A 111365-nucleotide genomic window follows, 5' to 3' on the forward strand; every position below is an offset into this window, starting at 1 on the left:
CACAACCCGTCCGCGTTGACGCTGGCAATGTCCAGGTCAGGGCCGATCAGGGCCTCCAGTTCGGCCTGCGGCAGCGGTACGCTCAGCATTCCCCCCGGCGGCACCCGGTCAAAGAGCCGCCCGCGCAGCAGCACCAGGTCGATGCAATCCTCGAACCGCATCACCCCGGCCAGCGCGGCGGCGGTGTTTTCGCCCATCGAATGCCCGATCAGCGCGGCGGGGCGCACGCCCCACGACATCCAGAGCTGCGCCAAGGCGTATTCCACGATCATGATCAGCGGCAGTTGCACGGAGGGCTGCAAGAGCGCGGCCTCGGCCGCCTCGCGCGCCTGCGGGTCCGGCAGCCAGAGTGCGCGGATGTCATGGTCGATCTGGCCTTGCAGATGCTTCAGCCCGCGATCCATCCATTCGGCAAAGGCCGGCTCGGTCTCGTAAAGGTCGCGCGCCATGCCGGCATATTGCGCCCCGCCACCGGGGAACATGAACACCACGTCCGGCGTGGAGCCGGCGGGCTTGTGCGTGAAGACCCGGCGCGGATCGCCGCTTTCCAGCAGGTTTGCGGCCTCTTCATGGGTTTCGGCCACCAGCACGCGGCGATGGGCAAATGCCGCGCGCCCAGTCTTGAGCGTATAGGCGACATCGGCCAGCGGCTGGTCGGGGTTGGCGCGCAGATGCGCCGCCAGTGCCTGCGCATTGGCATCAAGCGCGGGTTTGTTCTGCCCCGAGAGGCACAGCACATGAAAAGGCCAGTCCGATTCCTCGGATGCGGCGCGCGCTGGTGCCTCTTCAAGGATGACATGGGCGTTGGTGCCCCCGACGCCCAGCGAATTGACCCCGGCGCGGCGCGGCGCATCGCCTGCCGGCCATTCGGTCAGCCGGTCGCAGACGCGAAACGGGCTGGTGTCAAAGTCGATGGCGGGGTTGGACGCCTCGAAATTCAGGCTTGGCGGGATCGCCCCGTGATGCAGCGCCAAGCTGGCCTTGATCAGCCCGACGACACCGGCGGCGGTGTCGAGATGGCCGATATTGGTCTTGACCGACCCGATGCGGCAGAAACCTTTGCCCGTGGCGCTGCGGCGGAAGGCCTCTGTCAGGGCGGCCACCTCGATCGGGTCACCCAGGTAGGTGCCGGTGCCGTGGCATTCGACATAGCCGATGGTGTCGGCGGGGATACCGGCGTCCTCGATCGCGCGGGCGACGGCGGCGGCCTGCCCGTCGACGCTGGGCGCCAGGTAGCCGGCCTTGGCTGCGCCGTCATTGTTGACGGCGGACCCCCGGATGACCGCCCAGATCGGGTCGCCATCGGCCAGCGCATCCGACAGGCGGCGCAGTGCCACGACGCCCGCGCCGCTGCCGAAAACCGTGCCCTGCGCGCGGTGGTCGAAGGCGTGGCAATGCCCGTCGGGCGACAGGATTTCGTTTTCCTTGAAGACATAGCCGCGCCCCTGCGGCAGCTCGATGGTCGATCCGCCCGCCAGCGCCATGTCGCACTGGCCCGCGCGCAGCGCCTCGCAGGCGTAATGCACCGCCACGAGCGAGGTCGAACACGCCGTCTGCAACCCCAGGCTGGGGCCGGTCAGGTCGAACACATGGCTGGCGCGGGTGGACATGAAATCCTTGTCGTTGCCGGTGTGGCGCAACAGGAACGTGCCCACATCCTCGACCAGGTCGGGGTTGGAACAGATGTTGGACCAGAAATAGGTGCCCATGCCGCAGCCGGCGAAGACGCCGACATTGTTGCCCGCGCGCGACGGCACGCGCCCGGCCTGTTCCATCGCCTCCCAGCAGACTTCGAGGAACTTGCGGTGCTGGGGGTCGAGGATGGCGGCGTCCTTGGGCCCGAAGCCAAAGAATTCGGCATCGAAATGGTCGTAACCGTCCAGCCGTGCGGCGGCGGGCACATAGTTGGGATCGGCCATGACCTCGGGCTCTTCGCCCGCGGCCCTGAGCGCGGCCTCGTCAAGGCGTTCGATGCTCTCGACGCCCGCCGCCAGGTTGCGCCAGTAGTCATCGACAGACTGGGCGCCAGGCACCTTCAGCGCCATGCCGACGATGGCAATAGCCTCTTGTTCCCGTGCGTCCGAATGCCGGTTACTCATTACTGCCCCTTGCGAAGTGACCCGAATTGCCAGCGCAAAGCATCGCATCCGAGGGTGCCCTGAGGCTATTCAACTGTAGCGTCATATCGAAGGTCAAATTCCAACCGTTTGAAAATAAACAATAATCAATAGTACCCGTATTGCGGGAAAGGCTATGTTGCCGCGACAATTTCCATATCGGACCCAAATTGTTTGCGAATCAGGAACAGCCCCTGTCGCATCCCTTGTGCTTGTGGTGATTCCGTCGCCATGCTCGCCGTCACGACAGGACCGGGCGCGCCCCGCGCCTCTTTTCTTTCGGCGTGGCGGCGCGCGGCATCTCGCGTTCGCAATAGCCCAGAACCGCGCCGGCAATGAGCCAAGTATAGGGCGTGAGGATGGCATTGATCAGCATGTCGACCAGGGTAATCGCCAGGATCAGCGCCAGCGCCGCGGCCACCCGCGAGGGTGTGCCATGCCGCAGCCGCCGCCAGAGCAAATAGAGCGGTGCTGCCAGCAGCCCCATCTTGCTGAGATAGCCAACCCAGCCGAAGGTCCCGAAAACGATGATCCATTCCCCGTCGGGAACCGAGATCAGTTCGCCCGTCTGCAAATCACGCACCAGGTTGCGCCCCCAGACACCCCAGCCGAAGAGCCATCTTTCGTGTGCACGCTCCAGCAGCATTTCTTCGTTCTCGAAGCGATAGCCGAGCGATTGCGCGCGGGCAGGGTCGATCGCCTCGGCCCAGGCCAGCAGGCGGTCGATGGGCACCAGGTCGTAATCGCGCAGGATCGGGTAAAGTATCGCGATCACGGCGAACCCCAGTGCAAGGCGCACCTGCAGCCGGGGCGAGGTCAGCAACAATACGGGCACCAGCGCCAGCCCATAGAGGAACGGTGCCAGGCTTTTGCAAAGGTAAAGAACGAAGGCCAGGTAAAGCATCGCCGCCATGAACCGGTTGCGCGTGCCCCGCTCCGCTTCGCGCCCCAACGCGGATGCCGACAACAACGCCGTCATGAAGAAAAAGGCGATCCACAGCCCGTGCGGCAGGAACACGATCGGGCGAAAGCCGCCTTCGCGCATCATCTGGCCGAAATCGTGCTGGAAAAAGCCATAGACCCAGGTGTTGATCTGCGGGCTGAGGCGGACCTCTGCCAGCGCCGGCACCGAATAGGCCAGCCCGCCCACCACCAGCGCCAGCAGCAACTCGCGCGTGCCGGCGGGCGATGACAGGAACGACCAGCCCAGGATGAATGGAATGAGCGTGATGGCCTGCGACGACAGAACCGAGGCAACGTCGATCAACCGCAGTCCCGGCAGCGAATGGGTGACGAATGAAACCGGCTCGGCCGCGAACATCGACTGGAAATGGATCGGATCGGTGTTGGTCAGCACCGTGGCGATGGTCCCGGCCATGAATGTCACCAGCAGCAGCCGCACCATTCCGGTGTTGGGCCAGACCGGTACCCGCCGCCGCGCGATCAGGATGCAGAACAGCAATGCGCAAAGGTTGGGTATGGATGTCTTGTCGAAATCAGGCACCAGCGGCAGGTCCAGCGTGGCCCGCGGCGGCAGCAGCAGGTAGCCGCCAAGGATGCTCCAGATAATTGCGCGTTCCAGCCCCATGCGGCGGAACATCAGCAGGCAGACCACCGGCCAGATCATCAGCATCAGGTATGCAAAGGCGTTGGGCATGGTTATCCTGTCAGCCCCGCGCCGGGCGCCGAATACGGCTGGCCCAATCGCGTGTTGCGGTTATAGGGTGGGGCGGGGCAATGGTACAGCGGGCCTGGCAGGGGCGATCCTCGGTGCAATTCAACATCGGTGACAGGGAAATTGCGGTCAATATCCGCGACTTCGACCAGCTTTCCGCTGAAATCCGGAGGCGTTTCAGCGCGCGCCAGGGGTTCGCGCTGGCGACGATCAACCTCGATCACCTGGTCAAGCTGCGCTGCGATCCGGCATTTGCCGCCGCCTATGCCGCCCATGATCTGGTGGTGGCCGACGGCAACCCGGTTGTGGCGCTGTCGCGGCTGGCCGGGCGTCCGGTGGCGCTGTTGCCCGGCGCCGATCTGGTGCGCCCGCTCTGTGCCCTGGCCGCAGGGGCGGGGGTGCCTGTTGCGCTGGTGGGCAGCGACGACGACACGCTGGCGCGCGCAGCCGGGCGGCTGATGGCAGAGATGCCAGGCCTCGACATCGCCTGGTGCCACGCCCCGCCGATGGGCTTTGACCCCGAAAGCGCCGCCGCCGATGCGGTTTTGGACGAGCTGAAAAGCCGGAACATAGGCCTGTGCCTGCTGGCGCTCGGCGCGCCGAAACAGGAACGTCTGGCCGCGCGCGGCAAGGGCCAAACGCCCGGTGTGGGCTTTGCGTCGATCGGCGCGGGGCTGGATTTCATCGCCGGGCGTCAGCGGCGCGCGCCCCTCTGGATGCGCCGCCTGGCGCTGGAATGGCTGTGGCGCGCGCTGGGCGATCTGCGCCGGCTGGGGCCGCGCTATGCCCGCTGCATCGCCATCCTGCCGGGGCTGATGCTGGCGTCGCTGCGTCTGCGTCTGTCTGGGCGTGGCGATCATGGCTAGCGATACTCGATCAGGTTTGCGCGCCGGTGCAACAGCCGGCGGGTGTTATAGCGCAGTACGCCCTGTGCCTCGGCGAACTTGCCCAGAACGGTGAATGCCGCCCATTCCCACGAGATGCGCCGCGACGGCCCCTTGCGGGCGGCCAGCCGCAGCACCTGTGCCGGATAGACCAGCACCAGTGCCAGCGCGGCCGGGTGCAGAAACCCCGTCAGCACGATCAGCATCGGCAGGCCCGCCCCCCAGATCAGCGCGCGGCGGGTCTCTGCCACCCAGTGGCGTTCGGGCGGGGCGCCGTGCAGATGCGCGCCCTCGGCAAAGGCATGGCCCGCCCGCAGGCTGCGCCGCCACCACTGGCCAAACCGCGTCATGCGCGCATCGTGCCGTGTCATCGCCGCATCAAGTCGCCAGATCAGCCATCCCGCCTGCCGCAGGCGCACGCAGAGTTCCGGCTCCTCGCCCGCGATCAGCGTGGCGCGGTAGCCGTCCACCGCATCGAGTGCCGACAGCCGCATCAGGGCATCGCCGCCGCAGGCGCGGGTTTCTCCCGCCGGCCCCTGCCATTCCAGGTCGCACAGCCGGTTGTAGACCGAGGCGCCGGGGTGTTCCTCGCGCCGTTGGCCGCAGACCGCCGCCACCTGTGGGTGGTCCGCCAGAAAGCCGGCGGCGGTGCCGATCCAGCCGGGCACCACCGTGCAGTCACCATCGACGAACTGCACCAGGTCGCAAGCCTCGCGGTCGAGTTCGGCCAGCCCTGCATTGCGCGCCCGTGCGGCGGTAAAGGGTATGGCGGGGTCGAGTTCGACCATCCGCGCACCTGCCTCTTGCGCGCGCGCTACGCTGCCATCGGTCGAGCCGGAATCGACATAGACGATATCGCCCACCGTGCCCCGCAGCGAGGCCAGGCAGGCATCCAGCCGCGCGCCTTCGTTCCGGCCGATGACGACGGCGGCGATGCGGGGATATGGGGCGGTCCGGTTCATGGCCTAACCCAGCACCGGGGCCATCTGGGTGACGAAGCGTTCGCTGCTTGCGTAGTCTGCCAGTAGTTCAAAGGCCGCGCGCGCGATGCGCTGGCGGGCGGGGGCGTCGGCCACCAGCCAGCGGACCTTTTCGTCCATGTCGGACAGGTCCCATTGCACCGGCACATAGGTTTCGCCGGGGACAAAGATGTCGGGATCGGTGGCGACGTGGCTCATGTCCTGCTTGAGCAGCACCGCGCCCATCAGCACCGCCTCGTAATCGCGCCAGCAGACCTCGCCATAGCCGAAGGGGCTGAAACAGACCTTGGACCGTGCGAGTTCGCCCAGGAAACGCGGATGCCCGACACCGGTGTCGGTGATCCTGCGCAGCCCGTCCAGCGCGTCGACGGCGGTCGCGCATTCGCGGCGCATCGCCGCGTACCAGGGCGACCCCTCGGTCGCCAGCCGCGCATGCAGGTCGATGGGGCGCGCGCCGCTAGGTATCCGCCCGCCCGCGAATGCCGGCAGCATGAAATCGGCGGTCACGAAGGAGGGGCCAAGCAACACCTTGTCCCAGAACCCCGGCGGGATGGGGAACTGTGTGGTCTCGTGTTCCAGTCCGAAGCGGCGGCCATAGTGATCCATCAGCGTGGTGTCGCCATATACCGGCGCATCATAGCGGGCCCGGTCGCGCAAGAGGTGCTTGGTCACATACACATCGACCTCGGGTCCGACCCTGTGCGCCAGCCGCAGGTCGGTCGGCGCGAACCAGTCCAGATAGACCAGCCGCGCGCCGGGGTTGCGGGCGCGGATCGTGTCCAGCAACTGGCCAAGATCGGCGTCGGAAATGTCGAACGCTGTCTGGAATGCAACCGTCGTGGCGCCCGCCGGCAAGTCACCGCCCGCCAGCCATGTCGCGGTATCGACCTCGCGGATCTCGGTGTCGTGGCGCGCGCGGATGGCGCGGGCATAGTGATGGAACGGAAAGATCTGGCTTTGCGGAATGCGGTGGTCGATCGACAGGATCAGCAGCCGACGCGCCGCATCACCGGAAAACGGCGCGCGCAGCGGGCCGCGGCGGCGGCTTTCGTGCTGCGCCACGGCAAGTTTGCGCCGGATGCGCCAGGCGATCATGCCATGCCCCCGCCGGGTCCGGATATGCCGGTTTGTGTCATCATTCGTCCCTGCTCGTTTGCGGGAAACAATACACGGCTCTCGGCCAGAATGATGACCAAATTCGGCCCATGCCGTGGCCCATTGGTGGGGCAGAGCAGGGTTGGCGCAGATTGACCCTTGCCGTGGCGGGCCGGAATGCGTTCCTTGGGTCATGTCCATTCGGCCGGGCCATGAACGCTGGGGCGATCACGCCTCCAACAGCGGCTGTACCCGTACCGCCAACATCATGGGCTCACCCGACTGGATGCGCGATAGCTCGCCGCCCGAGGCGTGCGGTGCCGGCTTGCCTATTGCAGGTCGGAAAAGGCCTCCTGCAGCCGCGTGATCGCCTCCTGCAGGCGCGGGCGTGCTGTGCCAACATTGAAGCGCAGGCAAGTCTCGCCGCCGGTGCCGAAATCGACCCCGCGCGAGGGCGCGATGCGCGCCTGCCCGTCGACCCTTTCCAGCACCTCGTCCATGCCCATGCCGGTGCCGGAAAAATCGACCCAGGCAAGATAGGTCGACTGCATCGGCATCGCGCGCAGACCCGGTATCTGCGCCATGCCGTCATTGAAAAGCTGCGCGTTGCCGGCCAGGTAGGCCACCAGCGTATCGACCCATTTCGCCCCGCGCGGGGAATAGGCGGCGCGGGTCAGCTCTATCCCCAGCAGGTTTGGCTGCACCTGGTGCGCAATCAGCGCGGTCTGAAACCGGCTGCGTTTTTCCGGGTCGGGGATGGTGACGGTGCCCAGCCGCGCCCCGGCGATGTTGAAGGTTTTTGACGCGGCGGTCAGCACCAGCGTTCCCGGCGCGGCCTCGGGCGCGGCCACGAGGAAGGGGGTAAAGTTCTGCCCCGGATGGATGAGGTCGTGATGGATTTCGTCGGCGATGATCAGCAGGTTGTGACGCTCGCAGATAGCGGCCAGGCGACGCAGTTCATCTGGCGTCCAGATGCGCCCTGCCGGGTTGTGGGGCGAGGAAATGAGCATCGCTTTTTCCCGCCCGGTCAGCCCGGCCTCGAGCGCGTCGAAATCCATGTGATAGACGCCGTCGCGGATGACCAGGGGTGATTCGTGCACGGTGCGCTCGCAAAGGCGGATCTTGTGCGAAAACTCGTGATAGACGGGTGAAAAGATGATGATCTCGTCGCCCGGATCGGTGAAGGTTTCCAGCACCTGCGCGATGGCGTGGCCCAGCCCGGCAGTGTTCGACATCCATTCTGGGTCGGCGTCCCATCCGTGGCGTTCGCGCATCCACCAGGCCACGGCCTGCCGCGCCGGTTCGTCAGAGGCGAAATAGCCGTAATTGGCCTTGTCGAGCAGCCCCTGCACCGCCTCTTGCAGAAAGTCGGGCGCGCGAAAATCCATGTCCGCCACCCACATGGCGATGCCGTCATCGGGCGAAACACCGCTATAGGCCTGCATCCGGTCCCATTTGGCCGAATTGGTTCCGCGGCGGTCGATCACTTCGTCGAAATTCATGTTGCCTCCGGTTTCGCCGATCTGCGGCACGCTATCGCATTGGCAGGCGGGCGCAAGGGCGTTGCGGATCGCGCGCCCATCACCTACATCAGCGCCATGAAACGGCCCATCCTGATCCACCCCGACCCGCGGCTGAAAAAGGTCTGCGCGCCCGTCGACGACCTGTCGGACGAGCTGCGCCGCCTTGCCGATGACATGCTGGAAACGATGTATGACGCCCCCGGTATCGGGCTGGCGGCGCCCCAGGTTGGGGTGCTGAGCCGCCTGATCGTGATGGATTGCGTCAAGGACGAGAACGAAGCGCCCCGCCCGATGGTGATGTTCAACCCCGAGGTCGTCGCCGCCTCGGACGAGATGAACACCCATGAAGAGGGCTGCCTGTCGATCCCCGAGGAATACGCCCCGGTCACGCGCCCGAAAGAGGTCGAAATCCGCTGGATCGACCCCGACGGCAACGAGCGACAGCAAGCCTTTGACGCATTGTGGGCAACCTGCGTGCAGCACGAGATCGACCATCTGAACGGCAAGCTGTTCATCGACTATCTGGGGCCGATGAAGCGCCAGTTGATCACCCGGCGAATGCAAAAGCTCAAGCGTGAAAAGGCGCGGGCGTGACGGTCAGGCGTTGCCTGCCCTGGCCCGACCGGCGGCTGCGGACCGCCGCCGCGCCAGTTGACCGGATCACCGATGAGACGCGCGCCACCTGGCAGGACATGATCGACACGATGGAGGCGATGCCGGGCGTGGGCCTGGCGGCGCCGCAGATCGGGGTGATGCAGCGGCTGGCCGTGGTCGATGCCAGCACCGAGCGCGGTCAGGCGGTGCGCATGGCCAATCCCGAGGTGCTGCATGAAAGCGTCCAGTTGCGCGCCCATGAAGAGGCCAGCCCGAACCTGCCCGGCGTGTCGGCCACCATCGAGCGGCCCCGCGCCGTGACCGTGCGGTTCCTGAACGATGACGGAGAGACCGAAGAGCGCGATTTCGTCGGCCTATGGGCCACCTCCGTTCAGCACCAGATCGACCATCTGAACGGGCGGATGTATTTTGACCGTCTCAGCAAGGTCAAACGGGACATGCTGTTGAGAAAGGCAAGAAAGGCGGGCTGAACCCCGCTCGAAAGGGTGCGATGCGCATAGTTTTCATGGGAACACCCGATTTCTCGGTTCCGGCGCTGGAGGCGTTGCTGGATGCCGGGCACGAGGTCGCGGCGGTCTATTGCCAGCCACCCCGCCCGGCGGGCCGGGGCAAGAAGCCCCGCCCCAGCCCGGTACAGGCGCGGGCCGAGGCGCTGGGCCTGCCCGTGCGCCATCCCGAAACCCTGCGGGACAAGGCCGCGCAGGCCGAATTTGCGGCATGGGACGCGGCCGTGGCGGTGGTTGTGGCCTATGGCCTGATCCTGCCGCAACCGGTGCTGGACGCGCCGCGCCTGGGCTGCCTGAACATCCACGCCTCGCTGTTGCCGCGCTGGCGCGGGGCGGCGCCCATCCAGCGCGCGATCATGGCCGGCGACGATGAGACGGGCGTATCCATCATGCAGATGGAGGCCGGGCTGGACACCGGGCCGGTGTTGCTGCATGAGGCGGTGCCGATCGGGGCCGAGGACACCGCCGGGGACCTGCACGACCGGCTGTCGGCGCTGGGCGCGCGGCTGATCGTTCGGGCGCTGGCGGAGTTCGATACGCTGACGCCCCAACCACAGCCTGACGCAGGCGTCACCTATGCCGGCAAGATCGACAAGGCCGAGGCGCGCATCGACTGGACCGCCACGGCGCAGGTGGTGGACGCACACATTCGCGGCCTTTCGCCCTTTCCCGGCGCCTGGACCGTGATCGGCGGTGAGCGGGTCAAGCTGCTGGCCTCGCGGCTGGCCGAGGGGCAGGGCGCGCCCGGCGAGGTGCTGGATGATGCGCTGACCGTGGCCTGCGGCGAGGCGGCGGTGCAAATTCTTCGCTTGCAACGGGCGGGCCGCGCGGCACAGGATGCAGATGCGTTCCTGCGCGGCATGCCGCTGCCACCGGGCACGCGGATCTGAGGGAGAGGCCATGTTCCTGCAGCTTTTCGGCACCGTCGTGATCGCGGGGATCGTCGGCTATGCCAGCGAACGCTCGGGCTTTACCCGCAACGGGTATATCCCCTCGATCATCATCTGCGTGGGCGGGGCTTTCCTGTTCTACTTCCTTCGCATCATGTTCGGGCTGGGGTTCGGTTCGCCGGGTGTGAATGCCATCATTTCCTCGATCGGTGCGTTGGTGATTGTGCCGACGCACTGGCGCAAACGGCGATAGGAGACCCTTGTCATGCTGGCTGTCTGGCTGATCATCATCGGTGCCGCGGCGGGGTTTCTGGCCACGCGGATGATGCGACTGGAAACCAATATCGTCACCACCATCGCCATCGGCATCGCCGGTGCGCTGGTGGGCGGTCTGGTGCTGCGGGTGCTGTTGGCGATGATGGGGATGCTGGCCGGGCTGGTCGGCGCGGTGCTGGGCGCGCTGCTGCTGATCTGGGCCTGGCAGACCTGGATCGAAAAGCGAAAGTAGCCGTCATTCATATCCAAAATCTTGAAAAGATTTCGGGCCGCTTTCTTTCGAAGAAAGCGGTGCGTTGCGCTGGCGTGTCAGCCAGCGCACGGGGCTGCGGTTGCAGAAAATCACGATCTGGCCGGCGTTTTCCGCCACCTGGTAACCGCGGCGGTCGATTTCCTGCATGAACCGGCCCATACCGGCGAAGCGTTCGATATCCCGGGCTTTGCGCCGGATCACGCCGCCCTGCTGGACTGCCTTGCAGGCGAACAGGTCGTTCAGCCAGATTTCCGGCGACAGGGGCGAATTGCGGCTGTGCATGCCGGCATGTTGCGGGAGGATGGTTAAGACAGGGTAAATCCGTGCCTGACACTCAGCCCTTGGCACTTGCGCGTTTGAACGGTTTCATCCCTTCGCGCGCCAATTCGTCGGCGCGCTCGTTCTCGGGGTGGCCGTCGTGGCCCTTGACCCATTCCCAGCACACCTCGTGGCGGGCCTGTGCCGCGTCCAGCCGCTCCCACAGGTCGGCGTTCTTGACCGGCTTCTTCGCGGCGGTCTTCCACCCGTTCTTTTTCCAGCCGTGCATCCAGGCGGTAATACCGTTCTTCACATAGGCGGAGTCGGTGACGATGGTGATGCGGCTCGGGGTTTTCAGGGTTTCCAGCGTGGCGATCGCGGCCAGCAGCTCCATCCGGTTGTTGGTGGTCACCGCCTCGCCGCCCTTGAGCTCGCGTTCCTTGACGACGCGGCCGCCGTCGAGTGCCTGCAACAGCACGCCCCAGCCGCCGGGGCCGGGATTGCCAGAACAGGCGCCATCGGTATGGGCGACGATCTCAACCATGGGCGAAACGCATGAACCGGCCGGACATCACGCCAGTGCCACCCCGATGACAAGGCATGTCAGAACAACCGCCGTCAGCGTTAACCGTATCCCCATCCACCATTGGGGTGCCGCCCCGTGCCGCCAGAACCACCAATCGAAGGTCAGGATGACGGCAAAGCCCGCGATCAGCGACAACCCCGACGCCATCGCGCCACCGCCGATCATGAAAAAGGCCCACAGCATCGGCAGGACCGACAGGATATAACCCTGGGTCGCGTTTTCGTCCGGAAGACGAGAGACGAACCCCAGCAAGGCGCCCCCCATGAAGGACAGAAGAACCGCGCCAAAATAGAGCATCACGTAAAGCCCGACAAAGCGGGGGCCGATCGTCTGCGCCGCCCAGAGGCCCAGATCGGGCAGGAGCACCGTCAGAGCCCCCCAGACAAAGGGGATAAGTCCGGCGAAATTCATGATCAGTGGCGTGCGGGGTATTCTCATGCGGCCTTCTCCATCGCAAGCCGCGCGCCCAGCGTCGCAAAGACCGCCGCGAACCCGCGGTTGAGCCAGCGCATCGCGCGTTCAGAGGCCAGCAGCCGGTTGCGTGCGGCTGATGCAAAGTTGCCGTAAAGAACGAAGACGACGAATGTCAGTCCCATGAAGACGGCTCCGAGGTTCAGCATTTCGATAGTTGCGGTGGACGCATCGCCGGACAGAAAAGGCGGCAGCAGCGCCAGGAAAAAGATCGAAAGTTTCGGGTTCAGGATGTTGATCAGCGCGCCGCGGCGGGCGATCCGCGGCGCGGGATCGGAGCGGCGGTTGGGGCGCACTGCCAGCGCGTCATCGGATTTCAGGGCCTGCCATGCAAGCCAGAGCAGATAGGCCACCCCCGCGAATTTCACCGCCTGAAACAGCAGCGCCGAGGTATGCAGCAACGCCGCCAGTTCCAACATCGCCGCCAGCAGGTGCGGCACGATCCCCAGGGTGCAGCCCAGCGCCGCCCAAGTCGCGGCGCGCCGGCCCTGCCCCAGCCCGATGGCGAGGGTATAGATCACACCGGTGCCCGGCGCGACGACGACGACAAGCGCGGTGATGAGAAATTGCAGGGTCATGACCGTGTTCCTGTTTGGCCGCGCCAGTGGGGCCACAGCCACGGCGGGGTGTCAACCCGGTCCGGGTCCGCCGGGGCCAGGGTCATGCCGGTTCCCGCACGGTGCGGGGCAGCTTGAACTCGACATTTTCGGTGGCGGTCTCAACCGTCTCCAGCGTCACCTCATAGCGTGCCTTCACCGCGTCGATCACCTCGTTCACCAGCACCTCGGGGGCACTGGCCCCGGCGGTCAGCCCCAGCCTGCGCACGCCGTCAAGCGCGCGCCAGTCGATATCGGCGGCCCGCTGCACCAGCTGGGCATAACCACAGCCCGCCTTGCGACCGACCTCGACCAGCCGGCGTGAGTTCGATGAATTCGGCGCGCCCACCACCAGCATCGCCTCGGCGCGTGACGCGATGGTCTTTACCGCCTCCTGCCGGTTGGTGGTGGCATAGCAGATGTCTTTCTTGTGGGGCCCGACGATGGCGGGAAAGCGCGCCTTCAGCGCGGCGACGATTTCGGTGGTGTCATCGACCGACAGTGTCGTCTGGGTGACGAATGCCAGCCTGTCGGGGGCGCGCACGTCAAGGCCGGCCACATCGGCGGGGGTTTCCACCAGCAGCACCTCGCCCGGGGGCAGCTGGCCCATCGTGCCGATTGTCTCGGGGTGGCCTGCATGGCCGATCATCACGATCTGCATGCCCGCCTCGGCGTGGCGCTCGGCCTCGATGTGAACCTTGGACACCAGCGGGCAGGTGGCGTCGACATAGATCATCTCGCGGCGGGCGGCCTCGGCCGGCACCGCCTTGGGCACGCCGTGGGCGGAAAAGATCACCGGCCGGTCGTCGGGGCATTCGTCGAGTTCCTCGACAAAGATCGCGCCCTTGGCGCGCAGATCGTCGACCACATATTTGTTGTGCACGATCTCGTGGCGGACATAGACGGGCGCGCCCCATTTTCCGAGCGCCATCTCGACGATCTTGATCGCCCGGTCGACCCCGGCGCAAAACCCGCGCGGGGCGGCAAGGTAAAGTGTCAGCGGCGATTTGGTCATGCGGCCTCCGGTCTGCGGGCAACAGGTAAAGCCATGCGCCGCCCGCGTCCAGAGCAAGGGCGCGCATTGGCGTCACGGGCCGGTCGGCCCGCGATGGCGGCGGGCCTCATTCCTCGGTGGAAAAGCTGCTTTCGTGCTCGCCGTTGTGATGATGTTCGCGCGGCGGGCGGCCGATCACGTCCTTCAGGTCGTCCAGTTCGATGAAATTGTCGGCCTGCCGGCGCAGGTCATCGGCGATCATCGGTGGCTGGCTGCGAATGGTCGAGACGACCGAGACGCGAACGCCCTGGCGTTGCAGGCTTTCCACCAGCGGCCGAAAATCGCCATCGCCCGAGAACAGCACGATATGATCGCCCCTTGGCGCCAGTTCCATGGCATCGACCGCAAGCTCGATGTCCATGTTGCCCTTTATCTTTCGCCGTCCCTGGCTGTCGGTGTATTCCTTGGCCGGTTTGGTGACCATGGAAAAGCCGTTATAATGCAGCCAGTCGGCCAGCGGGCGGATCGGCGAATATTCGTCGTTTTCCAGCAACGCGGTATAGTAGAAAGCGCGCAGCAACTTGCCCCGGCGCATGAATTCTGCGCGCAACAGCTTGTAGTCGATGTCGAACCCAAGTGCCTTTGCAGCCGCGTAAATGTTTGAGCCATCAATGAACAGCGCCAGCCGTTCGTCCTTGTAAAACATCCAAATCCCTTTCAGAATTCACGCCCGGTCCGGAATGAGTGGTAAGGAATTTATGCCGGAGAGGACGCTCGGAAATTAGGATTTTGAATGCCAATTCACAAGAGTTTTCGCCGGGACCAAGCGCCGCAAACCGCGAGGCGGGTGTTGCAATTTGTCACACCATAACGATTTTGTGATTGCTTTGGGGGCAAATCTGCCCTCGCCAGCCGGGGCGCCAGAGGTGACGCTGCGCGCCGCGATTGACCGGCTCACACGGCGGGGCGCGCGGGGAATGCGCGTCAGCCGGTTCTTTCGGACCCCCTGTTTTCCGCCGGGCGCGGGGCCGGATTACGTTAACGCCGCCGCGGTCATGCGCCTTGACGGCGGGCCGGAGGAAGCACTGGATTGCCTGCACGCGACAGAGGCCGAATTCGGGCGTGAAAGAGCGCGCCGCTGGGGGCGGCGGACGCTTGACCTGGACCTGATCGCGCATGGCGAACAGGTGCTGCCCGATCGCGCCACCCACGACCGCTGGCGCGGCCTGCCGCCCGAAAGCCAGATCGCGCATACCCCCGACCGGCTGATCCTGCCGCATCCGCGGCTGCAGGACCGCGCCTTCGTGCTGGTTCCGCTGGCCGATGTGGCCCCGGATTGGCGTCACCCGGTACTGGGAAAAACCGTGCGCGAGATGCTGTTGGCGCTGCCGCACGAGGCCCTTTCCGAGGTGGTGCCATTACCGGTGCAGGGGGCGTGATTAGACGCTTGTAAACCCTGCGGAGAGGCTATAGATACAGGTCTTCCCGCCGAATATGACAACCGCTTGGAGGTCTCATGGCCCGCGTGACAACCGAAGACTGCGTCGACAAGGTTCCGAACCGGTTCGAGCTGGTGATGCTCGCCGCGCATCGCGCGCGCGAGATTGCTGCCGGCGCTCCGCTGACAGTGGACCGTGACAACGACAAGAACCCGGTAGTGGCACTGCGTGAAATCGCCGAAGAGACGCAATCGGCCGATGATCTGCGCGAACGCCTGATCGAGTCGAACCAGACCCAGATCGAGGTTGACGAGCCGGAAGAGGATTCCATGGCCCTGCTGATGGGTGGTGAGCCCGACAAGCCGGCCGAGGACGATATGCCTGGCGAAGAGGATCTTCTCAGGCAACTCATGGCGGCGCAGGGGCAGGGCTGAAACCTGCCCCCGGTTCGGGGATTGGGCTAGGATGATCGCGGTCGAGGACCTCATCGAGCTGGTCCGCACCTACAACCCCAGAACTGACGAAAAGCTGATCACCGCGGCCTATGACTTCGGCCGCGAGATGCATGAGGGTCAGTGCCGCCATTCCGGCGAACCCTATTTCAGCCACCCCGCCGCCGTCGCCGCGATTCTGGCCGAACAGCGGCTGGACGATGCCACGATCGTCACCGCGCTGCTGCACGACACCGTCGAAGACACGCGGGCATCCTATGCGATGGTGGCTGAGCGATTCGGCCCCGAGATCGCCGACCTGGTCGATGGTGTGACCAAGCTGACCAAGCTGCAGCTTTCCAGCACCGAGACCCAGCAGGCTGAGAATTTCCGCAAGCTGTTTATCGCCATGTCCAAGGATCTGCGCGTGATCCTGGTCAAGCTGGCCGACCGGCTGCACAACATGCGCACGATCAAGGCGATGCGCCCCGAAAAGCAGCTCAAGAAGGCGCGCGAGACGATGGATATCTTTGCGCCGCTGGCCGGGCGCATGGGCATGCAGTGGATGCGCGAAGAGCTGGAAGACCTGGCATTTCGGGTGATCAACCCCGAGGCGCGCGCCTCTATCATCCGCCGTTTCATCACCTTGCAGAAAGAGGCCGGCGACGTCATCGAGCGCATCACCGGCGACATGCGTCTTGAGCTTGACCGCGCCGGGATCGAGGCTGACGTGCTGGGCCGGGCCAAGAAGCCCTATTCGATCTGGCGCAAGATGCAGGAAAAGGAGATGGGGTTTTCCCGCCTTTCCGACATCTACGGCTTTCGCGTCATCACCAGGTCGGAAGAGGATTGTTATCGCGTTCTGGGGGCGATCCACCGGCGCTGGCGGGCGGTGCCGGGGCGGTTCAAGGACTATATCAGTCAGCCCAAGTCGAACGGCTATCGTTCCATCCACACCACGGTGTCGGGGCGCGACGGCAAGCGAGTCGAGGTGCAGATCCGTACCCAGGCCATGCATGACGTGGCCGAAACCGGGGTTGCGGCGCACTGGTCCTATCGTGACGGCGTGCCGTCCGAGAACCCCTTTGCCGTCGATCCCGCGCGCTGGATCGCGACCCTGACCGAACAATTCGACAAGGAAGAAGATCACGAAGATTTCCTCGAGGCGGTCAAGCTGGAGATGTACACCGACAAGGTGTTCTGCTTTACCCCCAAGGGCGACGTGGTCAAGCTGCCCCGGGGTGCGACGCCGATCGACTTTGCCTATGCCATTCATACCCGCATCGGGCATGCCTGCGTCGGCGCCAAGATCGACGGCATGCGGGTGCCGCTGTGGACCCGCATCAAGAACGGTCAGTCGGTCGAGGTGATCACCGCCGACGGGCAGACGCCGCAGGCCACCTGGCTGGACATCGCCACCACCGGCAAGGCGCGCGCCGCCATCCGCCGCGCCCTGCGCGAACTGGACCGCGACCGCTATATCAAGCTGGGGCGCGAACTGGCGCGCTCGGCCTTTGAACATGTGCGTAAGCGGGCCACCGAAAAGGCGCTGACGACGGCGGCCAAGACATTGCGCCTGACCGATGCCAACGAGGTGCTGGCGCGGCTGGGCAGTGCCGAGCTGACCGCGCGGCAGGTGCTGAACGCGGTCTATCCCGACATCGTGCCGGACGACAGCAACGTCGTCGGCCGCGACCGGGCGGTGATCGGGCTGGGGCGCAACCAGAGCTTTGAGCGCGCGCGCTGCTGCCAGCCGCTGCCGGGCGAGCGCATCGTCGGCATCACGTTTCGCGGCAAGGGCGTGGTGGTGCATGCCATCGACTGTGCCTCGCTGTCCCAGTACGAGGATCAGCCGGCGCGCTGGCTGGACCTGCAATGGCACGCGGGCAAGCACCCGGCGGCCTATGATGTGACGCTTGACGTCACCATCGGCAATGACGCCGGTGTGCTTGGGCGCATTTGCACATTGATCGGCGAGCAGAAGGCCAATATCTCGGACCTGACGTTTGTCGACCGCAAGCCGGATTTCTATCGGCTGCTGATTGACGTGGAATTGCGTGATGCCGAACATCTGCATGGCATCATCTCGGCGCTGGACGCGGAAAGCGACGTGGCTTCGGTAGAACGCTACCGTGATCCGGCCCGCGCCGGTGGTGGCATGAAACACTAGGGTGGGGGTCGCGCGACGTGGTGTTCAAGCGCCGGGACAAACGCCCCTTTTGGCGGGCCGTGTTAGAAACCGTCTGGCCCCGGGGCGGCTGGACGCGGGCGTTCTATTACATCCGCCACCGCCTGCGCCGCCTGCCTGATCCGCCCCATCGCATCGCCCGCGGCGTCTTTGTCGGTATTCTCGTTACCTTCTCGCCGTTCTTCGGCATGCATTTCGTCCTAGCGGCGCTGCTGGCCAAGATTATGCGCGGCAACATCATCGCGTCCTTGCTGGCGACCTTTGTCGGCAACCCTCTGACGTTCCTTCCGATCGCGACGATCTCGTTTCAGACGGGGAATTTCCTGCTTGGGCGGACCTTTGACAGGGACTTTGGCGCGCATCGTTCCCTGGCCGGAAAATTTGCGGATGCCTGGGGGGACCTGACGCATAATTTCATGGCCATCTTCACAGACCAGACGGCCGACTGGCATGGTCTTTACATATTCTACGACGAGGTGTTCTTTCCCTACATGATCGGCGGCGTTCTTCCCGGTCTCATCGCCGGGGTCGTGGGGTACTATGTCAGCCTGCCGGTCATCCAGGCCTATCAGAACCGGCGCAAGGGTCGGATCAAGGCCAAGCTGAAGGCACTGAGGGAAAAGGCCGCGGCCCGGGTCGAGGCGGGCGATAAGGGCGATGCGGCCGTGCCGGGCCGCGAGCGGAAAGACGAGCGGAGAGACAAGGGAGGACGACAAGATGCCGGCAACTGAACTGCGTCTCGGCGTTAACATCGACCACGTTGCGACCGTGCGCAACGCGCGCGGCGGCAGCTATCCCGACCCCGTGCGCGCCGCCAAGCTGGCCGAAGAGGCCGGCGCCGATGGCATCACCGCGCATCTGCGCGAAGATCGCCGCCACATAGTGGACGCCGATATTGAGACGCTGGTGGCGGCGCTCTCGGTGCCGCTCAACTTCGAGATGGCGGCGACCGAAGAGATGCAGTCGATCGCACTGCGCCACCGCCCGCACGCGGTCTGCATCGTGCCCGAAAAGCGCGAGGAACGCACCACCGAGGGCGGGCTTGACGTCGCCCGCGAAGAGGACCGCCTGGCGCGGTTCATCGCCCCGCTGCGCGAGGCCGGCTGCCGGGTGTCGCTGTTTGTGGGCGCCGAGCGCACCCAGATCGATGCTGCCGCCCGTGTCGGCGCGCAGGTGATCGAGCTGCACACCGGCGCCTATTGCGATGCCCATGCCGAGGGCCGCATCGAGGCGCGCGACAGCGAATTCACTGCCCTGCGCGAGATGGCCGCCCACGCCCATTCGCTGGGGCTGGAGGTGCATGCCGGCCACGGGCTGACCTATGACACGGTCACGCCCATCGCCGCCTTTCCCGAGGTGAAGGAACTCAACATCGGTCACTTCCTGATCGGCGAGGCGATCTTTCGCGGCCTCAAGCCGGCCATCGCCGAGATGCGCCGCCTGATGGCCGCCGCCCGCGCGTCATGATCCTGGGCATCGGCACCGACCTGGCCAATATCGACCGCATCGCCGGCACGCTGGAACGTTTCGGTGACCGCTTTCGCAACCGCGTCTTTACCGAGACCGAACAGCGCAAGGCCGACCGGCGGGCCGACACTGCCGGCACCTATGCCAAGCGCTGGGCCGCCAAGGAGGCCTGTTCAAAGGCGCTGGGCACCGGGCTGCGCATGGGCATCGCCTGGCGCGACATGGCAGTGCACAACATCGACACCGGCCAGCCGATGATGGTGGTCACGGGATGGGCCATCGAACGGCTGGCCGGAATGACCCCGCCGGGGCACGAGGCGGTGATCCATGTGTCGCTGACCGATGACCATCCCTGGGCGCAGGCCTTTGTCGTGATCGAGGCGCGGCCGCTGGCCGGAACAGCCCAAGCTGTAACTTGACACCCCTGCCCCCAACGCCCAAGAAGCGCGGGGCACGGGCAGGCGAAAGGCACCGACAGGCATGGCTGAAGAAGGCAAGAAATCGGGCGCGATTTGGGAAACCGTCAAGACGGTCTTTTGGGCGCTGCTTATCGCGGGCATCTTTCGGACCCTCTTTTTTCAGCCCTTCTGGATCCCGTCGGGGTCGATGAAGGACACGCTGCTGATCGGTGATTTCCTGTTCGTCAACAAGATGGCCTATGGCTATTCCTACGCCTCCTGCCCGACCATCCGCATCGCCAGCCTCGGCGTGGATATCGACGCGCAAAAGCTGTGCGGTTTTCTTGACGGCGACAACACCCGCCTGCTGGGGTCGGAACCCGAGCGCGGCGACATCATCGTGTTTCGCCATCCGGTTCACGGGACTGACTTTATCAAGCGCCTGATCGGCCTGCCGGGCGACCGTATCCAGATGCGCGACGGGGTGCTGCATATCAATGACGAGCCGGTGCAGTTGCAGCCCGACGGAAACTTTTCCGAGGTAAAGGAACGCCAGGGCCCGCTGCAGTCAACGCCGCGTTGTGAGAACGACCCTGTCGGCCTGGGCGGCGAATGCCTGAAGTCGCGCCAGATCGAAACGCTGCCGGGCGGGCGCGCGCATGGCATCCTGAACATCACCCGCCAGTCGACCGACAATACCGGCGTCTATACCGTGCCGGAGGGTCATTATTTCTTTATGGGTGACAACCGCGACAACTCGACCGACAGCCGTGTGCCGCTGGCCGCCGGCGGAGTCGGGTTCGTGCCCTATGAAAACCTGATCGGGCGGGCGAACCGGGTGATCTTTTCCTCGGCCGGGCGGTCTATGCTGTTCTTCTGGACATGGCGCGGCGACCGCTTTTTCGAGCGGCTGGAATGAAACTGTCGGCCGAGATGAAAGCCTTTGAGGGCCGTCTCGGGCACCACTTCGCGCGGCCCGAACTGCTGGTTCGGGCGCTGACGCATCCGTCCATGTCATCGCCGGACCGCGATGATAACCAGCGGCTGGAGTTCCTTGGCGACAGGGTGCTGGGGCTGGTCATGGCCGAGGCCCTGCTGGAACGCGATAAAGAGGCTGAAGAGGGCCAGCTTGCGCCCCGTTTCAACGCGCTGGTCCGCAAGGAGGCCTGCGCCGATGTCGCCCGCGAAATCGACCTTGGCAAGGTGCTGCGGCTGGGGCGTTCGGAAATGCTGTCGGGCGGGCGGCGCAAGCAGGCGCTTTTGGGTGACGCGATGGAGGCGGTGATCGCGGCGGTCTATCGCGATGCCGGGTTCGAGGCCGCGCGCGACGTGGTGTTGCGGCTTTGGGGCGCGCGCATCGACACGGTCAAGGCGGATGCCCGCGACGCCAAGACGGCATTGCAGGAATGGGCGCAGGGCCGGGGCCTGCCGCCGCCCGACTATGTGCAGACCGCGCGCAGCGGGCCTGATCATGCGCCCCAATTCACCATCGAGGCGCGGCTGAAAAACGGCGAGGCTGCGACGGCGACCGCCGGCTCCAAACGCCAGGCCGAACAGGCGGCGGCCAAGGCATTGCTGGATCGCATGGCGTCCGGGGACGGTTAAGCGCCATGGTCGGTGGCAACGGGCGCGGCGCCGTCTTCATGATCCTGGCGATGGCCGCCTTCAGTATCGAGGACGTTCTTTACAAGTCGGCGGTGCAGACCTACCCGCCGGGTCAGGCGTTGATCCTGTTCGGCATCATGGGGCTGGGCCTGTTCGCGGCGCTGTCATGGGTGCGGGGCGAGGTGATCTGGCACCCCGCCATATCAACCCGCCCGATGATCCTGCGCTGCGTGTTCGAACTGGCCGGACGGCTTTTCTATGCGCTGGCGCTGGCCACCACGACGCTCGCGGCGACCTCGGCCATCCTGCAGGCGACGCCGCTGGTGGTCAGCCTCGGCGCGGTGCTGTTCCTGGGCGAACGGGTCGGCTGGCGCCGCTGGGGCGCGATGATCGTCGGCTTTGTCGGGGTTCTGCTGGTTCTGCGCCCGACGCCCGGTGCGTTCGAACCGGCGGCGATCTTTGCCGTTCTGGGCATGATCGGGTTCGCCGGGCGCGACCTGGCGACACGGGCCAGCCCGCCGGCGATGTCGATGGCGCAACTGGGCAGCCTGGGCTTTGCGATGCTGCCGCTCGCGGGCGTGGTGCTGATGCTGGCCGGGGGCGAGGCACCGGAACTGCCGCCGGTGGCCATTTTCTGGCGGCTGGGTGCGGCGGCAGCTGTCGGGGTTCTGGCCTATGGCGCGCTGACCCAGGCGATGCGGTCGGGCGAGGTGGGGGTGGTGACACCCTTCCGTTATACAAGGCTGGCCTTTGCGCTGATCCTGGCGGTGCTGGTGTTCGGCGAGCGGCCCGACATGCTGACATTGCTGGGCGGCGCGGTGATCGTGGCAAGCGGGCTTTACACCCTGGTGCGGTCGCGCGGGCAAAGGCTGGCGCAGCCCACTGATTTGGGCTAATGGGCGTGTCTTGACAAAAGGAGAGGCGCCCATGCCCACCCGCGCCGGTTTCATCGCCCTGATCGGAGAGCCCAACGCGGGCAAGTCGACACTGCTTAACCGCATGGTCGGGGCCAAGGTCTCGATCGTCACGCACAAGGTCCAGACCACGCGCGCGCGCATCCGCGGCGTGGCGATAGAGGGCGACGCACAGCTTGTCTTTGTCGATACGCCGGGGCTGTTTCAGCCGCGCCGGCGGCTTGACCGCGCGATGGTTGCCGCTGCCTGGGGCGGGGCGGCGGATGCCGATATCGTGGTGCTGTTGGTCGAGGCCCATCGCGGCATCACCGAAGGGGTGGAGCGCATTCTCGAAAAGCTGGCCGAGATCGCCCGTGGCCGCCCGGTGGCGCTGGCCATCAACAAGATCGACCGCGTGCGCGCCGAAACCCTGCTGGGTCTGACGCGCGAATTGAACGACCGGTTCGAGTTCGTCCGCAGCTTCATGATCTCGGCGGAAAAGGGCCACGGCGTTGACGATCTGCGCCACTGGCTGTCCGAGACCGTGCCCGAGGGGCCGTGGCTTTACCCCGAGGACCAGATCGCCGATCTGCCCCTGCGCATGATCGCAGCCGAGATCACCCGCGAAAAGCTGACCCTGCGCCTGCACCAGGAACTGCCTTATCAACTGACCGTCGAAACCGAGAGCTGGCAGGACCGCGACGACGGGTCGGCCCGCATCGACCAGATCATCTATGTTGCCCGCGACGGTCACAAGGGCATCGTGCTGGGCAAGCGGGGCGAGACCATCAAGGCCGTCAGCCAGGCTGCCCGCGCCGAGCTGGAAGAGTTCCTGGGCCGGAGGGTGCATCTTTTCACCCAGGTCAAGGTCCGGCCCGGCTGGCTGGAAGAGGCCGAGCGCTATTCCGAGATCGGTCTGGATTTCAAGGACGGGAACTGAGCCAGGTGTCCGAGTTGGCCGAATATGCGACATCACGGCCGAGCCGCCGGCTCGCGCGGCTGGTTTCGGCGCGGTTGAGATCTGAAAAATGGCTCGTCAGTGGAATGACACCATGCCTTCCCCATCAGAGATTTCTTTGGACTGAGGTTTGTCTCTGGCAATGGTTTGGCCCGGCGGGAACCGCCGGGCAGCGCCCGCCCGCCCGCCAGGCGGGCGCTTTCGCGCCCACCTCAGGCGAGCGCTGCCCTCTGCTTACTCTGGCTGGCGACGACCAATGACCCGGCTGACCGCCGAATTCTGGGTCAAGGCGTATCTTGCGCGCCTGCGCCTGCAGGGCATTCCCGCCTTTGTCACCGCCCATGGCGATGACACCGCCGGCACGGTTCTGGTCAAGCTCAACACGCTGGACGGTCAGGCGCGGGCCTATCAGCGCTCGTTCGACCTGATGACCGGCGCCCGCGCCTGGGTGGTGCTGTCCGAGGGGGCTGAAACCCTGGTCGATGCCGCCATAGCCCGGCAGCGAAAATCCGACCCCGATCTGTGGGTGATCGAGGTCGAAGACCGCGACGGGCGGCACCTGCTGGATGAACCGGGGCTTTCCGACTGACCGCCCCGGCGTTACTGTCCGGCTATTCCACCGTGATCATCCGGCGTGCCAGCACCGCCTTGTTGCTGACGTCGAGCAGGCGCAGTTCATACGCGCCCGCCCCGTCTGGCAGCGCGATCTCGACCGGCGGGGCGCCGGCGATCTTGACCGCCTCGATCCAGGTAAAGATCGCCTGATCCGGGGCCGCCACCGTGATGCGCCGGTCGGCGCTGTCGCTGTCGCTTTCCCAACTCACCTCGATCTTGCTGCCGGCGGCGGCCGTTTCAGGCGCACTGAGCGTCGCACCGGTGTTGAGCGCGGCATCCTCGGCCAGCACCTCGACCGGCTTGCGCGCCAGCACGCGCCCGCCCTCACGCAGGATATAGCGCAGCTCGTACAGCCCGGCCGCGGGCGGCGCGGTCATGTCATGCTCGGCGTTGTCGCGGACGGTGAAGTAGTTGGAAGAGTCGTCATCCGCACTGCCGATCGGTGCCAGCGCAACATAATCGCCTCGATCTACCGTGCCGGTCCATGTCACGCGCAGCTTGTCGGTCGCGCGCACCTGGTCTGGGCCGGATACGGTGACCTCGGGTTCGACGATCTCGATCATCGCGGTGGCCAGCGTCCTGGACCCCTCACGCAGGATGTAACGCACCTCGTAAAGCCCCGTTACCGCCGGCGCGCGCAGCTCCGCTTCAGCCTTGTCGCGAACGGTGATGTAGTTGCCGAACTCGCCCTCATCGGCACCGGCCGGCACGATGGCCATGTAGTCGCCGGCGGCAACCGTGCCGGTCCAGGAAACCGGGATCGCTGCGCCGGCCAGCGCGGTTTCCGGGGCGCTTACCGTGACCTCTGGCGCGACGATTTCTATCGGCGTGCTGGCCAGCGTCTTGCCGCCCTCACGCAGGACATAGCGCACCTCGTACAGCCCGGTCTCGGCGGGGGCCTGCAACTCGTGGTCGGTCTTGCCGCGGACGACGAAATAGTTGCCGTACTCGCCCTCCTTGGTGCCCTGCGGGACGATGCCGATGTAGTCGTTGGCGTTCACCGTTCCGGTCCAGGAAACCGGGAACTTGGCGCCGGCGGCGGCGGTATCCGGGGCGCTGACGGTCACTTCGCCCTCGACGATCTCGATTGGCGTGCTGGCCAGCGTCTTGCCGCCCTCGCGCAGGACATAGCGCACCTCGTACAGCCCGGTCTCGGCGGGGGCCTGCAACTCGTGTTCGGTCTTGTCGCGAACGACGAAATAGTTGCCGTACTCGCCCTCTTTGGTGCCCTGCGGGACGATGGCGATGTAGTCGTTGCCATTCACCGTGCCGGTCCAGGAAACCTCGAACTTGGCGCCGGCGGTGGCGGTGTCGGGGGCGCTGACGGTTACCTCGCCCTCGGCGATCTCGATCGGGGCGCTGGCCATCGTCTTGCCGCCCTCGCGCAGGACATAGCGCACCTCGTACAGCCCGGTCTCGGCCGGGGCCTGCAACTCGTGCTCGGTCTTGTCACGCACGACGAAATAGTTGCCGTACTCGCCCTCTTTGGTGCCTTGCGGGACGATGGTGATATAGTCTTTGCCGTTGATCGTGCCGGTCCAGCCGACCGGGAACTTTGCACCAGCGAGCGCGCGCTCGGGCACGTTCAGTGTCACCTCGGGTTCGGCGACCTCGATACTGCGGCTTGCCACCGTGACCTGGTCGACATTGAGCACATAGCGCAGCTCGTAAAGGCCCGGCTCGGGCGGGGCGGTCAGCGTCGCCTCGCTGTTGCCCCTGACGGCGACATAGCTCAGATAGCTGCCCGGCTCGGCGCCGGCAGGCACGATGGTGACATAGTCGCGCGGATTGATCGTCGGGGTCCAGGACAGGGCGAATTCGGCCCCCGTCAGCACCTTGTCGGGACCGTCAAGCGCCACCTCGGGCGGCGTGATTTCCAGCGTGTCGCGGCCCTGCGTGACATTGCCGTCACGATGCACATAGCGAATTTCATAAATGCCTTCGCGCGCCGGTGCATCCAGCCCCACGGTTACGCCGCTGCGCACCGCCTGGTAGGGGCCGAATACGCCCTCGTCCGCGCCCATCGGCACGATGGTGATATAGTCGTCCTCGTCAATGGTGGGGTCCCATGTCACCTCGACCATAGAACCGCCGACGGCGGTGCCGGGGCCGGTAACCGCGACCTCGGGCAGGGCCGGTTGGGGCTCTGGCTCGGGCTCGGCGGCCGGTTCGGGTTCGGGTTCCGGCGCGGCTGCTGCGACAGCGGTGCTGACGCTCGACATTGCGGCCTTGAGCTCGTCCGCGTTTGAGGCCTGGATATAGGTGCCGCCAGTTTCCTCGGCGATGCAGGCAAGCGAGGTGTCGTCCTGGTCCGCGCCCAGCCCGAAGCCCACGACATGCGCGGTGAACCGCACGCCGCCCTGTTCCAGCGTGCGCGCCAGTGCGCAGGGGTCGCGGTCGCAGCTTTCCAGCCCGTCCGAGATCAGCACCACGGTGGCGGGCTGGTCGGTATAGGACAGATCCCGCGCCGCGCGTTCAACCGCGGCGGTCAGTGGCGTCTTGCCGGTGGGCTTGACCTTTCTGACCTTGTCGAGGATCTCGGCCCGCGAACCCGCACCGGGCTGCACAAGGGTTTCGATGTCGCCGCAATCGCCGCGGCGGCGGTGGCCATAGGCCATCAGCCCCACTGCGCGGTCATCCGTCCAGTCGCCCAGAAGGGTTTCCATCACGTCGCGGGCGATCTCGATCTTGGCGGTGCCGTCGATCTGCCCCCACATCGAGTTGGAGCCGTCAAAGACCACCATCACGTTTTCCTGCGCCATCGCGGATGACGCCGCCAGCGTCAGACTGGCCGAGACCACGGCCCCCTTGATCATGGACGACATCGACACCTCTCCTGATATCCCCTAGTTGAACGCACCTAACCACATAAGACGTTTCATTTCCATTGCCCTTGGCATGGCCGGTATTCTGGTGTCCCATACGGGCCGGTGAGATGAGGTGCGGGCATGGAATGGCGCGATCAGGGTATCCTGCTGTCCAGCAGGCGGCACGGCGAAAGCGCGGCCATCATCGAGGTGTTCACGCCTGACCACGGGCGGCACGCCGGGGTGGTGCGCGGCGGCGCGTCGCGGCGACAGGCCCCGGTGCTGCAACCCGGCGCGCAACTGGACGTGACCTGGCGCGCGCGACTGGAGGATCATATCGGCACGTTCACGGTCGAACCGCTGCGTTCGCGCGCCTGGGCGATGGGCGACAGGATGGCGCTGTCAGGGCTGGGCGCGGTGCTGGCGCTGCTGATGTTCTGCCTGCCAGAGCGCGAGCGCCATGAGCGGCTTTATCGCAAGACCGAGGCGCTGCTCGACCTGCTGGGGCAGGGGGATGTTTGGCCGCTGGCCTATCTGCAGTGGGAAATGGCGTTGCTAGACGACCTGGGTTTCGGGCTCGACCTGTCGGGCTGCGCGGTCATGGGGGCGCGGGCAAACGACCTCAGCTATATCTCACCCCGCACCGGGCGGGCGGTGTCGCGCAAGGGGGCGGGCGAGTGGGCCGACCGGCTGTTGCCGCTGCCGCCCTGCCTGCTGGGCGAGGGGCCCGCGCCCGACGCAGAGATCGCCGAGGGCTTGCAGGTGACTGGCCATTTCCTGAACACCCGCGTCGCGCCCGAGTTGGGCAACAAACCCCTGCCAGATGCGCGCGCGCGATTCGTTCAGCGGTTCCTGGCAAAGGCAGAGGCCGAATAGGGCGCGCTACCTGAGCGCCAGCACCAGATCGACCAGAGACCCGATCGCCGCGCGCCGTGCGGCGGCGGTGTCATCCAGCAGCGTCATCCCCAGGGCAGCGGCATGGATGATCTGCGCCATCTCGGGGTTCGAGATGCCGGTTTCCTGCAGCAATGCCTGCAACGCGGCGCGGCGTGCGGTGTCTATGCGCCCGACGGCATCGCGCGCGGCGGCGTCGGTGGCGGCCCAGGCGCGGATCGCGGCCTCGGTGACGCGCCCCGGGCCGGGATCGGCCAGCGCCTGAGCCAGCGCGCGCAGCCGCGCGGCGGCGCTGCCGGGCTCTGCGATGGCGGCCTCTGTCGCGGCGGTGGCTGCGGCCTCCCACCTTGTCAGAAGCTGGGCGTGCAGGTCCGGCACATCGCGGAAATGCCAGTAGAACGAGCCCTTGGTCGTCTGCATGTGCCGGGCCAGCGGCTCTGCCTTCAGCGCCTCGGCGCCATGTTCGGCAAGAACGGCCTCGGCGGCGGCAAGCCAGTCTTCGCGGCGCAATCGTTTCCTGGCGGGTTTTGTCATGGGGCCAGAATGCGCGGGCGTATTCGCCGGCGCAAGGAAAAGCATGACCCTGTTTCATGCCTGCGGCCTGTGTGGGGTCAAGGCTATCACCCGGATCGAAGAGGCGCCCCTGATCCGGCCTTGTCGCTCAGAGGAGGCAAAGGCCAGACCGCCCAGGTGCCGGGCAATCTGCGGCAAGACTGTAGACAGCTATTGGTGTCGGGCGTGCTGCGGGTCTAGACAACTGGGTGGGTGTCCAACACGGGGGGCGACGAAATGATCAATTATGTCCAGGACGCGGGCGGGCTGCGGGCCGATACCTCTGCCGAGGCCGAGGAGGCGGCGATCTGGACCGACCTGGAGGAGCCCGAGGCCGAGGTTCTGGAGCGGCTTTCGGCGCGCCACGCGATCCAGTTGCCGACGCGCGAGGATCAGCAGGAGATCGAACAGTCCTCGCGGCTCTATATCGACAACGGGGTGCCGGTCATGACCGTTCTGCTGCCCTCGCGTACCGGCGAGGGCGAGATGCGGATCGAACCGGCCTCGTTCGTTCTGTTCGATGATCGTCTCGTCACCATCCGCCACCATGACCCGCGCCCTTTCACCACGTTTCCGGGCAAGGCGGGAAAGTCACCGCACGGGACGGTAACGCCGGACGCGGTGATGATCGGCCTGCTGGAAGAGATCATCGACCGCTTGGCCGACATTACCGAACAGTCGGGCCGCGAGATCGACCAGACCGCAAGGCGCATCTTCGGCCCCGAAACGATGCGGACCGAACAGTACCGCACCGCCCTGCGCGAGATCGGCCGCGCCGACGGGCAGGTGATGCAGCTGCGCGAAAGCCTGATGACGATCGAGCGGATGCTCAGCTTTCTCGGGCCGGTGCTGGAAGGGCGCAAGACCGGCAAGCCGCTGCGCGGCACGCTGAAAACGCAATACCGCGACGTGCGCACCATCGCCGAACAGGCCGGATACCTGCAGCAAAAGACATCCTTCATGCTGGATGCCGCGCTGGGCCTCATCAACATCGAGCAGAACGCCATCATCAAGATATTCTCGGTCGCGGCGGTGGCCTTTCTGCCGCCCACGCTGGTGGCGTCGATCTACGGGATGAACTTTGCCTACATGCCCGAACTGCAATCGCCGCTGGGCTATCCGATCGCGATCGGGGTGATGGTGCTTTCGTCGATCGTGCCGCTATGGTTTTTCCGGCGGCGCGGCTGGCTATGACAGGAGACAGGGGCAGCATGACCGCCGGGGCGCTGGTCGGCGTGGTCGGGCCATCGGGCGTGGGCAAGGACAGCGTGATGCAGGCCCTTGTCGCCGCGCGCCCCGACCTGCACCTGGTGCGGCGCGTGATCACCCGGCCCGAAACGGCGGGCGGCGAGGTTTTCGAGGGCGTGAGCGAGGCCGAATTCGCCCGCCGCCGCGCCGCGGGGGAATTTGCGCTGTGCTGGCCCGCGCATGGGCTGCAATACGGCGCGCCGGCCACATTGCGGGGGCAGTTGGCGGCGGGGCAGACCTGTCTTGTCAACCTGTCCCGCGCCGCGCTGGCCGAGGCCGAGCGCCTGTTCGACCCGTTCCTGACGCTGCACCTGACCGCCCCGGTGGCAGTGCTGGCAGAGCGGCTTGCGGCACGGGGGCGAGAGGACGCAAATGCCATTGCGGCACGGCTGGCGCGGGCCGACACCTCCTTGCCGGCGGGGCTGTCGCGGGTCGTCGAGGTGGCCAATGACGGCCCGCTGGAGGCGACCGTGGCGCGCGTCCTGGCGGCGTTTCAGGCCGAGAGGATATGACGATGCAGCAGGTGAAAGCAGCCGTCAGAATCTTCGCCCACCAGGCTGAGCCCGTCGATGACAAAGGGCGCAGGCAGGATGCCGGCCAGCGCGTCACCCACCACCGCCTGCACCGGCGCGATCTGCGCCTTGGGCAGCTTTCCGGTCAGTGTCATGTGAAAGCGGAACTCTTCCATGACATGGGGATAGCCCCAGCGCATGAGCAGCGCCTCTTGCGCTGGGGTCAGGCCCGCGCCGCGGCGGCGCTGCAATTCGGCGTCGTCGGGCGGGGCGCGAAAGGTGTCGAGCGTTTCCACCACCATCGCCGCCAGCCCGTTCAGCTGGGCCGTGTCGCCCAAGGGCTGCAACGCCAGAAACCGGCCCAGCCGGGACAGCGCCAGCCCCTCCAGCGTCACCGGCGGCACCTGGTCGCACAGCGCCGCAAGCGCGGTGTTCAGCGCCTCGATGCTTTGCCCCTCGGCCAGCCTGAAGGGCGGCTTGATGGTGGCGTGAAAGCCATAACGGCGCGGGGTCCGGGTGATCTCGGCCAGCGGCGCCGGCAGGCTGGCCTGCTCCGGCTGATGCACCGCACGGCCCGCCGCGATGTCCCAGCCCAGCCACCTTGCGCCGAACCCGACCAGCGCCGGGTCGGACGGGGTGTAATAGACTGCGTAGCGGCGATAGTTCATCGGCCTGTCTTTCGCATTTCATCGGTTCACGCGAGATTGGCCCCCCAGATGACACAGGAAACCGTTCTCGCCAATGCCGCCATTGTGTTGCCCGACAGGGTGAAAGCGTTTTGACTTGGCGGGCCTGTGGGGCGGATAATGGGGCACTGATGAAAGGACCGCCGATGCCCGCCAGCTATTTGTTTGACCCGCCCGCCGTTCCGGTCATTCCCGTCACGGGGGATGCGCGGCTTTTCCCGGTGCGCCGCATCTTTTGCGTCGGGCGCAACTATGCCGCCCATGCTGCCGAGATGGGCAACGAGGTCGACCGCGAGGCGCCGTTCTATTTCACCAAGTCGGCGCATGCGATTTGTCTGTCCGGCGCGGCGATCCCCTATCCGTCGGGCACGCAGGATTGCCATCACGAGATGGAGCTTGTCGTCGCGCTGGGGCAGGGCGGCGCCAGGGTGGACGAGGCGCAGGCGCTGGGGCTGGTTTTCGGCTATGCCTGCGGCATCGACCTGACCCGCCGTGACCTGCAGGCGGCGGCCAAGGACAAGCGCCGCCCCTGGGACCTGGGCAAGGATTTCGACAACGCCGCCGTGATCGCGCCGATCACCCCCGCCGCCGCCCTGGGCAAAATCGGGGATCAGCGTATATGGCTCGACCGTGACGGCGAGCGGGTGCAGGATGCGCGCCTGTCCGAGATGGTCTGGAACGTGGCCGAAATCATCGCCCACCTGTCGCGCTATTACCGGCTGGCCGCGGGCGATCTGATCTATACCGGCACCCCCGCCGGGGTGGGGCCGGTCGCGCCCGGCAGTGCGCTGGAGGGTGGCATCGACGGGCTGAAACCGGTGCGCCTGCGGATCGAGCCCGAGGGCTGAATAACGGGCTTTCGTGGTGGCGCGGCGTCATTGCCGTTGCCAGGTGCCATGGGTGGGTGCGAAGATGCGCGAACGGAAAGCCCCGGAAAATGGGCTCCGTATGCGCCGGAAATCCGGATTGGGAGGATACGAACCATGAAGATCGTCATGAAAGCAATGCAGGCGGCGCTGGCCGTCGCTGTGGCCGCGGGCCTGGGCACCGCCGCCCCGGCGCAGGAGGTGACACTGAAGATGCACCAGTTCCTGCCGCCGCAGGCCAGCGCCCCGACCAAGGTGCTGATGCCCTGGGCCGAACGCATCGAAGCGGCCTCTGACGGGCGCATCAAGATCGACCACTACCCGGCCATGCAGCTGGGCGGCAAGCCGCCGGAACTGGCCAGCCAGGTGGTTGATGGCGTGGCCGACATCATCTGGACGGTGGCGGGCTATACCCCCGGCCGCTTTCCCCAGGCCGAGGTGTTCGAACTGCCCTTCATGATGACCAATGCCGAAGATACCTCGCGCGCGTTCTGGGAATACGCCGAGGCCAACATGATGGACAGCGATTTTGCCGACATGAAGATCCTCGGCGTCTGGGTGCACGGCCCCGGCCTGTTCCATTCCAGAAAGCCGATCGAACAGCTTTCCGATCTCAACGGGATGAAGGTGCGCGGCCCGACCCGGATCATCACCGGGATGCTGGGCGAGTTGGGCGCGACGCCTGTGGGCATGCCGGTGCCGGCGCTGCCTGAATCGCTGTCCAAGGGCGTGATCGACGCGGCGGTGGTCCCTTGGGAGGTCACGCAGGCGCTGAAGATCGCCGAGCTGGTCGATTATCATACCGCCTTCGGCGATGAGGCGCTTTATACCACCGCCTTTATCTTTGCGATGAACAAGCAGAAATTCGACAGTCTGCCGGACGATCTGAAGGCGGTCATCGACGCCAATTCCGGCGCCGACCTGTCGGCGCTGGCTGGCCGCATGATGGCCGAGGCTGATGGCCCCGCGCTCGAGATCGCGGTGGATCGCGGCAACACCATCTTTGATGTGCCGCCCGAACAGGTGGCCGAGTGGAAAGCCGCCGCTGCCAATGTCGAGGCGAACTGGATCGCCGAGATGAACGAAAAGGGCTTTGACGGACAGGCGCTGGTCGATCAGGCCAGGGCGCTGATTGCAAAGCATAGCCAGTAAACGGCCCGTTTGCCCCGGCGCGCGCGGGCGTGCCAGGGCATCGGCAAGGCAGGGGGCATGATGGGCAAGCTCTTTCTGGCGCTGGCGCGCGGCATGGCGGTGCTTGGCGGCATCGTGCTGGGCCTGCTGGTGCTGCTGACCTGCCTGTCGGTCGCCGGGCGGGTGCTGAACACCGCGCTGCATGGCGAGACGGCGCAATCGCTGTTTCCGGGCCTTGCCGAACGGCTGCTGGACTGGGGCGTCGGACCGATCCTGGGCGATTTCGAACTGGTCGAGGCCGGCATGGCCTTTACCATCTTTGCCTTTCTGCCGCTGTGCCAGATCGCCGGGGCGCATGCCAGCGTCGACATTTTCACCGCCCGCCTGCCGGGGCGCGCGCGCCGGGCGCTTGAGGCGGTCATCGAGTGGGTTTTTGCCGCGGTGCTGGTCCTGATTGCCTGGCAGCTGTGGCTGGGGCTGCTGGCCAAGATGCGTTATAATGAAACAACCTATCTGCTGCAGTTTCCCATCTGGTGGGCCTATGCGGCCAGCCTCTTCGCCGCGGTGGTGGCGGCACTGACGGGGGTCTGGGTGGCGCTGGCACGCCTTGTCGAAAGCGTCAGCGGGCGGGTCATCCTGCATAGCGATACGGGGCCGGAGGCGTGAGCGATCTTGCCATCGGCCTGGTCTCGTTCCCGGTTCTGCTGGGGCTCATCTTTCTGCGGGTGCCGATCGGGCTGGCGATGTTCGTGATGGCGCTGGGCGGGCTTTATGCCATCACCGACGGCACGGCCATGGCGCTGTCGCGGCTCAAGAACGAACCCTTTTCGACCTTTTCCAGCTATTCCCTGTCGATCGTGCCGATGTTCCTGCTGATGGGCCATTTCGCCACGCTGGGGGGCATGTCGCAAGCGCTGTTCAAGGCGGCCGAGGCATGGCTGGGTCACCGCAAGGGCGGTGTCGCGATGGCGGCGGTGGGGGCCTGCGCGGGGTTCGGCGCGATCTGCGGATCGTCGCTGGCGACGGCGGCGACGATGGGGCAGGTTGCGCTGCCCGAGCTGCGCCGGCAGGGCTATGCGGGCGGCTTTTCCACCGCCACGCTGGCGGCAGGCGGGACGCTGGGCATCCTGATCCCGCCATCGGTGATCCTGGTCATCTATGCGATCCTGACCGAACAGAACATCGCCAAACTGTTCCTGTCGGCGGTGGTGCCGGGGGTGCTGGCTGCGGTCGGGTACATGATCACCATCGCCATCTATGTGCGACTCAACCCCGGCGCCGCACAACACCGAGAGGCCCTGCCGCTGCGCCTGCGGATGCGCGCGCTGGCCGATGTCTGGCCGGTGCTGCTGGTCTTTCTGCTGGTGGTGGGGGGCATCTACATGGGCTGGTTCACCCCGACCGAGGGCGCGGCGGTGGGCGCGTTCGGCACCGGGGTGATTGCGCTGCTGAACGGGGGGCTGACGCGGGTGCGGCTGATGCAGGCCTTTTACGCCACGGCTCGCAATTCGGCGATGATCTTTTTCATCGTGCTGGGCGCGGCGCTTTATAACGGGTTTCTCGCACTCAGCCAGGTCCCGCAGGAACTGTCGGCCTGGGTCGTAGGCCAAGGCATGTCGCCCTGGGCGGTGTTGGCCTGTATCCTGGCGCTGTACCTGGTTTTTGGCTGCCTGATGGACAGCCTTTCGATGATCCTGCTGACGATTCCGATCTTCTTTCCCATCATCTCGGTGCTTGATTTCGGGCTGACGGCCGAGGAAACGGCGATCTGGTTCGGCATCCTGGTGCTGATCGTGGTCGAGGTCGGGCTGATCACCCCGCCGGTGGGGATGAACCTGTTCGTCATCAATTCGATGGACCCCCAAACGCGGATACTGGATACCTACAAGGCGGTGTTGCCCTTTGTCATTTCGGATATCGTGCGGGTGATGATCCTGGTGGCGGCGCCGGGGATCACGCTGTTCCTGATGCGGCTGATGCACTGAACAGACGATTTGAGCTGGCGCAACATGCGCAACGCAATTATATGCGATATTTCGAATGTATTAATCGAGGGCGCCACGATGACAACGATTGTAGAGACCCCGGCCAGTCGGCTGGCAATGTTCCCGGTCACGTTCTTTGCGGTGGTAATGGGGCTTGGCGGGCTGGCGCTGGCGCTGCACGCGGCGGCCGCGCCGCTGGGCCTTGGCCCGGCGCTGTCGGGAATCGCTTTCGCCGTGGCGGCGGTGGTTTTTGTGCTGATCTCGGTGATCTACCTGACCAAGGCGGTGCGCCACCCGGGTGCCGTAGCGGCGGAATGGCATCACCCCGTCAAGCTGGCGTTCTTTCCGGCGATCTCTATCTCGCTGCTGTTGCTGGCCACGTCGGCGCTGACCCACGCGCCGGGGCTGGCGCTGCCGCTGTGGCTGGCGGGCGCGGCGCTGCATGCGGTGCTGACCGTCACCGTCGTTTCGGGCTGGATCGGCACCCGCGCCTTTCAACACGGGCACCTGTCGCCGGCTTGGTTCATTCCGGCGGTGGGCAATGTCATCGTGCCGATCGCCGGCGTGCCGCTGGGGTTTGTCGAGCTCAGCTGGTATTTCATGGCGGTGGGGCTGGTGTTCTGGAGCGTGCTGTTGACGCTGGTCTTCAACCGGCTGGTGTTCCATGATCCCCTGCCCGGGCGGTTGCAGCCGACACTGGTGATCCTGATCGCGCCGCCGGCGGTGGCCTATCTGGCCTGGATGCGGCTGACGGCAGAGACCGGGCCGTTTGCGCTGATCCTGCTCAACAGCGCCTATTTCTTTGCTCTCGTGGTGGCGGTGCAGTTGCCGCGCATCCTGCGTCTGCCCTTCGCCATGTCGTTCTGGGCGCTCAGCTTTCCCATTGCGGCAATCGCCATTGCCAGCTTTGCCCATGCCGGCAATACCGGCTCGGACGTCCACCGCCTGATCGGGGCAGGGCTGCTCGCGGTGTTGGTCATCGTCATCGCCGGGCTGAGCATTCGCACGCTGCGGGCGGTGGCGCGCGGGGAAATCTGCCAGCCGGATTAGGCCGCCAGCCGCCGCGCCGCGCGCGCATGACAATGGCGGGCGGGGCTTGACCTCGGGCCGGGGGCGGCGCAAGTGCTGCGGCAGACGCTGCCCGAGGAGACCGACATGACCGCCGACCGTTCGATCCTGATCGCCCCGTCCATCCTGTCCGCCGATTTTGCCGATTTCGGCCGCGAGATCCGCGCGATCGAGGACCAGGGCGCTGACTGGGTGCATGTCGACGTGATGGACAACCACTTCGTGCCCAACCTCACCTTTGGTCCCCAGGCGGTAAAGGCGTTCCGTCCGCATGTGAAAACCTTCATGGACGTGCATCTGATGATCTCGCCGGTCGATCCGTCCATCGAGTCCTATGCCGAGGCGGGCGCCGACATGATCACCGCCCATGTCGAGGCCGAAAGCCATATCCACCGCACCGTGCAGGCGATCCGCGCCACCGGCTGCAAGGTGGGCATATCGCTCAACCCCGCCACGCCGCTGGATCAAGTCGAATACCTGCTGGATGACGTCGACATGGTGCTGCTGATGACGGTCAACCCCGGCTATGGCGGGCAGAAGTTCATCACCAGCGGTGTCGAAAAGACCCGCCGGCTGAAGCAGATGATCGGCGACAGGCCGGTACTGATCCAGGTCGATGGCGGTGTAACGACCGAGACCGCGCCGGCGGTGGTGGCTGCCGGGGCCGATGTGCTGGTGGCCGGATCGGCCGTGTTCCGCGGCGGGTCGGTCGACAAGCCCGACGTTTATGGCGCCAACATCCGCGCCCTGCGCGAGGCGGCACAGGCGGCGATTTAGGCTGTTCGTGGCTGGAGCCATGCCCGGAACCAAGCCGCGCGTTGCGCGGCGCCAGGCAGCGCCCGACCGCGCCCCGGGCGGGCGCTTCTGCTGCGTCTGGTCACCGATCCAACCTGCGATGTGGCGGCGCCATAAAGTGACAGCCTCTTAGCGTTGTCAGCGCCCACCCGCGGACGGTCGCCGCCCGGCGCCGCGCCTTGCTTTCCCAAGCCGGCCTTTCGTTCCGGGCCTGACCGGTGCTACGGTGCCGCCAGGAAACGGAGCGAACCATGACCACCGCGGACAGGCTGACATCGGAAATCGAGGCGCGGCGCGATGACCTGGTGGCGCTGTGCCAGTCTCTGGTGCGCATCCCCACCGTCAACCCGCCGGGCCTGAACTACCGCGAAATCTGCGACCTGCTGGACCAGCGGCTGAGCGGATCGGGCTTCCAGACGGAACTGATCCGCGCGACCGGCGCGCCCGGTGACAGCGACAGCCAGCCGCGCTGGAACATCGTCGCCCGGCGCGAGGGGCGCCATCCCGGCCCCTGCGTGCATTTCAATTCGCATATCGACGTGGTCGAGCCCGGCCACGGCTGGACCACCGATCCATTTGGTGCGGAACTGCGCGACGGGCGCGTCTATGGCCGTGGCACCTGCGACATGAAGGGGGGGCTTGCCGCCAGCATCATCGCCGCCGAGGCCTTTATCGCCGCCTGCCCCGATTTCGCTGGCGCGGTCGAGATTTCCGGCACGGCGGACGAGGAATCAGGCGGCTATGGCGGCGTTGCCTACCTGGCCGAACAGGGCCGGTTCAGCCCCGGGCGGGTGGATCATGTGATCATCCCCGAGCCGCTGAACAAGGATCGTATCTGCTTGGGCCATCGAGGCGTCTGGTGGGCCGAGATCGAGACAAAGGGCGAGATCGCCCACGGGTCCATGCCCTTTCTTGGCGACTGCGCGGTGCGCCACATGGGGGCCGTCATCGCCGAGATGGAGACGAGCCTTTTCCCCGCGCTGGCCGAAAAGCGCACGGACATGCCGGTGGTGCCCGAAGGCGCGCGCCAGTCGACCCTGAACATCAACTCGATCCACGGCGGCGCAGCCGAACCGGAAGAGGGCTATACCGGCCTGCCCGCCCCTTGCGTGCCCGACCGCTGCCGCATGGTGATCGACCGCCGTTTCCTGATCGAAGAGGACATAGCCGAGGTGCAGGCCGAAATCCGCGCCGTGATGGAGCGGGTGCGCAAGGGCCGGTCAGGGCTGGATTATGAGATAACGGAGCTTTTCCGCGTCCTGCCCAGCATGACAGATGCCGACGCCCCGGTGGTGACCGCCGTCGACCGCGCCATCGCACAGGTATTTGGCCGTCCGGCGACCCATGTCGTCAGCCCCGGCACCTATGATCAGAAACATATCGACCGGATTGGCAAGCTGAAGAACTGCATCGCCTACGGCCCCGGCATTCTGGATCTGGCGCACAAGCCCGACGAATATGTTGGGGTCGAGGACATGGTGCAGTCGGCCCGGGTGATGGCGCTGGCGCTGGCGGATCTGCTGGGCGCGGACTGAGCCTGCCCCGGCTCGGGGCGGGGCGTGAAACGGGTCCGACCTGGCGAAACAGCCCTCAGACGGCGATATTGTCGATCAGGCGAACCCCGGCCAGCCAAGCGGCCGCGAACAGCCGCGCGGGCCGTGTGGGCGTGTCGAGCTGCGACAGGTCGTCAGCCGCGCGCAGGTCCAGGTAATCAACGCCGGTAAATCCCGCACGTTCCAGCCGTGCGATGGCGGCGCGCTGCAATTCCTCGAATGCCTGCCCCTTGGCCAGCCCCTCGGCAATGCCTTCCATCTCTTCGAACAGGCGCGGCGCGATGGTGCGGGCGCGATCCGACAACAGCAGGTTGCGCGAACTCAGCGCCAGCCCGTCGATGTCGCGGATGGTGGGGCAGCCGTGGATGGTGATCGGCAGGTCGAGGTCGCGCGCCAGCCGGGTGACCACCTGCAACTGCTGAAAGTCCTTATCCCCGAAAAACGCGTCCGTCGCGCTGGTCTGGGTGAAAAGCTTGGTACAGACCGTCGCCACGCCGTCGAAATGGCCGGGGCGGTGGGCGCCCTCCATCACGTCGGTCAGCCCGCTGACCGAAACCGTGGTGGCAAAGCCGTCGGGATATATCTGTTCGGCCCCGGGGGCATAGAGCGCGTCGATCGAAAAGCGCGCCAGCTTGGCGGCGTCGTCCTCTTCCGTGCGGGGATAGCGGGCCAGGTCGTCGGGGTTGTTGAACTGCTTGGGGTTGACGAAGATCGTCACGATAACCCGGTCGCAGCGCGCCTTGGCCGCCTCGACCAGCGACAGGTGGCCGTCATGCAGCGCGCCCATCGTGGGCACCACGCCGATGGTTTCGCCCTGTCGGTGCCAGCCGCGTGTCAGCGCGCGCAGGTCGGGCAGGGTGCGCAGGATCGGTGGCGGGGTCATGACGCGGGGGCCTCGTCGGCGAAGACGTGTTCAGGCGCGGGAAAGCGGCGCGCGCGCACCTCCTCGGCATAGGCATGAATCGCGGCCTCGGCATCCTCGCCCAGCGTGGCGTAGCGCTTGACGAATTTCGGCTTGAAGGCGGTGAAGAGCCCCAGCATGTCGTCCACCACCAGAACCTGCCCGTCGCAGCCCGCGGATGCGCCGATGCCGATGGTGGGAATGCCGATGTCTGCAGTGATGCGGTCGGCCAGTGACGCCGGCACCTTTTCCAGCACCAGCGCAAAGGCGCCCGCATCGGCGAGCGCATGCGCGTCGGCCAAAAGTGCGTCACCGGCGGCGCCGCGACCTTGGACCTTGTAACCGCCCAGCGTGTTGATCGATTGCGGCGTCAGCCCGATATGGGCCATCACCGGCACGCCCCGGGCAGTGAGAAAGGCGATGGTTTCGGCCATATGCGCGCCGCCCTCCAGCTTGACCGCTGCCGCGCCGGTGGTGCGCATCAGGCGGGATGCGTTGCGGAATGCCTGTGCAGGACCTTCCTCGTAGCTGCCGAAGGGCATGTCGATGACCAGCATCGAGCGCGTCAACCCACGGGCGACGGCCTGTCCGTGCAGCTCCATCATTTCCATCGTGACGCCGAGGGTAGAGCTAAGCCCGTGCAGCACCATGCCCACACTGTCGCCCACCAGGACGAAATCGCAAATTCCGTCCATCAGCCGCGCCATTGGCGTCGTGTAGGCGGTCAGGCTGACGATGGGGGCGGCGGTTCCCTTCATCGCGCGGATATCGTCCGGCAGCGGGGCTGTCTTGCGGGTGGTGGCGCTCATGCGGGGTCTCGTATTGTTGCAATGCGGCGTTCCCTAGCAGGAGTGATGCCGAAAATCCACGTCTCTTTCTGCCCCCCGTTTCTGCCCCCGTTCGCGGGGGGAGGCGGAATGCACAACCTGCGCGGTTTCCGGCGCGTCTCGCCCTTGCCGGGTGGGCGAAGGCATGAGGGTCGGTATTCGTGAAAGCATCCGGGAAAGGTTGAACGTTTGCCGGTTTACTGTGACACTCACCCGCGCAACGCAGGGATGCGCGACGCGCGCAAGGAGGAGAGCCGGGATGAAACCTTTTCGCATGGCCATGCTGGCGGGCGTGATGACGATGGCGGCGATGGCCGCGCATGCAAAATCCAGCCTTGTGGTCGGTCTGCAACTGGAACCGCCGCACCTCGACCCCACCAGCGCCGCCGCCGGCGCGATAGACCAGGTGCTTTATGCCAATGTCTTCGAGGGGCTGACACGGTTCGGCGCCGACGGGTCGGTTGGCCCCGGCCTGGCCGAAAGCTGGGACATATCCGAGGATGGCCTGATCTATACCTTTCACCTGCGCGCCGGCGTCAGCTTTCACGATGGCACGACATTCGACGCGCGTGACGTGAAATTCAGTCTGGACCGCGCCCGCGACGAGAACAGCCAGAACGCGCAAAAGGCGCTCTTTTCCGGCATCGAAAGTGTCGAGGTCGTGGATGATCTTACCGTGCGGGTCACGCTGTCGGCGCCCGATGGCGGTTTCCTGTTCAACATGGCCTGGGGCGATGCGGTGATCGTGGCGTCCGAAAGCATCACCGAGATCAAGCAAAAGCCTGTCGGCACCGGCGCCTTCCGGTTTGAAGACTGGGTGCAGGGTGACCGCATCACGCTGGTGCGCAACCCCGATTACTGGGGCACGCCCGCGCAGCTGGAGGAGGCGACGTTCAAGTTCATCTCCGATCCCACCGCCGCCTTTGCCGCCGTGATGGCCGAAGATGTGGACGCTTTCCCGGGCTTTCCGGCGCCGGAGAACCTGCCGCAGTTCGAGGCCGATCCACGATTCCAGGTGCTGGTCGGGTCAACGGAGGGCGAGACGGTTCTGGCCATGAACAACAAGCTGAAGCCGCTGGATGACGTGCGGGTGCGCAAGGCCATCGTTCACGCCATCGACCGGCAGGCGATCATTGACGGGGCGATGTTCGGCCTCGGCACCCCCATCGGCACCCATTTCGCGCCGCACCATCCCGATTATGTCGATCTGCTGGACCAGTCTGCATACGACCCCGAGCTGTCGAAAAAGCTGCTGGCAGAGGCAGGGTATGCGGACGGGTTCACCACCACGCTGAAATTGCCGCCGCCGTCCTATGCCCGCCGGGGCGGAGAGATCATCGCGGCACAGCTGCGGGCGGTCGGGATCGAGACCGAAATCACCAACCTGGAATGGGCGCAATGGCTCGAAGAGGTGTTTCGCGGCAGGGATTTCGGCCTGACCATCGTCAGCCATACCGAACCCCTCGACATCGGCATCTATGCGCGCCCCGACTACTATTTCCAGTATGACAGCGCCGAATTCCAAGAGATGTATGCCGCGCTGACCGGCGAAACCGACCCGGCGAAACGGTCGGATCTGCTGGCGTCGATGCAGCGCCGGATCGCGGAGGATTACGTCAACGGCTACCTGTTCCAGCTTGCCACGCCGACGGTGGCGAACGCCAAACTTCGCGGGCTGTGGATAGACATGCCGACGCAGGCCATCGACCTGACCGGGGTCTACTGGACAGAATGACCGGCCATCGCCGGGCCGGTTCGGGACCGAAGCAACAGCAGGGGCGTGGATGCTGCGCTATGCACTCAGACGCCTGATCTCGCTGGGCGTGACGCTGCTGGTGGCATCGCTCGTGATCTTCCTGGCGCTCGAGGTGGTGCCGGGCGACCCGGCGGCCTACATGCTGGGCGTCAACGCGCGGCCCGATACGCTGGCGGCGCTGCGGGCCGAACTGGGGCTGGATCAGACGCCACCCGCGCGTTACGCGGCCTGGGTGGCGGGGATGCTGACCGGCGATCTGGGCCTGTCCTATACCTATCGCACGCCGGTGGTGGACATGATCGTCGAGCGATTGCAGGTCAGCCTGCCGCTGGCGGTCTATGCGCTGGCGCTGTCCACCCTCATCGCCTTTCCCGCCGGCATATGGGCGGCTGCGCGGCGCGGATCGGTCGTCGACGTGGTGGTGATGGGGGTGACGCAGCTGGGCGTGGCGATCCCGAATTTCTGGTTCGCCATGCTGATGGTGCTGGTCTTTTCCATCAACCTGCGCTGGTTTTCCGCCGGCGGCTTTCCGGGGTGGGAGGCCGGCGTTGGCCCGGGACTGAAGGCGCTGACGCTGCCCGCCGTGGCGTTGGCGCTGCCGCAGGCCAGCATCCTGGCGCGGATCATGCGCTCGGCGCTGATCGAGACCCTGTCGGAGGATTATATCCGCACTGCCCGCGCCAAGGGGCTGAGCCGGGGGCAGGCGCTGTGGCGACATGCGTTGCGCAACGCCATGATCCCGGTTCTGACCATCATCGGGCTGCAGTTTTCGTTCCTGCTGGCCGGGGTGATCATCATCGAGAACGTCTTTTTCCTGCCCGGCCTGGGGCGGCTGGTGTTCCAGGCGATCGCGGCGCGTGACCTGATCGCGGTCGAATCGGTGGTGATGTTTCTGGTCTTTGCCGTGGTGGTGGTGAATTTCGCGGTCGATCTGGCCTATGCCTGGGTCGACCCCCGGTTGCGGGGGCGGCGATGAAGGCGGGCCTGATCCTGGGCGCCGGGCTGGCCGGTGTCTTTGTCGCGGCGGCACTGGTGTCATTCGCCTGGGTGCCCCATGACATCGGCGGGGTCGACATCGCCGCCCGGCTGCGCCCGCCCGGTGCCGGGCACCTGCTGGGCACCGATCATTTCGGGCGCGACATCCTGTCGATGATCATGGTCGGCGCGCGCACCTCGATCGCAGTGGCGCTGGTCGCCGTGGGCATTGGCATCGGCGTGGGCGTGCCGCTGGGGCTGTGGGCGGCGGCGCGGCGCGGCAGCTGGGCGGACGAGGTGATCAGCCGCGCGGGCGACCTGATATTTGCCTTTCCCAGCCTGCTGATCGCGGTGATGATCACCGCCGTCTTCGGCCCCAGCGCGGTGAACGCGATCATCGCCATCGGCATCTTCAATATCCCGGTCTTTGCCCGTCTCGCCCGCGGTGCGGCGATGAGCCTTTGGACCCGCGACTATGTCCTGGCGGCGCGGGTCGCGGGCAAGGGGGGCTTTCGCATCAGCGCCGAACACATCCTGCCCAACATCGCCAACCTGCTGATCGTGCAGGGCACGATCCAGTTCAGCCTGGGCATCCTGGCCGAGGCAGGGCTCAGCTATGTGGGGCTTGGCGCGCAGCCGCCGGTGCCCAGTTGGGGGCGGATGCTGGCGGACAGCCAGACCATGATCGCCATCGCCCCGCACATGGCGCTGTTCCCGGGGCTGGCGATCCTGCTGACGGTGCTGGGGCTGAACCTGTTGGGCGACGGGCTGCGCGACCTGCTGGACCCCCGGCTGCGCAGGCGGCGGACATGACCCTGCTGTCGATAGAGGGGCTGGGGCTGAGCATCGGCGCCGTGCCGGTGCTTCATGATGTCTCGCTGACGGTGGGCAAGGGCGAGATCGTCGGTGTGATCGGTGAATCCGGCAGCGGAAAGTCGATGACGGCGCTTGCGGCGACGCGACTCTTGCCCGAGGGCGCGCAGGCGCGGGGGCGTATCCGGCTGGCCGGGCACGACATGCTGGCCCTGCCCGAGCGCCAGCTTTGCCGCATCCGGGGGCGCGATGTCGGCATGGTGTTCCAGGAACCGATGACCGCGCTCAACCCGCTGCACAGCATTGGCCGGCAGGTGGCGGAAACCATCCGCATTCACGAACGCACCAGCCGGGCGGATGCGATGGCGCGGGCCGCGCGCGCGCTGGAACGGGTCGAGATGCCGGCGGACCGCTTTCCGCCGGGGCGTTTCCCGCACGAATTGTCGGGCGGGCAGCGTCAGCGGGTCGGCATCGCCATGGCCATCGCCCTGCGCCCCAGGCTGCTGATCGCGGACGAGCCCACCACCGCGCTTGACGTGACCACTCAGGCCGGGGTGCTGCGCCTGATCCGGCGGCTGGTGGACGAAGACGGGATGGGCTGCCTGCTGATCAGCCATGACTTGGGGGTGGTGGCCGACATCGCCGACCGCATCGTCATCATGCGCGCGGGCCGCGTGGTGGAAACGGGCCGGTTCGACACCCTGTCGCACCCCTATTCCCAAGCGCTGCTGGAAGCATCGACCCATGTGGCGCCCAAGGATGCGCGCCCGGCCGGTGCGCCGCTGCTGCAGGTCAGCGGGGTGGTGCGCGACTATCCCGCCCCGCGCAGGGGCTGGTTGGGGCGGCCGGGCCAGTTTCGCGCCGTCGATGGGGTGAGTTTCGATGTCGCACGGGGCGAGAATGTCGGGCTGGTGGGCGGGTCTGGCTGCGGCAAGTCCACGCTCGCCCGTGCCATCCTGGGGCTGGAAGAGGTGCAGGCGGGGGAAATCCGGTTGGATGGGCAGCCGGTCTTTGACGGCCGCCGCGCCAACCGCGCCGTGCGCGGCCGCATGCAGGTGGTGTTCCAGGACCCGTATGGCAGCTTCAACCCCCGCCACCGGGTTTTGCGGCTGGTGGCCGAGCCGTTTCACCTGCTCGACGATGCCCCCCGCGGCGCTGCACGCGATGCCGCCGTGGCCGAGGCGCTGGAAAGCGTCGGCTTGGGTGCCGAGGACCGGCACAAGTACATCCACGAGTTTTCCGGCGGCCAGCGCCAGCGCATCGCCATCGCCCGCGCGCTGGTGATCCGGCCAGAGCTGATCGTTCTGGACGAGGCCGTCAGCGCGCTGGACGTACAGGTGCGGGCGCAGATCCTCGACCTGCTGGCCGATCTGGGCCGTCGCTTTGGACTGACGTATCTCTTTATCAGCCATGACTTGTCAGTGGTGCGCAATGTCACCGACCGGGTGCTGGTGATGCAGTCGGGCCGTATCGTCGAATCCGGTCCGACCGAACAGGTCTTTGCCAATCCCCGCCACGCCTACACCCGGTCGCTGATCGAGGCGGTGCCGGCGCTGCCCAGGGTTGGTTGAGGTTTTCATGCCGCCGTGCATATGCTGGCGGCAACGCGAGTATTTGACAGGAGGACAGGCCATGCGGCTGAAGGACAAGACTGCAATCGTGACCGGCGGCGCCAGCGGTTTCGGCGAAGGAATTGTTCGTCGGTTCCTGGAAGAGGGCGCGCAGGTGATGATCGCCGACATCAACGGCGATGGCGCGGCGCGGCTGGCCGAGGAACTGAACGCCTTTTCCTGCGCCGTCGACGTGTCCGACCCCGCCAGCGTGGCCGGTATGGCGCAGGCGGCGGACAAGACATTCGGCATGCCCGACATCTTCGTCAACAACGCCGGCGTCACCCACCTGCCGCAACCGATGGAAGAGGTGACCGAGGCCGATTTCGACCGCGTGATCGCGGTCAACTGCAAGTCGGTCTACCTGACCGCGCGCGCTTTCGTTCCGGCGATGAAGGAGCGCGGCAGTGGCGCGATCCTGAACGTCGCCTCGACCGCCGGAGTCAGTCCGCGCCCATGGCTGAACTGGTACAACGCGTCGAAGGGCTGGATGATCACCGCCACCAGGACGATGGCGGTCGAGCTGGCATCGGTCGGCATCCGCGTCAATGCGCTTAATCCGGTGGCGGGCGATACCCCCCTGCTGAAAAGCTTCATGGGCGAGGACACGCCTGAAATGCGGGCGAAATTCCTGTCCACGATCCCGCTGGGGCGGTTCTCGACCCCGCAGGACATGGGCAACGCGGCGGCGTTCCTGTGCTCGGACGAGGCCAGCATGATCACCGGCGTCTGCATGGAGGTCGATGGCGGTCGCTGCATCTGATCGCCCCCGCGCCGGGCCTGTTCATTCACAGGCCGAGCGATTATTGGGGTGGATGAGTTGAGCGTGAGGACAAGCGACGTGAAAACAGCATTGATCACCGGGGTCACCGGACAGGATGGCGCCTATCTGGCCGAATACCTGCTGGACAAGGGGTACGAGGTGCACGGCATCAAGCGGCGCACGTCGCTCTTCAACACCGCACGCATCGACCACCTGTTCGAGGGCGAGCCGGGCAAGACTGGCCAGTTCCAGCTGCATCACGGCGACATGACCGACAGCTCTTCGCTGACCCATATCCTGCAGGTGGTAAAGCCCGACGAGGTTTATAACCTTGCGGCGCAAAGCCATGTCGCCGTCAGCTTTGAGGAACCGGAATACACCGCCAATTCCGACGCCATGGGCGCGCTGCGCCTGCTGGAGGCGATCCGCTTTCTGGGGCTGGGCGACAAGACCCGGTTTTACCAGGCGTCCACGTCCGAGCTGTATGGCCTGGTGCAGGAAACGCCCCAGCGCGAGACGACGCCGTTTCACCCGCGTTCGCCCTATGCGGTGGCCAAGCTCTATGCCTACTGGATTACCGTGAACTATCGCGAGGCGTATGGGCTTTATGCCTGCAACGGTATCCTCTTCAACCACGAAAGCCCGATCCGCGGCGAGACTTTTGTTACCCGCAAGATCACCCGTGCGCTGGCCCGCATCAAGCTGGGCACGCAGGATGAACTGCGGCTGGGCAACATGGATGCCAAGCGCGACTGGGGCCATGCGCGCGACTATGTGCGGATGATGTGGCTGATGCTGCAACAGGACCGGCCCGAGGACTATGTCATCGCCACCGGTCAGCAGTATTCGGTGCGCGAATTCGTGGCCCGCGCGGCCGAGGTGCTGGGCATGACCGTCACCTTCGAGGGCGAGGGAGTGAACGAGGTCGGCCGCGATGCCGATGGCCGCGTGATCGTGCGCGTCGATCCGCAGTATTTCCGCCCGGCCGAGGTCGAAACGCTGCTCGGCGACGCCAGCAAGGCGCGTCAGCAACTCGGATGGGAACCCGAAACCGATTTCGACACGCTAGTGCGTGAAATGGCGCTGTCCGACATGGCAGAGGCCGAAGCGGAGATGCGCGCGCAGGCACGGAAATGAAGGTTTTCCTGACCGGCGGGCGCGGCATGGTTGGCCGCGCGATCCGCGAACATGCGGGCGCGCGCGGGCACCAGATCGTGGCCCCGACCAGTGACGAGCTTGACCTGACCGACCGCCCGGCGGTGATGGCGGCGCTGGCCGCCGAGCGGCCTGACCTGGTGATCCATGCCGCCGGCCGGGTGGGGGGCATCCAGGCCAATATCGCCCATCCCGCGGCCTTTCTGACCGAGAACATGGATATGGGACTGAACGTGGTGATGGGCGCGCGGGCAGCGGGGGTGACGCAACTGCTCAACCTCGGCTCGTCCTGCATGTATCCCCACGACGCGCCCAACCCGCTTGCCGAGGAAAGCCTCGGCCATGGCGCGCTGGAACCCACCAACGAGGGCTATGGCCTGGCCAAGCTGGCGGTGGCGCGGCTGTGCAGCTTTGTCGCCCGTGAACAGCCGGAGCTGGTCTATCGCACGCTCATTCCCTGCAACCTTTACGGGCTGCATGACAAGTTCGACCCGAAGGTGTCGCACCTGCTGCCCGCGATCATCCGCAAGATCCACGAGGCCAATACCCGTGGCGACGACACGGTCGAGATATGGGGCGACGGTACCGCCCGGCGCGAGTTCATGTTTGCCGCCGACCTTGCCGATGCCGTCTGGTACATGGCGGCGCGCATCGGCACTCTGCCCGATTGCCTGAACATCGGGCCCGGGCACGATCATTCGATCAACGACTACTATGCCGAGGCCGCGCGCGTGATCGGCTGGGAGGGTACGTTCACCCATGACCTTTCCCGCCCCGCCGGCATGCGGCGGAAACTGATGTCGGTCGAACGGCAAAAGGCGCTGGGCTGGGCGCCCGCGACCAGCCTGGCCGACGGCATCGCGCAGACCTATGCGCATTTTCTCGACCGTGTCGAAAGGGGCGAGGCATGAGTGACGACATCCGATTTCCGCTGGCGACCTCCAGCTGGGACGAACGCGAATATGCCGCCATTGATCGGGTGGTGAAATCGGGCATGTTCTCGATGGGGCCCGAAGTGGCGCGGTTCGAGGAAATGTTCGCCACTGCCATGGGCAGCGCCCATGCGGTGATGGTCAATTCCGGCTCGTCCGCCAACCTGCTGATGGTGGCGGCGCTGAGGTATCACTCAAACCACCGGCTGGAAGAGGGGGCAGAGGTGATCGTGCCGGCGGTCAGCTGGTCGACCACCTATTTCCCGCTGCACCAGTACGGGCTGCGGCTGGTCTTTGTCGATATCGACCCGCACACGCTGAATTTCGATCTCGACGCGCTGGCATCGGCAATCGGGCCGAAAACCCGCGCGATCATGGCGGTGAACCTGCTGGGCAATCCCAACGACTTCGACCGCATCAAGGCGCTGATCGACGGGCGCGACATCCTGCTGCTCGAGGACAACTGCGAATCGCTGGGCGCCGTCTATGGCAGCCGGCAGGCGGGCACGTTCGGCATCGCCGGCAGTTATTCGTCGTTCTTCTCGCACCACATCGCAACGATGGAGGGCGGGCTGGTCGTCACCGACGACGAAGAGCTTTACCACATCATGCTTTCCTTGCGTTCGCACGGATGGACCCGGCCTTTGCCAAAGGAAAACCTGGTTACCGGCACCAAGAGCGACGATCCGTTCGAGGAAAGCTTTCGCTTCGTGCTGCCGGGCTACAACCTGCGCCCGGTCGAGATGAGCGGCGCCATCGGGCAGGAACAGATCGCCAAGCTGCCGATGATCGTGACCGAAAGACGGCGCAATGCCGAAGCGTTCCGCGCGCTGATGCAGGGTTATCCGCAGTTGCGCATCCAGCAGGAAATCGGCCAGTCCAGCTGGTTTGGCTTTTCGATGGTGGTCGAGCCGGGCGCGCCCTTTTCCCGCGCCGATCTGATCGCCGCGCTGGGGCGGCACGGGGTCGAATGCCGGCCCATCGTGGCGGGTAACTTTGCCCGCAACAGCGTGGTCTCGCGCTATATCGACCATGCCATTCACGGCGAGTTGCGCAACGCCGACGATATCGACCGCAACGGGCTGTTTATCGGCAACCATCACTATCCGCTCGACGACCGCTGGCTGCTGTTGCAGGCCGCGCTGGACGAGGTGACCGGCTAGCGGGGCAGCGCCCCCTGATCAGGCCACGCCGGCGCGCAGCGCGTCGTGGATATGCACCAGCCCCTGCAGGCGGCCATCGGCATCGACGGCAAAGAGCAGGCTGATCTTGCTGGCGTTCATGATGCCCAGCGCCTCTGTCAGCAGGGCGTCAGGGGCGATGGTGCGGGGGTTGCGGGTCGCCACCTCGCCGGCGGTGCGGCCCAGCAGGTTGTCGAGATTGCGCCGCAGGTCGCCATCGGTGATCACGCCCAGCAGGCGGCCACCCTCGACCACCGCCGCGACGCCGAATCCCTTGGCGGTCATTTCCAGCAGGGTGTCGCCCATCGGGGTCGACTCGGCCACCACGGGCAGATCGTCGCCCTTGTGCATCACTGCCGAGACGCGCAGCAATTGCGCGCCCAGCGTGCCGCCGGGATGGAAGGCGAGATAGCTGTCGCGGTCAAAGCCCCTGAGCCGCATCAGCGCCACCGCCAGCGCGTCGCCCAGCGCCATCGTGCAGGTGGTCGACGTTGTCGGCGCCATGCCGATGGCGCAGGCCTCGGGCGCGTCGGGCAGCGGCAGGACGTGATCGGCCTGGCGCGCCAGCGTGCTGTCGGGCTTGCGGGTGATCGCCACCATCGGGATGGCAAAGCGGCGGGTGTGGCCGATGATGTCGGCCAATTCGCGTGTCTCGCCGGAATTCGAGATCAGGATCACCGCGTCGACGGCGGTGATCATGCCAAGGTCGCCGTGGCTGGCCTCGCCGGGGTGGACGTACTGCGCCGGCGTGCCGGTGCTGGCCATGGTGGCGGCGATCTTGGCGGCGACATGGCCCGACTTGCCCATACCCGAGACAATCACCCGCCCCGAAACGCCCAGCAGCAAGTGAACGACCGCATCGAAATCGGCCGGCAATTCGTCATGCAGGCGGGTCAGGGCCGCGCTTTCGATGGCCAGCACGTCGCGGGCGATCTCGGTCGGGCGTTGCGTGGCGGTCATGGCGTGGCTCCGGCTGTTGGGCCAGTGCAGCCATACCGCGCCGCCGCGCCAAGGCCAAGCCCGGGCGATTTTCGCTATGGAACCCGCCGCGGCGGCGTCCTAACGTCGCGCCCATGACCGGGGCCGATATTCTTGACAGCCGTTATGCCTGGGCGCGTCTTGCCATTTCGCTGGCCATAGCGATGGTGGGCAATGTCGGCATGTGGGCGATCATCGTGGTGATGCCGGCGGTGCAGGCCGATTTCGGTGTCGACCGCGCGGATGCGTCCCTGCCCTATACCTTTGCCATGCTGGGGTTCGCGCTGGGCAACCTGGTCGTCGGGCGGGTCGTCGACCGTTTCGGCGTTACAGTGGCGCTGACCCTGGCGGCGCTGGTCATCGCCGCGGGCATGGGGATGTCGGCGCTCAGCCCCTCGGTATTGGTCCTGTCGGTGGCGCAGTTCATTGTCGGGCTTGGAACGGCGGCCAGCTTTGGCCCGCTGATCGCGGATGTCTCGCTGTGGTTCCTGCGCAGGCGGGGCATCGCGGTGGCGATTGCGGCCAGTGGCAATTATCTGTCGGGCGCGATCTGGCCGGTGCTGCTGGCCGGCATTTTGGCCGGGCAGGGCTGGCGCGCGGTCTATGTCGTGCTGGCGGCGGTGACGCTGACGGTGGTGGTGCCGCTGGCGCTGTTCCTGCGCAGACGCCTGCCGCTGGAGGCGCGGACCCATGCCGACAACCTGTCGCGGTTGCGTGCGCAGGCGGCGGGTTTTCCGCCGCGCCTGCTGGCGTTGATGCTGGGGGTCGCAGGGATAGGCTGTTGCGTGGCGATGTCGATGCCGCAGGTTCACATTGTCAGCTTTTGCGTCGATCTGGGCTATGGCCCGGCGGTGGGCGGGCAGATGCTGTCGCTGATGCTGCTGGGCGGGGTCGTGTCGCGCCTGATCTCGGGGCTGGTCGCCGACCAGCTGGGCGGGGTGCGGACACTTCTGGTCGGCTCATTGCTGCAATGTCTTGCGCTGTTCCTGTACCTGCCTTTTGACGGCATGGTGTCGCTCTATGTCATCAGCGCGATATTCGGCCTGTCGCAGGGCGGCATCGTTCCCAGTTATGCGCTGGTGGTGCGCGAATACATGCCCAGCGCCGAGGCCGGGCGACGCGTGGGGTTCGTGATGATGATGACGATCCTGGGCATGGCGCTGGGCGGCTGGATGACCGGCTGGATCTATGACGTGACCGGCAGCTACCAGATGGCGTTCATCAACGGGATCGTGTGGAACTTCCTGAACATCGGGATCATGGTGGCGATCCTGATGCGCACCCGGCCGCGGCGCCCCTCTGGCGCGGTGGCGGCCTGAGCTATCAGCCCTCGGGCGTGGCGCCCAGGTGGCGCTGGCCGCGCGCGGCGGCCAGGCGGATCTGGCGCTGGCGCTGGCGAAAGCGGGCCTTGTCCTCTGCCGTCGTCTGGTTGATGCACCGGTGGCAGGAAACGCCCTCTTCGAACTCGGGGCGGTGGGTGTCCGCCGGCTCAAGCGGCCGGCGGCAGGCGTGGCACAGCCGGTGCGGGCCGGGTTTCAGCCCGTGTTCCACCGACACGCGTTCGTCAAAGACAAAGCACGCCCCGCGCCAGAGGCTTTGTTCCTCGGGTACCTTTTCGAGATAGTTCAGGATGCCGCCCTTGAGGTGGTAGACCTTGTTGAGCCCCTGCCCCAGCAGGTAGTTGGTGGATTTCTCGCAACGAATGCCGCCGGTGCAGAACATGGCGATGCTCTTGCCGGCAAAGCGGTCTCTGTTTTCCGCCCACCAGTCGGGAAATTCGCGAAATGACTCGGTGCCGGGGTCCATGGCGCCCTCGAAAGTGCCGATGGCGACCTCGTAATCGTTGCGGGTGTCGATCACGGCCACGTCGGGGCTGGTGATCAATTCGTTCCAGTCGGCCGGGTCGACATAGTGGCCCACGCGGGCGAGCGGGTCGACATCGGGCTGTCCCAGCGTCACGATCTCGCGCTTGAGCCGTACCTTGAGACGGGCGAATGGCGCGATTTCGGCGGTGCTTTCCTTCCATTCCAGGTCGGCGCAGCCGGGCAGGGTACGGATATGGGCAAGTCCGGCGTCGATGCCTTCACGCGGACCGGCGATGGTGCCGTTGATGCCCTCATGCGCCAGCAGCAAGGTGCCTTTGACCCCCGCCTGCCGGCAGATGTCGATCAGGGGCGGGCGCAGGGCCGCCGGGTCGTCGAAACGGGTAAAGCGATAGAGTGCGGCAACGATGTACATGGGCGCGCGGTCTACGCCGCCGGGGCGGAGTCGGCAAGGGTGGTGTCAGCCCGCGGCTATTGACCCCAAAACCATGCTGCGATGTTCAGTGGCAGTGGTAAGGCTTGGACCCGGCGTGACAGCATTTCCCCCGGGGTGAACTCTTGCGGCAGCCCCCGCTATGTTCGACTGCCTCGGATGAAACCGTGACGGCGGGCGTTGACGTGCTGTACCCTGCAAGGGCGTGCTGGTTGCCAAGCGGCATTACGAATGCCGCGGCTACGACAAGGGCCTTCATGCTATTCTCCTTTTGCGTGGAACGTACCCGAGATCGGGGTGCAAAAACGTGGCACTCGCAAAGGTGCAATGGTGATACACCTTAGCATTAACCTTTCCAGGGACCAAAAGATATCCGTCCGCCAGCCGCGGCACAGGCGACGTTGACGGCGCGGCGGCGGCGGCATACCTCTGAACCGCAAGCGGAGGAACCTGCCGATGACCCATGCCCTGATCGTGATCGACATGCAGAACGATTTCTGCCCCGGCGGTGCGCTGGCCGTGGCCGGCGGGGACGAGATCGTTACCGGCATCAATGCCCTGATGGGCGATTTCGATGCGGTGATCCTGACCCAGGACTGGCACCCGGCGGGGCATTCCTCGTTTGCGTCCTCGCACCCCGGCAAGGCCCCGTTCGAGACGGTCGAGATGGCCTATGGCACACAGGTACTGTGGCCCGATCACTGCGTGCAGGGCAGCGCCGGCGCGGCGTTTCACGACGCGCTGGACGCCACGCGCGCCGACCTGATCCTGCGCAAGGGCATGAACCCGGCGATCGACAGTTATTCGGCGTTTTTCGAAAATGACCACGAAACCCCCACAGGCCTGCACGGTTATCTGCAGACCCGTGGCATCGACCGCCTGACGATGGTCGGGCTGGCGACCGACTTCTGCGTCAACTTCTCGGCCGTGGATGCGGCAAGGCTGGGCTATGCGGTGACGGTGAACGAGGCGCTGTGCCGCGCCATCGACCTGGACGGATCATTGGCGGCGGCGCGAAAGGGGATGGCAGATGCGGGGGTCACGGTGGCCTGAATGGCCCCGCTTGCAGACGAAATCGCCGCATGCCGGCTGTGCGCCGGGCGTTTCGCGGCGACAAAGACCGCGCATGAACCCCGCCCGGTGATCTGGTTTCGCCCCGGTGCGCGCCTGCTGATCGCGGGGCAGGCGCCGGGGATGCGGGTGCACAAGTCGGGCAAGCCGTTCGACGACCCGTCGGGCCAGCGGCTGCGCGACTGGCTGGGGATGATTTCGGAAGAGTTCTATGACCTGTCCCGCGTCGCGGTGGTGCCGATGGCGTTCTGCTTTCCCGGCTATGACGCGGGCGGAAGCGATCTGCCGCCGCCGCCGCTGTGCGGGCGGACATGGCATGATCGGGTGATGGCGGCGCTTGAGAGCGTCGAGTTGACTGTGCTGGTGGGCGGTTACGCGCAGAAGTATCATTTGGGGGTCAGGACCGGCGTGACCGAGACGGTGCGCGACTGGCGCGCGCGTGCGCCGGGCGTGTTCGCGTTGCCGCACCCGTCCTGGCGCAATACCGCGTGGCTGAAACGGAACCCCTGGTTCGAGGTCGAGTTGCTGCCGGCGCTGCGGGCGCGGGTCAAGGAGGTGATGGATGGCTGAGACGACAAGGCTGGACGCCGCGCACGAGGCGATGGAGGCCGCCCCCGGGGACGAGGCCGCGCGCCGCGCCTTTTATGCCGAACTGGCAGCGACAGAGCTGTTTCTGCTGCTGGAAGAAGAGGCGACAGCCGACAGCGTGTCGCCCAGGACACTGCCGGTGGAGGGGGCGGAGTATGTTCTTGCCTTTGACCTTGAGGAACGGCTGGCGCGGTTTGCCGGCGGTCCCGCGCCGCTTGCGGCGCTGTCGGGCAGGGCGCTGGCCGGCATGCTGGCGGGGCAGGGGCTGGGGCTGGCGCTGAACCTCGACGTGGCGCCTTCGGCGATCTTGCTGCCGACTGATGCCGTGGCGTGGATGGCCGAGATGTTGGCCCCTGAGCCGGATCAGCAAGAGGCGCGGATACGGGCCTTTCATGCGCCCGACGGGGTGGCGGAAAGCCTGTTGTCGGCGCTGGATGCGCGGCTGGCGGGTGCGGCGGGGCTGGCCGAATGTGTGTGGCTGGCCAGGGCCGAACACGAGGATGGCGGTGCGGGGCATCTGCTGGCGGTGATCGGCGCGGTGCCAGAGGCCGCGCCGGCGCTGGCGCGGGCGGTGTCGGACCTGTGGCGGCTGTCGCGGCCGGAGGCGGACGCGTTCGATGTGGTGTTCCTGGATGCGGACGACCCGGCGGTGGCGCGACTGGCCCGTGTCGGGCTGCGCTTTGACCTGCCCCGGCCCGAGCCGCTAGCGCAGGTGCCGGGTGCTGCGCCGGGCATGGACCCCGACGCGCCGCCGCGGTTGCGGTAAGGGCATAGCGCGCCGGATCGAAGCCAGCCATTTGTGACCAGAGGGCATGAGGCCGCCCTGGCGGGCGCATGCCCGGCCCACGGCGGGCCAGGAGGATCAAGCTGATACGCGCCAAGTCCCTCGGCAGACTGCCGTACCCACCAATCCTGGCACTCCGGCCGTATTTCTCTTGCCCAAGGCCGCTGTCCCGGGCATTCCTTGGGAAACATGGAACTGGGTCCGTATATCCTTTTAGCCTCGATCGAAGGCGCGGTGATGGCGGCGGTGCTCGCGCTGACGGCGGTGGGGCTCAGCCTCGTCTTCGGGGTGATGCGGGTGGTCAACATCGCGCATGGCGAATTCTTCATGCTGGGCGCGGTTATTGCCTGGTATGTGGCGCAGACCGTGGGCGGGCATCCGGCCATCGGGTTCGTCGCGGCACTGGTCATCGCGCCGCTGGTGGTGGGGGCGATCGCGGCGGCGGCCGACATGACCATCCTCAAGCGCATCGCCTATGATCCAGAGCGCACCATCGTCGCCACCATCGGGCTGCTCTACATCATCCAGCAATTGACGCTGATGACCTATGGCCCCGACGCGCGCCCGGTGGAGGCGCCCTTTAACCAGCGCATCGCGCTGCCGTGGGTGGAATGGGGCGAGGACGGGCTGTCGTTCTTCCATCCCTGGGGGCTGGCCACCACCAGCTACAAGCTGTTCGTGATCGTGGCGGCGGCGGTGGTCCTGACCGGGGTGCGCATGATGATGACGCGCACCCGCATCGGCCTGCTGATGCGCGCCACCCAGGCCGACAGCGACATGGCGCTGGCCTTTGGCATCCCGGTGGAACGGGTCTATGCGATGGTATTCGGCATCGGCGCCGGGCTGGCGGCGCTCGCGGCGGTGCTGATCGTGCCAATCAGCCAGGCGCATTACCTGATGGGGGCCGATCCGCTGCTGTTGTCCTTTATCGTCGTCATCATCGGCGGCCTCGGCAGCCTGCCGGGCACGGTGGTTGCGGCGGTTCTGATCGGGCTGTCGGACGGGATCATATCGGTCTTCTTCTCGCCCACCCTGGCCAAGATCCTGGCGACGCTGCTGGTCGGGCTGGTGCTGGTGTTCCGCCCGCAGGGCCTGTTCGGGACCCGCGCCCCATGAACGGGTGGGTGCGCGTGCTGGCGCTGCATGGCGGGCTGTTGGCGGTACTGTTCGCGGCGCAGTTCCTGCTGCCGGCCTATCACCACGGCAACCTGGCGCGGATCATGGTGCTGGCCAGCTATGCCATCGGCTATAACATCCTGTTCGGCTATACCGGGTTGCTCAGCCTCGGGCATGCGCTGTTCTTTGCCGCCGGGATGTACGGCATGGGGCTGGGGGTGCAGCACCTTGGCCTGACGCCCGCACCGGCGCTGCTGGCCGGGATCGCGGCGGGCGCGGTGGTGGCGCTGGCGCTGGGGCTGCTGGCGCTCAGGACCGTCGGTGTCGCCTTCATGATCGTGACACTGATGTTCGCGCAGGCGGGCTATTTCACCATCCTCTATTTCAGCGAGATCACGCGCGGCGACGAAGGCTTTGTCATCGCCCAGGCGCAGCGGGTGCTGTGGGGGATCGACCTGAGCGCATCGGCGAACCGTTATTTCGCTGCCTGGGCGCTCTTTTCGGCCTGCCTGCTGGCCTGCCTGTGGCTGGTGCGCATGCCATTCGGCAAGACGCTGGTGGCGATCCGCGAGAACGAGGAACGCGTGCGCATGCTGGGCTATGACACCTTCGCGCACAAGCTGGGGGCGATGGTGATTTCGGGCGCCATCTCCGCCGCGGCGGGGGCGTCCTATGGTCTGCTCTTCGGCAGTGCCGGGGCCAGTTTCGCCGGGGTTCAGTATTCGATCCTGCCGCTGTTGTGGGTGCTGCTGGGCGGGGCCGGCACCGTGCTGGGGCCGTTCGTCGGCACGCTGTTCATGTTCTACCTGATCGACCTGAGTTCGGGCATCACCACCGCCTACATGCTGATCGCGGGGGTGGTCCTGGTGGTGCTGACGCTCTTTGCGCCGCAGGGCCTGATGGGCGAGCTGCGCCGCAGGTTCTGGCGGGGGTTGCCATGACGCTGTTGTCGACACGCGGGCTGTCAAAGCACTTTGACGGGCTGCAGGCCGTCGACGGGGTCGATTTCGACCTGCCGGAGGGCGAAGTGCGCGCGCTGATCGGCCCCAACGGCGCGGGCAAGACGACATTCGTGGGCATGATCTGCGGCCGCATCGCGCCCAGCTCTGGCAGCGTGGTCTTTGACGGTGCCGACATCACCGCGCTGCCCGCGCACAAGCGCATCCTGCGCGGCATGGCCTATACGTTTCAGATCACCTCGGTCTTTCCCCGGCTCGACGTGGCCGAAAACGTGGCGCTGGCGGCCCGCCGGCGGCTGAAGGGGCGCGAGATGACGCGCGCGGTCGATGAGGTGCTGGCGCGGGTGGGCCTGCTGGAGCGCAGGGACGAGGAGGCGGGCAACCTCAGCTATGGTCATCAGCGGCTGCTGGAAATCGCCATGGGGCTTGTGCAAAAGCCCAGGCTGCTGATCCTTGACGAACCCACGCAGGGTTTGTCCGAGGGCGAGATCGCCAGCTTCAAGGAACTGCTGCGAGAGGTCGCCGGCCAGACCACCATCCTGCTGATCGAGCACAACATGAGCGTGGTGATGGAAACCGCCGACCGGGTCAGCGTGCTGGATTTCGGCCGCCTGCTGGCCGAGGGCACGCCGCAGGAGATCCACGAAAACGCCGCCGTGCAGGCGGCCTATCTGGGGACGGGATGATGCTGGAACTGCAGGCGATCAGCGCCGGTTACGGCCGTGCCCAGGTGCTGCGGGAACTGTCGCTGACGGTGGCCTCGGGCGAGATCCTGTGCCTGCTGGGCCGCAACGGCGCTGGCAAGACCACGACGATGCAGGCGATCATGGGGCTGTTGCCGCTGATGGGGGGGCAGGTCCTGCTGGATGGTGTGCCGATCAGCGGACGCCCCGCGCATGAGGTGCCCAAGGCGGGCATCGGGTACATCCCGCAGGGGCGGCGGCTGTTTGCCGGGCTGACGGTGGCCGAGCACTTGGAAATCGGGCTGCGGGCACGCGATGCGGGACCCGAGGTGCGCGACGAGGTGCTGGCGCTCTTTCCTCGTCTGGGCGAACGGCTGGACCAGCGGGCGGAAACGCTGTCAGGGGGCGAGCAGCAGATGCTGGCCACTGCCCGCGCGCTGTGCCTGCGGCCCAAGGCGCTGTTGCTGGACGAGCCGACCGAGGGGCTGCAACCCTCGATGATCGAGGCCATCCGCCAGGTGATCGTCAAGATGCGTGCGGCTGGCGTGGCGATCTTGCTGGTGGAACAGCGGGTCGATGCGGTGCTGTCGGTGGCCGACCGGGTGGCGTTCATCGAAAACGGTCGCGGCGGCGAGGTGATGCCGGCCGAACGCCTGCGCCAGGATCACGGCATCGTCGAACGCTACGTGGGCGTCTGATCGCGGCGCGCCGCCCGTTGACAGGGCGCAGACGCTGCCGCACCATCTCCCTGACCGGCTTGCCGGGATAACTACAACAACAGGGGGATCGCCATTGGCCGCATATCATCGGCCCGAAACCCTGGAGGCGGCGCTTGACTTGCTGGCGGCGGCGCCGGTGACCATTGCCGCCGGCTGTACCGACCTTTTCGCCGCGACCCCGGCAAGGGCTCTGCCGGGCGAGGTGCTGGATATCACGGGGATTGCCGAGCTGCGCGGGATCGGACGCACCGACACCGGCCTGCGGATCGGCGCCGCGATGACGTGGTCTGACGTGGTGCGTGCCGACCTGCCGCCCGCCTTCGACATGCTGAAACAGGCCGCGCGCGAGGTGGGATCGGTGCAGATCCAGAACGCCGGGACGATGGCCGGAAACATCTGCAACGCCTCACCCGCCGCCGATGGAATGCCCTGCCTGCTGGCGCTCGATGCCGAGGTTGAACTGGCCTCAAGCGCGGGCCGGCGCCGGATGCCTCTGGCGGATTTCGTCACCGGCCCGCGCAAGACCGCGCTGGGCAAGGGCGAGATGGTGATCGCGGTGCATGTGCCTGACGCGGCGACGCGCGGGCAGTCGCGGTTTGAAAAGCTCGGGGCGCGGAAATATTTGGTGATCTCCATCGCCATGGTGGCCGCGCGGCTGGAACTGGACGGCGAAACGGTTGAACGCGCGTCCATCGCCGTGGGGTCCTGCGGGCCGGTGGCGGTGCGGCTTGGCGCGCTCGAGGTGGCGCTGACCGGCGCGCCGCTGGCAGGGCTTGGCGCGCGGGTCACGCCGGAGTTGGTGGCGCGGCACCTGTCGCCCATTGACGACATTCGCGCCGATGGCGGCTATCGCGCGCAGGCGGCGACGGAGCTGGTGCGCCGCGTGCTGGACAGCCTTGCCGGCGGATGCGAGGCGGCGGCATGAACAGGGGCTTTGATTCATTCGCGCTGAGCGTCAACGGCGACCCCGTTCGCGTGCCGGCCGAGCCCGGTCGCCGGTTGTCGGAGGTGCTGCGCGAACGGCTGGGCCTGTTCGGCACCAAGGTGGGCTGCGACGCCGGCGATTGCGGCGCCTGCACGGTGCTGGTCGATGGCGCGCCGGTCTGTGCCTGCCTGACGCCGCTGGCGCAGGTTGCGGGGCGCGCGGTGACGACGGTCGAGGGGTTGGATGACAGCCCGCTGCAACGCGCCTTTCTGCGCCGCGGGGCGGCGCAATGCGGCATCTGCACGCCGGGGATGCTGATGGCGGCAACGGCGCTGTTGCGCGACACCCCTGCGCCGGACCGGGAACAGGTCGAGGCGGCGCTGGGCGGGGTGCTGTGCCGCTGCACCGGCTATGCCAAGATCGTCGAGGCGGTGCTGGACACCGCGCCGGGGGCGGGGCCCGGCCTGCCCGACGCGGGCGCGGCCGTGGGCGCGCGGGTCGAGCGTCTGGATGGCGGCCCCAAGGTGGCCGGGAGCGAGGTTTACGGTGCCGACGCCTGCCCCGAGGGGCTGCTGCTGGTGCGCGCGGTGCGGGCGCCATACGCACCAGTATTGTTCAGTTTCGGTGATATCCATGCATTTGCCGCGCATCACGGTGTCGAGGTCTTTACCGCCGCTGACATTCCCGGTGTGAACGCCTTTGGCACCATCCCCGCCTTTGCCGACCAGCCGGCGCTGGCCGAACGCCACGCCCGGATGCGGGGCGAGGCGGTGGCGCTGGTCGCGGGTGATCCGGCGGTGATCGAGGCGCTCGATCTCGAGACCTTTCCGGTGACGTGGCAGACGGGAGACGATGCGGCGCTGGTGCATGACACGCGTCCCGACAACACGCTGATCACCGGGCTGGTGCGCCGGGGCGATGCCGAGGCGGCGCTGGCGGGGGCGGTGCATGTGGCCGCGGCCGGGATGGAAACCCCCTATGTCGAGCACGCCTATATAGAGCCGGAGGCCGGCATCGCCTGGATGGAGGGCGACACGCTGGTCATCCAGGCTTGCACCCAGGCGCCGGTGATGGACCGCGACGACATCGCACGTGTTCTCGGGCTGGCGCCGGAAAAGGTGCGCATCGTGCCCTCGGCCGCCGGAGGCGGTTTCGGCTCCAAGCTCGACCTTTCGGTGCAGCCGCTGATCGGGCTGGTGGCGCTGAAAACCGGGCGACCGGCACGGATGATCCTCAGCCGTGCCGAATCGATGATGTCGACGACCAAGCGCCACCCGGCGCGCATGAGCGCGCGCATCGGGGCGGATGCGGATGGGCGCATTGCCGGTTTCGTCTTCGATGGCGAATTCAACACCGGCGCCTATGCCAGCTGGGGGCCGACGGTGGCCGGGCGGGTGCCGGTTCACGCCTCGGGCCCCTATCATACGCCGGCCTACCTGGCCCGGTCGCGCGCCTATCACAGCTACGAGCCGGTTTCGGGCGCCTTTCGTGGCTTTGGCGTGCCGCAGGCGGCGATCTTGCAGGAGACGCTGTATGATGAGCTGGCGGACAAGGCGGGGATCGACCGGCTGGAATTTCGCCGTCTCAACGCGCTGCGCGACGGTCAGGCCACGGTTTGCGGGCAGGTGCTGCAGGGCGTGGGCATATCCGCCTGTCTGGATGCGTTGCAGGGGCCGTGGCGGGCGGCGCTGGAACGGGCCGAGGCCCGGAACGCGCGTGGCGGGTGCATCCGCCATGGCGTCGGGGTTGCGTCGTGCTGGTATGGCTGTGGCAATACCGGGCTGCCCAACCCCTCGACCGTGCGCGCCGGGATCACCGCTGACGGCGCGCTGCGCCTGCATCAGGGCGCGACCGATATCGGCCAAGGGTCGAACACAGTCATTTCGCAGATATTCGCCGATGCGGTGGGGCTGCCGCTGTCGCACTTGCGGCTGATCGGGCCCGACACCGCGCTGACGCCCGACTGCGGCAAGACCTCGGCCTCGCGCCAGACCTATGTCACCGGCAAGGCGGCGCTGCTGGCGGGGCAGGCGCTGCGCGCGCGCATATTGATGCTGACCAACACGGGCGAGGATGCACGATTGTCGCTGGATGGTGGCGTGCTGAGCGCGACGGACGGGCGCGGCAGCCGCCGGATCACGCTGTCGGAGATGCCGGCGGATGCGAACGGCTATGTTTTGGCGGCAGAGGAAACCTATGACCCGCCGACCGTGCCGCTGGACGAGAACGGGCAGGGTGCGCCCTATGCCGTCTACGGGTTCGGCGCGCAGATGGCCGAGGTGGCGGTGGATTGCACGCTGGGCACGGTCCGGGTGACGCGGATCACCGCCGCGCATGACCTGGGGCGGGTGATCAACCCGCTGCTGGCCGAGGGGCAGGTCGAGGGTGGCATCGCGCAGGGGCTGGGCATGGCGCTGATGGAGGAATACGTGCCCGGCCGCACCGAGAACCTGCACGACTACCTGATCCCCACCACCGGCGACATGCCCGAGATCGAGACGATATTCGTCGAGGTGCCCGACCCCGAGGGCCCGCTGGGCGCCAAGGGGCTGGGCGAGCATGTGCTGATCCCGACCGCGCCGGCGATCCTGAACGCGATCCGGCACGCCACGGGTGCCCGCATCACCCGGCTGCCGGCGCTGCCGCACCGGGTACTGGCGGCGATGGCGGAGGCGTGGAAATGACAGAAAAGCGGCGCGTGAAAGAGGAAAAGATCCGCTGCGACGCCTGCCCGGTGATGTGCTACATCGCCGATGGCAAGGTAGGCGCCTGCGACCGCTACGCCAACCGTGGCGGCAAGATCGTGCGTTGCGATCCGCTGACCATCCTTGACCGCACGTTGGAGGCCGGAGGCGAGGTTCGCCCCTTCCTGGCCCGCGACTGGGACGGACGGATGCTGGAGGGCGACGACCTGTTCGTTTCCGGCGTGGGGGCGGGCACCACCTATCCCGACTACAAGCCCGCGCCGTTCATCGTCAGCCGGGACGTGGAAGGCGCCGATTTCATCACCGTGGTGACCGAGGCGATCTTTTCCTATTGCGGCGTCAAGGTGAAGATCGACACCGACCGCCACCTGGGCGCCGAGGCCGCCACCGTGCGCTGCGCGGGCGAACCGGTCGGCCATGTCACCACCGCGGAATACGGCAGCCAGATGCTGTCGCTGGGCGGGGTGGCGCATTTGACCGGCGGCAGCAAGGCCGAGGGGCGGGTGACCTGCGATGCCCTGCTGAGGCTGTGCAACCGCGAGGCGGTGGAACTGACCATCGACGACGGCGCCAGCGTGGTGGTTCAGGCGGGGCAGCCCCCGATCGTCGATGGTCACCGCGAGGAACGGATGCGGGTTGGCTGCGGGTCGGCCACCATCGGGATGTTTGCCTCGCAATGGCACGGGCTGGTGGACGAGGTGGTCGTGGTCGACGATCACATCACCGGCGTCGTCAGCGAACACCAGGCGGGTAAGGTGCTGGGATGGCCCGATACCGGCATCCGCATTCGTGGCCGGCGCTCCACGCCCGGGCGCTATTTCCAGGTGGCGCAGCCGGGTCGGGGCTGGGGCGGCACCGACATTGAGGACCCGCTGACCATTCTTGACCCCTGGCAGGAACGGAAGGGCGCGCGCCCCGGTCTGACGTTGCTGATGGTGTCGACCACGGGTGAGCAATACGCCTATTATGTGCTGGACGATGATCTGCGCCCGCAAGAGGCCCCCCTGCCCGAGGCGCTGAAACCCTCGGTGGATCTCATTGCCGAGAACTGCGAACCGGCGCTGTGCACGGTGATGTTCCAGGCCGGGGCGGGTGGCTCGTTACGCTCTGGCGTCACGAAAAACCCGGTGCGGCTGACGCAATCGGTGCATGCACTCAGAACGCGGGTGACTTGCGGCGGCGTGCCTACCTATGTCTGGCCGGGCGGTGGCATCACGCTGTTGGTGGATGTCTCGAAGATGCCGCAGGGGTCGTTCGGTTATGTGCCCACCCCGGCGCTGGTGGCGCCGCTTGAATTCACCTTGTCGCGCGAGGATTACACCGCGCTGGGCGGGCATGGCGAACAGGTGCGCAGCGTTGCCGACGTGCTGGAAAAGGGCGGCGAATACGGCGCCGAGCTGCGCGCGGTGGGCGACACCCGCCCTGCTGGCGGGGTGCAGGGGGCATGAGCGGCCAGGCACAGGCGGCGTGGCTGCCCGACGGGCGGCGGCTGCACCTGCATCACGGCCCCATAGACATGATCGTTGACGCCACCGGGCCGGGACGCGCGGCGGCGCTGGAACGGGCGGTGGCGCGCTTCGACACCCTGCTGGATGAGCTGGTGGCCGAGCTGCCGCGCTTGCGCGCGCCGACCGGCCCCGAGTCGAAGGGAGAGACCGCGAAACGCATGGTTGCGGCGGTCGCCCCCTTTGCCCCCGTTTTCGTCACGCCGATGGCGGCGGTGGCCGGGGCCGGGGCGGAAACCGTTCTGGCGGCGGTTTGCGACGGGCCGGGGGTGGACAAGGCCCATGTCAACAACGGCGGTGACGTTGCCTTTCATCTTGGTTCGGGACAACAGATGAGGGCGGCCATTGCCGCGCCTGGCGCCGGGACGATCCGTATCCAATCTGATGACCCCGTGCGCGGGGTGGCGACATCGGGGCGCGGCGGGCGCAGCCTGTCGCTGGGCATCGCAGACAGCGTGACCGTGCTGGCGCGCGGCGCGGCGCTGGCCGATGCGGCGGCGACGCTGATCGCCAATGCCGTCGATCTGCCGGGTCATCCCGCCATTACCCGCACTCCGGCCTGCGAAATCTCGCCCGACAGTGACATGGGCGAACGCCTTGTGACCGTCGACGTGGGGCCGCTGACGCGGGCCGAGGTCGAGACGGCGCTGGATGCCGGGCTGGCGCTGGCCGAGAACTGGCGCCGTCGCGGGTTGATCTGCGGCGCATGGCTGACCCTTGGCGGCCTTTGGCGGGCAACCGGCGCGCTGGCCTTATCTCAACAAAAGAAAGATCCTGTTCATGCCTGAGTTTCCCCTGCGCAAGACCGCGCTTTTCATCGAGGATATCCACCATGACGGCGGCCCCGCGCCCAAGATGCCGCGCCGGCGCGCGGCCATAGCGGCGCTGGTCGGCAACCCGTTTGCCGGCGGCTATACGGCCGAGTTGCAGCCGGCGATGGAGGATTTGAAGCCGCTGGGCCTGATGCTGACCGACCGGCTGGTCGAGGCGATGGGCGGGATAGAGGGCATCGACGGGTACGGCAAGGCGGCGATGGCCGGCGAGGCGGGCGAGCTGGAACACACCGCGCTGTGGCATGTGCCCGGCGGCTATGCCATGCGCGCCCGGCTGGGCGAGGCCCGCGCGATTGTGCCCTCGGCGATGAAACAGGGCGGCCCCGGCACCCGCATCGACGTGCCGCTCGGGCATATCAACGCCGCCTATGTGCGCAGCCATTTCGACGCGATGGAGGTGGGGCTGCCCGATGGCCCGCGCGCCAATGAGCTGCTGTTCGTCCTGGCGATGAGCCGCGGCGGCCGCATCCATGACCGCATGGGCGGGCTGAGCGTGGACGAGGTCAAGGGCGAGGACGGGCTGAGATAGCCCCCGAACGCGCAAATCATGGGCTGACCTTTGCGCCCGAACCCACTATAGGCAGGCGAAGTCTTGTAACGGGCCCCCCATGACCGACACAGCCAAGCCAAAACGCCAGCCGCTCTTTTCCGGACAGGACCGCGCCAACCTGCGCTGGCTGTGGCGCCGATACCTGAAAAAGCGCGCGGGCTGGCTGGCGCTGGCGCTGGGCATGATCCTGGTGCAGGGGGTGATCTATCAGCAGTTTCTGTCGATGACCGAAAGCGGCTTGCGGGTGATCTTTGACAGCGGCGCGATGAGCGACCTGGTGCTGGTCTGCGCGGTGGTGTTCGGCCTTTTTGCCGTGCGCGGGGCGATGTCCTATCTGGTGCCGCTGATCACGGTGCGGATTTCCAACGCGGCCGTCAGCGAGATGCGCCGCGACCTGATCGAGCACATGATGTCGCTCGACCTGGCCTATTTCGAGCGCACCAAGTCCGGCGAGATCATTCACCGGCTGGTCACGCAGACCCAGCAACTGGGCGTTTTCTTTGGCCTGGCCACGGCAGGTGCGGTGCGCGATGCGGTGACGGTGGTGATCGTGTCGGGCTACCTGATCTGGAAAAACCCGTTACTGTTCACCGCAGCGGTTGTGGTGCTGCCCTTCATCATCTGGGTGATGAATTATGTCTCGGACCGGGTGAAGCACGGCCAGCGGCAGGCAGAGAGCGCGCTGGGCGACTACATGACCAATATCGAGGAAACGGTCAGCGGCATGCGCACCGTCAAGATCGCCAGCCAGGAACGGATGGAGGAAAGCCGCCTGATGCAGGGCACCAGCGCCATTCGCGGGCTGATGACGCGGGTGCAGTCCACCCAGGCGCTGGTGATGCCGTCGATCGACCTCAGCTCGGCCTTTGTCTATGTGCTGGTCATCGGCGGTGGCGGCTACATGGTGCTGAGCCCCGATTTCGACGTCGATGGTGCCGGCATCATCACCTTCCTGCTGGGCATGGTGATGGTCTTCGACCCGGCCCGCCTGCTGGCGCAGTTCTTCGGGTCGCTTCAGACGAACATGGTGCTGCTTGACCGGGTGCGCAGCCTTTACGATGAACAGCCCACGATCAAGGACGCGCCCGATGCGATAGAGGCGTTCGACACCAGGGGCGACATCGTGCTTGAGGATGTGCGCTTTTCCTACAGCGACGAACAGCCGCTCTTCGACGGGCTCAGCATGACGTTTCGCGGCGGGCAGGTGTCGGCCATCGTCGGCGCCACCGGATCGGGCAAGACCACGATCCTTTCGTTGCTGACGCGGCTTTACGACGTCAAGGGCGGGCGGATCACCATCGGCGGCGTGCCGGTCGAGCGGCTGAAGGTCGCGGCGCTGCGCGGGGCGTTCTCGGTGGTGGCGCAGGACATCGTGATCTTCAACGCCTCGATCCTGGACAACATCCGATATGTGCGCCCCGACGCCAGCGAAGAAGAGGTCTGGCGCGCCGCCGAGGATGCCGAAATCGCGGCGCTGATCCGCCAGCGGGGGGATGCGCCCGTGGGGCCCAAGGGCGCGCAGCTTTCGGGCGGGCAGAAACAGCGCATCGCCATCGCTCGTGCCTTTCTGCGCGACGCGCCAATCCTGCTGCTGGACGAAGCGACAAGCGCGCTGGACCAGGCAACAGAGGAACGCATCCGCGCGGCCTTGTCGCGCCTGACCAAGGGGAAAACGACCATCGTCGTCGCGCACCGGCTGTCATCGGTGGCCGATGCCGACCGGATTTTCGTGCTGGAATCCGGGCGACTGGTCGAAGAGGGGCGCCATGCCGACCTGCTCGATCATGGTGGGCTTTATGCCCAGCTCTATCAGGCGCAGAAAAAGGGGTATGACGGGCGCTGACAGGCCCGCCATGCTGGTGCGGCGTTGCCTTGCCCTTGGTCCTGCTTGGCTGTAGGTGAATGGCGCACGGAATTTCCCGGGGGGCGACATGACGCAGGACGATCCCAAGACTCTGGTTTCGACGGGCTGGCTGGCCGACCATTTGCAAGACCCGGACCTGCGCGTGCTGGACGCGACATGGTACCTGCCGCCCGAAACCCGCGACCCGCGCGCCGATTATGACGAGGCCCATATTCCGGGCGCGCGGTTCTTTGACATCGACGATGTCTGCGACCAGCGATCCGACCTGCCGCACATGGCGCCGCCGGTGGAAAAGTTCATGTCGCGCCTGCGGGCGATGGGCGTGGGTGACGGCCACCAGGTGGTTGTCTATGACGCGCAGGGGCTGTTTTCGGCGGCGCGGGTGTGGTGGCTTTTCCGCCTGATGGGGCAGGACAATATCGCCGTGCTCGACGGTGGGCTGCCGAAATGGCTGGCCGAGGGGCGCCCGACCGAAGATATCGAGCCGGTGATCCGCGACCGCCACATGACCGGGCGGCGCCAGAACCACCTTGTGCGCGATGTCACCCAGGTCGCGGCGGCGGCCAAGCTGGGCGATCACGAGATCCTTGATGCGCGTTCTCCCGGCCGGTTTCGGGGCGAAGAGCCGGAACCGCGGCCAGGCCTGCGCAGTGGCCATATTCCGGGCTCGAAGAACGTCCATTACCGGACGCTTCTGAAAGAGGACGGCACGATGAAGACGATCGAAGACCTGCGCGCGGTGCTGGCCGCGGCCGGGGTCGACCTGGCCAAGCCCGCGATTACCACCTGCGGGTCGGGTGTCACGGCGGCGATCATCAACCTGGCGCTGGAACGCATCGGCAAGACCGACCACGCGCTTTATGACGGGTCATGGACGGAATGGGGCGCCTTTCCGACCGTGCCCGTTGCAACCGGAGACGAATAACATGTTCGAGAACCTGCACGAACAGCCCGCCGACAAGATCCTGCAGCTGATGCAGGCGTTCCGCGAAGACCCGCGCAAGGACAAGATCGACCTTGGTGTCGGGGTCTACCGCAACGCCGAAGGGGTCACCCCGGTGATGCGCGCCGTCAAGGCGGCAGAGCGCAAATGGTGGGAAGAGGAAACCACCAAGGTCTATACCGCGCTGGCCGGTGAGCCCGCTTTTTGCGACGCGATGATCGGTCTGGTCCTGGGCGACGCGGTCGAACGTGATGCGGTGGCCGCCGCCGCCGCCCCCGGCGGCACGGGGGCGGTCCGGCAGGGTTTTGAACTGATGCGCATGGCCAACCCGAAGGCGCGGGTCTTTGTCTCCAGCCCAACCTGGCCCAACCATCTGAGCATGCTCGATCACCTCGGCATCGAGGCGGTGCCGTACCGCTATTTCGACGCCGACACCTGCGCGGTGGATTTCGCCGGCATGCTGGAAGACCTGGAAACCGTGCACGCGGGCGACGTGGTGCTGCTGCATGGCTGCTGTCATAACCCCACCGGTGCAAACCTGAACCTCACCCAGTTCAAGGCGGTGATCGAACTGTTGAACGCCAAGCGCGCCACGCCGATGATCGACATTGCCTATCAGGGCTTCGGTGACGGCCTGACCGCCGACGCGCTGGCGACGCGGGCGGTGGCGGCGGGCTGCCCCGAGACGCTGATCGCGGCGAGCTGTTCCAAGAATTTTGGTATCTACCGCGAACGCACCGGCATCCTGATGGCCGTCAGCCACGATATCGGACGCCGGGCTGTGGTGCAGGGCAACCTGGCCCACCTTAACCGGCAGAACTTTTCCTTTCCGCCGGATCACGGCGCGCGGATGGTCACGCTGGTGTTGTCCGACCCCGAGCTGCGCGCCGACTGGGAGGCCGAGCTGGAAGAGGTCCGCGAGGGCATGATCGCCCTGCGCGAACAACTGGCGGCCGAGCTGCAGCGGCTGACCGGGTCCGACCGTTTCGGATTTGTGGCCGAGCATCGCGGCATGTTCTCGCGGCTGGGGCTGGCACCCGAGGTCGTCGAGACGCTGCGCGTTGATCACGGCATCTACATGCTGGGCGATTCGCGCATCAACATCGCCGGGCTGAACAGCCAGACCGTGCCGGTGCTGGCGCAGGCGATCGTGTCGGCGGGCGGCTGATCGCCGCCTGGCCTGGCCGCCTGGTCTGAAGGGGCGCCATTTTGGCGTGTCGTGTTGAATTGCGCCCGCTGCACGTCCCGGCCCCCGAACCGGAACCCTGGGGAGACGGGATGCGGCCCCGGGTCAAGCCCGGGGCGCGTATTTTGAATCAAACCCGGGGTTGGTGTCTTGATGCAAACCCGGGGCGGGTGTTTTGATTTGAACGCGGCGCGCGCTTAGCTGCGCACCAGCTTTTCGTAGGTTTCGGCAATGTCGCGGGTCAGCGCGCCGACCTCGAAATTGTAGTCCCCGATCTGGCCCACCGGCGTCACCTCGGCGGCGGTGCCGGTCAGCCAGCATTGCTGAAAGCCTTCCAGCTCTTCGGGCATGATGTGGCGTTCATGCACCTTGATCTGCTTCTCTTTCAGGATGCCGATCACCGTCTGCCGGGTCAGCCCGTTGAGAAAGCAGTCGGGTGTGGGGGTATGCACTTCGCCGTCCCGCACGAAAAAGATGTTGGCGCCGGTCGCCTCGGCCACGTAGCCGCGATAGTCGAACATCATCGCGTCCGAACAACCCTTTGCCTCTGCCGCGTGCTTGCTCAGTGTGCAGATCATGTAAAGCCCCGCCGCCTTGGCGTGGCAGGGGATGGTTTCGGGGCTGGGGCGTTTCCATTTCGAGATGTCCAGCTTGGCACCCTTGAACTTGGCGTCGCCGTAATAGGCGCCCCATTCCCACGCCGCGATGGCCATCCGCACCGGGTTGGCGGCCGAGGCCACGCCCATGTCGGAGCCCGCGCCGCGCCAGGCCACCGCACGCACATAGGCGTCGTCCATACCGTTGGCGGCCAGAACCTCGGCCTTGGCGGCGTCGATCTGGTCGACGCTGAACGGGATCTCGAAATCAAGCTCGCCGGCCGAATAGTGCAGACGTTCGGAATGCTCGCGGCTTTTGAAAATCTTGCCGCCATAGGCGCGCTCGCCCTCGAATACCGAACTGGCATAGTGCAGCGCGTGGGTCAGGACGTGTACGTTGGCCCCGCGCCAGTCGACGAGGGTGCCATCCATCCAGATCTTGCCGTCGCGATCATCATAGTCAGCCATTTTCGGGCTCCTCTGCAGGCCGATTTCCATTTGTTGCGCCAAATGCGTCCGGTTCGGACATATAATTGCGCGAAAACTACGATTCGCTACCAGTTTGATATTGGAATGTCAATAAAGCTGACATAATGTCATGGATAGCGGAGAATTATTATGTCGGAGCGCACCATGTCGGACGTTCAGGGCGGTGAAAATCTGCTGTTTCTGACTGATGAACAGATCAGGCAGGGCATCGAGGCGATGTTCTTTGCCTATCGCGGTTTTACCGCCGATCCTGATCGCATCCTGGCCGAGATGGCCTATGGCCGGGCCCACCATCGCGCCATCCATTTCATCGCCCGCAGCCCCGGCACCACGGTCAACAACCTGCTGGGTATTCTTGGCGTCACCAAGCAGTCGCTCAACCGGGTGCTGCGCACGCTGATCACCGACGGGCTGGTCGAAAGCCGCGTTGGCACCAACGACAAGCGCGAGCGTCATCTTTACCTGACCGACGAAGGCGAGGCGCTGGAACAACGGCTGTCGGATGCCCAGCGGGCGCGGATGCGCACCGCCTATCGCAGCGCGGGCCCCGAGGCTGTGGCGGGCTTTCGCAAGGTGTTGGAGGCGATGATGGAGCCCGATCTGCACCGCCGCTACCACGCCATCCGAGAGCACGGCGTATGACCGATCCGGCCCCGCACCTGCTGATCGTGGATGATGACGAACGTATTCGTGGCCTGTTGCGCAAATTCCTGATCCGCAACGGGTTCCTGGTGTCGGCCGCGCGCGATGCCGAACATGCCCGCAAGCTGTTGGCGGGGCTTGAATTCGATCTGATCGTGCTGGACGTGATGATGCCGGGCGAGGACGGGGTGACGCTGACGCGCGCCCTGCGCGAAACCCTGACGACCCCCATCATGCTGCTGACCGCCAAGGGCGAGACCGACGACCGTATCCGCGGGCTGGAGGCCGGGGCGGATGATTACCTGCCCAAGCCGTTCGAGCCCAAGGAGCTGCTGCTCAGGATCAACGCCATCCTGCGGCGGATGCCGGCGACCGAACCCGACCACATCACCCCCAAGGTGCTGCAGATGGGCGCGGTGCGCTTTGATATAGAACGCGGCGAATTGATGAATGGCGAGGTGTCCGTGCGTCTGACTGCGACCGAGATGCAGCTGATGCGCATCTTTTCCGAACACCTGGGCGAACCTGTCAGCCGTTCCAGGCTGGTCGAGGATCTGGGCCGCGACAAGGGCCAGGCCCAGGAACGCGCGGTCGATGTCCAGATCACCCGGCTGCGGCGCAAGATAGAGGCCGACCCGAAACAGCCGCGTTATCTGCAGACGGTGCGCGGCGAGGGCTATATGCTGACCCCCGACTGAGCCCTTGTCTGGGGGCGCGAATGCGACTAACCCCGCTGCATGCTCGACGATGCCGACGAAATTCACCCGCTCTTTGCCGGCGCCCCGAAAACCACCGGGTTCCGCAAGCTGCGCAAGCGTATCGTGCGCCAGGCGCGCGAGGCGACCGAACAATACGGGATGATCGAAAAGGGTGCGAAATGGCTGGTTTGCCTGTCGGGCGGCAAGGACAGCTATACCCTGCTGGCGGTGCTGCATGAGCTGAAATGGCGCGGGCTGCTGCCGGTCGAGTTGCTGGCGTGCAACCTGGACCAGGGGCAGCCGGGCTTTCCCGCCACGGTGCTGCCGGAGTTTCTGCAATCGCGCGGTGTGCCCCACCGGATCGAATACCAGGACACCTATTCCATCGTCACCGACAAGGTGCCGCAGGGGCGCACCTATTGTGCACTCTGTTCACGGCTGCGGCGCGGCAACCTTTACCGTATCGCCCGCGAAGAGGGGTGTTCGGCAGTTGTTCTGGGGCACCACCGCGACGACATCCTTGAAACCTTTTTCATGAACCTCTTTCACGGTGGCCGGCTGGCGACGATGCCGCCCAAGCTGTTGAACGAAGAGGGTGACCTGTTCGTCTATCGTCCGCTGGCCCTTGTCGCCGAAGCCGATTGCGACCGCTTCGCGCGCGCGATGAACTATCCGATCATTCCCTGCGACCTGTGCGGCAGCCAGGACGGGTTGCAGCGCCAGCAGGTCAAGCGCATCCTCGACGGGTGGGAGGCCAACGCGCCCGGCCGCCGACAGGTGATGTTCCGCGCGCTGATGAACGCCCGGCCCTCGCACCTGCTCGATCCAAAGCTTTTCGATTTCGCGGGGCTTTCGCGGGAATCGGTCGAATTCGAATCAAATCCCGAACCGGTTCCCCGGCTGCGTTAAGAGGTTGTTGAAGCACCATTCCTAGCCTTGCCTGCGCAAGCTTGGGATGCCGCATGATACGTCGCCTTTATCACAGCCTGTTTTCCCTGCGCCGCCGCGCGGCGGCGCTGCTGACCGGCCCGATGGCGGTGGCGCTGTTACCTGTGGTGCTGTTCCTGGGCCACCGCGTGGGGGGCGAGGATGCGCTGGCGCTGGCAACACTGGCGGTGCCCGCGGCGCTGCTGTTGGCGGGCGCTTTTGGCCGGCACCGGCGCGGCACTGCGGATATCGGACCCCCGGTGGTGTCGGGGCGGTCGCTGCGGCAGGCGCTCGATGCGGCGCTTGGCCATCCCGGCGGCGGGATGGCGGCCTGCATCATGCTGCAAATGGATGATCACGACCGCCTGCGCGATGGCGAAGGGCTTGCCGCCGCCGCCCTTGCTGATCATGTCGCGCTGCACCTGCAGGCCAGCCTGCGCCGGCGCGATCGCATCTTCTTTCTTGGAGGCGGGCCATTCGGCATCGTGCCTGCCCCGGCGCGCCGGATGACCGCCGATGCGCTGTGGCAGATGGGCGCACGCCTGCAGGAGGGGTCGCAGCGCATCGATGGCAAGCCCGGCGCGGTGGCAGGTTTTTCCGTCTGTATCGGCATTGCCATGGCAGCGGTCGGGCGCGACACCGGCAAGGACCTGATGGCGGCGGCCGCCGCCGCCCTGGCCGAGGCGCGCGAAACCGCCCCGGCGACGATCTGTCTGCGCCGGTCGGGGCCGAAACGCGGCCCCGTTGCGGGGCCGCGCCCCCTGCGTCTGCATGACGAAGCGGTTCGCGCGCTTGAGGGGGGCGAAATCACCGCCTGGTTCCAGCCCCAGCTTTGCACCGATACCGGCCGCGTCTCGGGGTTCGAGGCGCTGGCGCGCTGGTGTCACCCGCAGCGCGGCGTTCTGGCGCCGGCGCGTTTCCTGCCCTATCTCGAACGTGCCGGGCTGGCCGCCCAGCTGCAGGAGGTGATCCTGCGCGATGCGCTGGGTGCGCTGGGAAAATGGCGCGCGCTGGGCTTTGGCATCCCCAGCGTCGGGGTCAATTTCTCACCTGTCAGCCTGCGGGACCCGGCCCTTGCCGATGCCATCGCGTGGGAGTTGGATCGTCACGACCTGCCGGCAAGCTGCCTGACGGTCGAGATCCTCGAAGCCGTGGTGTCGGTCTCGCCCGACGATGCCACCGCGCGTAATATCCGGCGCCTGTCCAAGATGGGCTGTCGCATCGACCTGGATGATTTCGGAACCGGGCACGCGTCGATTTCGTCGCTCAGGCGGTTTCAGCTCAACCGGTTAAAGATCGACCGGTCCTTTGTACGGGGTATCGACGGCGACCCCGATCAGCAGCGGATGGTCGCCGCGATCCTGACGATGGCAGAGCAGCTGCAGCTCGACACACTGGCCGAGGGGGTGGAAAGCGCGGGCGAGCATGCGCTGCTGGCGCAGCTTGGCTGCGGCCATGTGCAGGGCTTCGGCATCGCCCGCCCGATACCGTATGAGCGCACGCCATGCTGGTTGAGCGAACATGCCGCGAAACTGGGGTCGCCGCCCGAGATCGGGCGCGCCATGCCCTGAGCGGACCGGGGCCGCCAGGCCTGACCGCGGGGGCTTGATTTGCGGAATTCTTGCCGGGCTTGGGCCGGCGCGACCGATAATCCACTTGACCTTTTGGCCGTCACTCTGTTGAACCCCCAAGACTGGGAACAGGACAGGTGATCGCCGGCGATGGACGACCAGAACAAGAACCTCCTTCTTGCAACCGCGCTCAGCTTTCTGGTGATTCTGCTGTGGTTCGTGTTGTTTCCGCCGGCAGAAGCGCCCGAACAGGCCAGCCTGACAGCGCCCGAAAGCGCCACCCAGCAGCAGGCCCCGGCCGATGGCGTGGCCAGCGCCCCCGTCGCCACGGAACCGGGCGCCGCGATCCCACCGGCGGCCACCTCGGGCGTCACCGGTGACGCCAGCGCCGGCGCGGTCGAGCAGACGCAGGACGACACGCCGCGTATCACCATCGACACGCCAACGCTGAAAGGCTCCATCTCGCTGCGCGGCGGGCGCATCGACGAGTTGTCGCTGAAGGGATACCGCGAAACGCTGGACCCGGATTCGGAGATCGTCACGCTGTTGTCGCCGGTCGGCAGCGATCAGCCCTACTATGCGCTCTTTGGCTGGGCGCCCGGGGCCGGGCTGACCCCCGACCAGGTGCCGGGCGCCAACACGATGTGGCAGGTTGAAAGCGGTGGCCCCCTTACCCCTGAAAACCCCATCGTCCTGAGTTGGGACAACGGCGCCGGGCTGACCTTCCGCCGTGAGGTGCAGATCGACGACAAGCTGATGTTCACCGTCACCCAGTCGGTCACAAACGCCGGCGGCGAGACCCGTGCGCTGGCCCCCTATGGCATTCTTGCCCGGCACGGCCTGCCGGCGGACCTCAAGAACTTCTTCATCCTGCACGAGGGTGGCATCCAGATGGTCGACGGTGAGCTGACCGAGATCGACTATGACGATTTCGAGCCGGCCAGCGCGCACGAGACCATCGCCGTGGAAGAGGCCACCTGGACCGGCTTTACCGATCACTTCTGGATGACGACGCTGATCCCCGCATCGGGCTCCGGAACCCATATAAGCACCTTCCAGGATACCCGCCGCGCCATCTATCAGACCACCGCCAGGCAGCCCACCGTCACGCTGGCCCCGGGCGAAAGCGCGACCGCCTCGACCCGGCTGTTCGCCGGCGCCAAGGAATGGGACACGATCCGCAGCTACCAGAACGAGGCAGGCATTCCTAAGTTCATCGATTCGATCGACTGGGGCTGGTTCTTTTTCCTGACGAAACCGATCTTTGCGGTGCTGCACTGGCTTAACCAGGTGATCGGCAATATGGGCTGGGCGATCATCGCGCTGACCTTCTGCATCAAGGCGCTGCTCTTCCCTCTGGCCTACAAATCCTACGTCTCGATGGCGAAGATGAAAGAACTGCAGCCGCAGATGGAAAAGCTGAAAGAGACCGCCGGCGACGACCGCCAGAAGCTGCAGAAAGAGATGATGGCGCTCTACAAGCGGGAAAAGGTCAACCCCGCCTCGGGCTGCCTGCCGATCCTGTTGCAGATCCCGATCTTTTTCTCGCTCTACAAGGTGATCTTCGTCACGCTCGAGCTGCGCCACGCCCCCTGGATCGGCTGGATCCGCGACCTGTCGGTGCCTGATCCTTCGTCGCTCTACAATCTCTGGGGTTTGCTGCCCTGGGACGCGCCCGAACCCGGATCCGTGCTGGCGCTGATCTTCATCGGGTTCCTGCCGCTCTGCTTGGGTGTCTCGATGTGGCTGCAGCAAAAGCTCAACCCCGCGCCGACCGACCCGACGCAACAGATGATCTTTGCCTGGATGCCCTGGGTGTTCATGTTCATGCTGGGCAACTTTGCATCGGGGCTGGTGTTGTACTGGATCACCAACAACACGCTGACCTTTACCCAGCAGTACCTGATCATGCGCAGCCACGGCTACAAGCCGGACGTGTTCGGCAACATCAAGTCCAGCTTCAAGCGCAAGTCCGGTGCGGAGGACAAGTGATGGCCCGCGTCGCCGCGTTGTGGCGGCATCCGATCAAGGCCCACGGATGCGAATCGCTGCAATCGGTGACACTTGCCGCAGGGCAGACCATGCCGTGGGACAGGCGCTGGGCCGTCGCGCACGAGGCTGCGCGCGCAGACGGCAGCGCCTGGGCGCCCTGCGCCAACTTTTCGCGCGGGGCCAAGGCAGCGGCGCTGATGGCAATCACGGCGCGATCCGACACCGCCGCCGGCACGGTCACCCTGTCGCATCCCGACCGCCCCGACCTGACATTCGATCCCGACCGCGAAGAGGCGGTGTTTCTCGACTGGGTGCGTCCGTTGATGCCGGAGGAGCGCGCGCAATCGGCGCGCATCCTGCGGGTCGAGGGGCGTGGCATGACCGATACCGAGTTCCCGTCGCTGAGCCTGGTCAACCTCGCCTCGGGCGAGGACCTGGGCCGGCGTATGGGCCAGGTGCTGTCACCGCTGCGTTGGCGCGCCAATATCCACCTTGAGGGGCTGGAGCCCTGGGCCGAACGGGAATGGATCGGTCGCCGCCTGCGCGCCGGCGGGGCGGAACTGACGGTGCGCGAGGCAATCGGCCGATGCCTTGCGACCGCTGCCAACCCCGAGACCGGCAAACGCGACGCCGATACGCTGGGCGCACTAAAAAACGAGTTCGGGCATACCGAGTTCGGCCTGTATGCCGAGGTCACCAGCGGCGGCGTGCTGGCCGTCGGCGACACGGTCGAGCCGCTGACATGAACAGCCTGCCCTTTCCCCTTGCACCCGAACCGCCACACGAGGTGGCAGAACGCGGGCGGCGGCTGTTCGCCGGGCCGGTCACCTTCGTCAAGGGCGTGGTGGCGATGTCGGGCTTGCCGCCGGGCGACAGGCCCGAGGTCTGTTTCGCCGGGCGCTCGAACGTCGGCAAGTCGTCGCTGATCAACGCGCTGACCGGGCGCAAGGGGCTGGCGCGGGCGTCGAACACCCCGGGCCGCACGCAGGAAATCAACATCTTTGCGCTGGGCGAAAGCCACTACCTGGTTGACCTGCCGGGCTATGGCTATGCCCAGGCGCCGCGGGACAAGGTCGCGGCGTGGCAGGCGCTGCTGAAACAGTACCTGGCCGGGCGCGCGACGCTGCGCCGCGCCTTTCTGCTGATCGATGCCCGCCACGGGGTCAAGCCGGTGGACGAAGAGATCATGTCACTGCTCGACAGCGCCGCCGTCACCTTTCAGTGTGTTCTGACCAAGGCCGACAAGGTCAAGGCGCAGGACCTGGACCGAGTGCTGGAACAGACGCGTGGACGCTTGGCGACCCATCCGGCCGCCTATCCCGAACTGATCCTGACCTCGTCCGAAAAGAGCGAAGGGCTGGCCACGCTGCGGGCGGAAATCGCCGCGCTGGCCTGACGCCGGGCGTTCAGCCCTCGCCCGGGGCGGTGTCGGTGATGATCTTGCGCAACATTGCCTTGGCGCTGTCCGAACTCCAATGCGCGTCGCCCAGCATGCGCGCCACCTCGCGCCCGTCCCGGTCGAGAATCAGCGTGACCGGCAGGCCGGCAACGCCCATCTCGCGCGCCATCTGCTGTTTGGGGTCGCGGTGCAGCGGCAGGTTGTCGACGCCGATCTCGGCAAAGAAATCCTTCATCGCCTGCGGCGGGTTGCGCCCGGTGGCGATGGTGACGACCTCGAAGTCGCCGCCGCCCAGCTCGGTCTGCAACTCGGCCAGCATCGGCATTTCCTTGCGGCAGGGCGCGCACCAGGTGGCCCAGAAATTGACCAGCGCGATCTTGCCCTTGAAGTCGGCCAGCGTTCCAGTGCCGCCGCCATCAGCCTCGAACGCGGTTTTCGTCACTGGCTTGGAAGAGCTGTGAAAGACGAGCTTTTTCATGTCGTCATCCAGCATCGCGGCCAGCTCGGAATGGGCGGCACCGCCGGTGCCGCCATCCGCGTTGTCGGCGGGCATGAGGTACAATGCGGCTGCGCCGATTGCACAGGCGCCGGCGGCTATATAAAGCAGGGCGGAGAGATTCAGGCGCATTCTACCTCCCGGGAGGGCCAGCATGACGGACAAGACCTCGAACCAGATGTGGGGCGGCCGCTTTGCCGCCGGACCGGACGCGATCATGGAGGCCATAAACGCCTCGATCGGGTTCGACAAGCGGTTGGCGGTCCAGGACATCGCCGGGTCGAGGGCCCACGCCGCGATGCTGGCGGCCACGGGCATCATCAGTGATAGCGACGCCGAGGCCATCGGGGAAGGGCTGCTCACGGTGTTGTCAGAGATGGAGGGTGGCGAATTCACTTTCTCGACCGCGCTTGAGGACATTCACATGAATGTCGAGGCGCGGCTGAAGGACCTGATCGGCGAACCGGCCGGGCGGCTGCACACCGCGCGTTCGCGCAATGACCAGGTGGCGACCGATTTCCGGCTGTGGGTGCGCGACCAGATCGACGCGGTTGATGCGGCGCTGGTGACACTGTGTCGCGCGTTTCTGGCGCAGGCCGAGGCGGGCGCCGATTGGGTGATGCCGGGCTTTACCCATCTGCAGGTGGCCCAGCCGGTGACCTGGGGCCATCACATGATGGCCTATGTCGAGATGTTCGGCCGCGACCTGGGGCGGTTTCGCGATGCGCGGGCACGGATGAACGAATGCCCCCTTGGCGCAGCGGCGCTGGCGGGCACGTCCTTTCCCATCGACCGCGAGATGACTGCGCGCGCGCTGGGGTTCGACCGGCCCTGCGCCAACAGCCTCGATGCTGTCAGCGACCGCGATTTCGCGCTGGAATTCCTGGGCGCGGCGTCGATCTGTGCCATGCATCTCAGCCGCCTGGCCGAAGAGCTGGTGATCTGGTCGTCGGCGCAGTTCCGTTTCGTGCGCCTGTCGGACCGGTTTTCAACAGGCTCGTCGATCATGCCGCAAAAACGCAACCCCGACGCGGCAGAGCTGATCCGGGCCAAGACCGGGCGCATCTTTGGTGCCGGGGTCGCGCTGTTGACGGTGATGAAGGGGCTGCCACTGGCCTATTCCAAGGACATGCAGGAAGACAAGGAACAGGTCTTTGACGCCGCCGACAACCTGATGCTGGCGATTGCCGCGATGGCCGGGATGGTGGCGGACATGGCCCCCGACCGCGCCGCGCTGGAGGCGGCGGCGGGCACCGGCTTTGCCACCGCGACCGACCTGGCCGACTGGCTGGTGCGGGTGCGCGGCATGCCGTTCCGCGATGCGCACCACGTCACCGGCCGGCTGGTGGCTCTGGCCGAGGAAAAGGGTTGTGATTTGCCCGACCTTCACCTTGCTGACATGCAGGCAGTGGATTCGGGCATCACTGATGATATCTTCGAGGTGCTGGGCGTGCACAATTCGGTGGCGTCGCGCACAAGCCTTGGCGGTACCGCGCCCGAACGCGTGCGCGAACAGATCGCCCGCTGGAAGGAGGCCCTGAAATGAAACGTCTTTGCGCAGTCCTGATGCTGGCCCTGCTGGCCGGTTGCGGCGTCGATGGTGAGCCGATTGCGCCCTCGATGAATGCCAATGTCGGCGCGGGGCCGCACGGCGTCAGCGGCTCGGCCGGGGTGACGGTCAAGAACGGCCCGCTTTCGGTGGGCTGGGGCGTGGGGACGTGAGCCGCGTCAGCGGTCATGCCCGGCATGTGATTTCGTATCGTTGAATTGGCTGGCAGGCGGGGCCGGGGATGGACCACTTTCTTTATCGTGACGGCGCCTTGTTCGCCGAGGACGTACCGGTGGCGGACATCGCCGCAGAGGTGGGTACGCCGTTCTACTGCTATTCCACCGCCACGCTGACGCGGCATTTTCGACTGTTCGACGAGGCGCTGGAGGGGCTCGACCATCTGGTCTGCTACGCGATGAAGGCGGCCAGCAACCAGGCGATCCTCAAGACGCTGGCGGCGTTGGGCGCGGGGATGGACGTGGTTTCGGGCGGGGAATACGCGCGTGCCAGGGCGGCCGGCGTGCCGGGCGAACGCATCGTCTTTTCCGGCGTGGGCAAGACGCGCGAAGAGATGCGCGCCGCGCTTGAGGGCGGCATCCGTCAGTTCAACGTCGAGAGCGAGCCAGAGATGCTGATGCTCAACGAGGTGGCGCTGGGTTTGGGCCGGGTTGCGCCCATTACCATCCGGGTGAACCCGGATGTGGATGCCAAGACGCATGCCAAGATCGCCACCGGCAAGTCGGAGAACAAGTTCGGCGTGCCGATCGCGCGCGCGCGCGAGGTCTATGCCCAGGCTGCCGCCCTGCCGGGGCTGCAGGTGGTGGGCATCGACGTGCATATCGGCAGCCAGCTGACCGACCTGGCGCCGTTTCGCGCCGCCTATGAAAAGGTGGCCGACCTGACCGAAGCGCTGCGCGCCGATGGCCATGACATCCGCCGGCTCGACCTGGGTGGGGGGCTGGGCATTCCCTACACGCGCTCGAACGAGTCGCCGCCGTTGCCGATGGATTACGGCGCCCTGATCCGCCAGACGCTGGGCCACCTGGGCTGCGAGATCGAGATAGAGCCGGGGCGCCTGGTGGTCGGCAATGCCGGTATCCTGGTGGCCAGCGTGATCTATGTGAAATCGGGCGAGGGCCGCGATTTCCTGATCCTCGACGCCGCCATGAACGACCTGATCCGCCCGGCGATGTACGATGCCCATCACGATATCGTCACCGTGGCAGAGCCCGCGCCGGGGGCCGAACAGGCGCCCTATGACATCGTCGGGCAGGTCTGCGAAACCGGCGATACATTCGCCCGCGGTCGCATGATGCCGCCCATCGCGCAGGGCGACCTGGTGGCGTTTCGCGGCGCCGGCGCCTATGGCGCGGTGATGGCCAGCGAATACAACACCCGCCCGCTGGTGCCCGAGGTGCTGGTGGCGGGGGATCGCTTTGCCGTGATCCGCGCGCGGCCGAGCTTTGACGAGATCATAAATCGCGATACCATCCCCGAATGGCTGTAAGGCGCGCGGAACCCCGCGCGCCCCGACCCGGCCAGGGATAGGGAGCATGGCGAAAAACACCCCCCCCAGCGCCATCATGGCGCGGCTGAGGCTGCCGCTGGCCCTGACATGGGCCGGACTGGCGGCCGAACGGCTGGTGCGTGCCTTCTGGCCGCTGTGGACGCTGGTCGCCGCGGTGGTGGCGGTGCTGATGCTGGGGCTGCACGATCACTTGCCTGCAGGGGCGCCCTGGCCGCTGGCGTTGCTGGCCGGGGTGGCGATGGTGGTCTTCGCGGTGCGGGGTGCGCTGGTGTTCCGCTGGCCCGCGCGGCACGAGGCGCTGGCGCGGATCGACAGCCATCTTGCCGGCCGGCCGCTGAGCGCGCTGGCGGATGCGCAGGCGGTCGGCAAGGGCGACCCCCAGTCAGAGGCACTGTGGCGGGCGCATCTGGCGCGCATGGCCGAACGGACGGCCAGGGCGCGGGCGGTGGCGCCCGATCTGCGGCTGGCGTCGCGCGACCCGTTCGGGCTGCGCTATGTGGCGTTGCTGATGCTGGTGGTCGGGCTGATGTTCGGTTCGGTGCTGCGGGTGGGCACGGTGGCGCGGGTGGGGCCCGGCGGTGGTGCACTGGCCGGCGGCCCGGCGTGGGAAGGCTGGATCGAGCCGCCCGCCTATACCGGATTGCCGAGCCTTTACCTGAATGACCAGAATGGCGAGATCCGGGTGCCCGAGGGCAGCCGCGTGACGCTGCGGCTTTATGGCGAGGTCGGCGCGCTGGGCGTGGCCGAAACCGTGTCGGACCGTGAGGTCGGGCAGGAACCCGTGACCGGCCCCGAGCAGTTCTTTGACGTGGCGCGCGACGGAACGCTGGAAATCGCTGGACCCGGCGGGCGGTCCTGGACCGTCACCGCCATCCCCGATACCCCGCCCGAGGTGGCGCTGATGCCCGACGGGGCCAAGACCGATTTCGACGGGCAGATGAGCCAGCCGTTTCATGCCCGTGACGATTATGGCGTGGTGCAGGGACGGGCCGTGTTCCGGCTGGACATGGCGGAGCTGGACAGGCGTCACGGCCTTGCGGTCGAGCCCGAGCCGCGAGAGGATATCGTGCTGGACCTGCCGATGCCGATTGCCGGTGATCGCAGCGACTTTATCGAAACCCTGATCGAAAACCTGTCGCAGCACCCTTGGGCGCATCTGCCGGTGGTGCTGGAACTGGAGGTGCACGACGAGGCCGGGCAGGCGGGGCAAAACCTGCCGGCACCGATGACGCTGCCGGCGCGGCGGTTCTTTGACCCGCTGGCGGCATCGGTGATCGAACAGCGCCGCGACCTGCTGTGGTCGCGCGAGAACGCGCCGCGCGTGGCGCAGGTGATGCGGGCGATTTCGCACCGGCCCGAGACCGGGCTGTTCCGCTCGAATGGTGCCTATCTGCGCTTTCGGGTGATCCTGCGGCGGCTTGAAACACTGATCCGCGAGGATGCGCTGAGTATGCAGGCGCGCGACGAGATTGCGCAGGCGCTGTGGGATTTGGGCGTGATCCTCGAGGATGGCGATATCGGTGACGCGCTGGCGCGGATGCGCGCGGCGCAGGAACGGCTGGGCGAGGCGATGCGCAACGGCGCCAGCGAGGAAGAAATCGCGCGGCTGATGGATGAATTGCGCGACGCAACGCAGGACTATCTGCGCCAGAAGGCGCAGCAGGCCCAGCGCGAGGGCGATCAGCAGGACGGCGACCAGGAGCTGTCAGAGAACATGATGATGCTCGACGCCCAGGACCTGCAGGACATGCTGGACCGCATACAGGAGCTGATGGAACAGGGCCGTTTCGCCGAGGCGGAGCAGGCGCTGCGCGAGTTCCAGCAGATGATGGAAAACCTGCGCATGGCCGAGGGCCAGCAGGGTCAGCAGGGCCAGAGCCCGGGCGAGCAGGCGATGGAGGGGTTGGCCGACACGCTGCGCGATCAGCAGGGGCTGTCGGATCAGGCGTTCCGCGACCTGCAGGAACAGTTCAACCCCGGCGCGCGTTCGGGCCAGTCGCAGGAAAACGAGGGCCGCGACGGCGGCCTTGGGCGCGGGCAAAGCCACCAGCCCGGACAGGGCGAGGGCCAGGGCGGCGGCCAGGGTGAACAGCCCGGTGAGGGCCAAGACGGTCAGAGCGCCGAAGGGCAGGGGGAAGGATCGCTGGCCGACCGGCAAGAGGCGCTGCGCCGGGAACTGGAACGCCAGCGCGGCAGCCTGCCCGGCGCCGGGACCGAGGGCGGCGACGCCGCGCGTGAGGCGCTGGACCGCGCCGAACGGGCCATGCGTGGGGCTGAGGATGCGCTGAGGCGAGAGGATCTGGCCGAGGCGCTTGACAGCCAGGCCGAGGCGATCGAGGCGCTGCGCGAGGGTATGCGCAACCTCGGCGAGGCGCTGGCCGAGAACAACCGCACTCCCGGCGGCCAGGGCGAGGCGATGGGCCGACCCGGCGACGAACAGTCCGATCCGTTGGGCCGGCGCGCCGGCCGAGGAGCGCAGCTTGGCTCGCCGGACAGCCTGCTGCAGGGCGAAGACGTTTATCGCCGCGCGCGCGAACTGCTGGATGAAATCCGCCGCCGTTCGGGCCAAGGTGAGCGCCCGGATGTCGAGCTGGAATATCTCAGACGGCTGCTGGAACGGTTCTGATCCGCGCAGAACCGCCGTCAGGGCTGCGCCAGCATCCCCGACACCTGTTCGTTCAGCATGACGCGCAGCTGGTCCACGGCGCCGACATAGGTGGCCAGCGGATCGGCCAGCGCCGGAACGGCGTCAGCCAGCTGAGGCGCAAAAAGATAGAGCGCGGTGGCGATAAGCGCCAGCAGGATGGCCATGCGCAGACCCCGGCCGAACCCGCCGCGCGCGGGCTGGTCGGTGGCCCTGGTGCCGTCGCGGGCCGAACTGTCATCACTGTCGGATGGCGTGTCGGCGGCGAAGGTCGAGTTGATTTCGTCGATGTCAGGCAACAGGTCGCGGCGGGAGCCCGGGTTGATGTCGTCCTCGACGGGTTCGGGCTGAGGGTCCGCCGTGCCCTGCAGGCGTGCAATCCGCGCCCGCGCCTGGTGCGAACGTTGGTCAGTATCGTCCTGCGGTTCGGACAGCCCCAGGTCGGGCTGGGATTCCAAATTGGCGGCAGCCTCGGCGGCGCGGGCCTGTGCCTCGCGCTTGGCCTCTTCGCGCAGCACGCTGGCGACGTCGTCATCCAGCCCGCGGCGCTGGGCCGCCTGGGGTTCTTCGTCCGGTGCGGGTTCGGCGGTGTCGTCACCTTGCGGTTCGGGCCAGTCCTGGCCGGTTTCGTCATCCGCACCGGCAGGTTCGTAGTCCGCGGCCATCTCTGGCGGTGCGTCGTCGCCATGCGCCTGGAACCAGGTCTCTCCGCAGTTCGAGCACTGCACGTCACGCCCGTTTTCGGGAATGACCTCGTCGGGAACTTCGTACTGCGCCCCGCAATTGGGACAAGTGAGCCTCATGTCGTCACCCGTTGCCTTGTTTCGGCCCCCGCCGGTTTGCGTCCGGCTGTCTTTTCGACCATAGGTGTAACGACTGCACGGCGAAAGGGCAAAGCAATTTGGGCACTTGCCGTTGCGCCGTCGCGGGCTCTGGGGCATGAAAGGCCCGTTGCGCGAACGAGGGTCGGCTTTGATCGAGCTGGAAAATGTGGCCTACAACTATGGCGGTGGCGAGTTGCTGAGCGATATCTCGCTTCGGCTGCAGCCGGGGTCGTTCCATTTCCTGACCGGTCCGTCCGGGGCAGGCAAGACCACGCTGCTAAAGCTGTGCTATGGCGCGCTGGTACCCACTGCGGGCCAGGTGCGGCTGTTCGAGCGCGACGTGCGCGAGATGGAGCGCGACGACATCGCACTGATGCGGCGGCGCATCGGTGTGGTCCACCAGGATTGCCAGTTTCTCGACCATCTCAGCGTGTCGGACAACATCGCGCTGCCGCTGATGGTGGCGGGGCGCGACCTGTTGGCGGAAAGCGCGAACCTTAAGGAACTGACCAACTGGGTCGGGCTGACCGAGCGCGCCCATGCCCTGCCGCCCGAACTGTCGGGCGGTGAGCGACAGCGCGCGGCGCTGGCGCGGGCGGTGATCATGTCGCCCGACGTGCTGCTGGCGGACGAGCCCACCGGCAATATCGACTGGGAAATGTCCCAACGCCTGATGCGCCTGCTGATAGAGCTGAACCGCATGGGCAAGACGATCATGATCGCGACCCATGACATCGCCCTTATCCGCGCGGCCAAAAGCCATGTCCAGGCGCGGGTGCTGCGCATCTCGAACCGGCGCGTGCAATTGGCGGGGGCGGACCTGTGAGGCGCGTACTCGGCATGTTGGCGGAATTCCTGGCCGGCGACGCCCAGTCGGGCAAGGTGGTGCCGCCGACCGGCTTTACCGCCCGGCTGACCCTGTTCAGCGCCTTTGCGATGGCGTTCCTGACCGTGTTCGCGCTGGCGCTGTCGCTGGCCACCGGGCGGCTGGCCGATCGCTGGGGGGCCGAGCTGGCGCGCACCTCGACCGTCCGCATTTCTGCGCCGGCGGGCGAGATGGCGGCGCAGACAGAGGCGGTGCTGAAGGTGCTGGAAACGACCAAGGGCGTGGCCAGCGCGCGGGCGCTGACGGACGAAGAACAGCGTGCCCTGCTGGAGCCGTGGTTCGGCCCCGATCTGCCGGTCGAAACCCTGCCGATCCCCCGCCTGATCGAGGTAATCGAGACCGAAAAGGGTTATGACGCCGACGGGCTGCGCCTGCGGCTGGCGGCCGAGGCACCGGGCGCGGTGCTGGACGATCATACCCGCTGGCGCCGCCCGCTGGTGCGCGCGGCCAGCCGTCTGCGGCTGTTGGGCTGGGCGTCGATCCTGCTGATCGCGGCGACGACGGCGGCGATGATCACCCTGGCCGCCAACGCCGCGCTGGCCGCCAATGCGCAGGTGATCGGCGTGCTGCGGCTGGTCGGTGCGCGCGATGCCTATATTGCGCGCGCGTTCGAGCGGCGCTTTACCTTGCGCACGCTGGCCGGGGCCGCGCTGGGCACGGTTCTGGGAGCGCTGGCGATCGTCGCGCTGCCGCAGGCCCAGCCCGAGGGCGGTTTTCTGACCGGGCTCGGGTTTCGGGGCTGGCACTGGCTGTGGCCGCTTATCATTCCGCCGCTGGCGGCGCTGGTGGCCTTTGCCGCCACCCGGGCCGCCGCCCGCCGAACCCTGAGGAACATGCCATGAGCCACGCGCTGCAGTGGCTGCGTTCACTGGTCTTCGTGGCGTCGATCTATCTGATGATGGGGCTGATGGGGGTCTTTTTCCTGCCCTGGGCGGCGGTCAGCCGGCGCGGGGCGCTTTATGCCTGCCATGCCTGGTGCCGCTGGGTACGATGGAGCGCACGCTGGATGGTCGGCCTGCGCACCGAGGTTCGGGGCACCCCGCCCAGCGGCGAGGTGATGATCGCGGCCAAGCACCAGTCGTTTCTGGATATCATCCTGATTTTCGGCGCGGTTCCGGACGGCAAGTTCATCATGAAGCGCGAGTTGATGTGGGCGCCGGTTCTGGGGCTATATGCGCTGAGGATCGGCTGCGTTCCCGTCGACCGGGGCAAGCGCAGCGCCGCGATCCGGCAGATGGTCGCGGACGTTGCCAGGGGGCGGCAGGCGCCGGGGCAACTGATCATCTATCCGCAAGGCACACGCATCGCCCCCGGCGTGCGTGCGCCATACAAGATCGGCACCGGCGTGCTGTACGAGGAGCTGGGCCAGCCCTGCGTGCCGGCAGCCACCAATGTGGGCCTGTTCTGGCCACGCAAGGGCATCCTGCGCAAGCCAGGCCTTGCGGTGGTCGAATTCCTGCCGCCGATCGAGGCGGGGCTGGACAAACGCGTTTTCATGACCCGGTTGGAGCGTGAGGTCGAGGATGCCTCGAACCGGCTGATGAAGGAGGCGGGATTTAATGCGGAAAATCGAAACGGTTGAGGAACTGACGGCGCTTTACCCCGAACCGGTGCCACTGGCGCTGAAAAAGGTGGCGACGCGGCTGACCCCGCTTTACCGGCAATGGATCGAGGGCTCGCGGTTCTGCATCCTGTCCACCGCGGGGCCTTTGGGCGTGCATGGCAGCCCGCGCGGGGATGACGGCCCGGTGATGCGGGTGCGCGACGAACGCACCATTCTGATGCCCGACTGGCGCGGAAACAACCGCCTGGACGCGCTGCGCGACATCGTCGAGGACGGGCGCGTGGCGCTGCTGTTCCTGGTGCCGGGATCGACCACCACGGTGCGCGTGAACGGACGTGCGGTGCTGACCGATGACGAGGCGCTGCGCGGCAGCTTTGCGCGCGGCACCACCCTGCCCGCGACGGTGATCGTGATCGAGATTGCCGAGGTCTATATCCAGTGCGCCAAGGCGCTGTTGCGGTCGGGCCTTTGGGGGCGGGATGACCGCGACAGCGTGCCCACCACCGGCCAGATCCTTGCGGAAATGACCGATGGTGAAAATGGTGGCGCGGCCTACGACGCCGAGTACGAAAGGAACGCGCGACCGCGGATGTGGTAGGCGCCTAGCTGTGGATGGGCCCGTCGCCGCAGGCGAGCGCGGCCTCGCGCACGGCCTCTGAATAGGTCGGGTGGGCGTGGCAGGTCAGTGCGATGTCCTCGGCCGCGGCGCCGAATTCCATCGCGACGCAGATCTCGTGGATCAGGTCGCCCGCCGCCGGGCCGATGATATGGGCACCGAGAATGCGGTCGGTTTCCTTGTCCGCCAGCAGCTTGACGAAGCCATCGCCGGCAAACACGGCCTTGGCGCGCGCGTTGCCCATGAACGAGAACTTGCCGACCTTGTAGGCGCGCCCCTCTTTCTTGAGCTCTTCCTCGGTCTTGCCGACGCTGGCAACCTCGGGGTGGGTGTAGATCACGCCGGGGATGACGCCATAGTTGACGTGACCAGCCTTGCCGGCGACGACCTCGGCCACGGCCATACCTTCGTCCTCGGCCTTGTGGGCCAGCATGGGCCCGGCGATCGCGTCACCGATGGCGTGGATGCCCTTGACGCTGGTCTGCCAGTGCTCGTCCGTCCTGATCTGGCCGCCCTTGGACAGCTCGACCCCCAGCGCGTCCAGGCCGAGCCCGTCGGTATAGGGTCGCCGCCCGGTGGCGACCAGAACGACGTCGGCGTCAAGCTGGTGTTCGCTGTTGTCCTTGCGGAGGGTGTAGTTGACCTTGGCCTTGGCCTTGGTCTTGAGCGTCTCGACACCCTGCACGGCGGCGCCCAGAACAAAGGTCAGCCCCTGTTTCTTGAGCATGCGCTGAACGGTCTTTTGCACCTCGCCGTCCATGCCCGGGGTGACGTGATTAAGATATTCCAGCACCGTCACCTCGGACCCGAGCCGGGCATAGACGCTGCCCAGTTCCAGCCCGATCACGCCGGCGCCGATCACCGCCAGCTTTTTCGGGACCTTGGGCAATTCCAGCGCGCCGGTGGAACTGACGACGATCTTTTCATCAACCTCGACGCCCGGAAGGGAAGAGGATTGAGAGCCGGTCGCGATGATGATGTTGCGGGTCTCGTGGACCTCGTCGCCGACCTTGACCTTGCCGGGCTCGGGGATGCTGCCCCAGCCCTTGAGCCAGTCGATCTTGTTCTTCTTGAACAGGAACTCGATGCCCTTGGTGTTCTGGCCGACGACATCGTCCTTGTAGGCAAGCATCGCCTTCCAGTCGACCGAGGGCGCCTTGCCCTTGAGGCCCATCTTGGGAAAGTTGTGCTGGGCCTCGTGCAGCTGGTGCGAGGCGTGCAAGAGCGCCTTGGAGGGGATGCAGCCGACGTTCAGGCAGGTGCCGCCCAATGTTTCGCGCCCCTCGACACAGGCGGTTTTCAGCCCCAGTTGGGCACAGCGGATGGCGGCGACATAGCCGCCGGGGCCGGCGCCGATGATGATGACGTCATAGGAAGTCATGAGGGTTTCCTTTTTTGTTGGGCGGAGGCGGGGGCGCTGCCCCCGTCCCGGATCAGGTCCGGGACTCCCCCGAGGTATTTAGAGCCAGATGAAGCATTCAGTGCGGCGTGGCGAGGGGTAACGCCCGACGCCCCCCTCGGGCGGGCGCTGCCCGTTGTTTGGCGTGGGCTCACAAATCCATCAGCAGACGGCGCGGGTCTTCCAGCGCTTCCTTGACGCGCACGAGGAAGGTGACCGCGCCCTTGCCGTCGACGATGCGGTGGTCATAGCTGAGCGCCAGGTACATCATCGGACGGGCGACGATTTCGCCGTTCACGACCATCGGGCGCTGCTGGATCTTGTGCATGCCCAGGATGCCCGATTGCGGCGGGTTCAGGATCGGCGAGGACATCAGCGAGCCGTAGACGCCGCCGTTGGAAATGGTGAAGGTGCCGCCTTGCATCTCGGCCATCGACAACTTGCCGTCGCGGGCGCGGGCGCCCTTTTCGGCGATCTGCTTTTCGATGTCGGCGAATGACAGGCTGTCGGCGTCGCGGATCACCGGCACGACAAGGCCGGTGGGCGTGCCGGTGGCGATGCCCATATGCACAAAGTTCTTGTAGACGATGTCGGTGCCGTCGATTTCGGCGTTGACCTCGGGCACCTCTTTCAGCGCGTGACAGCACGCCTTGGTGAAGAAGGACATGAAGCCCAGCTTGACCCCGTGCTTTTTCTGGAACTCGTCCTTGTAGGCGGTCCTGAGCGCCATCACCTCGGTCATGTCGACCTCGTTATAGGTGGTCAGCATGGCGGCGGCGTTCTGGGCGTCCTTGAGCCTGCGGGCGATGGTCTGGCGCAGGCGGGTCATGCGCACGCGCTCTTCGCGCGATGCGTCCTCGGCGGGGACCGGGGCGCGCGGGGCCTGAGCGGGGGCCGCTGCCGGGGCAGAGGTGGTGGCGGGGCCAGTGTCGGCAGCCGCCGCGGCCTTCGCCACGTCTTCCTTCATGACGCGCCCGTCGCGGCCGGATCCCTGGACCTGGTCGGGCGAAAGGCCTGCCTCGGCCATCGCCTTGCGGGCCGAGGGGGCATCCTCGACATCCTTGCCGGTTGCGGGTGCTGCGGGGGCGGCCTGTTGCGCGTCGCCCGCCGGGGGCTGCTGTGCGGCTGCGCCGCTGCCCGAGGCCATTTCGGCCAGCTTGCCGCCGGCCTGCACGGTGTCGCCTTCGCCGGCGATGATATTCGTCAGCGTACCGGCGGCAGGGGCGGGCACCTCGACCGAGACCTTGTCGGTTTCCAGCTCGCACAGCATCTCATCAGCGGCGACGCTGTCGCCCACCGCCTTGAACCAGGTCGAGACGGTGGCCTCTGTCACTGATTCGCCCAGCGTCGGCACCATCACGTCGATGCTGTCGCCCGAGGCGTCGGCGTCGGCGGCGGGGGCATCGCCCGCCGGTTTGTCCGCATCGGCGGGTTCGGTGGCGGCGGGTTCGTCATCGGCGCCGGCCCCTTCGGAAATCGTGGCCAGCAGGGCATCGACGCCTACGGTCTCGCCCTCTTTGGCGATGATCTCGGCCATCTTGCCGGCGGCGGGGGCGGGCACCTCGACGGTGACCTTGTCGGTTTCCAGCTCGCACAGCATTTCGTCGGCTGCGACGACGTCGCCGGGTTTCTTGAACCAGGTCGCCACGGTGGCCTCGGTCACGGATTCGCCCAGCGTGGGCACGCGTACTTCGATGGTCATCGGTTCACTTTCCTTCGATGGTCAGGGCGGCGTCGATAAGCGCCTGCTGTTGGGCCTTGTGTTGCGAGGCAAGCCCGGTGGCGGGCGAAGCCGAAGCGGGGCGGCCGGCATAGATCGGCCGGGTGTGCCTGGCCCCGATGCGGGACTGCACCCATTCGATGTTGGGTTCGATGAAGCTCCAGGCGCCCTGGTTCTTGGGCTCTTCCTGACACCAGACGATATCGGCCTGCTTGAATCGCTCCATCTCCTTGACCATGGCGAGGGCCGGGAACGGGTAAAACTGCTCGATCCGCATCAGGTAGATGTCGTCGATGCCGCGTTTGTCGCGTTCTTCCAGCAGGTCGAAATAGACCTTGCCCGAGCACAGCACCACGCGGCGGATCTTGTTGTCGGGCTTGAGCTTGGTATCGGAGTGGCCTTGTTGGGCATCGTCCCACAACACGCGGTGGAAGGACGAGCCAGTGGTGAAATCATCCGTACCTGAAACGCACAACCGGTGACGCAGCAGCGATTTCGGCGTCATCAGGATGAGCGGCTTGCGGAAGGTGCGGTGCAACTGCCGGCGCAGGATGTGGAAATAGTTGGCCGGGGTGGTGCAGTTGGCCACGATCCAGTTGTCCTGTCCGCACATGGTCAGGAAACGTTCCAGCCTGGCGGATGAGTGTTCGGGGCCTTGCCCCTCGAACCCGTGGGGCAGCAGACAGACGAGGCCGGACATGCGCAGCCATTTCGATTCGCCCGAGCTGATGAACTGGTCGAACATGATCTGGGCGCCGTTGGCGAAGTCGCCGAACTGGGCCTCCCACAATGTCAGCGCGTTGGGCTCAGCCAACGAATAGCCGTACTCGAATCCCAGAACCGCGTATTCCGACAGCATCGAATCGATGACCTCGTACTGGGCCTGGCCCGCGCGGATATTGTTGAGCGGGAAATAGCGTTCTTCGGTTTCCTGGTCGATGAAGGCAGAGTGGCGCTGTGAAAACGTGCCGCGGGTGCTGTCCTGCCCCGAGAGGCGAACAGGGTAGCCTTCGAGCAGGAGCGAGCCAAAGGCGATGGCCTCGGCGGTGGCCCAGTCAAAGCCCTGGCCGGTCTTGAACATCTTTTTCTTGGTTTCGATCAGGCGGGCGATGGTCTTGTGCAGGGGAAAGTCCTTGGGCACGGATGTCAGTGCGCGGCCGATTTCCTCGAACGTTTCGGGCGCGATCGCGGTTGCGCCGCGCTGATAATCGTTGTCCTGACGGTCGAGATGCGACCACTTGCCGTCCAGCCAGTCGGCCTTGTTGGGGCGGTATTCCTTGCCCGTTTCGAATTCGTCGGCCAGGTGCGCCTGAAAGGCGGCCTTCATGTCCTCGACTTCGCCCTCGGGGATCAGCCCGTCCTTGACCAGCCGGTCGGTATAGAGCGCCAGCGTGGTCTTGTGGCCCTTGATCTTTTTGTACATCAGGGGGTTGGTAAACATCGGTTCGTCCCCCTCATTGTGGCCAAAGCGGCGATAGCAGAATATGTCGATGACCACGTCCTTGTGGAATTTCTGGCGGTATTCCGTGGCCACGCGGGCGGCGTGGACGACCGCCTCGGGGTCGTCGCCGTTGACGTGAAAGATCGGCGCCTCGACCATCAGCGCGATGTCGGTGGGGTAGGGGGACGAGCGCGAAAAATGCGGCGCCGTGGTGAACCCGATCTGGTTGTTCACGACGATGTGGATGGTGCCGCCGGTTCGGTGCCCCTTGAGGCCCGAGAGACCAAAGCCCTCGGCCACGACCCCCTGACCGGCAAAGGCGGCGTCGCCATGCAGCAGCACCGGCAGAACCTTGGTGCGATCGGCGTCGTTCCACTGGTCCTGCTTGGCGCGGACCTTGCCCAGAACCACGGGGTTCACGGCCTCGAGGTGGCTGGGGTTCGCGGTCAGGCTGAGGTGAACGGAATTGCCGTCGAATTCGCGGTCCGACGAGGCGCCAAGATGGTATTTCACGTCGCCCGAGCCGTCGACCTCGTCCGGCTTGAAACTGCCGCCTTGGAATTCGTTGAATATGGCGCGATAGGGCTTGCCCAGAACGTTGGCCAGCACCGAAAGCCGACCGCGGTGGGGCATGCCGATGACGATTTCCTTCAGGCCCAGCTGGCCGCCGCGCTTGATGATCTGCTCCATCGCCGGGATCAGGCTTTCGCCACCATCAAGGCCGAAACGCTTGGTTCCCATGTACTTGACGTGCAAGTATTTTTCGAACCCTTCGGCCTCGACCAGCTTGTTCAGGATCGCCTTGCGGCCCTGCCGGGTAAAGCGGATTTCCTTGTCGTAACCCTCGATCCGTTCCTTGAGCCATGCCGATTGCTCGGGGTCGGAAATGTGCATGTATTGCAGCGCGAAGGTGCCGCAATAGGTGCGCTGGACGAGGCCGAGGATTTCGCGCATCGAGGCCACCTGCAGCCCCAGCACGTTGTCGATGAAGATCGGCCGGTCCATGTCGGCCTCGGAGAAACCATAGGACTTGGGGTCGAGTTCGGGCCGATAGCCGCTGTCGCGCAGGCCCAGCGGATCAAGGTCGGCGGCCAGGTGGCCGCGGATGCGGTAGGCGCGGATCAGCATGAGCGCGCGCACCGAATCGAGCACCGCGCGCTTGACCGCTTCGTCCGACACCTCTGCGCCGATCTCGGCCGCCTTGGTCTTGATCTTTTCGCCCGCCTTTTCCGCCTCGGCCGGCCATTCGCCGGTCAGCGCGCCGGTCAGGTCATCCATGGGCTGGGGCGGCCAGTCGGACCGCGCCCAGGAGGGGCCTGCGGCTTCCTTGCGGATGTCGGCCTCGCCGTCGCCGAGTTGCTTGAAAAAGTCCGCCCAGGCAGCATCGACCGCGCCGGGGTCTTCGGCATAGCGGGCGTAGAGCTGTTCGAGATACTCGGCGTTTGCCCCCTGCATGAAGGAAGAGGCGTGGAAGCCGTCGTTCGGGGATTGCTCGGTCATGGGATTTGCCTCCCGGTTTCTAGTTGAACCATTTCATCCAAAGTGGAAATTCGAGGATCTGATAAAGAACGTACCAGATCGCGATCAGGCCGATAAAAGCCAAGGCGCCGACGATAGCCGGTATTATCCGGCCCTCACCTTTTTCAGTGCCCCAGTTGTAGGCCGTGAAACCGGCAATGAAAGGCGTGGTGATTGTCAGCCAATTCAGCGTTTCCAACATCTGGTGAACCCCCGCCCGCCTTCATAAGCGTGGGCTGCTCCTCCGCCCGCGGACGGGGCCGCCCTTGGCGCATATGGGAAACCGTTGCGAATATTCTCGTCCTCATGCCGCCGGCGGAGGGCCATAGGCGTTCGTTTCCGGTTCGGACGGGCGGGTCAGCCAGTAGATGTACACCACCGCGATGGCCAGGCCGATGAGGCCGAAGATGGCGCTCAGCACCATGCCGCCGGTCGAAGGCAGTTCCGTCGGCATGCCGCTGGTCGGGTCGATCTCGGGATTTCCGAAGCCCAGGAACCGCATCGCGAGGTTGTAGAGCGAGGGGATCAGGAAATACCAGCCCGGCCGGCCGGTGTCCTGCAGGCGGCGGAACCCGACCGCCAGCATCGGAACGAACAGCGCCAGAACATAGAGCAACGGCAGAACCGGAGCGAGGGAAACGACCAGCATGCCGATGACATAGGCCAGCACGAACCACCAGAATTCCGACCGCGAGGCGCGGCCCGAAAAGGTGGCGTATTTCTGCGTCAGGCAGGTCTTGACGGCAGTTACGAAATCCATGTGCGTTCCCCTCTGTTGTGTGGCGGACGGTCTTTGGTGTCCCCCTATTTCTTTCCGATCACCTCCAGCACCGCCTCGCCCAGCCCGGCGGGGCTTTCGCTGACGACGATCCCGGCAGAGCGCATCGCCTCGATCTTGTCGTCGGCGCCGCCCTTGCCGCCGGCGACGATGGCGCCGGCATGGCCCATCCGCCGGCCCGGAGGTGCGGTGCGCCCTGCAATGAAGCCGGCGACCGGTTTCTTGCGGCCTTTCTTTGCCTCGTCCTTGAGGAACTGCGCCGCCTCTTCCTCGGCCGAGCCGCCGATTTCACCGATCATGATGATAGATTCGGTTTCGTCATCGGCAAGGAACCATTCCAGCACATCTATGTGTTCGGTCCCCTTGATAGGGTCGCCGCCGATGCCGACGCAGGTGGACTGGCCCAGCCCGACATCGGTGGTCTGCTTGACCGCCTCGTAGGTCAGCGTGCCCGAACGCGATACCACGCCGACGGTGCCGCGCTTGTGGATGTGGCCGGGCATGATGCCGATCTTGCAGGCGTCGGGGGTGATGATGCCGGGGCAGTTGGGGCCGATCAGCACCGACGTGCTGTCCATCAGCGCACGCTTCACGCGCATCATGTCCAGCACCGGGATGCCCTCGGTGATGCACACGATCAGCGGCATGCCGGCGTCGATCGCCTCGAGGATCGAATCCGCGGCGAAGGGCGGCGGAACATAGATCACGCTGGCGTTGGCGTCGGTTTCGGCCATCGCCTCGTGAACCGAGTTGTAGACCGGCAGGTCCAGGTGCGTGGTGCCGCCCTTGCCGGGGGTGACGCCGCCGACCATCTTTGTGCCATAGGCGATGGCCTGTTCAGAGTGGAACGTGCCCTGGCTGCCAGTCAGGCCCTGACAGATGACACGGGTGTTTTCGTCTACGAGTACGGCCATTGGTGGCGTGCTCCTTCATGTTTCTGCCGCCGGTGGGCGGCCGCTATGATGACGGGTCAGCCGTCGCGGCTGTCCGGAGTGAAGCGGGTGACGGTATACGTGGTGACGCGCATGGCCGCCATTCCGATTACCCCTTCACCGCCTTCACGATCTTTTCGGCGCCGTCCTTGAGGTCGTCGGCGGCGATCACGTTCAGGCCGGACTGGCCGATGATCTCTTTGCCCTTTTCGACATTGGTGCCTTCGAGGCGCACGACCAGCGGCACCTGCAGGCCCACTTCCTTGACCGCGGCGACGACGCCCTCGGCGATGACGTCGCAGCGCATGATGCCGCCGAAGATGTTGACCAGGATGCCTTTGACCTGCGGGTCGGAGGTGATGATCTTGAACGCCTCGGTGACCTTTTCCTTGGTCGCGCCGCCGCCCACGTCGAGAAAGTTCGCCGGTTCCGCGCCGTACAGCTTGATGATGTCCATCGTTGCCATCGCCAACCCGGCGCCGTTGACCATGCAGCCGATCTCGCCATCGAGCGCGATGTAGTTGAGATCGTATTTCGAGGCTTCCAGTTCCTTGGGGTCTTCCTCGGACACGTCACGCAGTTCGGCGATGTCGGCATGCCGGTAGATGGCGTTGGAATCGAAGCCCATTTTGGCATCGAGGCATTTCAGGTCGCCCCCGTCGGTCAGGATCAGCGGGTTGATTTCCAGCATCTCCATGTCCTTTTCCAGGAACACCTGATAGAGCGTTCCCATCAGCGCGACGCATTGCTTGACCTGCTTGCCCGAGAGCCCGAGCATAAAGGCGATGCGGCGGCCGTGGAACGGCTGATAGCCGGTGGCCGGATCGACCGAAAAGCTGAGGATCTTGTCGGGGGTGCTTTCGGCGACTTCCTCGATATCCATGCCGCCTTCGGTCGAGCAGACGAAAGAAACCCGGCTGCTGCTGCGATCGACCAGCAGGGCAAGGTAGAATTCCTTTTCGATGCCGGACCCGTCTTCGATGTAGATGCGGTTGACCTGCTTGCCGGCGGGGCCGGTCTGCTTGGTCACCAGGGTCTGACCCAGCATGCGCTTGGCCTCTTCTGCGGCCTCTTCGACCGAGCGGGCCAGCCTGACGCCGCCGCCTTCGCCGGCGCGCGGTTCCTTGAAGCTGCCCTTGCCGCGGCCGCCGGCGTGGATTTGTGCCTTGACGACCCAAAGCGGGCCGTCCAACTCGCCCGCGGCGGTCTTGGCCTCTTCGGCGCGCAGCACGATACGGCCGTCCGAGACCGGCGCGCCGTAAGAGCGCAGCAGGGCCTTGGCCTGATATTCGTGGATGTTCATGAAACTCTTCCGTCCTGACTAACAATCAGAACCCGTATACGCGCATTCGCGTGGTCATTTGAAAGAGGTTTTGGCGCTGAGTGGGGATTTCCGCCGAATTATCCATATTTGTGATCACACGCTCCAAACGCGTGATCACAACAGCCGGAAGTGCCGGGGCGTTGTCAGGGAGAAAAGAATCAGGGCCGGTCGCGGCCGGCCCTGTCTGAATCACATCGTGCCCGGTCCGGTATGGTTGAAACCGGGTCGGCGCCTCATTTGAGCGAGGCGTCGATTTCCTTGCAGGCCTCGACCAGGCCCTTGACCGCCTTGACGGAGGTGTCGAACATTTCCTGTTCCTGCTTGTTGAGCTTGATGTTCACCACCCGCTCGATCCCGCCGGCGCCGATCACGGTGGGCACGCCCACATACATGCCCTTGACCCCGAGATCGCCATCGCAATAGGCGGCGCAGGGCAGCACGCGTTTCTGATCCTTGAGATAGGCCTCGGCCATCTCGATGGCGGCGGTGGCGGGGGCGTAAAAGGCCGACCCGGTCTTGAGCAGGCCGACGATTTCGGCGCCGCCGTCGCGGGTGCGCTGCACGATGGCGTCCAGCTTGTCCTGCGTGGTCCAGCCCATTTCGACCAGGTCGGGCAGCGGGATGCCGCCAACGGCGGAATAGCGCACCGAGGGCACCATCGTGTCGCCGTGGCCGCCCAGCACGAAGGCGGTGACGTCTTTCATCGACACGCCGAATTCAACGCTGAGGAAGTGGCGGAACCGCGCGCTGTCCAGCACGCCGGCCATGCCGCAGACCTTGCGTGTCGGCAGGCCCGAGAACTTCTGCAGCGCCCAGACCATCGCATCCAACGGGTTGGTGATGCAGATGACAAAGGCGTCGGGCGCGTTGGCAGCAATGCCTTCGCCGACCGATTTCATGACCTTGAGGTTGATGCCGAGCAGGTCATCGCGGCTCATCCCCGGTTTGCGCGGCACGCCGGCGGTGACGATGCAGACATCGGCGCCGGCGATATCGGCATAATCCTGCGTGCCCTTGAGCGTGGCGTCGAAACCTTCGGACGGGCCGCTTTCGGCGATGTCGAGCGCTTTCCCTTCGGGGACGCCTTCGGCAATGTCGAAAAGAACGACATCGCCCAGTTCCTTGAGGGCGGCGAGATGGGCGAGCGTGCCGCCGATTTGTCCGGCGCCGATGAGGGCGATCTTGGGTCTGGCCATGGGAACAATCTCCGCTGGTTGGATTTGCGCATTGGCCTAGTCGCAAAGCTCGCCGCGTGCAAGGGTGCCGCGACGCGGCAAATCTGTTAGGCCGGGCAAACCGGCGCCGCCGTGACCGGATCAACCCGAAAATTCAGAGGGTTTCGGCGGGCTTCGCCGCTGGTGGCGCACATATGTATGACGTCTGTGCGCGTGCATGGCGCGGTCATCCTTGCAGGTGTTTCCGGGGGTGGAACCGGCGCGGATGCGGGCTTTTTCGGGGCGGCGATTCTGGCTGGTGTGGGCGATAGGGGACGGCGGGCGTTCAGGCGTCGTCGCCCGGTGCGGGTGCTGCCGCCGTCATCGCCTCAAAGGCGTGGCCGCTGGCGATCAGGCAGGTGATGCCGTGTGCGTTGGTCGCGGTGATCGTCCAGGTGCCTGTTTCGGGTGCGGCGAAGACCTCGACCACCGTGCCCTGCGAGGCCAGCCCGATGGATTGGCGCGATTCGCCGAAACCCGCGGCCAGCTCTTCGACAACCGTTTCGCGTGGCGCGCAGCTGTCGGCGGATGCCGGGTTGCACAGGCAGGCCGCGATGGCGGCCAGTATCACCGTGGGTTTCATCACGTCTCAAGCCCCTTTCCAGGTTCGGTCCTTGCCAAAGCACTGGGAACAGCCTGCGGGCCGTGCGCCAAGAGCAGGTTAACGATGCGCGCGGAGGGGCAGCGTGGCATGGTGTCAGGCTGCCGCCGCATTCTGCGCTGCGGCGGAAAAGGGCTTGAACAAATCGGGCGAAAAATGGCAGGACAGCGCAAGAATATTTCCGTGACCCCTGTTGAGGACGTGCCGATGGAGACGACGACGCAACCTTTCCGCTCTGTTCTATATATTCCCGGATCGAAAGAGCGGGCGCTGGAAAAGGCGCGCGGGTTGCCGGCTGATGCCATCATATTTGACCTTGAGGACGCGGTCGCGCCCGACGCCAAGGCCGAGGCCCGCCAGACGCTGGCGCGCGCGCTGGGCGATGGCGGCTATGGCAAGCGCACAAAGATCGTGCGGATCAACGCGCTGACCTCGGAATGGGGCAACGAGGATGTGCGCGTGCTGCGTGACGCCGGCGCCGATGTCTTTTTGCTGCCCAAGGTCAACAACCCCACGGATGTCGATGCGCTGGCCGACCTGCTGCCGCCCGAGATGCCGGTCTGGGTGATGATGGAAACAGCCGCCAGCGTGTTCGAGGCGCGCGCCATCGCGGCGCATGGGCGGGTGACGGGGCTGGTGGCGGGCACCAACGATCTGGCCAAGGATCTGGGCTGCCGCATGCGCGCCGACCGGCTGCCGATGATGCACGCGTTGCAGACCGTGGTGATGGCGGCGCGCGCGGCGCGCGGGGTGGTGGCCATCGACGGCGTCTATAACCGCTTTCGCGACGAAGAGGGGCTGAAGGCCGAATGCGAACAGGGCTGCGACCTGGGGTTCGACGGCAAGACGCTGATCCACCCGGCGCAGGTCGAGGTGACGAACCGCGCCTTTACCCCAGCCGAGGAAGAGGTCGAACTTGCCCGCCGCCGGATCGCGGCGCACGAGGAAAGCGAGGCCGCGGGGCAGGGCGTGGCCGTGGTCGACGGACAGATCGTTGAGAACCTGCATGTGATGGCCGCCAAGCGCCTGCTGGCGCGGGTTCAGGCCATTTCCGAGATGGAAAAGGAATAGAACACATGGCCTGGCTGATCATCGGTTTGCTGGTGTGGACCGTCGCGCACCTGTTCAAACGCCTGGCACCGGGGCCGCGCGCGGCGATGGGCGATGCGGGCAAGGGCGTGATTGCGCTGGCGCTGCTGGCCGGCGTGGTGCTGATGGTGATCGGCTATCGCCAGGCCGACGGCGCGGTTTTCTGGGGGCGCAGCCCGGCGACGACGGGGGTCAACAACCTGATCATGCTGGTGTCGGTCTACCTGTTCGCTGCCTCGGGCATGAAAACGGCGCTTGCGCGGCGGATGCGGCACCCGATGCTGGTGGCGGTCATGCTGTGGGCCGCGGCGCATCTGCTGGTGAATGGCGATGTCCCCTCGATCGTGTTGTTCGGCGGGCTGCTGGCCTGGGCCGTGGTCGAGGTGGTCGCGATCAACCGCGCGGTGCCGGGCTGGACCCCGCCGCCGCCCGCCCCGGCAAAGCGCGAAGTCATGGCGCTGGTTGGCGCGGTTGTGGTCTATGCCGCCATCGCGGGCGTGCATTACTGGCTGGGCTATCCGGTCTTCGGATGAGCGAGATGCGGCTTTATCGTTTTCTGACGGGCGAGGACAACTCCGCCTTTTGTCACAAGGTCACCGAGGCGCTGAATAAAGGATGGGAGCTGCATGGCTCCCCCGTCTATGCCTTTGACGCAAAGGCCGGGGTCATGCGCTGCGGCCAGGCCGTGGTGAAAGAGGCAGAGGGCACCTATGCGCCCGATATCAAGCTGGGAGAGCAGTGATCATGGCCAAGACCAATCCGGGCCGCTTCTTTGAGGATTACAGGGTCGGCGAAACCATCGTCCACGCGGTACCGCGCACCGTGTCGGGGGGCGAGCGGGCGCTTTATCATGCGCTTTATCCGGCGCGGCACGCGCTGCATTCGTCGGACGAGTTCGCCCGCGCCTGCGGCCTGACGGCGGCGCCGATCGACGATTGGGCCGCCTTTCATCTGGTCTTTGGCAAGACCGTTCCCGACATCTCGCTCAATGCGCGGGCCAATCTGGGTTATGCCGAGGGGCGCTGGCTGGGGGCTGTCTGGCCGGGCGACACGCTGCGCGCGGTGTCCGAGGTGATCGGGCTCAAGCAGAATTCCAACGGCAAGTCCGGGGTGGTCTGGGTGCGTACCCGCGGGCTGAACCAGCGCGACGAGGTGGTGCTGGAATATGTGCGCTGGGTGATGGTGCTCAAGCGCGACACCGAAGCGCCTGCGCCTGAAACGGTGATCCCCGAATTGCGCCCGGCACTGGCCGCCGGCGATCTGATGGTGCCCGAGGGGCTGAATTTCACCGGCTACGACTTTGCCCTGGCCGGTGAGCCGCATCGCTGGGGCGACTACGAGGTGGGCGAGCGGATCGACCATGTCGATGGCGTCACCATCGAGGAAGCCGAGCACATGATGGCCACGCGGCTGTGGCAGAACACGGCCAAGGTGCATTTCGATGCCAGCCTGCGCGAGGACGGACGCCGCCTGATCTATGGCGGGCATGTGATCTCGCTGGCGCGCGCGCTCAGCTTCAACGGGCTGGCCAATGCCCAGGTGGTGGCGGGGCTGAATGCCGGCGCGCACGCCAACCCCTGTTTCGCGGGCGATACCGTGCGGGCCTGGTCCGAGGTGCTGGACAAGGCCGAAACGGCCGCACCGGGCGTCGGCGCGCTGCGCCTGCGGCTGGTGGCGACCAAGGGCGGGGCGCCTTTCGCGCTGAAGGGCGAGAATGGTAAATACCTGCCCGAGGTTCTGCTCGACCTCGATTACTGGGCGCTGGCACCGATGTGAGTCGTCCTTGGCGTGTTTGTGATCACGATTGATGGGCGTTCCTGCGGTCGTGCCAGCATGGGGCGAGCATGAGATGGCGGGATGTCGGACCCGTTCTCGGCCATAGGCGCACCGATAGGCCGGTTTGTGCGTGATCACATCAATTTGAGCGTGATCACAAACCAGCAAAAATGCGACGATATGCCGTCCGAATTTCGGATTTCCGGCTTTGCACACGTGACATGCTGATTAAAAAGTACCACAAAGGGTCCGCGCGGCCGGCCACCAGTTGACCGATCAAGCGGCCCTGCCCGCCACGCACCCGGCGCAGCAACGAAGGGAACCGATTTCATGGCAGACGTGAACAGGGGCGATCGCCCGCTTTCCCCCCACCTGTCAATCTACCGCCCGCAAATGACATCGATCAGTTCGATCCTGACGCGGATCACCGGCAATGCCCTGATCGTCGCGGTGGTGCTGATCGTGTGGTGGCTCCTGGCCGCCTCTGTCGGGCCGGAGTATTTCGCCACCGCCGACGCGGTGCTGACCTCGTGGTTCGGCGACCTGGTGCTGACGATGTCGCTCTGGGCGATCTGGTATCACTACCTGGCGGGGCTGCGGCATCTCTATTTCGATGCCGGCAAGGGGTTGGAGTTGCCCACGGCCGAACGGCTGGGCTGGGTCTGCGTCATCGGTTCGGTCGTTCTGACCGTCATCACAATCGCCATCGTCTGAGGGGGAGGGGAGCATGCGTTACCTGACTGACCGCAAGCGCGCCGAGGGCAAGGGAGCGGCACATACCGGGCCCGAGCATCACTGGCACATGATTGTCAGCTCGGCAGGGCTGGCGCTGATCGTTCCGATCTTCCTGTATGTCTTTGGCCGCACATTGGGCGGCAGCTATGACGAGGTGATCGCGCGGCTGTCGCATCCCGGCATCGCGTTGCTGACCGGGCTGGTGCTGTTCGTCGGAATGATCCATTTCCGGAATGGCGCCACGGTGATGATCGAGGACTATTCGCGCGGTAGCGCGCGCAAGCTGCTGCTCATTGTGGTGGCCTGTCTGACCTACGGCACGATCGCCACGGGCCTGTTCGCCCTGGGCCGGATCGCCTTTTGACCGACGACTGACGCGGAGTACTGCACCGATGGCTGCTTACGAATACGAAACCCACGAATATGATGTCGTTGTGGTCGGGGCCGGCGGTGCCGGGCTGAGGGCGACGCTTGGCATGGCCGAACAGGGGCTGCGCACCGCCTGCGTGACCAAGGTGTTTCCCACCCGGTCGCACACGGTTGCGGCGCAGGGCGGCATCGCCGCGTCGCTGGGGAACATGGGACCCGATAGCTGGCAGTGGCACTTGTACGATACCGTCAAGGGCAGCGACTGGCTGGGCGATACCGATGCGATGGAATACCTGGCCCGCGAGGCGCCCAAGGCGGTTTACGAGCTGGAACATTACGGCGTTCCGTTCTCGCGCACCGAAGAGGGCAAGATTTACCAGCGCCCCTTTGGCGGACACACCACCGAGTTCGGCGACGGCCCGCCGGTGCAGCGCACCTGTGCCGCCGCTGACCGGACCGGGCACGCGATCCTGCACACGCTCTATGGCCAGAGCGTGAAGCAGAAAGCAGAGTTCTATATCGAATATTTCGCCATCGACCTGATAATGAACGACGATGGCGCCTGCACCGGCGTGGTGTGCTGGAAGCTTGATGACGGCACTATCCATGTATTCAACGCCAAAACGGTGGTGCTGGCGACTGGCGGTTATGGCCGGGCCTTTTTCAGCGCCACCTCGGCGCACACCTGCACCGGCGATGGCGGCGGCATGGTGGCGCGTGCGGGGCTGCCGCTGCAGGACATGGAGTTCGTGCAGTTCCACCCCACCGGCATCTATGGCGCCGGCTGCCTGATCACCGAGGGTGCCCGCGGCGAAGGCGGCTATCTGACCAACTCCGAGGGCGAGCGGTTCATGGAACGCTACGCGCCCACCTACAAGGACCTGGCGCCGCGCGACTATGTCAGCCGCTCGATGACGCTGGAAATCCGCGAGGGCCGCGGCGTCGGCCCCAAGGGCGACCACATCCACCTGAACCTGTCGCACCTGCCGCCCGAGGCGCTGCAACTGCGCCTGCCTGGCATTTCGGAAAGTGCGCGCATCTTTGCCGGTGTCGATGTGACCAAGGAACCGATCCCGGTTCTGCCGACGGTGCACTATAACATGGGCGGCATTCCGACCAACTATTGGGGCGAGGTGCTGAGCCCGACCAAGGACGACCCCAACGCCGTGGTGCCGGGGCTGATGGCCGTGGGCGAAGCCGCCTGCGCCAGCGTGCACGGCGCCAACCGGCTGGGCTCGAACTCGTTGATCGATTTGGTGGTGTTCGGTCGCGCGGCAGCGATTCGCGCCGGCAAGGTGGTGAACCCCGAAAGCGCGGTGCCGGACACGAACACGGCGCAGGTCGACAAGGCGCTTGATCGGTTCGACACGCTGCGTCACGCCGATGGCGCGGTGCCGACTGCCGATCTGCGCGAAGAGATGCAGCGCACCATGCAGGAAGATGCCGCCGTTTTCCGCACCGACAAGTCGTTGGCCGAAGGGGTCAAGCGGATGGATGCTGTGGCCGCCAAGGTGGCCGATCTCAAGGTCGCCGACCGGTCGCTGATCTGGAACACGGACCTGATGGAAACGCTGGAGCTGACCAACCTCATGCCCAACGCGCTGGCCACCATCGTCGGCGCCGAGGCGCGCAAGGAAAGCCGCGGCGCCCATGCCAGCGAGGATCATCCCAAGCGCGACGACAAGAACTGGCGCAAGCACACGATCGCGCGCGTCGATGACCGCAAGGTCAGCCTCAGCTATCGCCCGGTGATAGAGGACACGCTGACCACCGTCGACGAGGGCGGCATCGACCCCGAAAAGATCGCGCCGAAGGAACGGACGTTCTGAGGCGATGCGCGAACACTGCGCCATAACCACCGGCGGCAAGCGGGCCGCGGCGTCGCCCTTGGGGGCCTGGCGATGACCGCCTGGCAGGCCTTGGGGATCGCGCCCGGCCCGGTGCTGCGCGTCTATGGGCTGCGGCGGTCGGGCAACCATGCCGTGATCAACTGGCTGCAGCGCAACGCGCCGGGGGGCAGGGCGCTGTTCTTCAACAACTGCAAGCCCGGGCGCGACCCCTTCACGACCTTTCGCGCGGCCGAAATCGACGCTCGCCGCGTGGCCGGGGCGGATGCCGATGCCGCCGCCATCGCCCAGCAAGCGGGCGACGGCGCGGCGCTGATCCTGTCTTACGAGGACGTGATGCCGGGCAAACGCCGGCGTCCTGTCTCGACGGGGGTCGATGACGCGGCGGTGGATCACGAGGTGATCGTCGCGCGCGGGTTCATGAACTGGGCGGCGTCGCTGGTCAGAAAGCTGCAGGCGAACCCGGCCTATTCCGCCCCCAAACGGGTGGCCATCGTGCTGACGGCGGTGACGACATATACGGCGATGCTGAACCTGATGACCGGCGAAGCCGAGCCGCGCAGCATCGCGATCAGATACGACGACTGGCGGGTTTCACCCGACTACCGCGCCGGCCGCCTGGCGCGGCTGGGGTTCGAGAACCGCGACGACACCCTTGGCCCGGTGCAGGGCTACGGCAACGGTTCGTCCTTTCCCGACACCGCCGAGACGGGCGAAGACCTGCGCGCCAACGAACGCTGGCGCGAGATGAAGGACGACCCCGAATACCGCATCGTGCTGTGGCTTGCCGCGCAGGATGCCGGGCTGTGCGAGGGGCTGGAACGGGTTTTTCCCGACGATGCCGCGCGCCTTGCCCGTCTGGCTGCGACCGTCCCGGTCGATCCGGCCGCAACATCGACGCTTTCGGCGCACGGCGACGCGCCCGAGAATATCTTCAGGAGGAACTGACATGGTCCAGCTGGCACTGCCGAAAAATTCTCGCATCCGCACCGGCAAGACCTGGCCCAAGCCGGACGGTGCCACCAATGTGCGCAAGTTCCAGATATATCGCTGGAACCCGGACGACGGCCAGAACCCGCGCGTCGATACCTATTTCGTCGATATGGACCGCTGCGGGCCGATGATTCTGGACGCGCTGATCAAGATCAAGAACGAGATCGACCCGACGCTGACCTTCCGCCGGTCCTGCCGCGAGGGAATTTGCGGGTCCTGCGCGATGAACATCGACGGCATCAACACGCTGGCCTGTATCTATGGCATGGACGAGATCAAGGGCGACGTGAAGATCTATCCGCTGCCGCATATGCCGGTGGTCAAGGACCTGATCCCCGATCTGACCCATTTCTATGCCCAGCACGCCAGCATCATGCCGTGGCTGGAAACCAAGTCGAACACGCCGGCCAAGGAATGGCAGCAGTCGATCGAGGATCGGGAAAAGCTGGACGGCCTTTACGAATGCGTCATGTGCGCCTGTTGCTCGACCTCCTGCCCCAGCTATTGGTGGAACGGCGACAAGTACCTGGGCCCGGCGGCGCTGTTGCATGCCTATCGCTGGCTGATAGACAGCCGTGACGAGGCCACGGGAGAGCGGCTGGACGACCTGGAGGATCCCTTCAAGCTGTACCGCTGCCACACCATCATGAACTGCACCAAGACCTGTCCCAAGGGGCTTAACCCGGCCAAGGCCATCGCCGAGATCAAGAAGATGATGCTGGACCGCACGGTCTGAGCGTGGGCAGGGGACAGCCGGGCGCGCCCGGGCGATGATCGTCGTCGCCGGGCTTGTCCTGGTTTTCGTGCTGATCCTGATCTTCGGCAACCGCCGCACCCGCGCCTGCCGCTGGCGTCGGCAACGCGATGGCTGGCGCTGTGCAAGCTGCGGGGCAAGGGCCCCGGGCGAGGGGACGCACCCGCCGAAGGTCTGTCTGGACGAGGGTTACAGGCGGGGCTGAGGCGTAGCCCTGCGCAAGGTGATCCCCGGCCAGCTTATGGCCGGGTTGCGAGGCGGAACAAAAAAATTTCGTGCGCATGAAAAAAGTCTTGAGATAATGCGCGATCGGACGCATATGCGGATCTTAAGACGCCAACGCACGCGCCTCTGTCACAGGGGGTTCTGCCCCTTCGGTTACGTAGCGACGGTAACGTCTCTGAACTGAACTTCGCGCCCCTGATGGGCCGGTCTATTTGGAGATGACCATGAACGCATACGTGGCCGGCCCTTCGGGCGGCGTCGCAGTCGATTGCCGTTCCCGCATCGAAACCTATCTGCAAACAGCCCGGTTCGAACGCCCGACCCTGGTGCTGGATACCGAGGCCGTGACACGCCATTACGCGGCACTTGCACGGGGGCTGGGCCGGGCGCGAATCCACTATGCCGTCAAGGCAAACCCCGCCCCGGAGGTTGTCAGGACCCTGGTCGCCGCGGGGTCCGGCTTTGATGCCGCGAGCCGCGCCGAGATCGAGCTTTGCCTTGCCTGCGGGGCGGTGCCGGGGCGAATCTCCTTTGGCAACACGATCAAGCGCCCGTCCGACATAGCCTTTGCCCACAGCGTCGGCATCCGGCTTTTCGCCGCTGACGCCGAAGAGGAAATCGAGAAGATCGCCGAACATGCGCCGGGGGCCGAGGTCTATGTCCGCCTGTTGGTCGATGCGTCGCCCGCCGATTGGCCGCTGTCGCGCAAGTTCGGCTGCTCGGGCAGGATGGCGATCGCGCTGCTGGGACGGGCAGCGGAACTGGGGCTGAAACCCGCCGGGCTGTCGTTTCACGTCGGCAGTCAGACCCGGCGGGCCGGAATGTGGGCGCCGGTCCTGGATGGCGTCGCCCAGACCTGGCATGCCGCCCGTGCGGCTGGTTTCGACCTAGATCTGTTGAATATCGGTGGTGGATTCCCAGCGTATTACGGCGATGAAATCGACGCGCCCGAATTCTACGGCCGCCGGGTCATGAAACTGGTGTCGGAACGATTCGGCCCAGTGCCGCGCGTGATGGCCGAGCCCGGCCGAGGATTGGTAGCCGAGGCAGGCATGATCGCGGCCGAAGTGCTGTTGGTATCGCGCAAGTCCGCAGGCGACCTGCATCGCTGGGTCTATCTGGATATCGGAAAATTCTCGGGCCTTGCCGAAACTATGGATGAGGCGATCCGCTATCAGTTCATCACTGGCCGCGACCATGAACGCACCGGCCCCTGCATCCTGGCCGGGCCAAGCTGTGACAGTGCCGATGTGTTGTACGAACGCTGCATGGTCGATCTGCCGCTGGGCCTGCGGGCAGGCGACCGCGTGGCGATCCGCGCCTGTGGCGCCTACACGTCATCCTATGCCAGCGTCGGGTTCAACGGGTTTCCACCGCTCGACGTGGTGGTGATCTGAAACCGTCTTTCACCGGCCGGAAATTCGGGGCATCTTGCGGGCATGCCGGACAGGAAAGACCCAGGGATGCCCACGATACCGGACGATGCCGCCGTGCGCCGTGCCGCCCCGCCGGTGATCTGCTATCCGACCGAAACGCTGCCTGTGCCCGACATGGCGCTCTATGCTGCTGCCCGCGAACAGGCCGAAAAACTGGCCGAGGTGGTCGTACCCCCGCGCGAGGCCGCCACGTTTCGCGCTGAAGCGGGGCAGTTCTTTCGCATCACCAGTATCGAGGGGCCGCAGGTGGGCGATCTGAACCTGTGGAACGCGCATGATCTTTCCGAACGGTTCTACTCGGGCAAGACGCGGGCATTGCACGGCACGCATCTGACAACGGGTGCGCGGATGTGGTCGGCCTTTCCGCATCTGCGGCCGATGGCGACAATCGTTGCCGATACGCTGGGCTGGTACGGGATCGACGCCTATGGCGGCGCGGTGCATGACGTGATCGGCACCCGCTACGACCCCTATACCGGCAACCTGCTGCAGGGCACGCAGTACCACCATTGCTGTCATTCCAACCTGGCCGATGCGCTGGGCGTGCCGCTGGCCGAGGCCGAGCCTTATGTGCATGACGTTCTCAACGTCTTTATGTGCACCGGCTTTACCCGCGAAACCGGGCAGTATTTCATGAAGGCAAGCCCGGTCCGCCCCGGCGATTACCTGGAGTTCTTTGCCGAGATCGACCTGCTGGGCGCGCTGTCGGCGTGCCCCGGGGGCGATTGTTCGACCGAGCATTCCAGCGATGCCGCTGCGTGTCATCCGCTGCTGGTCGAGGTGTTCCAGCCCCGGCCCGAAACGCTGAAAGGATGGCAAAGTCCATCCCCGAACGGCTATGACCGCAGCCATGGGCGATAAGGATATTGTGATCCGGTCGGCGGACCCAGATGACGAACCCGCCGTGCGCACCTGCGCCCAGGCGGCCTATGCGCCCTATATCCCCCTGATCGGCAAGGAACCCGCGCCGATGATGGCCGATTTCGCGGCGCAGATCGCCGCGTCGCAGGTGCATGTGGCGGAAGAGGCGGGCCGATTCGCAGGCTTTATCACGTTCTTTCCCGAAGACGGGCACATGTTCCTGGAGGCCGTGGCGGTCTCGCCCGCAGCCAAGGGGCGGGGTATCGGCGGCAGGCTGATCGGCTTTTGCGAGGATCAGGCGCGCCGGCTGGAGCTGGCCTCGGTGCGGCTATATACCAACGAGATGATGTCTGCGAACCTCTCGTTCTACCCGCACCTGGGCTATGTCGAGACCGGTCGGCGGCACGAAGACGGGTATGACCGCGTCTTTTTCGGAAAAAGGCTCGATTAGGGGGTGTGACGAAAAAGACCCCGCCGGCGGCGGGGTCTTTTCCAGTTTCGCTATCGAAGCGGTTCAGCCCTGGCGGGCCTTGAACCGTCTTTGCGTCTTGTTGATCACGTAGACGCGGCCTTTGCGGCGCACGACGCGGCAATCGCGGTGCCGGTTCTTGAGCGAACGCAGCGAGTTCCTGACCTTCATCGGTCGTCTCCTATGTCGCGGCGCGGGCCAGCGCCTGGGGTTGCGGGTGCCCCGCGCCAGGCGTGGGGCAGTGAATATGGTGGGCGATACAAGGATCGAACTTGTGACCCCTTCGATGTCAACGAAGTGCTCTACCGCTGAGCTAATCGCCCGTAATGACCGCCGCCGAAACCGACCCCAAAGAAATTGGGGCGCGGAAATCCGCGCCGGTGCCCGAGGTCTATAAAAGGAGTCGAATGCAGGATCAAGGGCTTTCAGCACAACGATTTCGCACTATGATGACGCTGGTCAGAGCAAGCGCCGGTCAGGAGGGGCCATGAACGATCACGCGGTTCACATTTCCAGCCCGGCAAGGCGTGAAACCAGCGTGGTCTTTTCCTCGCCGCATAGCGGGCGGGACTATCCGGAAAGCTTTCTGAACCAGTCGGTGTTAGGCGAAAACGCGATCCGCAGCTCCGAGGATGCGTTCGTTGACCGGCTGTTCGAAAGCGCGCCCAGCTATGGCGCGCCGCTGGTCTGCGCCAGGGTGCCGCGCGCCTTTGTCGACCTCAACCGCAGCGCCGATGAACTGGACCCGGCTGTGATCGAGGGGGTTCGGCAGGTGGGGCACAACCCGCGCGTGGCCTCGGGCCTGGGATTGGTGCCGCGGGTAGTGGCCAACGGGCAGGCGATCTATCGCGGCAAGATCACCCGCGCCGAGGCAGAGGACCGGATCGAACGCTACTGGCGCCCCTACCACGCCGCGTTGCGCCAGGAACTGGACCGCGCGCAGGCGGCGTTCGGCCAGGCGATCCTGATCGACTGCCATTCGATGCCGCACGAGGCGATGGATCAGGTCACACGCTCGGGTCTCGGGCGGGCCGAGGTGGTGCTGGGCGACCGGTTCGGCGCCGCCGCCGGCGAAGAGGTGGTCGACCGGGTCGAGCGCGCATTTCGCGACGCCGGGCTGGTGGTGGCCCGTAACACGCCCTTTGCCGGCGCCTTCGTGGTGCAGCATTACGGCCGCCCGGCGGCAGGCCGCCACGCGCTGCAGGTCGAGATCGACCGCGCACTTTACATGGACGAACGCACGATCACCCCAAAGCCGGATTTCGACGACTTCAAGCGGCTGATCGAGGGCGTGATCGCCGATGTCGCCGCCATAGGCCGGCCCGGCGAAAACGCCCTGGCGGCGGAATAGGTCCGGGCGGGGCTGTTCAGCGCAGGGCGCGCCCCTTGACGATTGCATCAGGTCCGAATCGGCGGCGGATGTCGTCGGTGGCGCGCTCGGCCAGCCCGCGCGCCCGCGCCTGTGTGTCCAGCAGATCACCAGAAATATCGCCCGGCAAGGCAGGGCCGAGATCGGACAGCCCGACCCCGATCAGCCGGTAGGGAGCCGCGCTATCGACCCGGCTGAGCAACTGCTGCGCCGTGCGCCAGATTGTGTCCGCCATCTGGGTAGGTTCGTGCAGCGACCGCCGCCGGGTCAGCGTGGTGTGGTCCGCTCGTTTCAGCTTGAGCGTCACCACCCGCCCCGCCAGATTGCGGGCCTTGGCGCGGTCGGACACGTTTTCGGACAATCGCCACAGGTGCCCTTCCAGCCGGTCTATATCGGCGGTGTCCTCGGCAAAGGTGGTCTCGTTCGAGATCGACTTGACCGGCGCGTCAGCCTGCACCCGGCGGTTGTCCTGGCCGCGCGCCAGGTGCCACAACCGCGCGCCCATGGCGCCAAAGCGGGCGATGAGGTCGGTCTTGTCCCAGCGCCACAGGTCGGCAAAGCTGGTGATGCCCGCAGCATCCAGCGCGGTGCGGGTCGCCGCCCCCACGCCCCAGATCAGGCTGACCGGGCGGTCGCGCAGAAAGGCGTCGGTCTCGGCCAGCCCGATGACCGAGAACCCCTGCGGTTTGTCGAGATCCGAGGCTACCTTGGCCAGAAACTTGTTGTGGCTGAGCCCGACAGAGCCGGTGATCCCCAGCTCGTCCTGCATCTGCCGCAAGAGCCGCGCCAACAGCACCGCCGGCGGCGCCCCGTGCAGCCGGGTGGTGCCGGTGAGGTCCAAAAACGCCTCATCCAGTGACAGCGGTTCGATATCCGGCGTCAGTTTCAGCATCATCGCCCTGATCTGACGGGAAACCTGCGCATAGGCGTCCATGCGCGGTTTCAGCACCACCGCGTCGGGGCAGAGTTTCAGCGCCTGGAACATCGGCATCGCCGAACGCACGCCGCGGATGCGGGCGATATAGCAGGCGGTCGACACCACCCCGCGCCGTCCGCCGCCGATGATCACCGACTTGTCGCGCAGGCTGGGGTCGTCGCGTTTCTCGACGCTGGCATAGAAAGCGTCGCAATCCATGTGCGCGATGGAAAGCTGAAAGAGCTCGTCATGCACGATCACCCGCGGGCTGCCGCAGGCGGGACAGCGCGGACCGGTGTCAAAGCAGGTCAGGCAGGCGCGGCAGAGGGCGGGCATGGGTTTGGCCAGTAGGTCGGTTGTCGCGTCAGCCTACACCGCCGGCGCGCAAAGATCATCTATTCGCGTGGGCGTCGGCGGCAGGAGATGGGTATTTGAGACCAGAAAGAATCATGTTGGCTGTGCTTCTTTCTGGTCTCAAATACCCCAATCGGCCGGCCGCCTCATGCGATCTGGTTGAGAATGGCACGGGCGGCGGCGGCCGGGTCGGGTGCGGCATGCACGGGGCGGCCGACGACGATGTGATCGGCACCGGCGGCCAGCGCCTCGGCCGGGGTGGCGATGCGTTTCTGGTCGCCCAGCGCGGCGCCGGCGGGGCGCACGCCGGGGGTGACGATCAACCGCCCCTCGGACTGTGGCAGGGCGCGGATCGCCGCGGCCTCTTGCGGCGAGGCGATGACGCCGTCGGCGCCCGCGTCAAATGCGCGGGCGGCCCGCTGGGCGACGAGATCGG

The 111365-nt window shown here is 66.1% G+C and carries 113 protein-coding genes and 1 tRNA gene (2 of these 114 cut by a window edge); 80 read left to right on the plus strand and 34 right to left on the minus strand.

Features of this window, described 5'->3' with window-relative positions:
• A protein-coding gene (locus tag DL899_RS06390; RefSeq protein WP_111733161.1) for a type I polyketide synthase crosses the window boundary here: on the minus strand, window positions 1–2099 show its 5' end (the start). The gene continues 4381 nt to the left of window position 1, outside the view; only the first 2099 of its 6480 coding nucleotides appear in the window; its start codon is at window positions 2097–2099; its stop codon lies off the left edge, out of view.
• Window positions 2100–2358: 259 nt separating this feature from the next.
• Entirely contained in the window at window positions 2359–3774 is a 1416-nt protein-coding gene (locus DL899_RS06395) for a hypothetical protein (RefSeq protein WP_111733162.1), read from the minus strand.
• Window positions 3775–3854: 80 nt separating this feature from the next.
• Between DL899_RS06395 and DL899_RS06400 the strand changes: the two genes are divergently transcribed.
• A complete protein-coding gene (locus tag DL899_RS06400) occupies window positions 3855–4658 on the plus strand; it encodes a WecB/TagA/CpsF family glycosyltransferase (RefSeq protein WP_111733163.1) in 804 nt (267 codons plus the stop codon).
• Here the strand turns inward: DL899_RS06400 and DL899_RS06405 are convergent.
• The 3 genes from DL899_RS06405 to DL899_RS06415 form a co-directional block, all read right to left on the minus strand.
• The gene (locus DL899_RS06405; protein ID WP_111733164.1) at window positions 4655–5638 is read right to left on the minus strand and encodes a glycosyltransferase family 2 protein; all 984 of its coding nucleotides are present in this window, start codon (window positions 5636–5638) and stop codon (window positions 4655–4657) included. The two genes, DL899_RS06400 and DL899_RS06405, sit on opposite strands and share 4 nt — an antisense overlap.
• A 3-nt stretch (window positions 5639–5641) precedes the next feature.
• Window positions 5642–6751, minus strand: a complete 1110-nt coding sequence (locus tag DL899_RS06410) for a glycosyltransferase (protein ID WP_111733165.1) — start codon at window positions 6749–6751, stop codon at window positions 5642–5644.
• 329 nt (window positions 6752–7080) lie between these two features.
• Window positions 7081–8253 (minus strand): MalY/PatB family protein, encoded by a 1173-nt coding sequence (locus DL899_RS06415; protein ID WP_111733279.1) that lies wholly within the window; start codon window positions 8251–8253, stop codon window positions 7081–7083.
• Between the two features lie 96 nt (window positions 8254–8349).
• Here DL899_RS06415 and def (DL899_RS06420) point away from each other — a divergent pair, with 96 nt between their 5' ends.
• The 5 genes from def (DL899_RS06420) to DL899_RS06440 are packed head-to-tail and all read left to right on the plus strand — an operon-like array spanning window position 8350 to window position 10793.
• A complete protein-coding gene (gene def, locus DL899_RS06420; RefSeq protein ID WP_111733281.1) occupies window positions 8350–8868 on the plus strand; it encodes a peptide deformylase in 519 nt (172 codons plus the stop codon).
• Entirely contained in the window at window positions 8865–9359 is a 495-nt protein-coding gene (gene def, locus DL899_RS06425; protein WP_111733166.1) for a peptide deformylase, read from the plus strand. Before def (DL899_RS06420) ends, def (DL899_RS06425) begins: the two co-directional genes overlap by 4 nt.
• 20 nt (window positions 9360–9379) lie before the next feature.
• Window positions 9380–10285 (plus strand): methionyl-tRNA formyltransferase, encoded by a 906-nt coding sequence (gene fmt / locus DL899_RS06430; RefSeq protein ID WP_111733167.1) that lies wholly within the window; start codon window positions 9380–9382, stop codon window positions 10283–10285.
• A 10-nt stretch (window positions 10286–10295) separates the two neighbouring features.
• The gene (locus DL899_RS06435) at window positions 10296–10538 is read left to right on the plus strand and encodes a hypothetical protein (RefSeq protein ID WP_111733168.1); all 243 of its coding nucleotides are present in this window, start codon (window positions 10296–10298) and stop codon (window positions 10536–10538) included.
• 12 nt (window positions 10539–10550) lie between these two features.
• Window positions 10551–10793 carry a GlsB/YeaQ/YmgE family stress response membrane protein gene (locus DL899_RS06440; protein ID WP_111733169.1) on the plus strand — a complete coding sequence of 81 codons (243 nt, stop codon included), beginning with the start codon at window positions 10551–10553 and terminating at the stop codon, window positions 10791–10793.
• 3 nt (window positions 10794–10796) lie between these two features.
• Here DL899_RS06440 and DL899_RS06445 read toward each other — a convergent pair whose 3' ends face one another.
• The 6 genes from DL899_RS06445 to DL899_RS06470 form a co-directional block, all read right to left on the minus strand.
• Window positions 10797–11162, minus strand: coding sequence for an aspartate aminotransferase (locus DL899_RS06445; protein WP_338049648.1), 366 nt, complete (start codon window positions 11160–11162; stop codon window positions 10797–10799).
• The gene (gene rnhA, locus DL899_RS06450; protein WP_111733171.1) at window positions 11149–11616 is read right to left on the minus strand and encodes a ribonuclease HI; all 468 of its coding nucleotides are present in this window, start codon (window positions 11614–11616) and stop codon (window positions 11149–11151) included. Before rnhA ends, DL899_RS06445 begins: the two co-directional genes overlap by 14 nt.
• Window positions 11617–11643: 27 nt before the next feature.
• Complete coding sequence (locus DL899_RS06455; protein ID WP_111733172.1) at window positions 11644–12096, minus strand: DUF3429 domain-containing protein; 453 nt, start codon at window positions 12094–12096, stop codon at window positions 11644–11646.
• A complete protein-coding gene (locus tag DL899_RS06460) occupies window positions 12093–12707 on the minus strand; it encodes a LysE family translocator (protein ID WP_111733173.1) in 615 nt (204 codons plus the stop codon). The genes DL899_RS06455 and DL899_RS06460 overlap by 4 nt, the downstream gene beginning before the upstream one ends.
• 82 nt (window positions 12708–12789) lie before the next feature.
• Window positions 12790–13740 (minus strand): 4-hydroxy-3-methylbut-2-enyl diphosphate reductase, encoded by a 951-nt coding sequence (gene ispH, locus DL899_RS06465; RefSeq protein WP_111733174.1) that lies wholly within the window; start codon window positions 13738–13740, stop codon window positions 12790–12792.
• A gap of 106 nt (window positions 13741–13846) precedes the next feature.
• The gene (locus DL899_RS06470) at window positions 13847–14425 is read right to left on the minus strand and encodes a LabA-like NYN domain-containing protein (protein ID WP_111733175.1); all 579 of its coding nucleotides are present in this window, start codon (window positions 14423–14425) and stop codon (window positions 13847–13849) included.
• Between the two features lie 151 nt (window positions 14426–14576).
• Here DL899_RS06470 and folK point away from each other — a divergent pair, with 151 nt between their 5' ends.
• The 11 genes from folK (at window position 14577) to DL899_RS06525 (ending at window position 23687) form a co-directional block, all read left to right on the plus strand.
• Window positions 14577–15158, plus strand: a complete 582-nt coding sequence (gene folK / locus DL899_RS06475; protein WP_111733176.1) for a 2-amino-4-hydroxy-6-hydroxymethyldihydropteridine diphosphokinase — start codon at window positions 14577–14579, stop codon at window positions 15156–15158.
• Between the two features lie 77 nt (window positions 15159–15235).
• Window positions 15236–15592: a DNA-directed RNA polymerase subunit omega gene (rpoZ, locus tag DL899_RS06480; RefSeq protein WP_111733177.1), complete on the plus strand. Its 357-nt coding sequence runs from the start codon at window positions 15236–15238 to the stop codon at window positions 15590–15592.
• 31 nt (window positions 15593–15623) lie between these two features.
• Window positions 15624–17759 carry a RelA/SpoT family protein gene (locus DL899_RS06485; protein WP_111733178.1) on the plus strand — a complete coding sequence of 712 codons (2136 nt, stop codon included), beginning with the start codon at window positions 15624–15626 and terminating at the stop codon, window positions 17757–17759.
• Window positions 17760–17776: 17 nt separating this feature from the next.
• The gene (locus DL899_RS06490; RefSeq protein ID WP_111733179.1) at window positions 17777–18508 is read left to right on the plus strand and encodes a DUF2062 domain-containing protein; all 732 of its coding nucleotides are present in this window, start codon (window positions 17777–17779) and stop codon (window positions 18506–18508) included.
• A complete protein-coding gene (locus DL899_RS06495) occupies window positions 18495–19244 on the plus strand; it encodes a pyridoxine 5'-phosphate synthase (RefSeq protein ID WP_111733180.1) in 750 nt (249 codons plus the stop codon). The genes DL899_RS06490 and DL899_RS06495 overlap by 14 nt, the downstream gene beginning before the upstream one ends.
• Complete coding sequence (gene acpS / locus DL899_RS06500; RefSeq protein WP_111733181.1) at window positions 19241–19663, plus strand: holo-ACP synthase; 423 nt, start codon at window positions 19241–19243, stop codon at window positions 19661–19663. Before DL899_RS06495 ends, acpS begins: the two co-directional genes overlap by 4 nt.
• A 61-nt stretch (window positions 19664–19724) precedes the next feature.
• A complete protein-coding gene (gene lepB / locus DL899_RS06505; RefSeq protein ID WP_111733182.1) occupies window positions 19725–20561 on the plus strand; it encodes a signal peptidase I in 837 nt (278 codons plus the stop codon).
• Complete coding sequence (gene rnc / locus DL899_RS06510) at window positions 20558–21247, plus strand: ribonuclease III (protein WP_111733183.1); 690 nt, start codon at window positions 20558–20560, stop codon at window positions 21245–21247. Before lepB ends, rnc begins: the two co-directional genes overlap by 4 nt.
• A gap of 5 nt (window positions 21248–21252) precedes the next feature.
• Window positions 21253–22143 carry a DMT family transporter gene (locus tag DL899_RS06515; protein WP_111733184.1) on the plus strand — a complete coding sequence of 297 codons (891 nt, stop codon included), beginning with the start codon at window positions 21253–21255 and terminating at the stop codon, window positions 22141–22143.
• A gap of 31 nt (window positions 22144–22174) precedes the next feature.
• The gene (gene era / locus DL899_RS06520; protein ID WP_111733185.1) at window positions 22175–23080 is read left to right on the plus strand and encodes a GTPase Era; all 906 of its coding nucleotides are present in this window, start codon (window positions 22175–22177) and stop codon (window positions 23078–23080) included.
• A gap of 274 nt (window positions 23081–23354) precedes the next feature.
• Complete coding sequence (locus tag DL899_RS06525) at window positions 23355–23687, plus strand: DUF1491 family protein (RefSeq protein ID WP_111733186.1); 333 nt, start codon at window positions 23355–23357, stop codon at window positions 23685–23687.
• A gap of 22 nt (window positions 23688–23709) precedes the next feature.
• Here the strand turns inward: DL899_RS06525 and DL899_RS06530 are convergent, their stop codons facing one another.
• Window positions 23710–26538 carry a vWA domain-containing protein gene (locus DL899_RS06530; RefSeq protein ID WP_111733187.1) on the minus strand — a complete coding sequence of 943 codons (2829 nt, stop codon included), beginning with the start codon at window positions 26536–26538 and terminating at the stop codon, window positions 23710–23712.
• Between the two features lie 123 nt (window positions 26539–26661).
• Here DL899_RS06530 and recO point away from each other — a divergent pair, with 123 nt between their 5' ends.
• Entirely contained in the window at window positions 26662–27396 is a 735-nt protein-coding gene (recO, locus tag DL899_RS06535) for a DNA repair protein RecO (RefSeq protein ID WP_111733188.1), read from the plus strand.
• Between the two features lie 6 nt (window positions 27397–27402).
• Here the strand turns inward: recO and DL899_RS06540 are convergent, their stop codons facing one another.
• Window positions 27403–27948 (minus strand): TetR family transcriptional regulator, encoded by a 546-nt coding sequence (locus DL899_RS06540; protein WP_162685519.1) that lies wholly within the window; start codon window positions 27946–27948, stop codon window positions 27403–27405.
• A 255-nt stretch (window positions 27949–28203) separates the two neighbouring features.
• Here DL899_RS06540 and DL899_RS06545 point away from each other — a divergent pair, with 255 nt between their 5' ends.
• On the plus strand, window positions 28204–29160 hold the full coding sequence (locus DL899_RS06545; RefSeq protein ID WP_111733282.1) for a magnesium transporter CorA family protein: 957 nt from the start codon (window positions 28204–28206) through the stop codon (window positions 29158–29160).
• On the plus strand, window positions 29157–29726 hold the full coding sequence (gene phnN / locus DL899_RS06550; protein WP_239494629.1) for a phosphonate metabolism protein/1,5-bisphosphokinase (PRPP-forming) PhnN: 570 nt from the start codon (window positions 29157–29159) through the stop codon (window positions 29724–29726). Before DL899_RS06545 ends, phnN begins: the two co-directional genes overlap by 4 nt.
• Here phnN and DL899_RS06555 read toward each other — a convergent pair.
• Window positions 29708–30394: a DUF1045 domain-containing protein gene (locus tag DL899_RS06555; protein ID WP_111733191.1), complete on the minus strand. Its 687-nt coding sequence runs from the start codon at window positions 30392–30394 to the stop codon at window positions 29708–29710. The two genes, phnN and DL899_RS06555, sit on opposite strands and share 19 nt — an antisense overlap.
• Window positions 30395–30558: 164 nt before the next feature.
• On the opposite strand from DL899_RS06555, the gene DL899_RS06560 reads away from it, so the two are divergent.
• The 7 genes from DL899_RS06560 to DL899_RS06590 all read left to right on the plus strand — a co-directional run bounded on the left by DL899_RS06560 (window position 30559) and on the right by DL899_RS06590 (window position 37792).
• Window positions 30559–31260: a fumarylacetoacetate hydrolase family protein gene (locus tag DL899_RS06560; RefSeq protein ID WP_111733284.1), complete on the plus strand. Its 702-nt coding sequence runs from the start codon at window positions 30559–30561 to the stop codon at window positions 31258–31260.
• A gap of 135 nt (window positions 31261–31395) precedes the next feature.
• The gene (locus DL899_RS06565; RefSeq protein ID WP_111733192.1) at window positions 31396–32430 is read left to right on the plus strand and encodes a TRAP transporter substrate-binding protein; all 1035 of its coding nucleotides are present in this window, start codon (window positions 31396–31398) and stop codon (window positions 32428–32430) included.
• 60 nt (window positions 32431–32490) lie between these two features.
• A complete protein-coding gene (locus DL899_RS06570; protein ID WP_111733286.1) occupies window positions 32491–33075 on the plus strand; it encodes a TRAP transporter small permease in 585 nt (194 codons plus the stop codon).
• Window positions 33072–34394: a TRAP transporter large permease gene (locus DL899_RS06575; RefSeq protein ID WP_111733193.1), complete on the plus strand. Its 1323-nt coding sequence runs from the start codon at window positions 33072–33074 to the stop codon at window positions 34392–34394. Before DL899_RS06570 ends, DL899_RS06575 begins: the two co-directional genes overlap by 4 nt.
• Before the next feature lie 78 nt (window positions 34395–34472).
• The gene (locus tag DL899_RS06580) at window positions 34473–35444 is read left to right on the plus strand and encodes an SLAC1 anion channel family protein (RefSeq protein ID WP_111733194.1); all 972 of its coding nucleotides are present in this window, start codon (window positions 34473–34475) and stop codon (window positions 35442–35444) included.
• A 105-nt stretch (window positions 35445–35549) separates the two neighbouring features.
• Window positions 35550–36239, plus strand: coding sequence for a ribulose-phosphate 3-epimerase (gene rpe, locus DL899_RS06585; RefSeq protein ID WP_111733288.1), 690 nt, complete (start codon window positions 35550–35552; stop codon window positions 36237–36239).
• Window positions 36240–36508: 269 nt separating this feature from the next.
• Window positions 36509–37792, plus strand: a complete 1284-nt coding sequence (locus DL899_RS06590) for an acetylornithine deacetylase/succinyl-diaminopimelate desuccinylase family protein (RefSeq protein ID WP_111733195.1) — start codon at window positions 36509–36511, stop codon at window positions 37790–37792.
• Window positions 37793–37847: 55 nt separating this feature from the next.
• On the opposite strand, the gene panC is transcribed toward DL899_RS06590, so the two are convergent.
• Both panC and panB read right to left on the minus strand, forming a co-directional pair.
• On the minus strand, window positions 37848–38693 hold the full coding sequence (gene panC / locus DL899_RS06595; RefSeq protein ID WP_111733196.1) for a pantoate--beta-alanine ligase: 846 nt from the start codon (window positions 38691–38693) through the stop codon (window positions 37848–37850).
• Window positions 38690–39520 carry a 3-methyl-2-oxobutanoate hydroxymethyltransferase gene (panB, locus tag DL899_RS06600; protein ID WP_111733197.1) on the minus strand — a complete coding sequence of 277 codons (831 nt, stop codon included), beginning with the start codon at window positions 39518–39520 and terminating at the stop codon, window positions 38690–38692. The genes panC and panB overlap by 4 nt, the downstream gene beginning before the upstream one ends.
• A 277-nt stretch (window positions 39521–39797) precedes the next feature.
• Between panB and DL899_RS06605 the strand changes: the two genes are divergently transcribed.
• The 8 genes from DL899_RS06605 to DL899_RS06640 all read left to right on the plus strand — a co-directional run bounded on the left by DL899_RS06605 (window position 39798) and on the right by DL899_RS06640 (window position 48705).
• The gene (locus DL899_RS06605) at window positions 39798–41273 is read left to right on the plus strand and encodes an ABC transporter substrate-binding protein (RefSeq protein ID WP_111733198.1); all 1476 of its coding nucleotides are present in this window, start codon (window positions 39798–39800) and stop codon (window positions 41271–41273) included.
• 49 nt (window positions 41274–41322) lie between these two features.
• Complete coding sequence (locus DL899_RS06610) at window positions 41323–42270, plus strand: ABC transporter permease (protein WP_111733199.1); 948 nt, start codon at window positions 41323–41325, stop codon at window positions 42268–42270.
• Entirely contained in the window at window positions 42267–43082 is an 816-nt protein-coding gene (locus DL899_RS06615) for an ABC transporter permease (protein WP_111733200.1), read from the plus strand. The genes DL899_RS06610 and DL899_RS06615 overlap by 4 nt, the downstream gene beginning before the upstream one ends.
• Window positions 43079–44653 (plus strand): ABC transporter ATP-binding protein, encoded by a 1575-nt coding sequence (locus DL899_RS06620; RefSeq protein WP_111733201.1) that lies wholly within the window; start codon window positions 43079–43081, stop codon window positions 44651–44653. The genes DL899_RS06615 and DL899_RS06620 overlap by 4 nt, the downstream gene beginning before the upstream one ends.
• A gap of 61 nt (window positions 44654–44714) precedes the next feature.
• Window positions 44715–45455: an SDR family oxidoreductase gene (locus tag DL899_RS06625; protein WP_111733202.1), complete on the plus strand. Its 741-nt coding sequence runs from the start codon at window positions 44715–44717 to the stop codon at window positions 45453–45455.
• Between the two features lie 78 nt (window positions 45456–45533).
• Complete coding sequence (gene gmd / locus DL899_RS06630) at window positions 45534–46592, plus strand: GDP-mannose 4,6-dehydratase (RefSeq protein ID WP_111733203.1); 1059 nt, start codon at window positions 45534–45536, stop codon at window positions 46590–46592.
• The gene (locus DL899_RS06635) at window positions 46589–47521 is read left to right on the plus strand and encodes a GDP-L-fucose synthase family protein (protein ID WP_111733204.1); all 933 of its coding nucleotides are present in this window, start codon (window positions 46589–46591) and stop codon (window positions 47519–47521) included. Before gmd ends, DL899_RS06635 begins: the two co-directional genes overlap by 4 nt.
• Window positions 47518–48705 (plus strand): DegT/DnrJ/EryC1/StrS family aminotransferase, encoded by a 1188-nt coding sequence (locus DL899_RS06640; protein ID WP_111733205.1) that lies wholly within the window; start codon window positions 47518–47520, stop codon window positions 48703–48705. Before DL899_RS06635 ends, DL899_RS06640 begins: the two co-directional genes overlap by 4 nt.
• Window positions 48706–48723: 18 nt before the next feature.
• On the opposite strand, the gene DL899_RS06645 is transcribed toward DL899_RS06640, so the two are convergent.
• Window positions 48724–49683 (minus strand): KpsF/GutQ family sugar-phosphate isomerase, encoded by a 960-nt coding sequence (locus DL899_RS06645; protein ID WP_111733206.1) that lies wholly within the window; start codon window positions 49681–49683, stop codon window positions 48724–48726.
• Window positions 49684–49796: 113 nt separating this feature from the next.
• Here DL899_RS06645 and DL899_RS06650 point away from each other — a divergent pair, with 113 nt between their 5' ends.
• A complete protein-coding gene (locus DL899_RS06650; RefSeq protein WP_111733207.1) occupies window positions 49797–51020 on the plus strand; it encodes an MFS transporter in 1224 nt (407 codons plus the stop codon).
• Between the two features lie 4 nt (window positions 51021–51024).
• Here the strand turns inward: DL899_RS06650 and trhO are convergent, their stop codons facing one another.
• A complete protein-coding gene (gene trhO, locus DL899_RS06655; protein WP_111733208.1) occupies window positions 51025–51939 on the minus strand; it encodes an oxygen-dependent tRNA uridine(34) hydroxylase TrhO in 915 nt (304 codons plus the stop codon).
• Between the two features lie 474 nt (window positions 51940–52413).
• On the opposite strand from trhO, the gene pncA reads away from it, so the two are divergent.
• From pncA to DL899_RS06730, 15 genes are all read left to right on the plus strand, one after another.
• Complete coding sequence (pncA, locus tag DL899_RS06660) at window positions 52414–53010, plus strand: bifunctional nicotinamidase/pyrazinamidase (protein WP_111733209.1); 597 nt, start codon at window positions 52414–52416, stop codon at window positions 53008–53010.
• A complete protein-coding gene (locus DL899_RS06665) occupies window positions 53011–53598 on the plus strand; it encodes a uracil-DNA glycosylase family protein (RefSeq protein ID WP_111733210.1) in 588 nt (195 codons plus the stop codon). It abuts the gene before it with no gap.
• On the plus strand, window positions 53591–54382 hold the full coding sequence (locus DL899_RS06670) for an SseB family protein (RefSeq protein ID WP_111733211.1): 792 nt from the start codon (window positions 53591–53593) through the stop codon (window positions 54380–54382). The genes DL899_RS06665 and DL899_RS06670 overlap by 8 nt, the downstream gene beginning before the upstream one ends.
• A 207-nt stretch (window positions 54383–54589) precedes the next feature.
• Complete coding sequence (locus DL899_RS06675) at window positions 54590–55516, plus strand: branched-chain amino acid ABC transporter permease (RefSeq protein WP_111733212.1); 927 nt, start codon at window positions 54590–54592, stop codon at window positions 55514–55516.
• On the plus strand, window positions 55513–56457 hold the full coding sequence (locus tag DL899_RS06680) for a branched-chain amino acid ABC transporter permease (protein ID WP_111733213.1): 945 nt from the start codon (window positions 55513–55515) through the stop codon (window positions 56455–56457). The genes DL899_RS06675 and DL899_RS06680 overlap by 4 nt, the downstream gene beginning before the upstream one ends.
• Window positions 56454–57161, plus strand: coding sequence for an ABC transporter ATP-binding protein (locus tag DL899_RS06685; RefSeq protein WP_111733214.1), 708 nt, complete (start codon window positions 56454–56456; stop codon window positions 57159–57161). The genes DL899_RS06680 and DL899_RS06685 overlap by 4 nt, the downstream gene beginning before the upstream one ends.
• Window positions 57161–57856 carry an ABC transporter ATP-binding protein gene (locus tag DL899_RS06690; RefSeq protein ID WP_111733290.1) on the plus strand — a complete coding sequence of 232 codons (696 nt, stop codon included), beginning with the start codon at window positions 57161–57163 and terminating at the stop codon, window positions 57854–57856. Before DL899_RS06685 ends, DL899_RS06690 begins: the two co-directional genes overlap by 1 nt.
• Window positions 57857–57950: 94 nt before the next feature.
• Window positions 57951–58802 (plus strand): FAD binding domain-containing protein, encoded by an 852-nt coding sequence (locus DL899_RS06695; protein WP_111733215.1) that lies wholly within the window; start codon window positions 57951–57953, stop codon window positions 58800–58802.
• On the plus strand, window positions 58799–61486 hold the full coding sequence (locus tag DL899_RS06700) for a molybdopterin-dependent oxidoreductase (protein WP_111733292.1): 2688 nt from the start codon (window positions 58799–58801) through the stop codon (window positions 61484–61486). Before DL899_RS06695 ends, DL899_RS06700 begins: the two co-directional genes overlap by 4 nt.
• On the plus strand, window positions 61483–62955 hold the full coding sequence (locus DL899_RS06705) for a 6-hydroxynicotinate reductase (protein ID WP_111733216.1): 1473 nt from the start codon (window positions 61483–61485) through the stop codon (window positions 62953–62955). Before DL899_RS06700 ends, DL899_RS06705 begins: the two co-directional genes overlap by 4 nt.
• Entirely contained in the window at window positions 62952–63800 is an 849-nt protein-coding gene (locus DL899_RS06710; protein WP_111733217.1) for a UPF0280 family protein, read from the plus strand. Before DL899_RS06705 ends, DL899_RS06710 begins: the two co-directional genes overlap by 4 nt.
• On the plus strand, window positions 63793–64374 hold the full coding sequence (locus DL899_RS06715) for an amino acid synthesis family protein (RefSeq protein ID WP_111733218.1): 582 nt from the start codon (window positions 63793–63795) through the stop codon (window positions 64372–64374). Before DL899_RS06710 ends, DL899_RS06715 begins: the two co-directional genes overlap by 8 nt.
• Before the next feature lie 79 nt (window positions 64375–64453).
• On the plus strand, window positions 64454–66238 hold the full coding sequence (locus DL899_RS06720) for an ABC transporter ATP-binding protein (protein WP_111733219.1): 1785 nt from the start codon (window positions 64454–64456) through the stop codon (window positions 66236–66238).
• Window positions 66239–66326: 88 nt separating this feature from the next.
• The gene (sseA, locus tag DL899_RS06725) at window positions 66327–67184 is read left to right on the plus strand and encodes a 3-mercaptopyruvate sulfurtransferase (RefSeq protein WP_111733220.1); all 858 of its coding nucleotides are present in this window, start codon (window positions 66327–66329) and stop codon (window positions 67182–67184) included.
• Window position 67185: 1 nt separating this feature from the next.
• Complete coding sequence (locus DL899_RS06730) at window positions 67186–68370, plus strand: amino acid aminotransferase (RefSeq protein WP_111733221.1); 1185 nt, start codon at window positions 67186–67188, stop codon at window positions 68368–68370.
• 215 nt (window positions 68371–68585) lie between these two features.
• On the opposite strand, the gene DL899_RS06735 is transcribed toward DL899_RS06730, so the two are convergent.
• On the minus strand, window positions 68586–69452 hold the full coding sequence (locus DL899_RS06735; protein ID WP_111733294.1) for a branched-chain amino acid aminotransferase: 867 nt from the start codon (window positions 69450–69452) through the stop codon (window positions 68586–68588).
• A 165-nt stretch (window positions 69453–69617) separates the two neighbouring features.
• On the opposite strand from DL899_RS06735, the gene DL899_RS06740 reads away from it, so the two are divergent.
• The 7 genes from DL899_RS06740 to yihA all read left to right on the plus strand — a co-directional run bounded on the left by DL899_RS06740 (window position 69618) and on the right by yihA (window position 76699).
• The gene (locus DL899_RS06740; protein ID WP_111733296.1) at window positions 69618–70115 is read left to right on the plus strand and encodes a MarR family winged helix-turn-helix transcriptional regulator; all 498 of its coding nucleotides are present in this window, start codon (window positions 69618–69620) and stop codon (window positions 70113–70115) included.
• A complete protein-coding gene (locus DL899_RS06745) occupies window positions 70112–70813 on the plus strand; it encodes a response regulator (protein ID WP_111733222.1) in 702 nt (233 codons plus the stop codon). Before DL899_RS06740 ends, DL899_RS06745 begins: the two co-directional genes overlap by 4 nt.
• Before the next feature lie 39 nt (window positions 70814–70852).
• The gene (gene ttcA, locus DL899_RS06750; RefSeq protein ID WP_111733223.1) at window positions 70853–71722 is read left to right on the plus strand and encodes a tRNA 2-thiocytidine(32) synthetase TtcA; all 870 of its coding nucleotides are present in this window, start codon (window positions 70853–70855) and stop codon (window positions 71720–71722) included.
• A 53-nt stretch (window positions 71723–71775) separates the two neighbouring features.
• Window positions 71776–73311 (plus strand): EAL domain-containing protein, encoded by a 1536-nt coding sequence (locus DL899_RS06755; protein WP_111733224.1) that lies wholly within the window; start codon window positions 71776–71778, stop codon window positions 73309–73311.
• A 150-nt stretch (window positions 73312–73461) separates the two neighbouring features.
• Complete coding sequence (gene yidC / locus DL899_RS06760; RefSeq protein ID WP_111733225.1) at window positions 73462–75303, plus strand: membrane protein insertase YidC; 1842 nt, start codon at window positions 73462–73464, stop codon at window positions 75301–75303.
• A complete protein-coding gene (locus tag DL899_RS06765) occupies window positions 75300–76049 on the plus strand; it encodes an MOSC domain-containing protein (RefSeq protein ID WP_420820957.1) in 750 nt (249 codons plus the stop codon). Before yidC ends, DL899_RS06765 begins: the two co-directional genes overlap by 4 nt.
• Window positions 76046–76699, plus strand: coding sequence for a ribosome biogenesis GTP-binding protein YihA/YsxC (gene yihA / locus DL899_RS06770; RefSeq protein WP_111733227.1), 654 nt, complete (start codon window positions 76046–76048; stop codon window positions 76697–76699). The genes DL899_RS06765 and yihA overlap by 4 nt, the downstream gene beginning before the upstream one ends.
• Before the next feature lie 10 nt (window positions 76700–76709).
• On the opposite strand, the gene DL899_RS06775 is transcribed toward yihA, so the two are convergent.
• Window positions 76710–77330: a TlpA disulfide reductase family protein gene (locus DL899_RS06775; protein ID WP_111733228.1), complete on the minus strand. Its 621-nt coding sequence runs from the start codon at window positions 77328–77330 to the stop codon at window positions 76710–76712.
• 22 nt (window positions 77331–77352) lie between these two features.
• On the opposite strand from DL899_RS06775, the gene argH reads away from it, so the two are divergent.
• The 4 genes from argH (at window position 77353) to DL899_RS06795 (ending at window position 82901) form a co-directional block, all read left to right on the plus strand.
• Window positions 77353–78744, plus strand: a complete 1392-nt coding sequence (argH, locus tag DL899_RS06780; protein WP_111733229.1) for an argininosuccinate lyase — start codon at window positions 77353–77355, stop codon at window positions 78742–78744.
• Entirely contained in the window at window positions 78741–78920 is a 180-nt protein-coding gene (locus tag DL899_RS06785; RefSeq protein ID WP_111733230.1) for an argininosuccinate lyase, read from the plus strand. The genes argH and DL899_RS06785 overlap by 4 nt, the downstream gene beginning before the upstream one ends.
• A gap of 68 nt (window positions 78921–78988) precedes the next feature.
• Window positions 78989–80254: a diaminopimelate decarboxylase gene (lysA, locus tag DL899_RS06790; protein ID WP_111733231.1), complete on the plus strand. Its 1266-nt coding sequence runs from the start codon at window positions 78989–78991 to the stop codon at window positions 80252–80254.
• A gap of 46 nt (window positions 80255–80300) precedes the next feature.
• A complete protein-coding gene (locus DL899_RS06795) occupies window positions 80301–82901 on the plus strand; it encodes a TIGR02302 family protein (protein WP_111733232.1) in 2601 nt (866 codons plus the stop codon).
• Window positions 82902–82918: 17 nt separating this feature from the next.
• Here DL899_RS06795 and DL899_RS06800 read toward each other — a convergent pair whose 3' ends face one another.
• A complete protein-coding gene (locus tag DL899_RS06800; RefSeq protein ID WP_111733233.1) occupies window positions 82919–83722 on the minus strand; it encodes a zinc-ribbon domain-containing protein in 804 nt (267 codons plus the stop codon).
• 169 nt (window positions 83723–83891) lie between these two features.
• Between DL899_RS06800 and DL899_RS06805 the strand changes: the two genes are divergently transcribed.
• Genes DL899_RS06805 through DL899_RS06820 form a run of 4 tightly spaced genes read left to right on the plus strand, consistent with a single transcriptional unit; the run spans window position 83892 to window position 86791 of the window.
• Window positions 83892–84569, plus strand: coding sequence for a cell division ATP-binding protein FtsE (locus DL899_RS06805; protein WP_111733234.1), 678 nt, complete (start codon window positions 83892–83894; stop codon window positions 84567–84569).
• Window positions 84570–84583: 14 nt separating this feature from the next.
• Window positions 84584–85471: a cell division protein FtsX gene (locus DL899_RS06810; RefSeq protein ID WP_204355264.1), complete on the plus strand. Its 888-nt coding sequence runs from the start codon at window positions 84584–84586 to the stop codon at window positions 85469–85471.
• Entirely contained in the window at window positions 85468–86211 is a 744-nt protein-coding gene (locus DL899_RS06815; RefSeq protein ID WP_111733236.1) for a lysophospholipid acyltransferase family protein, read from the plus strand. Before DL899_RS06810 ends, DL899_RS06815 begins: the two co-directional genes overlap by 4 nt.
• Window positions 86189–86791, plus strand: coding sequence for a pyridoxamine 5'-phosphate oxidase family protein (locus tag DL899_RS06820; protein WP_111733237.1), 603 nt, complete (start codon window positions 86189–86191; stop codon window positions 86789–86791). The genes DL899_RS06815 and DL899_RS06820 overlap by 23 nt, the downstream gene beginning before the upstream one ends.
• A 4-nt stretch (window positions 86792–86795) precedes the next feature.
• Here DL899_RS06820 and lpdA read toward each other — a convergent pair whose 3' ends face one another.
• The 9 genes from lpdA to DL899_RS06865 form a co-directional block, all read right to left on the minus strand.
• Window positions 86796–88190, minus strand: a complete 1395-nt coding sequence (gene lpdA / locus DL899_RS06825; protein ID WP_111733238.1) for a dihydrolipoyl dehydrogenase — start codon at window positions 88188–88190, stop codon at window positions 86796–86798.
• 169 nt (window positions 88191–88359) lie between these two features.
• A complete protein-coding gene (odhB, locus tag DL899_RS06830; protein ID WP_111733239.1) occupies window positions 88360–89910 on the minus strand; it encodes a 2-oxoglutarate dehydrogenase complex dihydrolipoyllysine-residue succinyltransferase in 1551 nt (516 codons plus the stop codon).
• Window positions 89911–89914: 4 nt separating this feature from the next.
• Window positions 89915–92869, minus strand: coding sequence for a 2-oxoglutarate dehydrogenase E1 component (locus DL899_RS06835; RefSeq protein WP_111733240.1), 2955 nt, complete (start codon window positions 92867–92869; stop codon window positions 89915–89917).
• A 19-nt stretch (window positions 92870–92888) separates the two neighbouring features.
• Window positions 92889–93089, minus strand: coding sequence for a hypothetical protein (locus DL899_RS06840; RefSeq protein WP_111733241.1), 201 nt, complete (start codon window positions 93087–93089; stop codon window positions 92889–92891).
• A gap of 102 nt (window positions 93090–93191) precedes the next feature.
• Window positions 93192–93647, minus strand: coding sequence for a DUF805 domain-containing protein (locus DL899_RS06845; protein ID WP_111733242.1), 456 nt, complete (start codon window positions 93645–93647; stop codon window positions 93192–93194).
• 44 nt (window positions 93648–93691) lie between these two features.
• A complete protein-coding gene (gene sucD / locus DL899_RS06850) occupies window positions 93692–94579 on the minus strand; it encodes a succinate--CoA ligase subunit alpha (protein WP_111733243.1) in 888 nt (295 codons plus the stop codon).
• Window positions 94580–94706: 127 nt separating this feature from the next.
• Window positions 94707–95900, minus strand: coding sequence for an ADP-forming succinate--CoA ligase subunit beta (gene sucC, locus DL899_RS06855; protein WP_111733244.1), 1194 nt, complete (start codon window positions 95898–95900; stop codon window positions 94707–94709).
• A 254-nt stretch (window positions 95901–96154) separates the two neighbouring features.
• Window positions 96155–97117, minus strand: coding sequence for a malate dehydrogenase (gene mdh / locus DL899_RS06860; RefSeq protein ID WP_111733245.1), 963 nt, complete (start codon window positions 97115–97117; stop codon window positions 96155–96157).
• Between the two features lie 304 nt (window positions 97118–97421).
• On the minus strand, window positions 97422–97718 hold the full coding sequence (locus DL899_RS06865) for a hypothetical protein (RefSeq protein WP_111733246.1): 297 nt from the start codon (window positions 97716–97718) through the stop codon (window positions 97422–97424).
• A 225-nt stretch (window positions 97719–97943) separates the two neighbouring features.
• On the opposite strand from DL899_RS06865, the gene DL899_RS06870 reads away from it, so the two are divergent.
• The 13 genes from DL899_RS06870 (at window position 97944) to DL899_RS06930 (ending at window position 108272) form a co-directional block, all read left to right on the plus strand.
• Complete coding sequence (locus tag DL899_RS06870; protein ID WP_111733247.1) at window positions 97944–98807, plus strand: HpcH/HpaI aldolase/citrate lyase family protein; 864 nt, start codon at window positions 97944–97946, stop codon at window positions 98805–98807.
• A gap of 5 nt (window positions 98808–98812) precedes the next feature.
• Window positions 98813–99358, plus strand: a complete 546-nt coding sequence (locus DL899_RS06875; protein ID WP_111733248.1) for an NnrU family protein — start codon at window positions 98813–98815, stop codon at window positions 99356–99358.
• Window positions 99359–99363: 5 nt separating this feature from the next.
• Window positions 99364–99567: a DUF1737 domain-containing protein gene (locus DL899_RS06880; RefSeq protein WP_111733298.1), complete on the plus strand. Its 204-nt coding sequence runs from the start codon at window positions 99364–99366 to the stop codon at window positions 99565–99567.
• Between the two features lie 2 nt (window positions 99568–99569).
• Window positions 99570–100601, plus strand: coding sequence for a MaoC family dehydratase (locus tag DL899_RS06885; RefSeq protein ID WP_111733249.1), 1032 nt, complete (start codon window positions 99570–99572; stop codon window positions 100599–100601).
• Between the two features lie 330 nt (window positions 100602–100931).
• Window positions 100932–101315 carry a succinate dehydrogenase, cytochrome b556 subunit gene (gene sdhC, locus DL899_RS06890; protein WP_111733250.1) on the plus strand — a complete coding sequence of 128 codons (384 nt, stop codon included), beginning with the start codon at window positions 100932–100934 and terminating at the stop codon, window positions 101313–101315.
• A gap of 13 nt (window positions 101316–101328) precedes the next feature.
• Complete coding sequence (gene sdhD, locus DL899_RS06895; RefSeq protein ID WP_111733251.1) at window positions 101329–101700, plus strand: succinate dehydrogenase, hydrophobic membrane anchor protein; 372 nt, start codon at window positions 101329–101331, stop codon at window positions 101698–101700.
• A gap of 28 nt (window positions 101701–101728) precedes the next feature.
• Complete coding sequence (sdhA, locus tag DL899_RS06900) at window positions 101729–103534, plus strand: succinate dehydrogenase flavoprotein subunit (RefSeq protein ID WP_111733252.1); 1806 nt, start codon at window positions 101729–101731, stop codon at window positions 103532–103534.
• Window positions 103535–103606: 72 nt separating this feature from the next.
• The gene (locus DL899_RS06905) at window positions 103607–104500 is read left to right on the plus strand and encodes a hypothetical protein (RefSeq protein WP_111733253.1); all 894 of its coding nucleotides are present in this window, start codon (window positions 103607–103609) and stop codon (window positions 104498–104500) included.
• 1 nt (window position 104501) lies between these two features.
• Window positions 104502–105281, plus strand: a complete 780-nt coding sequence (locus DL899_RS06910; RefSeq protein ID WP_111733254.1) for a succinate dehydrogenase iron-sulfur subunit — start codon at window positions 104502–104504, stop codon at window positions 105279–105281.
• A gap of 34 nt (window positions 105282–105315) precedes the next feature.
• The gene (locus DL899_RS06915; RefSeq protein ID WP_111733255.1) at window positions 105316–105504 is read left to right on the plus strand and encodes a hypothetical protein; all 189 of its coding nucleotides are present in this window, start codon (window positions 105316–105318) and stop codon (window positions 105502–105504) included.
• A 244-nt stretch (window positions 105505–105748) separates the two neighbouring features.
• Window positions 105749–106921, plus strand: a complete 1173-nt coding sequence (locus DL899_RS06920; protein ID WP_111733300.1) for a type III PLP-dependent enzyme — start codon at window positions 105749–105751, stop codon at window positions 106919–106921.
• Window positions 106922–106987: 66 nt separating this feature from the next.
• Window positions 106988–107821 carry an urea carboxylase-associated family protein gene (locus tag DL899_RS06925; RefSeq protein ID WP_111733256.1) on the plus strand — a complete coding sequence of 278 codons (834 nt, stop codon included), beginning with the start codon at window positions 106988–106990 and terminating at the stop codon, window positions 107819–107821.
• Window positions 107811–108272 carry a GNAT family N-acetyltransferase gene (locus tag DL899_RS06930; protein ID WP_111733257.1) on the plus strand — a complete coding sequence of 154 codons (462 nt, stop codon included), beginning with the start codon at window positions 107811–107813 and terminating at the stop codon, window positions 108270–108272. The genes DL899_RS06925 and DL899_RS06930 overlap by 11 nt, the downstream gene beginning before the upstream one ends.
• A 63-nt stretch (window positions 108273–108335) precedes the next feature.
• Here the strand turns inward: DL899_RS06930 and ykgO are convergent, their stop codons facing one another.
• Together ykgO and DL899_RS06940 are read right to left on the minus strand one after the other, a co-directional pair.
• Window positions 108336–108461, minus strand: a complete 126-nt coding sequence (gene ykgO, locus DL899_RS06935; RefSeq protein WP_005850168.1) for a type B 50S ribosomal protein L36 — start codon at window positions 108459–108461, stop codon at window positions 108336–108338.
• A gap of 77 nt (window positions 108462–108538) precedes the next feature.
• Window positions 108539–108613, minus strand: a tRNA-Val gene (locus DL899_RS06940).
• Window positions 108614–108777: 164 nt separating this feature from the next.
• On the opposite strand from DL899_RS06940, the gene DL899_RS06945 reads away from it, so the two are divergent.
• Window positions 108778–109641 carry an N-formylglutamate amidohydrolase gene (locus tag DL899_RS06945; RefSeq protein WP_111733258.1) on the plus strand — a complete coding sequence of 288 codons (864 nt, stop codon included), beginning with the start codon at window positions 108778–108780 and terminating at the stop codon, window positions 109639–109641.
• A gap of 16 nt (window positions 109642–109657) precedes the next feature.
• Here DL899_RS06945 and DL899_RS06950 read toward each other — a convergent pair whose 3' ends face one another.
• Together DL899_RS06950 and pyrF are read right to left on the minus strand one after the other, a co-directional pair.
• Window positions 109658–110911 carry a DNA polymerase IV gene (locus DL899_RS06950; RefSeq protein ID WP_111733259.1) on the minus strand — a complete coding sequence of 418 codons (1254 nt, stop codon included), beginning with the start codon at window positions 110909–110911 and terminating at the stop codon, window positions 109658–109660.
• Window positions 110912–111075: 164 nt separating this feature from the next.
• Window positions 111076–111365, minus strand: partial view of an orotidine-5'-phosphate decarboxylase gene (gene pyrF / locus DL899_RS06955; RefSeq protein WP_111733260.1) — the final stretch only. The gene runs 400 nt beyond the window's last position; only the last 290 of its 690 coding nucleotides appear in the window; its start codon lies beyond the right edge, outside the window; the stop codon is at window positions 111076–111078.

Origin of the sequence: Roseovarius amoyensis (genome assembly GCF_003260265.1) — a bacterium.
GTDB lineage: Bacteria > Pseudomonadota > Alphaproteobacteria > Rhodobacterales > Rhodobacteraceae > Roseovarius > Roseovarius amoyensis.

Excerpts from the sequence above, each read along its gene's own strand:
- DL899_RS06395 (WP_111733162.1), bottom strand. The coding sequence starts at position 3,774 with ATGCCCAACGCCTTTGCATACCTGATGCTGATGATCTGGCCGGTGGTC.
- DL899_RS06400 (WP_111733163.1), top strand. The coding sequence starts at position 3,855 with ATGGTACAGCGGGCCTGGCAGGGGCGATCCTCGGTGCAATTCAACATC.
- DL899_RS06405 (WP_111733164.1), bottom strand. The coding sequence starts at position 5,638 with ATGAACCGGACCGCCCCATATCCCCGCATCGCCGCCGTCGTCATCGGC.
- DL899_RS06410 (WP_111733165.1), bottom strand. The coding sequence starts at position 6,751 with ATGATCGCCTGGCGCATCCGGCGCAAACTTGCCGTGGCGCAGCACGAA.
- DL899_RS06415 (WP_111733279.1), bottom strand. The coding sequence starts at position 8,253 with ATGAATTTCGACGAAGTGATCGACCGCCGCGGAACCAATTCGGCCAAA.
- def (WP_111733281.1), top strand. The coding sequence starts at position 8,350 with ATGAAACGGCCCATCCTGATCCACCCCGACCCGCGGCTGAAAAAGGTC.
- fmt (WP_111733167.1), top strand. The coding sequence starts at position 9,380 with ATGCGCATAGTTTTCATGGGAACACCCGATTTCTCGGTTCCGGCGCTG.
- DL899_RS06435 (WP_111733168.1), top strand. The coding sequence starts at position 10,296 with ATGTTCCTGCAGCTTTTCGGCACCGTCGTGATCGCGGGGATCGTCGGC.
- DL899_RS06440 (WP_111733169.1), top strand. The coding sequence starts at position 10,551 with ATGCTGGCTGTCTGGCTGATCATCATCGGTGCCGCGGCGGGGTTTCTG.
- rnhA (WP_111733171.1), bottom strand. The coding sequence starts at position 11,616 with ATGGTTGAGATCGTCGCCCATACCGATGGCGCCTGTTCTGGCAATCCC.
- DL899_RS06455 (WP_111733172.1), bottom strand. The coding sequence starts at position 12,096 with ATGAGAATACCCCGCACGCCACTGATCATGAATTTCGCCGGACTTATC.
- DL899_RS06460 (WP_111733173.1), bottom strand. The coding sequence starts at position 12,707 with ATGACCCTGCAATTTCTCATCACCGCGCTTGTCGTCGTCGTCGCGCCG.
- ispH (WP_111733174.1), bottom strand. The coding sequence starts at position 13,740 with ATGACCAAATCGCCGCTGACACTTTACCTTGCCGCCCCGCGCGGGTTT.
- DL899_RS06470 (WP_111733175.1), bottom strand. The coding sequence starts at position 14,425 with ATGTTTTACAAGGACGAACGGCTGGCGCTGTTCATTGATGGCTCAAAC.
- rpoZ (WP_111733177.1), top strand. The coding sequence starts at position 15,236 with ATGGCCCGCGTGACAACCGAAGACTGCGTCGACAAGGTTCCGAACCGG.
- DL899_RS06485 (WP_111733178.1), top strand. The coding sequence starts at position 15,624 with ATGATCGCGGTCGAGGACCTCATCGAGCTGGTCCGCACCTACAACCCC.
- DL899_RS06495 (WP_111733180.1), top strand. The coding sequence starts at position 18,495 with ATGCCGGCAACTGAACTGCGTCTCGGCGTTAACATCGACCACGTTGCG.
- acpS (WP_111733181.1), top strand. The coding sequence starts at position 19,241 with ATGATCCTGGGCATCGGCACCGACCTGGCCAATATCGACCGCATCGCC.
- lepB (WP_111733182.1), top strand. The coding sequence starts at position 19,725 with ATGGCTGAAGAAGGCAAGAAATCGGGCGCGATTTGGGAAACCGTCAAG.
- rnc (WP_111733183.1), top strand. The coding sequence starts at position 20,558 with ATGAAACTGTCGGCCGAGATGAAAGCCTTTGAGGGCCGTCTCGGGCAC.
- DL899_RS06515 (WP_111733184.1), top strand. The coding sequence starts at position 21,253 with ATGGTCGGTGGCAACGGGCGCGGCGCCGTCTTCATGATCCTGGCGATG.
- era (WP_111733185.1), top strand. The coding sequence starts at position 22,175 with ATGCCCACCCGCGCCGGTTTCATCGCCCTGATCGGAGAGCCCAACGCG.
- DL899_RS06525 (WP_111733186.1), top strand. The coding sequence starts at position 23,355 with ATGACCCGGCTGACCGCCGAATTCTGGGTCAAGGCGTATCTTGCGCGC.
- DL899_RS06530 (WP_111733187.1), bottom strand. The coding sequence starts at position 26,538 with ATGTCGTCCATGATCAAGGGGGCCGTGGTCTCGGCCAGTCTGACGCTG.
- recO (WP_111733188.1), top strand. The coding sequence starts at position 26,662 with ATGGAATGGCGCGATCAGGGTATCCTGCTGTCCAGCAGGCGGCACGGC.
- DL899_RS06540 (WP_162685519.1), bottom strand. The coding sequence starts at position 27,948 with ATGACAAAACCCGCCAGGAAACGATTGCGCCGCGAAGACTGGCTTGCC.
- DL899_RS06545 (WP_111733282.1), top strand. The coding sequence starts at position 28,204 with ATGATCAATTATGTCCAGGACGCGGGCGGGCTGCGGGCCGATACCTCT.
- phnN (WP_239494629.1), top strand. The coding sequence starts at position 29,157 with ATGACAGGAGACAGGGGCAGCATGACCGCCGGGGCGCTGGTCGGCGTG.
- DL899_RS06555 (WP_111733191.1), bottom strand. The coding sequence starts at position 30,394 with ATGAACTATCGCCGCTACGCAGTCTATTACACCCCGTCCGACCCGGCG.
- DL899_RS06560 (WP_111733284.1), top strand. The coding sequence starts at position 30,559 with ATGCCCGCCAGCTATTTGTTTGACCCGCCCGCCGTTCCGGTCATTCCC.
- DL899_RS06565 (WP_111733192.1), top strand. The coding sequence starts at position 31,396 with ATGAAGATCGTCATGAAAGCAATGCAGGCGGCGCTGGCCGTCGCTGTG.
- DL899_RS06570 (WP_111733286.1), top strand. The coding sequence starts at position 32,491 with ATGGGCAAGCTCTTTCTGGCGCTGGCGCGCGGCATGGCGGTGCTTGGC.
- DL899_RS06580 (WP_111733194.1), top strand. The coding sequence starts at position 34,473 with ATGACAACGATTGTAGAGACCCCGGCCAGTCGGCTGGCAATGTTCCCG.
- rpe (WP_111733288.1), top strand. The coding sequence starts at position 35,550 with ATGACCGCCGACCGTTCGATCCTGATCGCCCCGTCCATCCTGTCCGCC.
- DL899_RS06590 (WP_111733195.1), top strand. The coding sequence starts at position 36,509 with ATGACCACCGCGGACAGGCTGACATCGGAAATCGAGGCGCGGCGCGAT.
- panC (WP_111733196.1), bottom strand. The coding sequence starts at position 38,693 with ATGACCCCGCCACCGATCCTGCGCACCCTGCCCGACCTGCGCGCGCTG.
- panB (WP_111733197.1), bottom strand. The coding sequence starts at position 39,520 with ATGAGCGCCACCACCCGCAAGACAGCCCCGCTGCCGGACGATATCCGC.
- DL899_RS06605 (WP_111733198.1), top strand. The coding sequence starts at position 39,798 with ATGAAACCTTTTCGCATGGCCATGCTGGCGGGCGTGATGACGATGGCG.
- DL899_RS06610 (WP_111733199.1), top strand. The coding sequence starts at position 41,323 with ATGCTGCGCTATGCACTCAGACGCCTGATCTCGCTGGGCGTGACGCTG.
- DL899_RS06615 (WP_111733200.1), top strand. The coding sequence starts at position 42,267 with ATGAAGGCGGGCCTGATCCTGGGCGCCGGGCTGGCCGGTGTCTTTGTC.
- DL899_RS06620 (WP_111733201.1), top strand. The coding sequence starts at position 43,079 with ATGACCCTGCTGTCGATAGAGGGGCTGGGGCTGAGCATCGGCGCCGTG.
- DL899_RS06625 (WP_111733202.1), top strand. The coding sequence starts at position 44,715 with ATGCGGCTGAAGGACAAGACTGCAATCGTGACCGGCGGCGCCAGCGGT.
- DL899_RS06635 (WP_111733204.1), top strand. The coding sequence starts at position 46,589 with ATGAAGGTTTTCCTGACCGGCGGGCGCGGCATGGTTGGCCGCGCGATC.
- DL899_RS06640 (WP_111733205.1), top strand. The coding sequence starts at position 47,518 with ATGAGTGACGACATCCGATTTCCGCTGGCGACCTCCAGCTGGGACGAA.
- DL899_RS06645 (WP_111733206.1), bottom strand. The coding sequence starts at position 49,683 with ATGACCGCCACGCAACGCCCGACCGAGATCGCCCGCGACGTGCTGGCC.
- DL899_RS06650 (WP_111733207.1), top strand. The coding sequence starts at position 49,797 with ATGACCGGGGCCGATATTCTTGACAGCCGTTATGCCTGGGCGCGTCTT.
- trhO (WP_111733208.1), bottom strand. The coding sequence starts at position 51,939 with ATGTACATCGTTGCCGCACTCTATCGCTTTACCCGTTTCGACGACCCG.
- pncA (WP_111733209.1), top strand. The coding sequence starts at position 52,414 with ATGACCCATGCCCTGATCGTGATCGACATGCAGAACGATTTCTGCCCC.
- DL899_RS06665 (WP_111733210.1), top strand. The coding sequence starts at position 53,011 with ATGGCCCCGCTTGCAGACGAAATCGCCGCATGCCGGCTGTGCGCCGGG.
- DL899_RS06670 (WP_111733211.1), top strand. The coding sequence starts at position 53,591 with ATGGCTGAGACGACAAGGCTGGACGCCGCGCACGAGGCGATGGAGGCC.
- DL899_RS06675 (WP_111733212.1), top strand. The coding sequence starts at position 54,590 with ATGGAACTGGGTCCGTATATCCTTTTAGCCTCGATCGAAGGCGCGGTG.
- DL899_RS06680 (WP_111733213.1), top strand. The coding sequence starts at position 55,513 with ATGAACGGGTGGGTGCGCGTGCTGGCGCTGCATGGCGGGCTGTTGGCG.
- DL899_RS06685 (WP_111733214.1), top strand. The coding sequence starts at position 56,454 with ATGACGCTGTTGTCGACACGCGGGCTGTCAAAGCACTTTGACGGGCTG.
- DL899_RS06690 (WP_111733290.1), top strand. The coding sequence starts at position 57,161 with ATGCTGGAACTGCAGGCGATCAGCGCCGGTTACGGCCGTGCCCAGGTG.
- DL899_RS06700 (WP_111733292.1), top strand. The coding sequence starts at position 58,799 with ATGAACAGGGGCTTTGATTCATTCGCGCTGAGCGTCAACGGCGACCCC.
- DL899_RS06705 (WP_111733216.1), top strand. The coding sequence starts at position 61,483 with ATGACAGAAAAGCGGCGCGTGAAAGAGGAAAAGATCCGCTGCGACGCC.
- DL899_RS06710 (WP_111733217.1), top strand. The coding sequence starts at position 62,952 with ATGAGCGGCCAGGCACAGGCGGCGTGGCTGCCCGACGGGCGGCGGCTG.
- DL899_RS06715 (WP_111733218.1), top strand. The coding sequence starts at position 63,793 with ATGCCTGAGTTTCCCCTGCGCAAGACCGCGCTTTTCATCGAGGATATC.
- DL899_RS06720 (WP_111733219.1), top strand. The coding sequence starts at position 64,454 with ATGACCGACACAGCCAAGCCAAAACGCCAGCCGCTCTTTTCCGGACAG.
- sseA (WP_111733220.1), top strand. The coding sequence starts at position 66,327 with ATGACGCAGGACGATCCCAAGACTCTGGTTTCGACGGGCTGGCTGGCC.
- DL899_RS06730 (WP_111733221.1), top strand. The coding sequence starts at position 67,186 with ATGTTCGAGAACCTGCACGAACAGCCCGCCGACAAGATCCTGCAGCTG.
- DL899_RS06735 (WP_111733294.1), bottom strand. The coding sequence starts at position 69,452 with ATGGCTGACTATGATGATCGCGACGGCAAGATCTGGATGGATGGCACC.
- DL899_RS06740 (WP_111733296.1), top strand. The coding sequence starts at position 69,618 with ATGTCGGACGTTCAGGGCGGTGAAAATCTGCTGTTTCTGACTGATGAA.
- DL899_RS06745 (WP_111733222.1), top strand. The coding sequence starts at position 70,112 with ATGACCGATCCGGCCCCGCACCTGCTGATCGTGGATGATGACGAACGT.
- ttcA (WP_111733223.1), top strand. The coding sequence starts at position 70,853 with ATGCTCGACGATGCCGACGAAATTCACCCGCTCTTTGCCGGCGCCCCG.
- DL899_RS06755 (WP_111733224.1), top strand. The coding sequence starts at position 71,776 with ATGATACGTCGCCTTTATCACAGCCTGTTTTCCCTGCGCCGCCGCGCG.
- yidC (WP_111733225.1), top strand. The coding sequence starts at position 73,462 with ATGGACGACCAGAACAAGAACCTCCTTCTTGCAACCGCGCTCAGCTTT.
- yihA (WP_111733227.1), top strand. The coding sequence starts at position 76,046 with ATGAACAGCCTGCCCTTTCCCCTTGCACCCGAACCGCCACACGAGGTG.
- DL899_RS06775 (WP_111733228.1), bottom strand. The coding sequence starts at position 77,330 with ATGCGCCTGAATCTCTCCGCCCTGCTTTATATAGCCGCCGGCGCCTGT.
- argH (WP_111733229.1), top strand. The coding sequence starts at position 77,353 with ATGACGGACAAGACCTCGAACCAGATGTGGGGCGGCCGCTTTGCCGCC.
- DL899_RS06785 (WP_111733230.1), top strand. The coding sequence starts at position 78,741 with ATGAAACGTCTTTGCGCAGTCCTGATGCTGGCCCTGCTGGCCGGTTGC.
- lysA (WP_111733231.1), top strand. The coding sequence starts at position 78,989 with ATGGACCACTTTCTTTATCGTGACGGCGCCTTGTTCGCCGAGGACGTA.
- DL899_RS06795 (WP_111733232.1), top strand. The coding sequence starts at position 80,301 with ATGGCGAAAAACACCCCCCCCAGCGCCATCATGGCGCGGCTGAGGCTG.
- DL899_RS06800 (WP_111733233.1), bottom strand. The coding sequence starts at position 83,722 with ATGAGGCTCACTTGTCCCAATTGCGGGGCGCAGTACGAAGTTCCCGAC.
- DL899_RS06810 (WP_204355264.1), top strand. The coding sequence starts at position 84,584 with ATGTTGGCGGAATTCCTGGCCGGCGACGCCCAGTCGGGCAAGGTGGTG.
- DL899_RS06815 (WP_111733236.1), top strand. The coding sequence starts at position 85,468 with ATGAGCCACGCGCTGCAGTGGCTGCGTTCACTGGTCTTCGTGGCGTCG.
- DL899_RS06820 (WP_111733237.1), top strand. The coding sequence starts at position 86,189 with ATGCGGAAAATCGAAACGGTTGAGGAACTGACGGCGCTTTACCCCGAA.
- lpdA (WP_111733238.1), bottom strand. The coding sequence starts at position 88,190 with ATGACTTCCTATGACGTCATCATCATCGGCGCCGGCCCCGGCGGCTAT.
- odhB (WP_111733239.1), bottom strand. The coding sequence starts at position 89,910 with ATGACCATCGAAGTACGCGTGCCCACGCTGGGCGAATCCGTGACCGAG.
- DL899_RS06835 (WP_111733240.1), bottom strand. The coding sequence starts at position 92,869 with ATGACCGAGCAATCCCCGAACGACGGCTTCCACGCCTCTTCCTTCATG.
- DL899_RS06840 (WP_111733241.1), bottom strand. The coding sequence starts at position 93,089 with ATGTTGGAAACGCTGAATTGGCTGACAATCACCACGCCTTTCATTGCC.
- DL899_RS06845 (WP_111733242.1), bottom strand. The coding sequence starts at position 93,647 with ATGGATTTCGTAACTGCCGTCAAGACCTGCCTGACGCAGAAATACGCC.
- sucD (WP_111733243.1), bottom strand. The coding sequence starts at position 94,579 with ATGGCCGTACTCGTAGACGAAAACACCCGTGTCATCTGTCAGGGCCTG.
- sucC (WP_111733244.1), bottom strand. The coding sequence starts at position 95,900 with ATGAACATCCACGAATATCAGGCCAAGGCCCTGCTGCGCTCTTACGGC.
- mdh (WP_111733245.1), bottom strand. The coding sequence starts at position 97,117 with ATGGCCAGACCCAAGATCGCCCTCATCGGCGCCGGACAAATCGGCGGC.
- DL899_RS06865 (WP_111733246.1), bottom strand. The coding sequence starts at position 97,718 with ATGAAACCCACGGTGATACTGGCCGCCATCGCGGCCTGCCTGTGCAAC.
- DL899_RS06870 (WP_111733247.1), top strand. The coding sequence starts at position 97,944 with ATGGAGACGACGACGCAACCTTTCCGCTCTGTTCTATATATTCCCGGA.
- DL899_RS06875 (WP_111733248.1), top strand. The coding sequence starts at position 98,813 with ATGGCCTGGCTGATCATCGGTTTGCTGGTGTGGACCGTCGCGCACCTG.
- DL899_RS06880 (WP_111733298.1), top strand. The coding sequence starts at position 99,364 with ATGCGGCTTTATCGTTTTCTGACGGGCGAGGACAACTCCGCCTTTTGT.
- DL899_RS06885 (WP_111733249.1), top strand. The coding sequence starts at position 99,570 with ATGGCCAAGACCAATCCGGGCCGCTTCTTTGAGGATTACAGGGTCGGC.
- sdhC (WP_111733250.1), top strand. The coding sequence starts at position 100,932 with ATGGCAGACGTGAACAGGGGCGATCGCCCGCTTTCCCCCCACCTGTCA.
- sdhD (WP_111733251.1), top strand. The coding sequence starts at position 101,329 with ATGCGTTACCTGACTGACCGCAAGCGCGCCGAGGGCAAGGGAGCGGCA.
- sdhA (WP_111733252.1), top strand. The coding sequence starts at position 101,729 with ATGGCTGCTTACGAATACGAAACCCACGAATATGATGTCGTTGTGGTC.
- DL899_RS06905 (WP_111733253.1), top strand. The coding sequence starts at position 103,607 with ATGACCGCCTGGCAGGCCTTGGGGATCGCGCCCGGCCCGGTGCTGCGC.
- DL899_RS06910 (WP_111733254.1), top strand. The coding sequence starts at position 104,502 with ATGGTCCAGCTGGCACTGCCGAAAAATTCTCGCATCCGCACCGGCAAG.
- DL899_RS06915 (WP_111733255.1), top strand. The coding sequence starts at position 105,316 with ATGATCGTCGTCGCCGGGCTTGTCCTGGTTTTCGTGCTGATCCTGATC.
- DL899_RS06920 (WP_111733300.1), top strand. The coding sequence starts at position 105,749 with ATGAACGCATACGTGGCCGGCCCTTCGGGCGGCGTCGCAGTCGATTGC.
- DL899_RS06925 (WP_111733256.1), top strand. The coding sequence starts at position 106,988 with ATGCCCACGATACCGGACGATGCCGCCGTGCGCCGTGCCGCCCCGCCG.
- DL899_RS06930 (WP_111733257.1), top strand. The coding sequence starts at position 107,811 with ATGGGCGATAAGGATATTGTGATCCGGTCGGCGGACCCAGATGACGAA.
- ykgO (WP_005850168.1), bottom strand. The coding sequence starts at position 108,461 with ATGAAGGTCAGGAACTCGCTGCGTTCGCTCAAGAACCGGCACCGCGAT.
- DL899_RS06945 (WP_111733258.1), top strand. The coding sequence starts at position 108,778 with ATGAACGATCACGCGGTTCACATTTCCAGCCCGGCAAGGCGTGAAACC.
- DL899_RS06950 (WP_111733259.1), bottom strand. The coding sequence starts at position 110,911 with ATGCCCGCCCTCTGCCGCGCCTGCCTGACCTGCTTTGACACCGGTCCG.